Below are 114,822 nucleotides of genomic sequence, written 5' to 3' on the forward strand. Positions count from 1 at the left end.
AAGTGAAACGCCGTAGCGCCGATGGTAGTGTGGGGCCTCCCCATGCGAGAGTAGGGAACTGCCAGGCATCAAATTGCGATAACCCCGACCTCACGGTCGGGGTTTTTTGCGTTTGTGGGCCGGAAACTCTCTGCGTGACCGCTCCCTGCGTCCGTGCTGCACGCTGTGGAATGCACCCGTTTCCGTACCCGTAAAACGCGCGTCCGCCTTCTCTTTCAGCCCCGCCACGGCACCCGGGCTCTTTGCCGGACGTTAATAATGCGGCTGTGGCCGCCGACCTTATTTTAAAACGGTCAGAAAAGCGGCCGCCGCCGGCCCTCTGCGGCGCGATCCCGTCCCCACGTCTATTCAGCCCCGGCTCAGCGCCAAACTGAACAGTAAAAAACCCCGGTAAAATACCAGGGCTTCGGTCTTCGCATCAGATTTGCACGGCTAAGCCGGTCGTTGTCAGTATCGGTTTTAATGAATAACCTGCGAAAGAAAAGCCCGGGTTCGCTCCGATTTTGGTGCGGAGAAGAACTCCTGCGGCGGTGCCTGCTCAACGATTTCCCCACGATCCATAAAGATCACCCGATCCGCCACGGTGCGGGCAAAGCCCATCTCATGCGTCACGCAGAGCATGGTCATGCCGTCTTCCGCCAGACCAATCATGGTATCCAGCACTTCTTTTACCATTTCGGGATCCAGCGCGGAAGTCGGCTCATCAAACAACATGATTTTGGGCTTCATGCAAAGCGAACGGGCAATAGCCACACGCTGCTGCTGACCACCAGAAAGCTGGCCGGGAAACTTGTGCGCATGTTCCGCAATGCGTACGCGCTCCAGATAGTGCATCGCCAGCGCTTCAGCCTCTTTCTTTGGCGTTTTGCGTACCCAAATCGGCGCCAGCGTGCAGTTTTGCAGCACGCTCAGGTGCGGAAAAAGGTTAAAATGTTGAAACACCATGCCGACTTCCGTTCGCACACGCTCAATATTGCGTAAATCATCGTTCAGGTGGATGCCATCCACAACAATACGACCCTGCTGATGCTCTTCCAGATGATTGATACAGCGAATAGTGGTGGATTTGCCGGAGCCGGAAGGGCCGCAAAGAACGATGCGTTCGCGTGCTTTTACCTGCAAATTAATGTCTTTCAGCACATGAAACTGCCCATACCATTTGTTAACTTTTTCCAGCGTAATCATCATCGCTTCATCCGATTGAATCAAAGAATTAGTCATTGTAAGCCTCAGTGCGGCGTGCGCCCGGTGTGAAAACGCCTTTCCAGATACTGGCTGTAGCGCGACATGCTAAAACAGAAAATCCAGTAAACCAGCGCGGCAAAAACGTACCCTTCGGTGGACATACCAAGCCAGGCGGGATCGACCGTAGCCTGCTGGACGCTGCTGAAGAGATCGAAAAGCCCGATGATAATCACCAGGCTGGTATCTTTAAAAAGCGCGATAATCGTATTGACGAGGCCGGGAATGACCATTTTTAGCGCCTGGGGCAGGATAACCAGCCCCTGCGTTTTCCAGTAGCCCAGCGCCAGCGACTCGGCGGCTTCATACTGTCCTTTCGGCAGCGCCTGTAAACCGCCGCGTACCACTTCTGCTACATAAGCCGACTGGAAAAGGATCACGCCTACCAACGCCCGGATTAGTTTATCGATGCTGCTGCCTTCCGCCATAAACAGCGGCAGCATTACCGAGGACATAAACAGCACCGTGATCAGGGGAACGCCTCGCCAGAACTCGATAAAGATAATCGACAGAGAGCGCACTACGGGCATCGTGGAGCGGCGTCCCAGCGCAAGCAGGATACCGAGCGGCAGTGCGCCAGCGATACCCACGGAGGCGATAATCAGCGTCAGCGTGAGTCCGCCCCACTGGCGCGTTTCAACGCGTTCAAGCCCAAAGAAGCCGCCATAAAGCAGAACCCATACCACCACAGGATAAACAATTGCCCATACGGCGATATAACTTCCCCGGCGCGGGAGCGACTTAATAAACATCGGGATGATGCTGAGCAGGCCGATAACCAGGGCCAGATTAATGCGCCAGCGCAGCTCATGAGGATAAAGACCATACATAAACTGGCCAAAGCGGGCATGGATAAACACCCAGCAGGCGCCATCTTTGGTACAGTCCGCGCGGGTAGTGCCGATCCAGTTAGCCTGAAAAATCAGCCAGTTCAGCGCTGGCGGTATCACACTCCAGATCACCCACAGGCAGAACAGCGTCAGCAGCGAATTGCCCCAGCTTGAGAACAGATTTTTTCTGGCCCATTTCACGGCTCGCGTAAAAGAACTTACCGGCACAGGCTGCGTATCATGCGTGGCTAAAGTCATAGTTATTCCGTTCTCTTAACGCTCAATCAGCCGTATTTTGCGGTTATAGATATTCATCAACAGCGAAATCAACAGGCTGATAATCAGGTAAACGCCCATAGTGATCGCGATGGTTTCAATGGCCTGTCCCGTCTGGTTCAGCACCGTGCCGGCAAACAGCGACACCATATCGGGATAGCCGATTGCCGCCGCCAGCGAGGAGTTCTTAACAATGTTCAGATACTGGCTGGTCAACGGCGGGATAATGACGCGCATCGCCTGAGGAATAATAACCTGACGTAGCGTGACCGGATTCGGCAGACCAAGCGAGCGAGCTGCTTCACTTTGCCCGTGCGGTACGGACTGGATCCCGGCACGGATCACCTCAGCAATAAAAGAAGAGGTATAGATAGACAGCGCCAGCGTCAGCGCCGCAAGCTCCGGGATCAGCACAAAACCGCCGCGGAAATTGAAGCCGCGCAGCAGCGGTACATCCCAGTGCATCGGCACGCCAAAAGCCAGATGAGCGAGCAAAGGGAAAACAATGAACATAGCCAGTATGGCAGGCCAGCTACGTCTCAGCTGGCCCGTTTTCAACTGATAGCTACGGTTATAACGAAACAGCGCAACGCTGCATGCCGCAGCAAGCAGCAGGGAGAGAAGAAAAGGCCATGTGCCAGGGGCGTATGCCGGCCAGGGAATGTAAAGGCCGCGATTACTGATGAAGGCCAGATCGAAGGCGTTCATCGCCTGGCGTGGGCCCGGCAGATTGCGCAGCACGGCAAAGTACCAGAAGAAGATTTGCAGCAGCGGCGGAATATTGCGGAAGATTTCGATATAGATGGTTGAAAGCTTGCGCAGCAGCCAGTTATCCGACAGGCGGGCAAGGCCAATGAAAAAGCCCAGCAAAGAGGCGAATACAATACAGAGCGCGGAGACCAGCAGCGTATTGGTCAGGCCGACCAAAAAGACGCGGGCATAGGTATCGGCTTCGCTGTAATCGATAAGATGCTGAACGATGCCGAAGCCCGCACTGCGCTCCAGGAAGCCAAAGCCGGAGGTGATGCCGCGGTTGGCCAGGTTAATCACCGTATTGTGGATAAGATAGCCAGCTACGGCCAGCACCAGCACCACGGCGATAATCTGGTACAGCCAGGCGCGCACCGCAGGATTGCTAAAGGAGATATCCCTTTTTACGGACGGGCGTTGAGACATGTTGAAACCTCAGTCACGAAAATTCTGACGAAGGCGCCGATTGGCGCCCTGTTGCAGCGGGAATTAACGTACCGGTGGCGCGTACTGAATGCCGCCTTTGTTCCACAGCGCATTCTGACCACGTGCGATTTTCAGCTGGCTGTCTTTACCGACGTTACGATCGAATACTTCCTGATAGTTGCCTACCTGTTTAATGATATTGAAAGCCCATTTGTTATTCAGCTTGAGATCCTTGCCGAAATCGCCTTCTGAACCCAGCAGGTGCGCCATATCCGGCGTGGAAGGCTTAGCGGCCATCTGGTCAACGTTCGTTGAGGTGATGCCCATCTCTTCCGCGTTCAGCATCGCAAACAGCGACCACTTAACGATGGTGTACCAGTCATCATCGCCACGGCGAACCACCGGCCCTAAAGGCTCTTTTGAGATCACTTCCGGCAGCACGATAAATTCGTCCGGCTTGCCTAACTTGATGCGCAGGGCATACAGCTGCGACTGGTCAGAGGCCAGCGTATCGCAGCGGCCGGTATCCAGTGCTTTTGCCGATTCGTCAGAGCGATCGAAGGTCACAGGCGTGTACTGCATTTTGTTGGCTTTGAAATAGTCGGCGACGTTCAGTTCGGTATCCGTTCCCGCCTGGATACAAACCGTGGCGCCATCCAGCTCTTTCGCGCTTTTAAGGCCCGCTTTCTGGTGAGTCAAAAAACCAATACCGTCATAGTAATTTACGCCGGCAAAAATAAAGCCCATACCGCCATCGCGCGAGGAGGTCCAGGTAGTATTGCGGGAAAGGATATCGACTTCGCCGGATTGCAGAGCGGTAAAGCGCTCTTTAGCCGTTAACGGGGTGTATTTTACTTTTGTCGCATCGCCAAACACGGCCGCCGCTGCGGCACGGCAAACATCCACATCGATACCGCTAAATTTACCGCTGGCATCCGCAAACGAGAAGCCAGGCAGGCCGTCACTGATCCCGCACTGCACAAACCCTTTCTTTTTAATCGCATCCAGCGTAGCACCGGCATGGGCCTGATTAGCGACTGCAAACAGCGCTGCAGCGGCCACCAAAGTGGAGAGCATCATTTTTTTCATAAAGCATCCTGTGTGGCGTAAGCGTTTTGTTATGTTTTAGTGCACGCTGCGGTGCACTTTTCCTGTCTGTGGCAAGAGCCATCCACGACACTGCAAAGGCAATGCCAGATTTGCAGCATCCTGAATTTCATGGAAAGGTTTGTTAATAATCGGAAGCGTATAGAAAGTTTGCCTAATATTGCGCACCAAACAGAGGCAAAAGCCGCGCGGCTGGTCACAAATGGTGCGAAATGTTTCTTAAAATTTACGCGGTGTGAGCAAAAGCGCGATTATTGTTGCGCCAAGCAGCAAGCAGCAAGGAGCAAGGAGCAAGGAACAAGGAACAAGGAGTAAGGAGCAAGCAGCAAGCAGCAAAGAGCAAAGAGCAAGCAGGAAGGACAAGCCAGAAGCAGGAAGCGGCAAGTTGGTAGCTGCAGGGGAAGGCAGAAGGCAGAAGCAGGCAGAAGAGAGGCAGAAGGCAGAAGACGCAAGCAAAAGAGAGGCAAAAAAACCAGCCGCTGCGGGCTGGTTCATAAACGTTAAGACGCCTCAGTAAAGTGGCTGTGCGCCATCAGGACGCGTTTTAAAGCGGCGGTGCAGCCACATATACTGCTCGGGCGCACGCATGATCTCCGTCTCAATCACCTTATTCATATAGGCAGCAGCCTGCTGCTCATCGGCAATGGGGTAATCTTTCAGTTCAGGTTGGATCACCAGTTCATAACCGCTGCCGTCGTCATTACGGATCAGCACAACGGTGATCATGGCTGGCTTAGCCATGCGGGCCAGCATCCAGGTGCCGCTGGTGGTAGCCGCCTGCGGTACGGCAAACAGCGGCGCGAACACGCTGCCCTTCGGGCCGTAGTCCTGATCGGGCGCAAACCAAACGGCTTCACCCTGTTTCAACGCCTGCACCATGCCACGCAGATCGCGGCGGTTAATCATCGCCTTATTGGAACGCATCCGTCCTTTGGTCTGTACCCATTCCATCAGCTTGTTGTTATGCGGGCGATACATCGCCATCATCGGCTGACACAGGCCCATGGCCCTGCCGCCCAGCTCCAGCGACATAAAATGCACGCCGATAATCAGCGCGCCGCGGCCTTCTTGTTGTGCCGCCTGTAAATTGTGAAGGCCGTTAACGGTAAACCAGCGCTTCACCCGGCGATCGGACCAGAACCAGGCCATACCGGTTTCCAGCAGGCCCATTCCCAGCGATTCAAAATTGCGTACGATACGCTGCTCGATTTGCGCTTCCGGCATATCCGGGAAGCAGAGCTCAAGGTTACGACGGGTAATGCGGATACGGCGCTTTAAAAACCGCATTGAAGTACGGCCCATCCAGGTTCCCAGCTTTTGCAGAAGCGGAAACGGCAGCTGAACCAGTAAAAACAGCAGTCCCAGACCAGCCCAGGTGATCCAGTAACGAGGGTGCATCAGGCTGCGGGTAAAGCGGGGGGATACCTTCATATATCTCTCTTTATGCGTGCATGGAAGATGTAGCGCATAAAGACGTTAATCCGTAGCGGTACAGGGTATAGGACAACGAGATTGGCAGGAAGTTGAGGTAAATGTCTGTTATTTACACAATCAAGACAATTTTGTCTGAACGGCGGCCATTAAAAAAGGCGCTAACAGTACGTAGCGCCTCCGTCACAATGAACCGAAACTTAGTTCATGCCGTATTTTTTCAGTTTCTTACGCAGCGTACCGCGGTTGATACCCATCATCAGGGCTGCACGGGTCTGGTTGCCACGGGTATATTGCATCACCATGTCCAACAGTGGCTGTTCCACTTCAGCCAAAACCAGCTCATACAGGTCATTAACATCCTGACCATTCAGTTGAGCAAAATAGTTCTTCAGTGCCTGTTTGACCGAGTCACGCAGAGGCTTTTGAGTCACCTGATCCTGGGAGTTAACGGTTGAAACGGTCAGTACGTCAGAATTTACGCGTTGTTCGAACATAGTTCTGTCAGCTCTTTATTTCTATTATGCAAGTTTTTCGAAGTATGCCTCCAACGCCTCCAGCTGTTCGCTGGCATCCTCAATGGCGTTGAATGTGCGCCGAAACTGGTCGTTTGGGGCGTGCTCCTGGAGATACCAGGAGACGTGCTTCCGGGCAATACGGTATCCTTTGCGGTGACCATAAAAGTCGTGCAGTTCCCGTAGGTGCCCAATGAGCAAGCGCTTTACTTCAGCCAGTGGCATTGGTGCCAGCAGCTCCCCAGTGTCCAGATAATGCTGGATTTCCCGGAAGATCCACGGTCTTCCCTGAGCCGCGCGTCCTATCATCAGGGCATCTGCCCCCGTATAGTCAAGCACGGCTCTGGCTTTATGCGGGTCAGTAATGTCTCCGTTCGCGATTACGGGGATAGAGACACTCTGCTTAACTGTCCGAATGCTGTCATATTCAGCTTCGCCGTTGAACAAACACGCGCGTGTGCGTCCGTGAATGGTCAGGGCCTGAATGCCACAACGTTCAGCCAATTGGGCAATCTCAACACAATTGCGGTTGTCCACGTCCCAGCCGGTGCGAATCTTTAGCGTAACGGGCACATCCACCGCATTGACCACCGCTGAAAGGATAGACCTTACCAGCTCTGGATGCTGCAGCAGGGCAGAGCCCGCCATTTTCCGATTCACCTTTTTAGCCGGACAGCCCATGTTGATATCGATAACCTGCGCGCCCGATAAAGCGTTAATGCGCGCGGCTTCAGCCATCTCATCAGGATCACAACCGGCAATCTGCACGGTACGAATACCGGGCTCATCACTGTGTACCATACGCAGTCGGGATTTGTCGCTGGCCCAGACTTCCGGGTTTGACGACAGCATCTCCGATACGGTCATACCAGCGCCCATTGCGTAACAAAGCGTCCGGAAAGGCCTGTCGGTAATTCCGGCCATTGGTGCTGCAATCAGGCGATTGCGAAGCTGGTGGTTTCCTATGCGCATGAAAAAAAAGTGACCATAGTGTGTTCGCAAGGCGGCGTATATTACGCATTTTTTTAAGAAGATGAAAGGCCAAACTTTGAACAATTCCCCCTTCAAACCGGCATTGTCGGCCTGCGGAGACGGTGAGACGAATAAATATCCTTATTTAACAATAGATTGAATTTTAACGATTAAATGATGAACAAATATTTTTCTTTTTTTGTGAGGCAGTTAACACTATAAATTGCGGCGCTTCAGGCACTAAGCGCGACAAGCGCCGCCATACGCCTGCAAAAAAAGGCGAAATAGCGTACTGCTATTCGGCAATTATTCGACCGTGCAGAGGCTGCAAGGGGCGATTATTAGCATGTTTAAGCGCGTGCTCAAAAACCGCCAGCTGGGCCGGAGAGAGCGTAACGGGCTGCTTCAGAATCAGCCAGCGCACGCCTTCCGTGCAGGGCGGCGTAGTCAGCGAACCGCTAAAGCGGTAGTAGTGTTTCCCGGCGGGAAAAAGCGTGGCGAGATCCATGCTTTGCTTCATGGTTTCAACCTGGTTTTGCTGTGCGGGCAGGGACGCGAGCAGCGGCTTAAGCGCGCTGTTTTCAGCGCCGGTTTCAAACATAACGGCCAGCACGGCCAGCTCGCCTTGCTTGTTGGCATGAACAAAATGCGCTTCAAGCGGAAAGCTTTTGCCGAAAAGGTGATTTTCGCTGGGCGCGTGAAAATGGAACTGTTTAAGCACGAATGCGTCATTATCAAGCTGAAAATCGTCGCTGTCCTTCACCGTAACCTGGATAGTGTGGCCATTGTTAACAATGGTTTTGGTATCGGTATGAAAGTTTATGCCCAGCGGCGGCAGCTTGCCGTCAATAACCCGGGTAATATCGACGGGGGACTGATACTGGCCGGTTTTACAGGTTTGAAACTCATCACCCAGCTCGGCCCAGTGTTCAGGCGAGCCCTGGCCTTCATAAGACCAGTGAATAGCCGGTTCAGCCATGACGGGCAAAGCGGCAAGGCAGGAGAACAGCAGAGCATATCTTCTCATCTTCATTATCCCTTGAAGTAGCCGGCACAGGCCGGCGCGATTAAATAACCCTGCTGATAATAAGCCTATGGTAGAGGAAATCTATCTGAATCCGTCCCTGGAAACCGATAGTTTAGCGACGCACGCCGGTAATGCGGCACCACTCTTCTTTTTCCGCCACCGGATCGAGCACGAACTTATCCGCATAGGCTTCGCACACGCCGTCCGCCTGGCTCGCCAGCACGCCGGAAAGACCCAGATGACCGCCGGAAACCGGCAGCACGCTGATAAGCGGCGCCAGCTCACGCAGCGGGCCGGCAAGGATATTAGCGACCACGACATCTGCGCTGAGGTTCTCTGGCTGCTCGTGAGGCAGGTAAAGCGACAGACGTTCCGACACGCCGTTGCGCTCGGCATTGTCACGGCTGGCCTGGATCGCCTGCGGATCGATGTCGATACCAATAGCCTGTGCCGCACCCAGCTTCAGCGCCGCGATAGCGAGAATGCCGGAGCCGCAGCCAAAATCGATCACGGTTTTACCGGCCAGATCCAGGCCGTCCAGCCAGCTCAGGCACATCGCCGTCGTGGGATGGGTGCCGGTGCCAAACGCCAGGCCGGGATCCAGCATCACGTTGACCGCATTCGGATCCGGCACGTCGCGCCAGCTTGGGCAAATCCACAGGCGCTGACCAAAACGCATCGGATGGAAGTTTTCCATCCATTCCCGCTCCCAGTCCTTGTCTTCTATCTGCTCAATTTTGTGGTGGAAGCCGACGCCCAGCAGCGGATGCTGTTCCAGACTGGCAATCACGTCCTGCATGTCGGTTTCGGCATCAAACAGGCCGATCGCATCGGTATCGCCCCACAGGCGCGTTTCGCCAGGCAGCGGTTCAAACACCGGATTGTCGTGCGTATCCTGAAACGTGACCGAGACAGCCCCGTTCTCGATCAGCGCGTCGCCCAGCTCTTCAGCCTGGTCGCCGGTGGTGTTGATTTTCATTTGTATCCAGGGCATTGCGATTCTCTTTAGTCAAACAAATAAAGGCTAAGGCCGGACAGGGCGGCCAAAACGGTTGCCGATTACGAAGGCAATCAGGCTCAGCAGTAGCGAAGGCACAATCGGGTGAAACCCCCACGGCTGCAGTGAAAAGCTGGCCAGCAGGGTATAGCAGCCCGCGCCGCCGATCATGCTGCTGAGTGCGCCGGCAGCATTGGCTTTCTCCCAGTATAACCCCAGCACCAGCGGCCACAGAAATACCGCTTCCAGACCGCCGAAAGCCAGCAGGTTAAGCCAGATCAGCATATCGGGCGGATTCCAGGCCGCCACCAGCAGCAGCAGGCCCAGCACCAGCGTGACCGTCGCGGAGATCTTTCTGAGCAGCGGCTCGTTATCCAACTGCTGCGGGCGCACGCGCAAAAAGAGATCCTTGACGATCGTGGCGGAAGACTGCAACAGCTGCGCGTTGATCGTCGACATAATGGCGGCCATCGGCGCGGCCAGGAAGATCCCGGCGGCCAGCGGCGGCAAAACGTGGATCATCAACGTCGGGATCACCAGATCCGGCACGGTCAGGCCCGGCATCACGGCGCGACCCAGCGCGCCAGCCAGATGCATGCCGAACATCAGTACGGTCACGACTACGGTGCCCAGCAGGATGCCGCGATGCACGGCCTTGCTGTCTTTATACGAGATACAACGTACGGCGGTATGCGGCAGGCCGATCACGCCAAAACAGACCAGCACCGAGAAAGAGGCCAGAAAGGTCGGGCTGAGGATATTATCCACGCCGCCTGGCGAAATCAGCTGCGGATCGATCTGCTGCAGCTTCTGTACCGCGCTGTGCATCCCGCCTGCGCTATGGATCACCGCAAACAGCAGGATAAAGGTGCCAAGCAGCATAACCACGCCCTGTAAGGCATCGTTCAGCACGCTGGCGCGGAAGCCGCCGAAAGCGGTATAGAGCGCAATAGCGCCGCCGAAAATCAGCAGGCCGCTGCTGTAAGGAATGCCCGCTGCGGTTTCCAGCAGCCGCGCGCCGCCGATAAACTGCACGGTCATCGCGCCAATAAAGGCGATCAGCAGGCTGAGGCTGGCAAACCAGACCAGCAGCGGGCTGCGATAGCGGGCGTAGAGCATATCGTTAAGCGTCAGCGCGTTATAGCGCCGGGCCAGAATAGCGAACTTCTTGCCTAAAACGCCCAGCGACAGCCAGACGGCGGGCACCTGCACCATCGACAGTAGCACCCAGCCCAGCCCATATTTATAGGCGGCGCCAGGCCCGCCGATAAAGGAACTCGCGCTGATATAGGTGGTAGTCAGCGTCATCGCCAGCACAAACCCGCCCATCGAGCGGCTGCCGAGAAAATATTCGGTAAGAAAGTTGCCTTCGCGCCGTTTACGCATCGCGTAGACGGAAAGCGCCGCCACCAGCAGCAGATAGGCGATAAGGGGCAGAACGATCCCGGCCTTCACGGCGTATCCTCCAGCGAAATATCACGAAAGATCCGTTTGATCATCAGCCAGCAGAAAAAGATAAACAGCAGCGGCACCAGCAGACAGGCCATTTCGAACCAGTGGGGCAGGCCGGTGATGCCCGGCTGATTGCCGCCAAAAGCGGCCGTCAGCGACCAGGCGGCCACATAGGCGACCGCCAGCCAGAACGACCAGCGCGCCTCGCGATGCGCCTGCACAAAGCGTTTTTCCATTTTTCCTCCCGTAACAGGCAAAGAAAAAGGCCGGTCAGACCGGCCTTCCTTTATTACCTCTGGCGGATCAGGTTTCCTGAATGCCGAGTTTTTTCTCCAGATAGTGGATGTTGGTGCCACCGATCTGGAAGTTTTCGTCGCTCATGATCTTCATCTGCAGCTCGACGTTAGTCTTGATGCCGTCGATGATCAGTTCCGCCAGTGCGTTCTTCATACGGGCAATAGCCACGTCACGCGTCTCACCGTAGGTGATCAGCTTGCCGATCATGGAGTCATAGTACGGCGGTACGGTATAGCCCGCGTAAATATGAGACTCCCAACGCACGCCGAAGCCGCCAGGGGCATGGAAGCGCGTGATTTTACCCGGGCTTGGCAGGAAGGTGTTCGGATCTTCCGCGTTGATACGGCACTCGACCGCATGGCCGCGAACCACTACGTCTTCCTGTTTGATCGACAGCGGCTGACCGGCAGCGATACGCAGCTGCTCTTTGATCAGATCGACGCCGGTGATCATCTCGGTAACCGGATGCTCAACCTGGATACGGGTGTTCATCTCAATGAAGTAGAACTCGCCGTTCTCGAACAGGAACTCAAAGGTGCCCGCGCCACGGTAGCCGATATCGATACAGGCTTTCGCACAGCGATCGCCGATAAAGCGGCGCTGTTCTTCCGTGATGCCCGGCGCTGGCGCCTCTTCCACCACTTTCTGGTGGCGACGCTGCATGGAGCAGTCGCGCTCGGCCAGATAGATGGCGTGGCCCTGGCCGTCAGCCAGTACCTGAATTTCGATATGGCGCGGGTTCTCGAGGAATTTCTCCATGTAAACCATGTCGTTGTTGAAAGCCGCTTTGGCTTCCGCCTTCGTCATGTTGATGGATTGCTCAAGATCCTTGTCGTGGCGCACAACGCGCATCCCACGACCGCCGCCGCCGCCGGAAGCCTTAACGATAACCGGATAACCGATACGTTGAGCGATGGCGCGGTTTTTTTCCATATCGTCGCCCAGCGAGCCGTCAGAACCTGGTACGGTTGGCACGCCGGTTTTTTTCATCGCGGTGATGGCGGAAACTTTATCGCCCATCAGACGGATGGTGTCGGCTTTAGGGCCGATAAAGATAAAGCCGGAGCGCTCCACCTGTTCGGCAAAATCGGCGTTCTCAGAGAGGAAGCCGTAGCCTGGGTGGATAGCCACCGCGCCGGTGATCTCTGCGGCAGAGATCAGCGCCGGGATGTTCAGATAGCTTTTAACAGATGGCGCAGGCCCGATACAAACGGTCTCATCGGCCAGCAGCACGTGTTTCAGATCGCGGTCGGCGCTTGAATGCACGGCCACGGTCTTGATGCCCAGTTCTTTACAGGCGCGCAGAATACGCAGCGCGATTTCACCACGGTTAGCAATTACAATTTTTTCCAGCATGGTTCGCCTCGTTATTCGATGACTACCAGCGGCTCGTCAAATTCTACTGGCTGACCGCTTTCGACCAGGATCGCTTTTACCACGCCGGACTTATCGGCTTCGATCTGGTTCATCATTTTCATCGCTTCAACGATGCACAGGGTGTCGCCAGCGTTAACTTTCTGGCCGACTTCGACAAAGGCTTTCGCGTCCGGGCTTGGCGTGCGGTAGAAAGTACCGACCATTGGTGAACGTACGATGTGGCCACTGATCTCGGCAGCGGCAGGCGCTTCCATCGCTGGCGTGGTGGCTGGTGCCACGGCGGTTGCCAGCGCTGGCTGCGGCTGCATTGGGGCAGCCCAGGCCTGCTGCATCATTGGGTAGCCTGAATTGGCCGGGGAACGACTGATGCGAACGGACTCTTCACCTTCAGAAATTTCCAGTTCAGCAATGCCTGATTCTTCAACCAGTTCGATCAGTTTTTTAATCTTACGAATATCCATTAGTGTGGTTCCGTACTCTGTTTAATTAGATTGTGACAGGCGTTTAACCGCCGTCTGTAAAGCCCAGGAATAACCGTCGACGCCAAGTCCACAAATTACGCCAGCAGCAATATCAGAAAGATAAGAATGATGGCGGAAAGGCTCGCGGGCATGCACATTGGACAGGTGCACTTCAATAAACGGGATGCTGACTGCAAGCAGGGCATCACGAAGCGCCACGCTGGTATGCGTATAGGCCGCCGGGTTAATGACGATATAATCGACATTGCCTCTCGCCTCATGAATGCGGTCAATTAACGCGTGTTCCGCGTTAGACTGCAGATGACTCAGCTTCACATTGAGCGCGTCAGCCTGCGCAGTTAGCCCGCTGACGAGATCGGGAAGGGTCGTGCTGCCGTACTTCTCCGGCTCGCGAGTGCCAAGGAGGTTCAGGTTGGGACCATTCAAAAGCAGTATGTGAAACTTTTCAGCCATCTTGCTGCTATCTCCTGCGATAATTGAGGCATCGCACAAAATACAATGCGAAAAGCCATTTGTCACCTTTCACGGTGAAATTTGGCCCCTGCACGGGTTTAAAACCGGGCATTATAACGATTTCAACGCAATTCGCAGCTAAATACTGGTCGTATCAGCGAAGATAATCCACCGGACGCCTAAGAAAGCATCCGGTTATGCGCGGCGGCGCACGTTTTATCGCAGCCACTGACGGAATTTCTTATAGCGCCACAGCAGCAGGATCAGGGCCAGAGACGCGTAGATCCAGGGCTGGGGCGAGAACGTTTTAACCGACCACAGATAGTGGACAGGTGCCAGGATCAGGACGAGATAAATGGCGTTGTGCAGCTTTTGCCAGTTTTTGCCCAATTTTCGCTGCGCCTTCTGAAAAGAGGTCAGCGACAGCAGCAGCAGGATAAACCAGCTGATAATCCCCAGCGTCAGGTAGGGACGCGAGATCAGCTCCGAACCCAGCAGGCTGAGGTTAGCGATACCCAGCTCGAGCAGCGAATAGCTGACCAGATGCAGCGTGGCCCAGGCAAAACACCACAGTCCCAGCAGGCGACGGACGCGGATAAGCAGCGGCTGCCTGCCGTAGCGCGCCAGCGGCGTGACCAGCAGCGTGCCGAGCAGGAACTTCAGGGCCATCCGGCCGGTAAAATGCTGGATATCCTTTGCCGGATCGGCGCTCAGCCAGCCCTGGTTAATGGACAGGATCAGCCAGAGAAAAGGTAAAAAACCGGCCAGATGCAGCAGTACTTTCAGGCCGGTGATCTGCTTGCCCGTCAGACGCACTAGAAGTTCTCCCGCAGATCTAATCCCTTATAGAGGGAAGCCACCTGGTCGGCATAGCCGTTAAACAGCAGCGTGGGCTGACGCTTGACGTCCAGAATGCCGCCGGAGCCGATAAAACGCTCCGTAGCCTGCGACCAGCGCGGATGATCGACATGCGGATTCACATTGCCGTAGAAGCCATACTCGTTCGAGGCCAGCAGGTTCCAGGTAGTCGGCGGCTGCGCCTTGACCAGGGTAATTTTCACGATGGACTTGATGCCCTTAAACCCGTATTTCCACGGCACGGTCAGGCGGATCGGCGCACCGTTTTGCGGCGGCAGCGCTTTGCCGTAAACGCCGGTGGTTAACATGGTCAGCGGATGCATCGCTTCATCCAGCCGCAGCCCTTCCACATAGGGATAATCGATGCCGCCGCCGACAAAGCGATCGCGCTGGCCCGGCATCTCTTCCGGCGCGTAAATCGTTTGAAAGGCGACATAGCGCGCATTGCTGGTCGGCTCTGCGGCTTTTAACAGCTTGCCCAGCTCGAACCCAATCCAGGGCACCACCATCGACCAGGCCTCTACGCAGCGCATCCGATAAATACGCTGCTCTAACGGAAACCGCTTAAAGATATCGTCCATATCCAGCGTCATCGGCTTCATTACTTCGCCGCCGATCTCGATTTTCCAGTCGGCGGTTTTCAACGAGCCGGCGTTGGCCGCCGGATCCGCTTTATCCAGGCCGAATTCATAAAAGTTGTTGTAGCCCGTTACCTTATCTTCCGGCGTCAACGCTAAGTCGGCCTGATACTGTGCGGGCTTGCTGAAGTCGAGCGGTTTACCGGCCGGCGCTTTCTGGGTCTCTTTGCCTTTTCCCTGTAGCCAGGAAAGCACGTCGGCGCGGGCCGTCGGCACCGACAGCGCGGCGGCGCTAATCCCCAGCGCTTTCATTACCTGGCGACGCCGGGCGTTGAAAATGCTTTCCGGGGTAACATCGTTTTCAGTGAGTTTATCAACGGGCTTCATGGCTGTGTCTCCAGAGACGGTCACTTTTTAGCATGACCAAAAAAAGCGAATTCAGCGAATAAAAAAGCGGCTGGCGCGCAGAATATCAGCTCCGTAAAACCGTTAAGAGAGCAGGAAGTGTAATCAGTTATGTGAATGTTGAAGAAAGGTAAATATAAGGCGGGTTCGCTACGCCGGGCGGCAAGCGGCGCGCGATAAAAACCACCTGGCGGGATCGGCACGCCAGGTGATATAACGCGCTAGCGAATTTTTACCAGCGTCCGGCCGGTAATCTCGTTATTAAGCAGTTTGGCCGCGCTGGCAGCGGCATCGGCCAGCGCAATTTCCGTTGTCGCCTGCTGATAAAACGCGTCTGGCAGCGTTTTAACCAGCCTTTTCCAGGCCGTAAGGCGACGCTCTGCGGGTGCCGTAACGGAATCAACGCCCTGAAGGCGCACGTTGCGCAGAATAAAAGGCATTACGGTGGTTGGCAATGCAAATCCGGCCGCCAGGCCGCAGGCCGCCACCACGCCGCCGTAGTTCATCTGCGCCAGCACGCTCGCCAGCACCTTATCACCAGCGGTATCCACCGCGCCGGCCCAGCGCTGTTTTTCCAGCGGTCGGCTGTCGGCGCTGAAAGCCTCGCGCGGCAGGATCTCGCTGGCGCCCAGCTGGTGAAGATAGTCATGGGTGGAGGGTCTGCCGCTTACCGCTGTCACCCGATAGCCGAGCGAGCTGAGCAGGGAAACCGCCGTGCTGCCCACGCCGCCGCTGGCGCCGGTCACTATCACCTCGCCGCTGTCAGGCCGCACGCCGCCTTCCTCCAGCGCCATGACGCACAGCATAGCGGTCAGGCCGGCCGTGCCGATAATCATCGCCCGACGGCCATCAAGCCCTTCCGGCATCGGCGTCAGCCAGTCGCCTTTTACCCTGGCCTGTTCCGCCAGGCCGCCCCAGTGATTTTCCCCTACGCCCCAGCCGGTCAGCAGCACCTGTTGTCCGGTATGAAAGCGCGGATCTTCGCTATGGCGCACCTGGCCTGCAAAATCGATGCCGGGCACCATCGGAAACTGCCGAATGATTTTCCCTTTGCCGGTAATCGCCAGCGCATCTTTGTAGTTCAGGCCTGACCAGCTGACATCTACCGTCACCTCGCCCGGCGGCAGGGCGTCCGGGCTGAGCTGTTTTACCGTGGCCAGGGTTTTGCCTTCGGACTGTTCGAGAACCAGTGCGTGCATGAGAATCTCCTGAAAATGGAACGGAAAGGTATAATAAAAGTCTGACCTCACTATACTCCCGGCAATCAGTAAAATTTTGTTTAAGATGCATAAAAGCATGAGGAAGGTCTCTGCAAAGCCATTCGCCGTTACTGCTTTTTGCTACGGCGTCTCTTTCACGGTAGCCAAAGAGCACAAGGATGCGATTAACCACCAAACTCTCCGCAATGATTACCTTTGTCAGCGCACTGGTCATGCTTGTCATGCTGGTGGGCGGCGTAATGAGCTTTTATTACCTTAGCGATTTGCGCGCTGAGCATCGTCTGCAGACGATGGCGGACGACATCGACAGGGCACTCGACCATCAATCTCCTGACCAGATAGCCCCGGGGCTGTCGCAGGTGATGGGGCCTTTACAGGTTGTTCGCATCACTTTCATGGTAAATAATCAGCCCGTTAAAACCCTTTCCCGCCATCAGGATGCGCTGATGGAAGATGAGCCTAACCGCTATCGCGACAGCGTTATCCCTCTGAGCAAACATGCCCGGTACGTGCTGCATATCGTCTGGATAGACAGCGCGAAAACCTGGCTGATGTCCTTTATTGGCGCGTCCATCTTAAGCCTGCTGGTGCTGGCGATCGGTATCCTGCTGCTGATCCTGTTTTTCTCGCATCGCTGGCTGTACCGACAGCTTGAAGGCATGGAGCGGCTGGAAAATCGCGCGGCAAAAGTGCTGAGGGGCGAAAGAGAAACCGTGCGCCCGGGTTCCGTGCTGGAGTGGCCGCCCAAGGCCAGCAGCGCGCTGGATCTGCTGCTCGGCGATTTGCAGGAAGCCTCCGAGCGCCGCAATCGCGTTGATACGCTGATCCGGGCTTTCGCCGCGCAGGATCCCATGACCGGCCTGCATAACCGCCTTTTCTTCGACAACCAGCTGGCCACGCTGCTGGAAGATAGCGAAACCGCCGGCGCGCACGGCATGGTAATGATGATCCGCCTGCCGGATCTCGACACGCTGCGTGACAACTGGGGCCATGCGCCCGTGCAGGATTACCTTTTCGGCCTGGTGAACCTGCTGTCTACCTTCGTGATGCGCTATCCGGGTGCGCTGCTGGCACGCTATTTCCGCAGTGATTTCGCCGTTCTGCTGCCGCATCGCAGCCTGAAGGATGCCGACAGCATCGCCTCCCAGCTGATCAAAGCCGTGGACGCGCTGCCGCCCACGCGCATGCTGGATCGGGAAGATATGATCCATATCGGCATCAGCGCCTGGCAAAGCGGGCAAACCACGCAGCAGGTCATGGAAAACGTCGAGCTGGCCACGCGGCACGCGGCGCTGCTGGGCGGCAATAACTGGTCGGTCAGCGAAAAACCGGCGCCGGAGCTGAGCCGCGGCAGCGTCAAGTGGCGCACGCTGCTGGAAAATACCCTCAGTCGCGGCGGGCCGCGTTTGTATCAGAAACCGGCGGTAACGCGGGAAGGGCGGCTGCACCATCGCGAAATCATGCCGAGGATCTTTGACGGCAAAACCGAGCTGGCGGCGGCTGAATATCTGCCGCTGGTGCAGCAGCTGGGCATGGCCGAAGGTTATGACCGAATTTTAATAAGCCGCATCCTGAGCTTTATCCAGGCCTGGCCGGAGGAAACGCTGGCGATACCGCTGACGATCGATGCGCTCCTGCAGCGTCCTTTCCAGATTTGGCTGCGCGATATGCTGCTGCAATACACTAAATCACAAAGAAACCGTATTTTATTTGAACTTGCGGAAGCGGATGTAGGTCAACATCTCTGCCGCTTGCACGGCGCCTTTCATTTACTGAAAGGTTTTGGCTGCCGTATTGCCATTATCCAGGCGGGGTTAACGCTGGTCAGCACGGTCTACATCAAGGTGGTGTCGCCGGAACTGATCAAGCTGCATCCCGGTCTGGTGCGCAATATTGACCGTCGCAAGGAGAATCAGCTGTTTGTGCAGAGTTTGCTCGAAAGCTGCAAGGGTACGTCAACGCAGGTTTTCGCCGCAGGCGTAAAAACCCGAAGTGAATGGCAAACCTTAACGGAGTCAGGGATAAACGGCGGCCAGGGCGATTTTTTTGCTCCTTCGCAGCTGCTGACAGGCGATATGAAAAAATATTCGCAAAGATATCGAGTTTAGTCTGCCGTTAAGCCGGATTTCACGTAGAATAGCCGCGCAGCTGTGGTGCCGGCTACGTTTGACGGGCGGTAAAGCAGTGCCTAAATATGTAAAAATTCATGTACGTTATGTCCGTAAAACGGCCTTAAAACAGGGGCGATGCGCCTGAACTCAGGCATTCTGCTCGCGTAGTTTTTTGGGTTGTGACTCAGGCGAGAGATAGCGTGATTTTTCACCGAAGTAGAGCGTTTTTGCGCCTTGTCGCTGCTTCGTGTGGTTGGTAAAGTAAGCGGATTTTATTATCCGCCCCCAGCTAGCAGGATTATCCTTCAGTATGTTTAAAAAATTCCGTGGCATGTTTTCCAACGACTTGTCCATCGACCTGGGTACCGCCAATACCCTGATTTATGTGAAAGGACAGGGCATCGTTCTGAATGAGCCTTCCGTCGTTGCTATTCGTCAGGATCGTGCCGGTTCCCCAAAGAGCGTCGCGGCAGTAGGTCATGACGCCAAGCAGATGCTGGGTCGTACCCCCGGCAATATCGCTGCTATCCGTCCAATGAAAGACGGCGTGATCGCCGACTTCTTTGTGACCGAAAAGATGCTGCAACACTTTATCAAACAGGTTCACAGCAACAGCTTTATGCGCCCAAGCCCGCGCGTGCTGGTGTGTGTGCCTGTCGGCGCGACCCAGGTTGAACGCCGTGCGATCCGTGAATCCGCACAGGGCGCAGGCGCGCGTGAAGTTTTCCTGATTGAAGAGCCGATGGCAGCCGCTATCGGTGCTGGCCTGCCGGTTTCGGAAGCGACCGGTTCAATGGTGGTCGATATCGGCGGCGGCACCACGGAAGTTGCGGTGATCTCTCTGAACGGCGTGGTTTACTCCTCTTCCGTGCGCATCGGCGGCGATCGCTTTGACGAAGCCATCATTAATTACGTGCGCCGTAACTACGGCTCGCTGATCGGCGAAGCCACCGCTGAACGAATCAAACATGAGATCGGCTCCGCTTATCCGGGCGACGAAGTGCGTGAGATCGAAGTGCGCGGTCGTAACCTGGCGGAAGGCGTGCCTCGCGGCTTTACGCTGAACTCCAACGAAATTCTGGAGGCGCTCCAGGAGCCGCTGACCGGCATCGTTAGCGCGGTGATGGTTGCGCTGGAACAGTGTCCGCCAGAGCTGGCCTCTGACATCTCCGAGCGCGGCATGGTGCTGACCGGCGGCGGTGCGCTGCTGCGCAACCTTGACCGTCTGCTGATGGAAGAAACCGGTATTCCGGTGGTAGTGGCTGAAGATCCGCTGACCTGCGTCGCACGCGGCGGCGGTAAGGCGTTGGAAATGATCGACATGCACGGCGGCGATTTGTTCAGCGAAGAATAATTTGCCATGAAGGCGCGCGGGTCCCGCGCGTCTTGTTAATGATGTCGAGGAATACGCCGAGTTTATGAAGCCGATCTTCAGCAGGGGCCCATCCCTGCAGTTACGCTTGTTTCTGGCAGTTGTGGTAGCGATAGGCGTGATTATCGCCGACAGCCGTATGGGCGCTTTCAGCCAGGTACGCACCTACATGGATACGGCGGTCAGCCCATTCTATTTTCTGGCCAACGGGCCACGTCAGATTCTGGACAGCGTTTCCGACACGCTGGCCTCTCGCCAGCAGCTTGAGCTGGAAAACAAAGCCCTGCACCGCGAGCTGATGCTGAAAAACAGCGAGCTGCTGATGCTGGGGCAATTTAAGCAGGAAAACGCGCGTCTGCGCGAGCTGCTTGGTTCGCCGCTGCGACAGGACGAGCACAAGATGGTCACCCAGGTCATCTCTACCGGCACGGATCCCTATACCGATCAGGTGGTAATCGACAAAGGCAGCGTAAACGGCGTTTACGAAGGCCAGCCGGTTATCAGCGATAAAGGCGTGGTCGGCCAGGTCGTCGCCGTCGGTAAAATCACCAGCCGCGTCATGCTGATTTGCGACTCCTCTCACGCGCTGCCGATTCAGGTATTGCGCAACGATATCCGCGTGATTGCGGCGGGCAACGGCTGTACGGAAGATCTTCAGCTTGAGCACCTGCCGGGCAACACCGATATCCGTGTGGGCGACGTGCTGGTCACTTCCGGCCTCGGCGGTCGCTTCCCGGAAGGCTACCCGGTCGGCGTGGTGTCCTCCGTGAAGCTCGATACGCAGCGCGCCTATACCGTGATCCAGGCGCGTCCGACGGCGGGCCTGCAACGCTTGCGCTATCTGCTGCTGCTGTGGGGCGCGGATCGCAACGGCACCATGCCGATGGCGCCGGACGAAGTGCACCGTGTCGCCAACGAGCGCCTGATGCAGATGATGCCGCAGGTGCTGCCGGCCGCCAGCGAAATGATGGGGCCGCCTGCGCCGGATAACGCATCGACAACCGGCCAGACAACGCCTGCGGCTCAGGCCGCGCCTGCCGCTGCCGCGCCCGCCTCGCGCAGAGGCCAGCCTTGAGCAGCTATCGCAGCCATGGTCGCTGGGTTATCTGGTGCTCGTTTCTGGTGGCGCTGGTGCTGCAAATCATGCCGTGGCCCGATCAGCTCTATATGTTCCGGCCTTCCTGGCTGCTGTTGATCCTGATTTACTGGGTGCTGGCGCTGCCGCATCGCGTGAATGTCGGCACGGGTTTTGTGATGGGATCTATAATGGATCTGATTTCAGGCTCGACGCTGGGCGTGCGCGCGCTGGCTTTCAGCATCCTTGCTTACCTGGTGGCGTTTAAATTCCAGCTATTCCGCAATCTGGCGCTCTGGCAGCAGGCGCTGATGGTGATGGTGCTGTCGCTGGCGATGGATGTCATTGTCTTCTGGGCAGAATTTTTAGTTATTAACGTCTCGTTTCGTCCGGAAATCTTCTGGAGCAGCGTAATAGACGGTATTCTGTGGCCCTGGCTGTTCTTGCTGATGAGAAAAATACGTCGCCAGTTTGCCGTACAATAAGGAAGAGTATGATATCCCTTTACCTGGCCTCCGGTTCTCCCCGTCGTCGTGAATTACTTACGCAGCTTGGTCTGCGTTTTGCGCGTTTAAGCACGCAGGTTGAAGAGCGGCAGCAGCCCGGCGAAATGGCGGAAGCCTACGTCCGGCGTCTGGCGCTGGAAAAAGCGCAGGCCGGCGTGGCGGTGGCGGAGCAGGATCTGCCGGTGCTGGGCGCCGATACCATCGTGGTGCTGAACAACGAAGTGCTGGAGAAACCGGCAGACGAGGCCGCCGCCGCCGCGATGCTGGCTAAACTTTCCGGCCAGACGCATCAGGTGATGACGGCCGTCGCGCTGGCCGATCGGCAACGGCAGCTGGCGTGCATGGTGGTAACGGAAGTCACTTTTCGCCTGCTGAGCGAGGAGGACATTGCGGCCTATATCGCCAGCGGCGAGCCGATGGATAAAGCGGGCGCCTATGGCATTCAGGGACTGGGCGGGAATTTCGTCAGAAAAATCAATGGAAGCTATCACGCGGTGGTGGGGCTGCCCCTGGTGGAAACGGCTGAGCTGCTGAGCCAGTTTCACGCGCTGCGTGAGGTAAGGGAACAAGATGACGGCTGAACTTCTGGTAAATATTACCCCTTCGGAAACGCGCGTCGCCTATATTGACGGCGGCATTCTGCAGGAAATTCATATTGAACGCGAAGCGCGCCGGGGCATTGTCGGCAATATCTATAAAGGGCGCGTCAGCCGGGTTCTGCCGGGCATGCAGGCTGCCTTTGTCGATATCGGGCTGGAAAAAGCCGCCTTTCTGCACGCTTCCGACATCATGCCGCATACCGAATGCGTAGCGGGCGACGAGCGTAAAAACTTTTCCGTACGCGATATTTCCGAACTGGTTCGCCAGGGACAGGATCTGATGGTGCAGGTGGTGAAAGATCCGCTGGGCACTAAAGGCGCGCGTCTCACCACCGATATCACGCTGCCTTCGCGCTATCTGGTCTTTATGCCGGGCGCGTCGCACGTTGGCGTTTCGCAACGTATAGAAAGCGAAGCGGAGCGCGAGCGTCTTAAGTCCGTGGTGGCCGCCTACTGCGACGAGCTGGGCGGCTATATTATCCGCACCGCCGCCGAAGGCGTGGGCGAACAGGAGCTGGCTTCCGACGCCGCGTTTCTAAAACGCCTGTGGACTAAGGTCATCGAGCGCAAAAAGCGCAATAAAACCCGCTGCCGCCTCTATGGTGAAGTCGCGCTGTCGCAGCGTATCCTGCGCGATTTCGCCGGGGCCGCCCTGGATCGTATCCGTATCGATTCGCGTCAGACGTGGGAACATCTGGTGGAGTTCACCAGCGAATACATTCCTGAAATGACGGCAAAGCTGGAGCTGTACACCGGCAAGCAGCCGATTTTCGATTTGTTCGATGTGGAAAACGAAATCCAGCGCTCGCTGGATCGCAAGGTGGAGCTGAAATCCGGCGGCTATCTGATCATCGACCAAACCGAGGCGATGACCACCATCGATATCAATACCGGCGCCTTTGTCGGCCATCGTAATCTGGATGAAACCATCTTTAACACCAACGTCGAGGCGACGCAGGCGATCGCCCGCCAGCTGCGTCTGCGCAACCTCGGCGGCATTATCATTATCGACTTTATCGATATGAATAACGAAGATCACCGCCGTCGCGTGCTGCACTCGCTGGAGCAGGCGCTGAGTAAGGATCGGGTTAAAACCGGCATCAATGGTTTCTCGCAGCTTGGGCTGGTAGAGATGACCCGTAAACGCACGCGGGAAAGCATTGAGCATGTGCTGTGTCAGGACTGCCCGGTCTGCAAAGGACGCGGCACGCTGAAAACCGTGGAAACCGTCTGCTATGAGATCATGCGCGAAATAGTCCGCGTTCATCACGCCTACGATTCGGACCGTTTTTTGGTTTACGTTTCGCCTGCGGTTGGCGAGGCGCTGAAAACCGACGAATCCCATGCGCTGGCGGAAGTAGAGATATTCGTCGGCAAGCAGGTGAAAGTACAGATTGAACCGCTCTATACTCAGGAGCAGTTTGACGTGGTGATGATGTAAGCCATCGGCTATCCCGCTCAGAACAAAGCCAGCGCGCCCCACCGGGGATAAATACAGTTATTGCCCGCAGTGACGGGCATCAAGGAGAGGTGTGTGAGGCAATTGCCGAGGATCTTGCTACTGACCGGCGCAATAATCGTCGTTATTATTGCGCTGATAGTCAGCGGCCTGCGTCTGGCGATGCCGCATATCAACAGCTGGCGCACGCCTCTGCTGCAGCGCCTTTCCAGCGCTATCGACATGCCGGTAGAAGCCGCTTCCCTTAACGGGCGTTGGGAGAATTTCGGCCCGGTGCTGGAAATCAAAGCCCTTAATATCGGCCTGAAGGACGGCGGCTCGCTGAAGGTCGATCGCGTTTCGCTGGCCTTTGACGTCTGGCAATCGCTGCTGCATCTGCGCCCGCAGTTTCGCAATCTCGTCTTCTGGCGACTGGATCTCGTCACCAATACGCCGCTCACCGCCGGCGACAGCGGCAAAGTAGAGCTCAAGCCGGGCCAGTTCAGCGATCTCTTTCTGCGTCAGTTTGGCCACTTCGATTTGCAACAAAGCCAGATCAGTTTTCTGACGCTTTCCGGGCAGCGCGCCAGGCTGGATATGCCGCAGCTTACCTGGCTGAACGAAAAAAACCGTCACCGTGCGGAAGGGCTGGTCAGTTTGTCCAGCTTTACCGGCCAGCACGGCGTGGTACAGGTGCGTCTCGATCTCAGCGACACCAATGGCTATCTCGATACCGGGCGCGCCTGGATGCAGGCGGACGATGTGGATGTCAAACCCTGGCTGGGCCAGTGGATGCAGGACAACACCACGCTGAAAAGCGCCCGCTTCTCGCTGGCTGCCTGGATGAGCCTTGAAAACGGCGAAATCCACAGCGGCGATATCTTATTAAAGAAAGGCGGCGCGGAATGGCAGGGCGAAAACGAGGCACACCACTTCACCGTGGATAACCTCGCCGCCCATATCAGCCGCGTTGAGCAGGGCTGGCGTGCCGAAATGCCGCGAACCAGCCTGCATACCGACGGCATAGCCTGGCCAAAAGGGCGGGTATCGCTGCTCTGGCTGCCGCAACGTTCGTCCAGCCCGGAAGAGCTACGCATACGCGCCACCCATCTGGCGCTTGAGCGTATCGATGCGCTGCTGCCGCTGTTTTCCAAAGTGACGCCGACGCTGCTGACTAACTGGCGCACGCTGCAGCCGCACGGCGAAGTTCAGGCGCTGGCCGCCGATATTCCTTTACAGCAGCCGGAGAAAACCCGCTTTCAGGCCCGCTGGCAAAATCTGAGCTGGCAGCACTGGGAGCTGCTGCCGGGAATGCAGCATTTTAGCGGCTCGCTTACCGGCAGCGTCACGGACGGCAAGCTGAATTTCAGGCTGAAAGATGCCTCGCTGCCCGATGGCACCATGTTCCGCGCGCCGCTGCAAATCGCGCAGGCCAGCGGCGCCTTCAGCTGGCGGAGCGACGAGCAGGGCGTCACGCTGGCCGGACGGGATCTGGATGTGCAGGCGCGCTCGCTGTGGGCGAAGGGCGACTTCACCTGGGCGCAGGTCAAAGAGCAGGCGCCGCGGCTGGATATTCTGGCCGGCATTAACCTGACCGATGCGGCAGACGCCTGGCGCTACTTCCCGGAACCGCTGATGGGCACCAAACTGGTCGACTATCTCAGCGGCGCCATCAAAGGCGGGCAGGCGCAAAACGCCACGCTGCTGTTTGCGGGCAATCCCCAGCTTTTCCCTTTCAAACACAACGACGGTATGTTCCAGGTTTGGGTGCCGCTGCGTCAGGCGACCTATCGCTTCCAGCCTGGCTGGCCGGATCTGGAAAAGCTGGATATCAACCTGAACTTTATCAACGACGGCCTCTTTATGAAGGCGGATCGGGCAATGCTGGGCAACGTGCAGGGCAAAAACGTTGCCGCCGTTATTCCTGACTATATGAAAGAAAAGCTGATTATCGACAGCGATATCAGCGGGGCGGGCACGGAAATCGGCCGCTACTTTAACCAGACGCCGCTGAAGCCAACGCTGGGCGCGGCGCTGGACGAGCTACAGATCGGCGGCGATGTAAGCGGTCGCTTACATTTGAATATCCCGCTGGATGGGCAGGAAGTTAAAGCCAGCGGCGATGTGGCTCTGCATAATAATTCGCTGTTTATTAAACCACTTAACAGCACCATCAAACAGCTGAGCGGCCGCTTCACTTACGACAACGGCAATCTGCAAAGCGAGCCGCTGACCGCCAGCTGGTTCGGGCAGCCGATGGGCGTCACGTTTACTACTCAGGAAGGCGAAAAGCATTACGCTATCGGCGTCGATCTTAAAGGCGACTGGCAGCCGGGCAAAATCGACGCGGTGCCGAAGGCGCTGCGCGAAAAACTGAACGGCAGCGCCAGCTGGCAAAGCGCGGTCGCCATTACGCTGCCGCACGGCGGAGGCGCGAACTACAAGGTCTCGCTGACCGGCGATCTGAAAAATGTAAGCAGTAACTTACCTTCGCCGCTGGATAAAGAGCGGGCTGCGCCGATGCCGATCCGCGTTCAGGCGCAGGGCGATCTGTCGGCCTTTACGCTGCATGGCGCGGTAGGTGAAAAGCACCGTTTCAACAGCCGCTGGCTATTGGGTAAGCCACGCGTCGATCGCGGCATCTGGGAAAATGACGCCACGCAAACGCCGCCGCTGCCGGCAACGTCAGGCATGACGCTTAATCTGCCGCCGCTGGATGGTGAAGCCTGGCTGGGGCTGCTGGCGGGCGGCACAGGCGCAGGCGGCGGACAGGCTTATCTGCCGGGCGATATCACGCTGCGCACGCCGGCGCTGACGCTGGGCGGGCAGCGCTGGCACGATCTGGAGGCAACGCTGAGCCAGACGGTAGCGGGCGAAAACGTGGTGCAGGCCAAAGGACGCGAGATCGACGGCAAGTTGGTAATGAGACAGCACGCGCCGTGGCTGGGCCAGCTCAGCTACCTCTATTACAACCCGCAGTGGCCAGCGGCCAGCGGCTCCACGCCGTTTTCCGGCGAGCAGGCCAGCGGAATTGATTTCAGCAGCTGGCCCGCCGTTAATCTGAGCTGCAACGAATGCTGGCTGCGCGGCCAGCGCTTCGGCCGGATGGCGGCGGATCTGAGCCACACCCGCGATACCTTAAAGCTGCAAAACGGCCTGATCGATATCGGCAGCGCAAAACTGAAGGTGGCAGGCGAATGGGTCAACCAGCCGGGCGCGCAGCGCACGGCGCTGAAAGGCTCGCTCAGCGGCAAAAAAGTTGACGATGCCACCAACTGGTTCGGCATGAATTCGCCGCTGCGGGATGCGCCGTTTAACATCGATTACGATCTTCACTGGCAGGCCGCGCCGTGGCAGCCGTCGGTGGCGACGCTGAGCGGTGTGCTGAAATCGCACATGGGCGCCGGACAAATTGCCGATGTGAATACCGGCCGCGCCGGCCAGCTGCTGCGGCTGGTCAGTTTCGATGCGCTGCTGCGCAAGCTGCGCCTTGATTTCACCGACACTTTCAGTCAGGGCTTCTATTTTGATTCCATTAACGGCACTGCCTGGATTGAAAAGGGCGTGCTGCGTACCGATAACCTGCTGGTGGATGGCCTGGAAGCCGACATCGCCATGCAGGGCAAAATCGACCTGGTGAAACGGCAAATCGATATGGAAGCGGTAGTCGCGCCGGAAATTTCCGCGACCGTCGGCGTCGCCGCCGCGTTCGCCGTTAATCCGGTGGTCGGCGCAGCGGTCTTTGCCGCCAGCAAGGCGCTGGCGCCGCTGTGGAATAAGATCTCGGTGCTGCGCTACCATCTTTCCGGGCCGCTCGATAAGCCGCAAATTGACGAAGTGCTGCGCAAGCCGCGAGAAAAGAGCGCGAAGTGAATTTGACGTGACCGGGGAATTGCCTCAGGCTATAGAGATTACGACGCCAGCGGCGACTGGCTCCCAAACAGAGCGAGAATACATGAGTCTGAATCTGGTAAGTGAACAGTTACTAACTGCTAATAATATTAACCAACAGGATCTCTTTTCCCTTCTCGGTCAGCTCTCGGAACGCAAGCTGGACTACGCCGACCTCTATTTTCAGTCCGGCTACCACGAATCCTGGGTGCTGGAAGACAGGATTATCAAAGACGGCTCCTGGAACATCGATCAGGGCGTCGGCGTGCGCGCCATCAGCGGCGAAAAAACGGGCTTCGCCTACGCCGATCAGATCACGCTGAACGCTTTGACGCAAAGCGCCACGGCGGCGCGCAGTATTGTGCGCGAGCAGGGCAACGGCAAATCGCACACGCTGGGCGCGGTAATGAACCGCCCGCTTTACCCAACGGCCGATCCGCTGCAAAGCCTGACCCGTGAAGAGAAAATCGCGCTGCTGCATCGCGTGGATTCTGCGGCGCGTGCGGCGGACAAGCGTGTACAGGAAGTCAGCGCCAGCCTGAGCGGCGTTTACGAGATGGTGCTGGTGGCGGCCACCGACGGCACGCTGGCGGCCGACGTGCGTCCGCTGGTTCGCCTGTCGATAAGCGTGCAGGTTGAGGACAACGGCAAGCGCGAGCGCGGCTCCAGCGGCGGCGGCGGCCGTTTCGGCTACGAATTTTTCCTGGCCGACGAGTCTGGCGAAACCCGCGCGGAAGCCTGGGCGCGTGAAGCGGTGCGGATGGCGCTGGTCAACCTGAGCGCCGTCGCGGCGCCGGCGGGCAGCATTCCGGTGGTGCTGGGCGCGGGCTGGCCTGGCGTGCTGCTGCACGAAGCGGTTGGTCACGGTCTGGAAGGCGACTTCAACCGTCGCGGCACCTCGGTGTTCAGCGGCCAGATTGGCCAGAAAGTGGCGTCCGATCTCTGCACCGTGGTCGATGACGGCACCATCGAAGGCCTGCGCGGGTCGCTGGCGGTGGATGACGAAGGCGTGCCGGGCCAGTACAACGTGCTGATCGAAAACGGCGTGCTGAAAGGCTATATGCAGGACAAGCTGAACGCCCGCCTGATGGGCGTTAAGCCTACCGGCAACGGCCGCCGCGAATCCTATGCGCATCTGCCGATGCCGCGCATGACCAACACCTATATGCTGGCAGGCAAGTCGACGCCGGAAGATATCATCGCCAGCGTCGAGTATGGCCTCTATGCGCCAAACTTCGGCGGCGGTCAGGTGGATATCACCTCCGGGAAATTTGTTTTCTCGACCTCGGAAGCCTATCTGATTGAGAACGGCAAAGTGACCAAACCGGTGAAAGGCGCCACGCTGATCGGTTCCGGTATTGAGGCGATGCAGCAAATCTCGATGGTAGGCAACGACCTCGCGCTGGATAAAGGCGTGGGCGTTTGCGGCAAAGAAGGGCAAAGCCTGCCGGTAGGCGTTGGCCAGCCGACCCTGAAGCTGGATAAGCTGACCGTGGGCGGCACCGCCTGACGGATAGCGACCACGAAAAGGCGAGCCATAGCGGCTCGCCTTTTTTATTTCTGCCGATACTCCTGGTACACGTCCGCCACCTTATGGAAGTAATCCGTCAGATAATTGATACACACCTGTACCTTCAGCGGCAGCTTGTCCTTCTGCGTATAAACCGCATAAACCGGCCGGGGATCGGACTGATAGTGCGCAAACAGGATCTCGATTTTACCGGCGTTGATCTCGTCAATGATCCACATCAGCGGCACGTAGGCGATGCCCGTTCCGGCCACCAGCCAGCGGATAAGCGTTTGCGAATCGTTGGTGGCGAAGCGTCCCTGCGGCGAAAGGCGAATGGCGAGGCCTTCCGGCGACGTCAGCTCAAAATCGTTGTCGGGCCGCACGCTGTACTCCAGCCAGGAAAAGTTGCCGATATCCGAAGGCTTTTCCGGCGTGCCGTGCTGCGCCAGATAGCTTTTGGCGGCGCAGACCACCATCGGCATTGAGCCAAGGCGGCGAGAGAACAGGCTGGAATCGCGCAGCGCGCCAACGCGGATCACCAGATCCAGCCCGTCGGCGATCAGGTCGGGCGCAGGGATGCCGGTCACCAGATTCACCGTCAGGCCAGGATATTCTTTCAGCATCTCGGCGGTCATATTCGCCAGCACGTTCTGCGCCATGGTCGAAGAGCTGCCGATGCGCAGCGTGCCGATCGGCGTATTGTTGAAGGCGTACAGCTGCTCGTGCACCTGCTGCGCTTCCGACATCATCCTGCGGCAGCCCTGGAAATAGATTTTTCCGGCTTCGGTCAGGCCCAGGCTGCGCGTGCTGCGGTTCAGCAGCTTGACCTGTAGCTCATCCTCCAGCTTCGCCACGATCTGGCTGACGGCGGAAACGCTCATTTGCAGATGGTTGGCGGCCGCGGTAAAAGAGCCCAGCTCCACCACACGCGCAAACACGGACATGCCCTTCATTCTTTCCATTATTAACTCTGGCTTAAAAGTGATTTAGATCACATTTGGTAGAAAACAGATAGTCAGCCGCGTTACTATAGCATCGCCGGGTTACCATTCCGTAACTCAACTCGCCGAAATGCTGACGCCTGAATACGCTATTATTCATACAGCGCCGGTTTTTGATAAGACCGTCTGCGGTTAATCTGACATCATCATCCGTAGAGCAGCAGCCACCCTGTCCGGGGCGGCCGTTTTTTTGTGGCGGAGCGCCCGGTAAACCCGACAAGGATAAGAGATGAGCGTGCTTCCGGTTATTGTGATATTTGGGCTCTCCTTCCCGCCCATATTTTTTGAGATTATCGTGTCATTGATGCTGTTCTGGCTGGTGCGTCGTTTGCTTACGCCCACCGGGATCTATGACCTGGTCTGGCATCCTGCGTTATTTAATACAGCACTCTACTGCTGCCTGTTCTACCTGGTTTCCCGATTGTTTGTCTGAGGTCACAGTGAAAGCGTTAACAAGAAAAATTTCCCGGTTTGCCATCACCCTTATCCTGGTGGTCATTGCCGTTGTTGGTATTTTCCACGTCTGGGTTTACTACACAGAATCGCCGTGGACGCGCGACGCAAAATTCACGGCGGACGTGGTCGCTATCGCGCCAGACGTCAGCGGCCTGATCACCGACGTGCGCGTGCGGGATAACCAGCTGGTGAAAAAGGACCAGGTGCTGTTCGTGGTCGATCAGCCGCGCTATCAGCAGGCGCTGAACCAGGCGGAAGCGGACGTGGCCTATTACCAGGCATTGGTCAGTGAAAAACGCCGTGAGGCAGGCCGCCGCAATCAGCTCGGCGTCTCTGCTATGTCGCGTGAGGCTATCGAGCAGGCCAACAGCGATTACCAGACTACGGAACACCAGCTGGCGAAAGCCGTCGCCACGCGCGATACCGCGAAGCTGGATCTGGAGCGTACCGTGGTCAAAGCCCCGGCGGACGGCTGGATCACTAACCTGAACGTCTATCGCGGCGAATTTATCACGCGCGGCTCTACCGCCGTGGCGCTGGTGCAGCAGCACACCTTCTACGTGCTGGCCTATATGGAAGAAACCAAGCTGGAAGGCGTGCGTCCCGGCTATCGCGTGGAGATCACGCCGCTGGGCAGCAACCGCGTGCTGCAGGGCACCGTTGACAGCGTGGCCGCTGGCGTGACCAACAGCAGCAGCACCGTCGACAGCAAAGGCATGGCGACCATCGATTCCAACCTGGAGTGGGTGCGTCTGGCGCAGCGCGTGCCGGTACGTATTCATCTCGACCAGCAGCAGGGCAATCTTTATCCTGCCGGCACGACGGCAACCGTGATTGTGACGGGCGCTCAGGATCGTCAGCCGCAGGAGATGTCGCCGGCGATGAAGCTGATGCACCGCCTGCGTGAGTTCGGCTAAGCGCCATGTGGTATCAACTGCGGTTTCCGATCAAGCTGACCTTCGCCATTCTGCTGGCGTTGCTGATCGGCTTTCACTTTAATCTGGAAACGCCGCGCTGGGCGGTAATGACCGCCTGTATCGTCGCAGGCGGCACGGCCTTTGCCGCGGGCGGCGATCCTTTCTCCGGCGCGCTGCGCCATCGCGGGATGCTGCGTATTATCGGCACCTTTATCGGCTGCCTGGCCGCGCTGACGATTATGATCGCCACCATCCGCGCGCCGGTGGTGATGCTGCTGCTGTGCTGTCTGTGGGCCGGTTTCTGCGTCTGGCTTTCCTCCTTAATCAAAGTTGAAAACTCCTATGCGCTGGGCCTGGCGGGCTATACGGCGCTGATTATCGTGGTCAGCCTGGACGCTAACGGCTCGGTGCTGCTGGCGCCGCAGTTTGCCGTCGAGCGCTGTAGCGAAATCATTATCGGCATCGTCTGCGCCATTCTGGCCGACATGCTGTTTTCGCCGCGCTCCATCAAACAGGATATCGATCGCGCTATCGACGGGCTGCTGGTGGATCAGTACAAGCTGATGCAGCTTTGCGTGGCGCACGGCGACAAAGAAGAGGTCGACAAAGCCTGGACTGATCTGGTGCGTCGCACCACCGCGCTGAACGGAATGCGTACCCATCTGATGATGGAGTCAGGCCACTGGCAGCGAGCGGACAGGCGACTGCGCGCGTTAAATACGCTGTCGCTGACCTTGATTACCCAGGCCTGCGAAACTTTTCTGATCCAGAATACTCGTCAGGAATATGTGCCGCCGCAGTTTCACCTTTTCTTTGAAAAGCCGGTTGAGAACGTCGCCGATATCCATAAGCGCATGAAAATTATGCGCCGCGTGATCACCGCCAGCGGTAGCAAAAATACGCCGGTCACCGTCAGCAACTGGGTCGGCGCGGCTTCACGCTATTTGCTGCTGCTGAAAGGCATAAAAACCAACAGCAGCATCAGCGGCATGGAAGAAGAAGTACTGGATGGCGAGCCGGTGGTAAAAATGCGCTCGGCGGAAACGCGCCACGCGCTGATCAACGGCGTGCGCACTTTTGTCGCCACGGCGGTCGGTTCGCTGTTCTGGCTGTGGAGCGGCTGGACATCGGGCAGCGGCGCAATGGTGATGCTCGCGGTGATCACCGCGCTGGCGATGAGGATGCCGAACCCGCTGATGATGGCGAAGGATTTTCTGTACGGCATGATGGTGGCGATCCCCTTAGGGGCGCTCTATTACATGGTGCTGATGCCCGCCACGCAGCAAAGTATGCTGCTGCTCTGCCTCTGCCTGGGCGTGATGGCCTTTATCGGCGGCATCCTTATTCAGCGCCGTCAGATCGGCACGCTGGGCGCGCTGGTCGGCACCATCAATATCCTGACGCTGGACAATCCCATGACCTTTAACGTCAGCGCCTTCCTGGATAACGCACTCGGTCAGGCGATCGGCTGTTTCCTGGCGCTGCTGGTCATTTTGCTTATTCGCGACACCTCAAAAGCGCGGACCGGACGCACGCTGCTGAACCGCTTTATGTATTCCGCCGTGGCGGCCATGACCACCAATCAGGCCCGCCGTCGCGAGAACCATCTGCCGGCGCTGTACCAGCAGCTGTTTATGTTGCTGAATCTTTTTCCAGGCGATATCAACAAGTTTCGTATCGCGCTGACGTTGATTATCGGACACCAGCGCCTGCGCGATGCCGATATCCCGGTTAACAGCGATCTTTCTGCTTTCCACAAGCAGCTGCGGCATACGGCGGATCGGGTTATTTCGGCAGGCAGCGACGCCAAACGACGCCACTACTTCGAGCGGCTGCTGGCGGAACTGGCTATCTATCAGGAAAAGCTGGTGCATTACGAGGCGCCGCTAAGCGTCACCGAGCCCGTGCAGCGCCTGGCGAGCATGTTGAAAAAATATCAGACCACGCTGCTGCAAATCTGATTAAGAGATCTCCGCTTCTTGCCCTTCTTGCGGCCTGTCATGCAGGCCGCCATCTATACTTATCCCAACGGTAATCCAATGGGAGAACAGTATGAGCAACTCGCTTCAGGACAACGACTTATTTCAGACCGGCTTTTTTATCGACGGTCAATGGCAGCAGGGCGGCGCAACCTTTGACGTACTGAACCCGGCCACCGGTGAAGTCATTACTCAGGTCGCGCGCGCCGGAAAAGACGAAACCGAACGGGCGATTGCCGCCGCCGCCAAAGCCTTTCCCGCCTGGCGGGCGAAAACCGCTAAAGAGCGTAGCGAAATCCTTTACCGCTGGTATCAGCTGATTATCGACAACAAAGCCTGGCTGGGCAAACTGATGACGGCGGAGCAGGGCAAGCCCGTGAAAGAAGCCGAGGGTGAAGTCGAGTACGCCGCCAGCTTTATTCAGTGGTTTGCCGAGCAGGCAAAGCGCGCTAACGGTGAAATCATTCCGCCGGCCAAAGCGGGATCGCGCATTCTGGCGACGCGCGAACCCATCGGCGTGGTCGCTGCTATTACGCCCTGGAATTTCCCGATGGCAATGCTGACGCGCAAGCTTGGCCCCGCGCTGGCCGCAGGCTGCACCGGCATTATCAAACCCGCTAATAACACGCCGCTGTCGGCTTTTGCTCTGGTGGCGCTGGCGAAAAAAGCGGGCGTGCCGGACGGCGTGCTGAACGCGGTGGCGGGCGATACCAAAGCCATCAGCGAAGCCATTATGGCCAGTTCGACGGTCAGGAAAATCTCTTTCACCGGTTCAACGGAAGTCGGCAAGCTGCTGATGCGTAACGCCGCTGAGACGATGAAAAAAGTGTCGATGGAGCTGGGCGGCAACGCGCCCTATATCGTCTTTGAGGATGCGGATATCGACGCCGCCGTTAAAGGTGCCATCGCCAACAAGTTCCGCAACGCGGGCCAGGTTTGCGTCAGCGTTAACCGCTTCTTTATTCACAACAGCGTTTACGACCGTTTTGTCAGCCAGCTGGCGGAAGAGGTAGGCAAGCTGAAGGTGGGTAACGGCATGGAAGAAGGGGTGATTGTCGGGCCGCTGATTGAGGCTTCTGCCGTAGATAAGGTGGAAGAGCATGTTAAAGACGCCAAAGCGAAAGGCGGCAAGATAGTCGTCGGCGGCGACCGGCACGCGCTCGGCGGCAATTTCTGGCAGCCGACGGTGATTGCCGAAGCCAATGAAAACATGAAGCTGGCCAAAGAGGAAACGTTTGGCCCGGTCGCCGCCTGTTTCCGCTTTGATAGCGAAGAAGAGGTAATCCGCCGCGCCAACGATACCGAATTTGGTCTGGCCGCCTACTTCTATACCCGTGATGTCCAGCGCATCTTCCGCGTAGCGGCGGCGCTGGAAAGCGGCATGATCGGCATCAATGAGTGCGCGGTATCCACCGAGCTGGCGCCTTTTGGCGGCGTGAAAGAGTCCGGGCTGGGACGGGAAGGATCGGTGCTGGGACTGGAAGAGTTTTTAGAGGTCAAAGCCCTGCATATCGGGGGACTGTAACTCACCGGGCGGCCACGCGTCGCCCGACCGTTTTCCTGTGGAGCGGCAGTATGAGAACAGAAATTTTTGATTTTAATGAAATCGTGGATCAGGCGCATTTCTTCCGACAGTTCAGCGATCGTTTTTCACTGGGCGATCGGCTTATTACCGATTTGGACAGCCTGTGGGAAGTGGTGAGCGACAGATCGCTGCCGTTACCGCTGGAGATCGAATTTGTGCATCTTGGCACAGGCCAGAGACGGCGCTACGGCGCGTTGATCCTGCTGTTTGACGAAGCGGAGGAAGAGCTGGAAGGGCAGCTACGATTTAACGTGCGCTGAAACGAAAAAAGGCCCCGGCGAACGGGGCCAAAAGGTTCGTCATATAACCGTCAGGGTAACGGTGACGAGGAATTACTTATACAGCTCGGCGGTGACGTGCCAGGTGTTGTCGTTGCGCGCTTCGATAACGCGATAGGCGCTGGCGCCTTGTTCATCCGCTTTCTGCGACAGCTGCTGACGAATATCCATCGGTGCGCCCGCCACGCCGCCTAATGAAATGGTGCCGGCGGATTGTAGATGCTGCGATTGCTCTGCGTTAACCAGCTGTGCAGCTGAAGCGCCGAAGGAAAGTACGGAGAGCAGGCTTAATACGGCTAAAGTTGTTTTCATGATTTTCTTCCTCATTGTCCTCAACAACCCGCGTCTGAAACCTGTCAGGTCGTCGATATAGCGGCAGGCTTTACGCCTGCCCGTCGCCCATCTTATTTATAAAGTTCTGCGGTCGCGTGATAGTTGCCGTTGTTGTAGGCCTCAATCACCCGATACGATTTCGCGCCCTGTTCGTCGGCTTTCTGTGAAAGCTGCTGACGGATGGTGGTTGGCGCGCCGTCGATGCCGCTAACGCTGATGGTACCCATAGACTGCAGATTTTCGTTGGCAACCTGCTGATCGGTTACCAGGTTGGCAGCGCTGGCGCCGAAAGAGAGAACGGAAGCCAGGCTTAGTGCGGCGATAGTAAATTTCGTGTTCATAACAGATGCTCCAGAAGTAGGGCGATAACCGAAAGGGCTAAAAAACTTTTATTATTCTTGGGGTTATCGTCAGAGTTAGGTTGATTATTTGTACAGCTCAGCCGTAGCGTGATAGTTGCCGTTTAAATAGGCCTCGACCACACGGTAGGCTTTAGCGCCCTGAGCGTCGGCTTTCTGGCTCAGCTGGGCATTGATATCCATAGGGGATGCGCTGACGCCGCTCACGCTAACGGTGCCGATCGATTGCATGTTTTGCGCCTGATCCGCGTTAACAGATTCAGCTGCAAAAGCACCAAAAGAGAGCAGAGAGAGCAGAGAGAGCAGGCTGGCGGCAGCCACGGTAGTTTTTACGTTCATGAAAATTTTCCTCGTCATTATTTTTATCGTGTTGTTAGTGTGATTCACATCACGAAAAGGATTATAGATCTGATAACGTAAAATATTAATAGCAGGCTAATAATGTTTTGTTGCGATATTTAAGCCGTTAACCACTTTTTAATAACGTTCAGTTATAAAAAACGCTTATAAGTTGCTCTGGCTGCGTTAAATATGCGTAAAAACATTGAGATAGATCAATTTAACTATTTGTGCGCTTCTTTGTGGCAGATCACACTGCGAGACGGGAGTCCATAAAGTTTAACGGCGATGTCAGCGCAATAAGCCAGTGGATTATGCTGTTTTTAACGGAGTGGAGAGAGAAAAGACAACGCGCCAACGGTCGCCGGCGCGCGGGGAAAACGATAAAGAACTGCATAAAAACCGGCGGCTTATAGTTCCTGATCGAATAATTTCAGGACGGAATCACGCAGGTGTCTGATGGTAACGTGGCGGGCTGGGGTAATGAAAATCGTGTCGTCACCGGCGATGGTGCCGAGGATGCCTTCGGGCTTGCCCAGCGAGTCCAGCATGCGGGCAATCAGCTGCGCCGCGCCAGGGCTGGTATGGATCACAATCAGCGCGTCATTATAATCGATATCAAGCACCAGATTCTTGAGCGGGCTGCTGGTGGTCGGCACGCCCAGCTCGGCAGGCAGACAGTAAACCATTTCCATTTTGGCGTTGCGCGTGCGTACGGCGCCAAAGCGGGTCAGCATCCGCGAAACCTTGGACTGGTTGATATTATCAAAGCCCTGTTCCTGGAGCGCAGTGACGATCTCGCCCTGCGAGCTAAATTTTTCTTCTTTTAATAAGGCCTTAAACGCCTTAATCAGATCTTCTTGTTTTGCTGGATTACGCATAGTTTTTCGCTAAAGGTCGCAAGAGAATTCCCGGCTGGGATAACTTCTTATTATGCACTTTTTTGCATTTTTATGCAAATTAAGCCTCTTTTTTACACCCTGTTAACGTTCGTTGCCAGATTGCGGCCGTGAAAAATTCGCCTTATTCCGCGACGTCGCGCACAATAAGTGAACAGATTGTTATAAAATTGATGTTGTTTGGCTAAGTATTAACGGTGTAGTGTAACGTTGACCGCGTTGCCTGCAGCCTCGAATGGCCTTACCGGGCATATTGCGGTCAGTCTCTGTCGCTTTATCCTGTATGATGCGCCGTCGTGCATGAGGGTAAATGCTGTCGCTCAGGCCTCGCAGGTCAGATATGCTCATAAGCAAATGATTCCACGGCACTTCCCCCTCAAAATAATAAGGAGTTTAGGATGAAAGTTGCAGTTCTCGGCGCGGCTGGCGGCATTGGCCAGGCCCTTGCTCTTCTGCTTAAAACCCAGCTTCCGGCAGGTTCAGATCTCTCACTGTACGATATCGCTCCCGTGACGCCCGGCGTGGCTGTCGATCTGAGCCACATCCCTACTGCGGTGAAAATCAAAGGCTTTAGTGGTGAAGACGCGACGCCAGCCTTGCAGGGCGCTGACGTAGTCCTGATCTCCGCAGGCGTAGCGCGTAAGCCTGGTATGGACCGCGCAGACCTGTTTAATGTTAACGCCGGTATCGTGCGCAATCTGATTGAGCAGGTCGCTGCTACCTGTCCAAAAGCGCTGATCGGCATCATTACTAACCCTGTTAATACCACCGTGGCTATTGCTGCTGAGGTGCTGAAAAAAGCCGGCGTCTATGACAAGAACAAACTGTTCGGCGTGACCACGCTGGATATTATCCGCTCCAATACCTTTGTCGGCGAGCTGAAGGGCAAAGATCCGGCGGCGCTGAACGTGCCGGTGATTGGCGGCCATTCCGGCGTCACTATCCTGCCGCTGCTGTCGCAGGTGCCGGGCGTAAGCTTTACGGATCAGGAAGTGGCCGATCTGACTAAACGTATCCAGAACGCGGGTACAGAAGTGGTCGAGGCAAAAGCCGGCGGCGGGTCTGCCACGCTGTCAATGGGCCAGGCCGCAGCGAAATTTGGTCTGTCGCTGGTGCGTGCCCTACAGGGTGAAAGCAACGTGGTGGAGTGCGCCTACGTTGAAGGCGACGGCGCGCATGCTCGCTTTTTCGCTCAGCCGCTGCTGCTGGGGAAAAACGGCGTTGCGGAGCGTAAGCCCATCGGCGCTTTAAGTACGTTTGAAGAGCAGGCGCTACAGAACATGCTGGAGACGCTGAAGAAAGATATCGCTCAGGGCGAAGAGTTCGTGAAGTAAGCCACTCAGGGCCAGCTTTCGCTGGCCCTTGCCGTTTAGCTGCCCGGATATTCCAGTACGGTAATTTGCAGCGTCATCTTGCGATCGTTACGCAAAATATCCACGTCAATCGCTGTTCCCGGACGGATTTCCGCCACCTGGTCCATGGTTTCCAGCGCGGAAACCGCAGGCTTATGGTTCACGCTGACGATGACGTCGTTCACCTGCAGGCCTGCTTTCGCCGCCGGCCCGCCCTGCGCCACGTTGGTCACTACAATGCCCTGAACGTGATCGATGCTGCCGTTCTGGCCATGCATTTGCGGAATTTCACGTCCGCTGATGCCGATAAACCCACGGATAACGCGGCCGTCGCGGATAAGCTTGTCCATGATTTTCGCCGCCAGCGCGGTAGGGATGGCAAAACCGATGCCTTCCGGCGTTTCGCCATCGTTGCTTTTATCGAACGACAGCGTGTTAATGCCCATCAGTTCGCCCAGTGAGTTAATCAGCGCGCCGCCGGAGTTGCCTTTATTAATAGAGGCATCGGTTTGCAGGAAGTTCTGATAGCGGGAAGGGCTGAGGCCTACGCGGCCGGTCGCGCTGATGATGCCCTGCGTAACCGTCTGGCCAATGTTGTAAGGGTTGCCTATCGCCATCACCAGATCGCCGATATGCGCCACTCGCTTAGGATTAACAGGAATAACCGGCAGGCCGGAAGCGGTGATCTTCAGCACGGCCAGATCGGTCAGGCTGTCCGAGCCTACCAGCATGGCTTCAAAAATTCGGCCATCCTGCAGCGCGACGATAATCTGATCGGCATCGTTAATCACATGCTTGTTGGTCAGGATATAGCCCCGTCCGTCCATAATCACGCCCGAGCCCAGCGTGCGGATCTCCAGGTTATGGGCCGACGCGTTGGCGCTGCGATTATAGACGTTCACCACCGCAGGCGCGGCGCGGCGCACGGCGTCGTTATAGCTGACGGGCTTCTGGCTGGCGCTGTCATCTTTTAGCGTAAAAAAATTATTGCCGATGCGCAGCGCGGGCAGCGCGACCAGCAGCAGGCCCGCTACCACCAGGCCAAGAAGCACTGAACGCATAAGTTTAGGAAACATGGCTTTAACTGATGAATGAATAGACGATGGGCAGGATAACATGAGTCGGGCGGACGCGCAGGTGTCCGCCCGAAGTTTTAGCGTAAAAGCAGGTAGAGGCTTTCGCCGTTGCGGATAACATTCAGCGCCAGCAGCGAAGGTTTTGCCGCCAGCTGCTTGCGCAGGTCGGCAAGATTTTCAACGCGGGTGCGGTTAAGTCCGACGATAATATCGTCTTTTTGCAGGCCGAACTGCGCGGCCGGCGTGCCTTTATCGACGCTGTCCACGCTGACGCCTTTGGTGCCGTCTTTCGCCGCGCCGTCGCTCAAGGTCGCGCCCTGTAGCGCAGGGTTCAGCAGCTCTGTGCTGGCGGTTTGGGTGCTGTTATCCAGCTTCACGGTCAGCGTCTGCGGCTTGCCGTCGCGCAGCAGGCCTACCTTCACCTCTTTGCCCGGCGCGGTGGTGCCAATTTTCACCCGCAGCGCGGCAAAGCTTTCCACCGGCTTGTCATCCAGCGAGGTAATAATATCGCCCGCTTTGATGCCGGCTTTAGCCGCCGCCGAGCCTGGCAGCACTTCATTGACGAAAGCGCCGCGCTGGGCGTCAACGTTAAAGGCTTTCGCCATCTCCGCCGTCATCTCCGTGCCTTTAATGCCCAGCTGGCCGCGTTTCACCTCGCCAAACTCGATCAGCTGCTGCGCCAGATTCATCGCCATATTGCCCGGAATAGCGAAGCCGATACCGATATTGCCGCCGGCAGAAGAGAGAATAGCGGTGTTAATGCCGATCAGTTCGCCGTTAAGATTAACCAGCGCGCCGCCGGAGTTGCCGCGATTGATCGCCGCATCGGTCTGAATAAAGTTTTCCAGCCCTTCCAGATTCAGCCCGCTGCGTCCCAGCGCCGACACGATGCCGGATGTGGCCGTCTGGCCAAGGCCGAACGGATTGCCGATCGCCACCGCGAAGTCGCCGACCTTCAGCTGGTCGGAATCGGCCACTTTTACCTGCGTCAGGCCTTTGGCGCCGCTGACCTGGATCAGCGCGATATCGGTCTGTTCGTCGTGGCCAATAAGCTTAGCGTCAAATTCCCGGCCGTCGCTCAGCTGGACGCTGATTTTATCCGCGCCGTTAACCACATGATTATTGGTAAGGATATAGCCCTTTTCGGCGTTAATGACCACGCCGGACGCCAGGCCTTCAAAAGGCTGGCTGCTGTCGCCGCCGTCCTGACCTTCCTGCCCGAAAAAGCGTTTCAGCTGCTCGGGAATTTCCTGCGTTTGCGTCGGCTGCGTGCCCGCCACGTGGACGCTGACCACCGCAGGCAGCACTTTTTCCAGCATCGGCGCCAGGCTGGGCAGCGGCTGCCCCTGAATTTGTGCCGGCAGCGTGGCCTGCGCCGCCGGAGCTGAACCCATGCTGATACTCAGGGCTAATGCGCTCAACAGTAATGATTTCTTCATCGCTAAGACTCGCAAAAAGTGGGGGAGAGCATCCGGGACGAAGCCAGGACACAAGGGGCAGAAGAGTAAAAAGGGGCGATTAACGCCCCCTTTACCACAGGACGCGTCCGTTCTATTTCTCGTGCGCCGTACGCTCGCCGCGCAGCAGGCCGGTAGCGCTGTCAGGGTAATCACGCGGCATCTGCACCGGCACCTGATCGTTATCCGCTTCCGATTCGGTCAGCTGATAAGCAAACGGATTTTTTTCGCCCGGCAGGTTCGGCAGCAGGTCGTTGGAACCTTTCGCCATATGCTGATAAAGCTGGCGGTAGTCGCGCGCCATATTATCCAGCAGCTCGGCGCTCTGCGCGAAGTGGCTGGTCAGCTCTTCGCGATAATCAGCCAGTTCGGCTTTGGTTTTTTCCAGTTCGTACTGCTGGCTGCGCTGCTCGCGCAGTTTCTTGTTACCAAAACGCATCGCCAGCGCACCGATAATTACTCCCGCTACCAGGCCAATAAGCGCGTATTCCCAGGTCATAATAACTCCCGTGTTGTCTTCATCGTTCCGTAAAAACCTCTGGCCTTATGCCAGTCCGTTAACAGCCACTATAACCGCTAATCTCATGGAAGTGGAATCCTGCCGCTGCATCGCTTAGTGTAGAACGGCCTTTTTTTCGACAATCAATCACCTGACGCACCGAATAATTCAGGGAATGGGAATCTATGCAAACGAAGTCTCCTCTTGCGCTTTATCAACGGGCGCTGGAAAACGGCGAGTATCAACCTGATGATATTCAACGTGAAGCCGTTACCCGCCTGGATGGGATTTATCAGGCGCTGAGCCGGCGCGAACCTGCCGCCGCCGCCCCAACCAAAGGGCTGTTTGGCCGGCTGAATAAGCTAATGGGAAAAGGCAAAAACGAGCCGCAGACGCCTGTTCGCGGCCTCTATATGTGGGGCGGCGTCGGCCGGGGCAAAACCTGGCTGATGGACATGTTTTTTCAGGCAATTCTTGGCGAGCGCAAGCAGCGGCTGCACTTCCATCGTTTTATGTTGCGCGTGCATGAAGAGCTGACGGGCCTTCAGGGCCACAGCGATCCTTTACAGATCGTGGCTGATCGCTTTAAAAGCGAAACGGATCTGCTCTGTTTCGATGAGTTCTTCGTTTCCGATATCACTGATGCCATGCTGCTGGGCACGCTGATGGAGGCGCTGTTCGCCAGAGGGATCACGCTGGTCGCCACCTCTAACATTCCGCCGGACGATCTGTATCGCAACGGCCTGCAGCGGGCACGCTTTCTGCCAGCCATAGAGATGATAAAGCAACACTGTGACGTGATGAATGTGGATGCGGGCATCGACTATCGCCTGCGCACGCTGACGTCTGCCCATCTGTGGATGATGCCGCTGAATGAGGCGACCACGAAAGAGATGGACCGCATGTTTGTTGCGCTGGCCGGCAGCGATCGCAGCGATAAGCCCGTGCTGGAGATCAACCATCGTAAGATGCCGACGCTGGGCGTGGCAGAAGGCGTGGTGGCGATGGATTTCCTGACGCTGTGCGGCGAAGGGCGCAGCCAGCACGACTATATTGAGCTGTCGCGCCGTTTTCACAGCGTGCTGCTGTTTAACGTGCCGGTGATGATCTACAAAACCGAAGACCAGGCGCGACGTTTTTTAGCGTTGGTGGATGAGTTTTACGAACGGCATGTTAAGCTGGTCGTCTCGGCGGAGGCTACGCTGTACGAAATCTATCAGGGCGCGCGGCTGAAGTTTGAATATCAGCGCTGCGTTTCGCGGCTGCAGGAGATGCAAAGCGAAGAGTATCTCCGACTGCCGCACCTGCCATGAGTCGTTAAATTTCCCGGCGTCGGGACGCATTTAATTGTAAAAAGGGGTCGCGCTTTGCGGGCGACTTCTCTATAATCTTGCGACCCCACGTTACAGCAAAGGTTTTTTTCCCAAAACTCTTTGTGTTCCAGTAACTCTATCCGAAGGGGTGGGCTTGCTGGTCGAGATGGTCGTGTGAGCCTCAACCGTTTATTCAAGCGTTTGGGATTTCACCAACGTGTAACTTAATTTGGGTAAGCTTTTAGATGAAAACTTTTACAGCTAAACCAGAATCCGTCCAACGTGACTGGTATGTTGTTGACGCAACGGGCAAAACTTTAGGTCGTTTAGCGACTGAGCTGGCTCGTCGTCTGCGCGGTAAGCATAAAGCGGAATATACTCCGCACGTAGATACCGGTGATTACATTATCGTTCTGAACGCTGACAAAGTTGCTGTAACCGGCAACAAGCGTACCGATAAGATTTACTATCATCACACTGGCCACATCGGTGGTATCAAGCAAGCGACCTTCGAAGAGATGATTGCTCGCCGTCCTGAGCGTGTGATTGAAATCGCGGTTAAAGGCATGCTGCCAAAGGGCCCGCTGGGTCGTGCTATGTACCGTAAACTGAAAGTTTACGCGGGCAACGAGCACAACCATGCGGCACAGCAACCGCAAGTTCTTGACATTTAATCGGGATTACAGGCAATGGCTGAGAATCAAAACTACGGCACTGGTCGCCGCAAAAGCTCTACCGCTCGCGTATTTATCAAGCCGGGCAGTGGTAACATCGTTATCAACCAGCGTTCTCTGGAACAGTACTTCGGTCGCGAAACTGCCCGCATGGTAGTTCGCCAGCCGCTGGAACTGCTGGACCTGGTCGGTAAATTCGATCTGTACGTCACCGTTAAAGGTGGTGGTATTTCTGGTCAGGCTGGTGCGATCCGTCACGGTATCACCCGCGCGCTGATGGAATATGACGAGTCACTGCGTGGCGAACTGCGTAAAGCAGGCTTCGTTACCCGTGATGCCCGTCAGGTTGAACGTAAGAAAGTCGGTCTGCGTAAAGCACGTCGTCGTCCACAGTTCTCCAAGCGTTAATTTATTCTGCGCTTGCAGAATCGATTATCGAAAAACCCGGTGCCTGCACCGGGTTTTTTCTTGCCTGATTTTCGGCCTGGCTCGTAAAAACGCGACGGGCTCTGTCATTTTCCCGTCAAATCCGTATTCCTGCCCCACAAGCTGGCTAAAATCTGGTAAACTGAGTGACACTTTGTGCCTATTAGCCGGGCGGCTGCACAGACGAAGCGTCGTCCGGGTTAGCCGGGGCAATTTAGCCGTCTGGTCGCCGTGTGGCGGGCTTGCGCAGTAATTTTCTGGATAAACTTGGAGGTTTACATGGCTGTCGCTGCCAACAAACGTTCGGTAATGACGCTGTTTTCTGGTCCGACTGACATTTTTAGCCATCAGGTGCGTATTGTGCTGGCGGAGAAGGGTGTCAGCGTAGAGATCGAGCAGGTAGAAATGGATAGCCTGCCCCAGGATCTGATTGACCTCAATCCGTACCGTACCGTTCCTACGTTAGTCGATCGTGAACTGACGCTGTATGAATCCCGCATCATCATGGAATACCTTGATGAGCGTTTCCCGCATCCGCCGCTGATGCCTGTCTACCCGGTCGCACGTGGCGAAAGCCGCCTGATGATGCATCGCGTCGAGCAGGACTGGTACAGCCTGATGCGTAAAGTGGAAAACGGCACGGCGCAGGAAGCGGAAGCCGCGCGCAAACAGCTGCGCGAAGAGCTGCTGGCGATTGCGCCGCTGTTCTCTCGTACGCCTTTCTTTATGAGCGAAGAATTCAGCCTGGTAGACTGCTACCTGGCGCCGCTGCTGTGGCGTCTGCCGCAGATGGGCATCGAGCTGATCGGCGCCGGCTCGAAAGAGCTGAAAGGCTATATGACGCGCGTGTTCGAACGTGATTCCTTCCTGGCTTCTCTGACGGAAGCAGAACGGGAAATGCGCCTGCATACGCGGGGCTGATATGGAAATGTCGCAACTTACCGCACGTCGTCCCTATCTGCTGCGAGCCTTTTATGAGTGGCTGTTGGACAACCAGCTGACGCCTCATCTGGTGGTGGATATCAACCTCCCCGGCGTGCTGGTGCCGCTGGAGTATGCACGCGACGGTCAAATCGTGCTGAATATTGCGCCTCGTGCCGTAGGCAATCTGGAGCTGGGTAACGACGAGGTGACGTTTAACGCGCGCTTTGGCGGCGTCCCGCGTCAGGTTTCGGTGCCGCTGGCGGCCGTGATGGCTATCTACGCGCGTGAAAACGGCGCGGGCACGATGTTCGAGCCTGAACCGGCCTACGAAGAGGCGGGCGAATATAACCCGGCTACGGCGCAGGATGAGTCACCGGAAACGGTGATGTCGGTTATTGACGGCGATCGCCCTGACGACAGTGGTCAGGATGATGACGGCAATGACGAGCCGCCGCCGCGTGGCGGACGCCCGGCGCTGCGCGTGGTGAAGTAGACGTAACAGCGAAACCGGCCCCCGAACAGGGCCGGTTTTTTTATGTCTGGTAATCAACAATAAATTAAATTTCGCTCCAGCATTTTCTGAAAATATTCTCTTTTTTTATCTTGTTGAGAAACGATTATTCAGAAAATAAATTACAGTAGTTTCCTTAATTACTCTTTTTTGTGTTCCTTATGTGTTATCACTTTTATTATTCAATTGATCATTATCAAAAAACAGCAATAAATATTATTTCCTTTAATTAACATTATTGAAATAGACGGAAAGGTTAATTATTGTTTATGTTTTCTGACTGACTCACTGTCAGTTGATTTGTGGCGCGCTAAGGAATACAGCGAATGGAAATAGCCATAAGCGTAGTTATACCCACCTATAACCGAGAAGCATTGCTCAATAAAACGCTACAGGCGCTGACGCGGCAAACGCTGGATAAACGTTTTTTTGAAGTTATCGTCGTGGATGACGGCGGTAGCGATAATACCGGTCAGCTTTGTCAGGACTATCAGGACTGCCTGAATATTCGCTATTACTGGCAGTACGACAACGGTTTTCGCGCGGGAAAGGCGCGGAACATCGGTATTACGGCGGCGGAAGGCGACTATATCGTGCTGATTGATTCCGGCGTGCTGCTGCGGCAGGACGCGCTGGAAAAGCACCTCGGCATTCATCGGAAAAGCCGCACGCCGGGCGTCTGCATCGGCTACGTCTACGGTTTTGAAATGCCGGACGCCATGCTGGCCGATCTGGATGCTTTTATTCGTGCAGAGGATGTCGGCGCTTCCGTAAACTTTTTTAAAGAGATGAAGGCAGAAGATATTCGGCAACAGCAGTATAACGAGCTGGGCTATAATATTTCTTCATGGCCTGCACCCTTTGATATTTTCTGGACGTGCCACGTCTCGGCGGAGCGCCAGGCGCTGATAAAAGCCGGGCTGTTTGATGAGGATTTTAACGGTTGGGGCGGTGAAGATGTGGATTTAGGCGTACGGCTGTTTTTACAAAACAACCGATTTATCGTTGACCGGGAAATATGTTCGGTACACTGCCCGCATCAAAAACAGATTGCGGACCATAAAAACGAATCGGAAATTGCCGGCAAGAAAATTCATCAGAAATATCAGCTCTGGCAGACCGCTTTTTATGGCTGCGATCTGGGCGAAAGCAAGTTTTCGCTAAATAAAGTTATCCGCCACTATGCCGATCAAAACCGGGAAGAAAACGATGCCTTTATACGAAAATATCTCTATCACGCCTGAATCGACCGCTTTTAAACACTGTTCTTCGCTAGCTAAAGGGGTGAGTTTCTCTGGCGAGCCTGATATTACGCTCACCTGGGTAAAAGATAAAACGTACCACAAAGACTATATCGATCTGGCGGATTTTTCCCGCTGCATTTCGCTGGGCGAGGGCGCTTATCTGGAGTCGCTGGACCGGGTAGCCTTTCACTGCGGGCGGGTTAAGCTGACGCTGGTGAAGCGTAACGGCTTTGAGGCGGGGAAAATTATTATCGGTGCCGGCTGCGTGCTGCAGGGAACCGCCATTATCGCCTGGCAGAACGTGACGGTTGAGGATCATGTAACCTTTGGGCCAGGCGTCACGCTGATGGACAGCAGCGGTCATCCGCTGCTTGCTCGCGGGACGGACGACGAGGCGGCGAGAACGCCCGTCAGGCCGGTACTGATCAAGGAACACAGCTGGATCGGCATGAATGCCATTATTCTGCCTGGCGTCACGGTGGGGCGACATGCGGTGATTGGCGCGGGCAGCGTGGTAAGAACCAGCGTCCCGGACTACGCGGTTGCAGCAGGTAATCCCGCTGTCGTGGTGAGATATCTTACGGAAGAGCAGAAAGAAACGGCTGGCTGAGCGGCTGCCCAGCCAGCAGTGAAGATCAATAGACGTCGCGCAGGTAGCGTTTCTCTTTCTTCAGCTGATCGATATAGTCCGCCGCGCGCTCTGCCGACAGGCCGCCGAACTGGGCAATAACCTCGTACAGCGCTTTATCCACATCTTTGGCCATTCGTGACGCATCGCCGCAGACGTAAAAACAGGCGCCTTCCTGTAGCCACGCATACAGCTCCGCGCCCTGTTCCATCATACGGTTCTGCACGTAGATTTTTTTCGCCTGATCGCGCGAGAAGGCCAGATCCAGACGGTTCAACACGCCTTTTTCCTGCCAGTTCAGCAGCTCGTCGCGATAGATAAAGTCATGCTCAAGGCGCTGGTCGCCAAAGAACAGCCAGTTTTTACCTTTAGCGCCGGTTGCCTCACGCTCCTGCAAAAAGGCGCGGAAGGGCGCGATGCCGGTGCCGGGGCCAACCATAATCAGCGGCGTATTGCCGTCTGCGGGAACGCGAAAAGCTTTGTTAGGCGAAATAAAGATCGATGGTTTTTCGCCCCGACCCACGCGTTCCGCCAGATAGGTGGAACAGACGCCGCTGCGCGCGCGACCCGCGCTGTGATAGCGCACCGAAGCGATAGTGAGATGCACCTGGTTTGGATGCGCCTTCGAGCTGGACGAGATGGAATAGGCGCGATGCTGCAACGGACGCAGCAGCGCCACAAACTCAGGAATGCCGATGGAACGCGCCAGCTCCAGCTGCAGCAGATCCAGCGAATCTTTGCCCCACAGCCAGACGCCCATGGCATCTTTATCGTCATGCTGCAGCACGTGACGCAGCTCCTGGTTGGTGGTGTTCTGGCCTACCCACTCAATCAGCTTGCGTGAAGGTTCGGAAATTTCAAACTGATAGGTCAGCAGATCGCCCAGGCTGCGGTCATAGCCGGATACCGGCGTATCGTAGTCCGCCTTCAGCTGCGCCAGCAGCAGGCTAACCAGCGTCGGGTCGTTAACCGGGATAACGCCCAGCGCATCGCCCGCTTCATATTTCAGGCCGCTATCGGTGAGATCGAACTCATAGTGGCGGATATCTTTATCAGAATCCGGCCCCGACAGGCGTCGGTTGGTAACCAGCGCGGCCGCATAAGGATTCTGCTTGTTGCTGCCCGGAATAACCGGCGCTTCGGGACGGTTTTCCAGCGCTTTGCCGCTGCTGCCCGCGCTGGCGGCAAACTGCGGCATAGAGGCGGTCAGCCACTGGTGCGAAGGCTCTTCATAGTCAATATCGCAGTCAATGCGATCGTAAAGACGCTTCGCGCCCAGCTGCTCCAGACGCATATCGATAAATTTACCCGCCTGGCAGAAGCCGTCATAACCGGTATCGCCAATAGCCAGCACGGCGAAGTTCATCTGCTCAAGACGCGGCGCGGTGCTGGCGGAGATAGCCTGCCAGAACAGCTGGGCGTTATCCGGCATTTCGCCTTCGCCATAGGTTGAGGTGATCACCAGCACGTGCCGCATCGAGGCGAAAATCTCAATGTCCACTTCGCCCAGCGCCTGTACCACCGGCACCAGCCCGCTGTCGCGGGCGGCTTTCGCCGCGCTCTGCGCCAGCGCTTCCGCATTGCCGGTTTGCGAGCCGAACAGAATATGCAGCTGCGTGGTGGCCGCCGCGCCGGTGCCGCTGTCGGCCTGCGGGCGCTCTTCCAGCACCAGCAGACGTGAATGTAATCCGGCAAGGAAACCCGCCAGCCAGTATTTCTGCTCGCCGTTAAACGGCGCGTCTTCAGGAATGTAAGGAATTTTCATCTGTTTTCTTTACTCGATCCGTCATATAAACAGGAGCCGATCGTCAGGAGAGTTTCCCGACGGCAGCAGCAATCTCCGGCAGCGCGGCGCGGGCGAACAGCTCCTCAAAGTCCGGCAGTCCTCCCAACACTTCGCGGTTGCGCGCATCCTGATAGATAATCCAGCCATAGGTCGCCAGGCTATCCATCGAGCGGATATTGCGCTGCGTCAGCGCCGCTTTGTAATCCGCCATGCGTTTGGCGGCAATCAGACAGGCCAGCTCGTCATCGCTGTAGTTTTCAATTGCCGAGCGCGCATGACGCTGTAGCTTGCTGACCAGTGCGAAATCTTCCGTCATCAGCAGGTTGCGTACCGCTTTTTCCACGGCGACGTTATTCACCGAGGTGCCTTTCGGCAGGCGAGAGAGCGCGAGCTGTTGCGCAAAGCTGAGCACGGTGTAGTTGTTCAGCAGGACAAACATCTCCGGCGTATCGGTCGCGCCGTAAGCGGGTACCGCGCCGTTGGCGATAGCGGATTTGTTCCGCCAGGCGGCTTTAAACTTCGCCACCTGGTGGGCGGCCATCGCGGTAGACAGCTCTTCCAGCAGATCCTTACGCGCTTTCGCCTTGAGGATTTCCTTGCTGTCCTGATAAAGCAGCAGCGAACGCGGCATCACGTAGACAAAGTGCTGGCACTCGGTTTCCCAGTGCGTCAGCAGCCAGGCCGCACGCGGCGAACCGGTCGCCGCAAGATGCCAGCGCAGCATGGTCAGCACCGCATCTTTGTGGGTTCTGGCCATCTCGTCGTTATCCGTGATGGAGCCGAACAGCACGGAGTCGCCTGCCGCATGGCTCGCCAGCTTGCGGTACGGGTCGTACTGATAAGCGAAGCCGCCGCTCATGCCGTTGCCGAAGCCGGTGCCGAAGGTGCCCAGGTTCAGCACCGCGCCGTTGGTCATATATTCGCAGCAGAAATCGCCCACGCCTTCGACTACCGCCGTGGCGCCGGAGTTACGCACGGCGAAGCGGTCGCCCGCCTGTCCCTGAACGAACAGTCGGCCGCCGGTGGCGCCGAACAGCGCGAAGTTACCGATTAATACGTTGCCTTCCGCATCCTGCGAGCCGCCGCCTGGCGACATCACCACGATTTCGCCGCCGCACTGGCCTTTGCCCACGCCGTCGTTACAGGTGCCGCGATGGCGCAGCTGCATGCCGTCGTTGCAGAAGACGCCGTAGGACTGCCCGGCCGAGCCGGACGTGGCGATCTTCACCGTTTCCGGCGCCAGATAGTGGCGGCCCCGATCGTCGGCCAGCGCGGCAGGCATCGCCGCCAGTTCCGCTTTGCTCAGCTTATGGTTCAGCAGGCGTTCAATATCGATAGCCAGCTGGCCGCCGACGCTCTTGTTACGGTTGTTCAGCGTGATGCCGTTGCCCAGTTCGATAACGCTTGCCGTTGCCAGCGCGCGCTCTACCTGTGCGATCCAGCCATCGTCCAGCTCGTAATCTTTTTCCAGATAGACCGGCTGCATGATTTTGATTTCCGGCACCACGGTAAGCATGGCGCGCAGATCCAGCTTGCCGACTTCAAGCGGGTGATCCATCAGGTGTAGCAAATCGGAACGGCCGCGCGCTTCGCGCAGCGAACGCAGGCCAAGACGCGCCAGGATCTCACGCACTTCATGCGCCACGTTCATAAAATACTGCGCCAGCTGGCGAGGATCGCCGTCAAAGGCTTCGGCGTTGGTGGTCAGACCGGCCGGGCATTTCACGTTGCAGTTTTTCGCCATTACGCACTTCAGCATCATCAGCGCCGTGGTGCCGAATTCGAAGCTGTCGCTGCCCAACAGCGCGGATTTCACCACGTCGCTGCCGGTTTGCTGCGCGCCGGAGCTGCGGAGCAGCACTTTGTCACGCAGGCCGTTGGCGCACAGCGCCTGATGCACTTCCGCGATGCCGATTTCCGCCACGCGGCCGGTATATTTCAGGCTGGTGACCGAAGCCGCGCCGGTGCCGCCGGTGTTGCCCGCCACGTTAATCACGTCCGCGCCCGCTTTCGCCACGCCGACGGCGATGGTGCCGATGCCTTCAGACGACACCAGCTTGACGATAACGCGCACGCGCGCCGCTTTACAGTCGTGGATCAGCTGCGCCAAATCCTCGATGGAATAGGTGTCATGGTGTGGCGGCGGCGAAACCAGCTCCACGCCAGGCGTGCCGCCGCGCGCTGCCGCGATCTCCACGGTGACTTTGGCCGCAGGCAGCTGACCGCCTTCGCCGGGCTTGGCGCCCTGGCCGATTTTGATTTCCAGCTCTTCCAGCATCGGATCCGCCAGATAGGCTGCCCAAACGCCGAAACGACCGGAGGCCAGCTGCTTGATGCGCGAAGCGCGGATAGTGCCGTGACGCGAATAGTGCTCGCCGCCTTCGCCGCAGTTGCTCATGCCGCCGACCATATTGGTGCCGTGCGCCACCGCCTCATGGGCCGGGGCCACCAGCGCGCCGTGGCTCATTGCGCCGGAAGCAAAGGTGCGGGTGATTTCGCTGGCCGGCTGCACTTCGCTTAACGGCAGCGAAGGCGACGTGGTAAACATACGCGACAGATAGTCCGCCGCTTTGCCGCTGGCAATAATATGCAGACCGTTCGCCGTGACTTCACCGCTGGCGATCTCGTCGGCGAAACGGCCTTTCAGCGCGCCCAGCAGGGCGGAAAGACGTTCCACCTCGGTTTTCAGCCCCTTGATGGTGTCGGAAAGCCGCAGCGTAAAGCGGCCTTCGCTGCCGTCAGTGGCTTCGCACAGCAGGCCGCGCACGGCAAACCCGTTGTTGATCAGCGAGTAACGGCCCAGCTTGCGCGAAAACTCCGCTTCGCTGTCCACGTGGGTCAGATCCGCCGGGAAGGTCAGGATATCGCGCAGCGCCGCCGGACGACGTTTACGCTCTTCCTGCATCTGGCTGGAGAACTCACGGTAGTCCTGCGTGATGGTAAAGCTGTCGATGGTCGCATTCGGGATACGCTTAAAGCTGCTGTCGGCGAAGGAGTCCGGCTTGATATTAAAAGCGTTATCCAGACGGGCCAGCGTCAGCAGACGAATAAACTCATCTTCTTCACGCGGTTTGTCGACAAAGCGCAGCGGCTGCTCCGTCATATCGATAAACGTCCGCACCGCGATAGTGCCGTAAGAGTGACCCGCGCCTTCGGCACGCTCTTTAAACAGGCCCAGCAGTGGCACTTCTGATTCGCCCTGAATTCTTAGCGCGCTCTGGTGCCAGTCCACGGCCATTTGCGCGATAGTGGCGAAGCCCGCGCCGCCGACCGGCGTTTTGATATTCGGGAAATATTTCTTCAGCACCCGATCTTCCGTATCCAGGAAGTTAGGCTCGAAGAATTCGCCGCAGCTGTAGCTTTCAACCGTACAGAGGCCAACCTTGCCCATGGTTTTCATCAGCGCTTTTTCAGCCGCTTTGGCATAGCGCTTAAAGGCTTTGTTGCCTTCTTCGCCTTCGCCATATTTCTCCTCGGCGCGCATTTGCACGCCAAGTGGATAGATAGCGGACGCGCCAAAGCCCAGCGCGGCGGCGATATGGTGCGAAGAGATGCTCTGTCCGCTCTCGACCACCAGCGACACGTCCAGACGCAGGCCTTCCTGCACCAGACGCTGGTTAATGGCGGAAACCACCAGCAGCATCGGTATGGCGGCGCGCTCGCTCGAGATATGACGGTCGGTCAGCACCGCGATCCCGCCCTGTTCACGGGCAAAATCCACCACCTGCTGCGCCAGATCGTCAATGGCCTGCTCCAGCGCGGCGGCGTTATCGGCACGGCTTTGCGCATCGCTGCCCACGACCGGACGATAAAGCATATCGAAACGGGCGTATGGCGCCACGTCCTGCTCACGCAGCTGCAACATATCCAGATGCGTCAGGATCGGCGTCGGCACGATAATCTGCCGGCCTTTGCTGCGGCCCAGATGCGGCTTGGCGCCCAGCGCGACGCGCAGCGTCATGCCGTCCACTTCGCGGATGGAGTCCAGCGGCGGGTTGGTTACCTGCGCAAAACGCTGCGAGAAGTAGTGCGCCATGCCGCCTTCATGATCGGAAAGCCCGTTGATGGCGTTGCCGTAGCCCATGGCGGAAATTTTCTCCGCGCCGGTCGCCAGCATCGGATCCATCATGAACTTGAAGCTTTCCTGGTTGTAGTAGTAGGCCACAAAGCGCTGATAGGTTTTCAGGTCGCCGCTGTAGCGCAAAGGCGAACCCTGAATTTCCGCCGGCACCACAGGCAGATCGCTCAGCGTTACGCGCGCCTGCGCCAGCAGCGTCGGATAATCTTTTTCCGCCGCCAGTTTTTCCAGCGCCTCCAGGGTGGTGTAGCTGCGCTTTTCGCTGTGATCGTAATAGAGCATCCCGCCCGCTTCGATACGGCCGCGACGCAGCACGCTCTCCGGCGGGAAGGCGATCTGGCCGGCTTCGGACATCGCGCCGATATACTCGGCGGTTTCCACCGAGCGCAGCGGTCGCAGGCCAAGACGATCCAGACGCGCGCCGATGACGTCGCCGTTGCCGAAAATCAGCGCGGCCGGGCCATCGTTTTTCTCTTCGTACAGCGAGAAATACTCCAGCATAGCGCGCACTTCCGGCGACAGCGTATCGTCGTTTTCCCACGCGGGCGGCATCATTGAAACCACGGCGTTGATTAAATCGAGGTTATCTTCCATCAGACGGCTGTGGATGCTTTGATCCAGACGCGAGCTGTCGGACTGCCCCTTCGGCCGGACGATCTTCTTGCCGCGAGCCAGCGCCAGCGCGGCTTCGGCGATGCGGTTTTTACGATCTGTGTTCAGCTCGCCGTTGTGCGCCATCAGGCGGAACGGCTGAGCCATTGTGGTATGCGGATCGGTATTGGTCGAGAAACGGGTATGGAAAAACAGGCCGCGCACCTGGTGATCCGGATCGGTCAGATCTTTGAAATAGGGGATCACTTCATTGGAGTTCAGGCGCGCTTTGAACACCTGGGTACGTGACGAAAGAGAAAGCGGGTAAAGCCCGCCGAATTCGCTTTCGGTAAAGGCGCGCGCTTCGATAGCCAGCAGGGCGCGATAAATACGTTTTTCAAAGGCGGTCTGGTCTGCCACATCGGCAGGCGCGTTAAAAATCCATTGAACGATAGGCAGCTGGAACTGAAGGGCGGCCGGACGCAATACGCTGGTATCCAGCGGCAGCTCGCGCTTAAGGATCACCTCCAGCCCGTGTGCGGCCAGCGTCTCTTCTACCAGCCCTTCGGCGTTGGCGCGCAGCGCATCGTCTTTCGGCACGAAAAAGTTACCGACGCCAAAGCGACCGGAATTGAGCGGCATGCCGGTAATTTTGCGGAAAAAGTGCAGTGAAATATCAACGTTAACACCTGCGCCGTCGCCTACGCCCTCGGCAGACATGCCGCCGCGATGCGGCACGGTGCAGAGCGCGCTGTGCGCCATCTGAAGAATTTCATGGGTCTGCTCGCCGTCCTTACGGGTAATGAAACCGACGCCGCAGCTGTCGTTTTCTTTCGATGGGTCATACAGACCATAGGGAAACGCTTTTGGATTGGACATGGCAGACCTCCTGACTTCTTTGACATTACCTACGTTATTTCAGGCACAGAATGCAATGGAGAAGACTCCCCTGGCTCTGTATCGTTTTTTTCCTGACTGCTTTTAAGTGGGCGACTGTGCGCCGGGCATGTTCTCTTCAGGCCATGCTGAAGGGAGCTGCTCGTTATTTTCCGGGTCTCTGAGAGGAGAAAGCCTGGGGAGTCTTCTTGCTGCATAGATATGCCGAGACACTGGCCCGTCAGGAACGCTTCCAGCGAAATTCCAACTTATCGGGAAAGCGTACTCAGGTCAAATAGCGTGCTTAGGGGGGCTTTGTAGAGGTGTCTTTTAAGTAAGTTATTGTTTTTAAATATTTTATAACGATTTTTTCTGTGTATAGTTTCGTCATTTATCCCCCGGGAAGTGTGAACTGTCTCACTGTAGTGCAGGGCGCAAATCTCTGCACCATGCTGGTGCTGGGGGTATTGCCAGCAGAAAATGCTAATAAAGTAGCCTTAATCATTGAAAGCGGCTGTTTTTAACGGGGAGGCTTATTTGAATTAAACTCCCGTGCATCATTAGTAAAATTAATCAGGCTGGTTTTGATTGCATCCACGTTTAATGTGAATTTTTATTCATTGCGATTCAGGCGAAAGCGCGGCGGCAGGCGCTTATCGCTATGAATTGCAAAAACGGATAATGCACTTAAGGCAAAACGGGCTATGCACAGGTTAAACATCACTTTTCGCGTACCGATGGTGCTCAACCGCGTATACCCTGTACCGCTGTTACAAAGTCTGTTGGTAACCAAAGTCAACGGCCGCGCGGGTCGCGGTCACGCTTAATAGCGCAAAACAGCGGCGGTGTTCGCCAGACGGTCATGCTTCTCCAGCGCTAAATGGCGGCAGGCTTAGCGGATGGCCGGAGACGATACTGACCTGTCTTTTGACAGGCGCGCGGAACGTCAATTGTGGCATTGCTTTCAGGCTGCACCGCAGTGGTGCAGCCTGCGCAGGGGGCCGTGACCTTTGTCTTTTAAGCTTTTGCGGTATGATTGACGGTATTGCTCTCGAAGGGACCTTTTATGAAACAAATTCGTCTGTTAGCCCAGTACTACGTCGATTTAATGGTGAAGCTGGGGCTGGTGCGCTTTTCTTTGCTGCTGGCTTCTGCGCTGGTGGTGCTGGCAATGATCGTGCAGATGGCGGTCACGATGGTGCTGCGCGGACATGTAGAAAGCATCGATATGGTTCGCTCGGTCTTTTTCGGGTTGTTGATAACGCCATGGGCCGTCTATTTCCTGTCGGTGGTGGTTGAGCAGCTGGAGGAGTCGCGGCAGCGCCTGGCGCGCCTGGTGGATAAGCTTGAAGAGATGCGCCATCGCGATCTGGAGCTAAACCAGCAGATGAAGGAAAACATTACCCAGCTCAATCAGGAGATCGCCGATCGTATCAAGGCGGAAAAAGCGCGCCTGCAGGTGATGGACAAACTGACGGAAGAGATGACCAGGCGCGAGCAGGCGCAGATTGAGCTGGAGCAGCAGTCTTCTTTCCTGCGTTCGTTTCTGGACGCCTCGCCCGATCTGGTGTTCTACCGCAATATCGATCAGCAGTTTTCCGGCTGCAACCGGGCCATGGAGCTGCTGACGGGCAAAAGCGAGAAGCAGCTTATTGGCCTGACGCCGCACGATGTCTACGATCGTGATGCCGCCACCAAAGTGCTGGAAACGGACGAGAAGGTCTTTCGCCACAATGTTTCGCTGACCTACGAGCAGTGGCTGCAGTATCCCGATGGCCGCAAGGCCTGCTTTGAGATCCGTAAAGTGCCTTATTACGACCGCGTAGGTAAACGCAGCGGGCTGATGGGCTTTGGACGCGATATAACCGAGCGTAAACGCTATCAGGACGCTTTAGAGAACGCGAGCAGGGAAAAGACCACCTTTATCTCTACGATCAGCCACGAGCTTCGTACGCCGCTTAACGGCATCGTCGGTCTGAGCCGTATCCTGCTGGATACCGAGCTGAATCCGGAGCAGTTGAAATACCTGAAAACCATCCACGTCTCGGCCATCACGCTGGGCAATATTTTCAATGACGTTATCGAAATGGATAAGATCGAGCGCCGCAAGGTGCAGCTGGATAACCAGCCGGTTGATTTTACCGGCTTCCTGGCGGATCTGGAGAATCTCTCCGGCCTGCTGGCCCAGCCGAAAGGACTGAAGTTCGTGCTCGACGCCCATCCGCCGCTGCCGCATAAAATTATCACCGACGGCACGCGGCTGCGTCAGATCCTGTGGAACCTGATCGGTAACGCAGTGAAATTTACCCAGCAGGGCAGCATTATCGTGCGGGTGGCCTATCAGGGCGAGGATTGTCTGCGCTTTGAGGTGGAAGATTCCGGCATGGGGATCCCGCAGGATGAGCAGGACAAAATCTTCGCCATGTATTATCAGGTGAAAGATCAGCATGGCGGCAAACCGGCGACCGGCACCGGCATTGGGCTGGCGGTTTCGCGTCGTCTGGCGCAGAGCATGGGCGGAGATATCAGCGTGCGCAGCGCGCCCGGTAAGGGCTCCTGCTTTACGCTGACGGTTAATGCGCCGCGCGTCGTGACGCAGCATGAGGCCGAGCAGCCTGCGGACGATATGCCGCTACCGGCGCTGCACGTCCTGCTGGTTGAGGATATCGAGCTGAACGTGGTCGTAGCGCGTTCGGTACTGGAGAAGCTGGGCAACAGCGTTGAAGTGGCCATGACGGGCGCAGAAGCGCTGACGATGTTCGATCCCGAAGAGTTTGACCTGGTGCTGCTGGATATTCAGCTGCCGGATATGACCGGCCTTGACGTGGCGAGGGAAATCCATCGGCGCTACGGCCATCAACAGCTGCCGCCGCTGGTGGCGCTCACCGCTAACGTGCTTAAAGATAAAAAAGAGTATCTGGACGCGGGCATGGACGACGTGCTGAGTAAACCGCTGGCGGTACCGGCGCTGACCGCCATTATCCAGAAGTACTGGGACTACCAGGAGCAGGAGGACGAGCCGGCGGAAGCTTCTCACTCTGACGCGCCCGTGCTGCTGGATATCACCATGCTGGAGCAGTATATCGAGCTGGTTGGGCCGCAGCTGATTGTGCAGAGTCTGGAAATGTTTGAAAAGATGATGCCAGGTTATCTGGAAGTATTGGATTTGAACATGACCGCGCGCGATCAAAAAGGCATTGCGGAAGAAGGGCACAAGATCAAGGGCGCGGCGGGATCGGTTGGTCTGGTCCATTTACAGCAGCTGGCGAAACAGATCCAAAGCCCTGAGCTACCGGCGTGGTGGGACAATGTGCAGGAGTGGATTGACGAGCTGAAACACGAGTGGCGTAACGACGTTGCGGTACTGCGGGAATGGGTATCAAAGGCCCAAAAAAAATGACCCCGACCGAGGCCGGGGTGCGCGAATACTGCACCAACACCAGGGAAACTTGAGGCCTACGCTGTTCTTAAAGTAAGAGTATCGAAGCGCAGGCGCGGTATTGGGTAAAACGCTCAGGAACTACCTTAGCAAAACTCCCATCACATGTTACAAGATTCATTAAAATGTGTGATGTGGAGCAGCGTTTCCAGACAGAAAACATTAATTTGATGATACAGTCAAGCACGGAATGAATTTATTCGCGATCTTGCGCAAAAATTGTACAATTGTGCCAGTTTTTGTCCGGTTTTGATTGACGTATTCAGGTAACCGGTTCCATTGATCGCTAGCAGTGATGCTAAAAGAATTTCACCTCGCCTGGCAAATATTTAACTCCATGTAAAACATGTTCTTTTTGTGAGATTGGTGTCTCTCTTGTGAAACCGCACGGTACAACAAAATGGAAAGTGATATTGGAAGGAATTAACGATTAATAAACATGTTTTTATCGTAATCCTTTTAACTTAAGGCGCAATTTTCGCTCACCAACCGAAAAGCATAACCTGGGCCCACAGCCATTCTGAGGGGCCTTTAAGATAAAATTAGCAAAAGCTAACTCACGCAATTTATAAGGTTCATGAATGAATTGGTTGGCATTGTGCGGACGGACCGCGTTGATTGTTTCTTCATCGCTACAGGTTCGTTTACGGCATGGAACCGATTCCGAATGCGCGGAAGTGATTGAAGCACTTAATACATTTACAAAGTGCTTCAAGTTGTAAGCGCATGCAAACGTTTACATTAAGTCAAATGCGTTGCGCCCCGCATCGCTTTTTTACATTGTACGAACGGGTTCCTGTTACAGGAATTCATAAGATCATTATGGATAAATGTTAATGAAGCAGCGCAAAAAAACCAGCGGACAGCGGCTAAAAACCTGGGCGTTACGAGTGACGATCGGCCTGGCCGGGATCGCGATCGCCGGGATCCTGCTTTTTTCTTTTTTGCCCGTACCTTTCTCTGCCGTGATGGCAGAAAGGCAGATTGGCGCCTGGCTGAGCGGCGATTTCCGTTATGTCGCGCATTCAGACTGGGTAGAGATGAAAAATATCTCTCCCTGGATGCCGCTGGCGGTTATCGCCTCAGAGGATCAAAAATTTCCCGACCACTGGGGATTTGACGTACAGGCGATCCAGTCGGTGCTGGATGGTGAAGAGACCCGCATGCGCGGCGCTTCTACGCTATCGCAGCAGACCGCAAAGAACGTTTTTTTATGGGACGGGCGCAGCTGGATACGTAAGGGACTGGAAGCGGGCCTGACGGTTGCGATCGAAACCGTGTGGACAAAACGGCGCATTTTGACGGTCTATCTGAACGTAGCGGAGTTCGGCGAGGGCGTATTTGGCGTGGAAGCGGCATCGCAACGCTATTTTCATAAGCCCGCCAGTCGCCTGACAATGGCGGAAGCGGCATTGCTGGCGGCCGTGTTGCCGAACCCGATCCGTTTTCGCGCCGACGCGCCGTCGGCCTATGTGCGCCAGCGGCAGCAGTGGATCTTACGCCAGATGCGCCAGCTGGGCGGAGAAGGTTTTCTGAACGCGCATAAGCTACGCTGACAGAAAGGTAGCCTGAAAGAAATAACCATGCTCAGGGGCGCATAAGTGTGTGCAGAGCATCACGAGCAAGGACAGCGCTCAGGGGAGTAATAAGCCATGCCAAGAGGAAAAGGTACGCTGTGGAGAAAGCACCGTGCTTAGAGGCGTAATAAGCCACGTCGAGAGGAAAAGGTACGCTTGAGGGTCAAGAACCGCGCTCAGGGGCGCTGAGCGCGTCTGAGCGGCTGATTAATCCTCGTCGAAGCCAGCGTTAAAGAGTTCGATCACCGCCGCCAGCGCTTTTTCTTCTTCCGGCCCGCTGGCTTCAATCTCAATCTGTCCGCCTTTCGCCGAATCCAGCATCAGCAGTGCAATAACGCTGCTGGCTTCCGCTTCCGTGCCGCTCTCGTTGCGCAGCAGCACCTCGGCATCAAAGCTTTGCACCAGTTCAAACAGCTTCATCGCCGGTCTGGCGTGCATACCCAGCTTGTTTTTGATCTCAACCACTTGTTTGACGGTCATGATTTGCGCTTTTCCAGAGTACGATGACGGGACTGCACGTTCTTGCCGCGCGAGCGGAAATAGTCAGCAAGCTGTTCGGCAATATAAACCGAGCGATGCTTGCCGCCGGTACAGCCAATCGCCACGGTAAGATAGCTGCGGTTGTTGGTTTCCAGCATCGGTAGCCAGAGTTCAAGATAGCTGCGCGTCTGATAGATAAAATTGTGCACTTCGGTATGACGATCCAGGAAAGCGGCCACCGGACGATCCAGCCCCGTCATCGGCCGCAGTTTCGGATCCCAGTGCGGGTTCGGCAGAAAGCGGACGTCGAACACGTAATCGGCATCGATCGGAATACCGTGCTTGAAGCCGAAGGATTCAAACACCATCGTCAGTTCACGTTCCCGCTTGCCTAACAGGCGCGTGCGCAGCATTTCGGCCAGCTCGTGCACCGACATCTCCGAGGTATCGACGATCAGATCCGCACGCGAGCGCAGCGGCTCCAGCAGATCGCTCTCTTCATCGATGGCGCTTTCCAGCGAAAGATTTTTACTGGAAAGCGGATGCAGGCGTCGGGTATCGCTGTAGCGCCGGATCAGCGTATTGCGATCGGCATCCAGGAACAGCAGCTGCGGCGAAAAGCTGTCGGGCAGGCCGGTCAGCGCTTTCTCAAAGATTTCCGGCGACTCTGGCATATTGCGCACGTCAATACTGACGGCCGCCGAGATGTTACGATCCGCCAGTGACCTGGCCAGCTCCGGCAGCAGCACCACGGGCAGATTATCCACGCAGTAGAAGCCCATATCCTCCAGCGCCCTCAACGCGACGGACTTACCGGAACCAGAACGCCCGCTGACGATCATCAGCACCATGACTTATTCTCCTGATTTGAAGCCTTTCCAAAGGGACGGGGAACTTCCCTGTGCATACGCTCGGGCCGACAGACCGGCCCACTAAAGGCTTAAGAGGCGGCTTGTGGTTCCTCTGCCATGATAGCAAACAGCTCTTCATCGCTTTGCGCAGCGCGCAGTCGGCGGCAGACCGTTTTATCGGCCAGACGTTTTGCGACCAGCGAGAGCGTGTGCAGATGCGTTTTACACTGATCGGCAGGCACCAGCAGGGCGAAAAGCAGATCGACCGGTTGATTATCGATAGCGTCGAAGGCTACCGGCTGATCGAGACGGATAAACACGCCTACCGCGCGCAGCGTATCTTCCACCAGCTTGCCGTGTGGGATCGCGATGCCGTTACCTATACCGGTACTGCCCATACGTTCACGCGTCAGGATCGCTTCAAAGATCGTCTGATGCGGCAGATTAAGCTGTTTGGCCGCCAGCTCGCTGATAATTTCCAGCGCCCGCTTTTTGCTCTGGCAGTGCACGCCGTTGCGGGTACAGGAAAGGCTCAGGACCGAGCTCAGTTCCAGTGTCAGGTCATTGTTCATCATAGGTTCACTTAGGTATTCACTTCCGCCTGGCAAAACGGCGCTGCCCGATCGTTCGGCAGGCCATCAGTCGAATGCATTATGCCCGTTGATTAACGGCCCGCCTTCTGCAATCAGAAGACGAGCCGGTTAGTTTACACCACATTCTTATCAGATAAGGGTGGCGAAAAAATAATCAATGCTGCAAGGGTAATTAATGCTGCTTCAGCTTGTCTTTATGTTTATTCAGCTGGCGTGTCAGCTTGTCAATCAGGCCGTCAATCGCCGCATACATATCTTTTTCTTCCGAGGTGGCGTGCAACTCACCACCGCTGACGTGCAGCGTCGCATCGGCGACCTGCGTCACCTTTTCCACCTTCAACACAATATAAACCTGCCCGATACGGTCAGTGTATTGCTCCAGCTTGGCGAATTTAGCCACCACGAATTCACGTAAAGGCTCGGTAATTTCAACATTCTGCCCGGTAATATTGAGTTGCATAAGCTCTTCCTTATCTGTTCGTTCAGACCAGCTGCTTGCGCTGATTTGAGGGCGGGATGGATAAAGACTCTCGGTACTTCGCGACGGTGCGGCGGGCCACGATGATCCCCTGGTCGGAGAGCAGGGTGGTCAGCTTGCTGTCGCTAAGAGGCTTGGCGGGATTCTCCGCCGAGATCAATTTCTTCACCAGCGCGCGAATGGCCGTGGAAGAGGCTTCGCCGCCGCTTTCGGTGTTCACGTGACTGGAGAAGAAATATTTCAGTTCAAAAATACCGCGTGGGCTGTGCAGGTATTTTTGCGTAGTAACGCGTGAAATCGTCGATTCGTGCATCTCTACGGCGGAGGCGATATCCGCCAGCACCATAGGACGCATAAATTCTTCACCCTGCTCGAAGAAAGCCTGCTGCTGGTCGACGATGCAGCGCGTGACCTTCAGCAGCGTATCGTTGCGGCTCTCCAGACTTTTTATCAGCCAGCGGGCTTCCTGCAAATTGCTGCGAATAAACTGGCTGTCGCTGTCGCTGCGAGAGCTACCGCCCAGCGAAGCATAGTGCTGGTTAATCTTCAGGCGCGGCACGCTGTCGGCATTCAGTTCCACCACCCAGCGGGCGCCGATTTTACGCACCAGCACGTCTGGGATGACATATTCCGGTTCGCTGGTATTAATCGACTGACCGGGACGCGGGTCAAGCGACTGGATCAGCTGCATGGCGTTTTTCAGCACGTCCTCTTTCAGCCGCGTGACGCGCATCAGGCTGCGGAAGTCGTGGTTAGCCAGCAGATCCAGATGGTCGCTGACAATAAGCCTGGCCTCTTTCAGCCAGGGCGTGTCATCCCCGAACTGCGACAGCTGCACCAGCAGGCAGTCGCGCAGATCGCGTGCGCAGACGCCGATCGGATCGAACCGCTGAACGCGCTTCAGTACCGCTTCGACTTCTTCCGCAGAAAGCTCTTCGTTGCCGATACTCTCCTGGATCTCCTGAAGAGAAACGGTCAGATAGCCGGTCAGATCCACGGCGTCGACAATGGCGGTGGCGATGGCGCGATCGGTATCGGTAAAAGGCGTCAGCTCTACCTGCCACATCAGGTAGTCCTGCAACGACTGGGTGGTTTCGCCCTGATAAACAGGCAGCTCGTCGTCGTGGTAGTCGGTGCCGGTGCCCGACGGCGTGCCGGCGGTGTAGATTTCGTCCCAGGTGGCGTCGAGCGGCAGCTCTTCCGGCATATCTTTTTGTTCCAGCGCCTCGCGGGTATCCAGCGCCTCTTTTTCCTGATATTCGCGGCTGTCGACTTCTTCGTGAAGATCGGTTTGTTCAAGCAGCGGGTTGCTTTCCAGCGCCAGCTGAATTTCCTGCTGGAGTTCAAGCGTAGAGAGTTGCAGCAGACGTATCGCCTGCTGCAGTTGTGGCGTCATGGCAAGCTGTTGGCTAAGCCTGAGCTGCAAACCTTGCTTCATATTCAGGATACTTATTCCTTAAAAATCTTGACCGGTCTGAACACCTTATCAGAGTCTGAACTCTTCGCCCAAATAGACGCGCTTAACTTGTTCATCCTGGAGGATTTGCTCAGGCGAGCCGTGAGCGATCAGGTGTCCCTGACTGACGATATAGGCTCGTTCGCAGACGGCCAGCGTTTCACGGACGTTGTGATCGGTGATCAGCACGCCCAGGCCGCTGTCGCGCAGGTGTTCGATAATCTTTTTGATATCGATAACCGAAATCGGATCGACGCCTGCGAAAGGCTCATCCAGCAGGATGAATTTAGGGTTCGCCGCCAGCGCGCGGGCGATCTCTACGCGACGGCGTTCACCGCCGGAAAGCGCCTGACCCATGCTGTCGCGCAGGTGCGCGATATGGAACTCTTCCATCAGCTCGTTGGCGCGATCGGTTCGCTGTTCCGCCGTTAAATCTTCACGGATTTGCAGCACCGCCATCAGGTTGTCGTACACGCTCAGGCGGCGGAAAATAGAGGCTTCCTGCGGCAGATAGCCGATGCCCCGACGCGCGCGCGCGTGCAGCGGCAGAATACTGATATCTTCATCGTCGATAACGATGCGGCCCGCGTCGCGCGGCACAATGCCCACCACCATATAAAACGTGGTGGTCTTACCGGCGCCGTTCGGGCCCAGCAGGCCGACGATCTCACCGGATTTTACCTCCAGGCTGACATCTTCCACCACGCGTCGGCCTTTGTAGGCCTTCGCCAGATTTTGCGCAATTAAAGTCGCCATGGCTTAGTTACTCTTCTTGGGGGAGGAGGCGTTTTTATCCTGCAGCTGCGAAGGCACCAGCACGGTAGTGACGCGCTTGCCGGTATTGCCGTAGGCCTGCATTTTCTGCTCTTTCACCAGATAGGTGATGCGATCGCCTTTGACGTTGCTGTCCAGCTGCTCCAGATAAGCGCTGCCCGTCAGCTCGACGAAATCCTTCGCCAGCTCGTAGTGCATTTTCTGCGCATGGCCTTTAACGGGCTTGCCGTTGTCCTGCATCTGATAAAACGTCGCCGGATTGCCCCAGGCATCCACGATGGTTTTGTTGCTGTCGCCGTTCGGACGCGTGACCACAACCTTATCCGCGGTGATTTTGATCGAGCCCTGGGTCACGATGACGTTGCCGGTAAAGGTCGCCACGTTGCCCTGCATATCCAGCGCCTGATTTTCGGAGTCCACGTTGACCGGCTTATCCGAATCGCCCGTCAGGGCAAGAGCGGGCAGGCTGGCAGTCAGCAGCAGGCCGAGCGTCAAAAACTTAAGGTTGGTTCGCATTCTGAATTTCATAGGAGGTTTTGACCTTTTCAATCAACTCGGCGGTTTTCTTCCGTAAATTGCCACGCATCTTCATGCCGCTAGAGCTGAAGCTGTTGCCGTATAAGGTTACCCGATCTTCTGAGGTAACGTCCTGCGTGACAAGGTTCACTACGGCGTTATCGGTTTTAATTCGTTGTAGCTGGGCGTCCTGGGCCAGACTGTTGACCTCGACGTGGCCGTAAAGATAGAGCATACGGTCATTGGTTAGTTTGGCCTTGTCTGCCCGTACCGACCAGGTGGGCACTTTGTTTTCGTCATAGGTGGTCATGACCGGATTATCGAACCAGCTTACCGCGTCGGCGGAAAAGTAGGTTACTTTCTCGGATACCAGCTTGTAGCTCAGTCCGCCTTCCGGGTTATACACCACCGTATTGGACGACTGGCTCGTATAGGTCGGCTCCAGCGCGTTGCTGGCCGCGGGCGCAGGCTTATCCGTATCGGCCAGGTTCCAGCCAATCAGCACGATCGCTACCAGCGCCAGCAGGAGCGTAATCCAACGCCTTGTTTTACTCATACAGACTGCCCTTTGGCCTTATCAAACTTATCCTGCGCGATTAGGATCAGATCGCAAATTTCACGTACGGCGCCGCGTCCGCCGGCGAGGCGGGTAACGTAGTTGGCACGAGGAAGCAGCACGGGATGCGCATCGGCTACGGTCACGCTCAGGCCGACTTCCGCCATTACCGGCCAGTCAATCAGGTCATCGCCAATGTAGGCGACCTGCTCCGGCATCAGCGACAGTTTATCCAGAAGTTCGCAGAAGGCCAAAAGCTTATCCGACTGGCCCTGGTAAAGATGCGTAATGCCCAGCGTGGCGCAGCGATCTTCCAGCAGCTTTGCCTTGCGACCGGTGATAATAGCGACTTCCACGTCCGAGGTCAGCAGGCAGCGAATGCCGTAGCCGTCCCGCACGTTGAAGGCTTTTAGCTCCTCGCCGTTATTGCCCTGGTAAATCACACCGTCGGACATCACGCCATCTACGTCACAAATCAACAGCTTAATTTCACGCGCGCGGGCCATCACGGTCTCGCTCACGTCGCCATAACAGGTACTTATCCAGCTTGCGCCAGCCATTTTTTATTCCTTGTTAAACCACGCCGGCACGCAGCATGTCGTGCATATGCACTACGCCAAGCAGCCGATCGCCGTCGGCTACCATTAAAACGGTAATATTACGGCTCTGCATCAGATTCAGGGCATCGACCGCCAGCGTATGGGGCCGCACCCGTACGCCGCCCGAGGTCATAACGCTGGCGATACTGGCATGTTGAATATCAATGCCCATATCAAAGACGCGTCGCAGATCGCCATCGGTGAAAATCCCTTCGATCTTCATCAAATCGTCACAGATTACCGTCATACCTAAATTCTTACGGGTGATTTCCAGCAGGGCGTCACGCAGCGAGGCGTCACGGCCGACGCGAGGAATTTCATCGCCGCTATGCATAATATCGTCAACGGTCAGCAGCAGCTTGCGGCCCAGTGCGCCACCCGGATGGGAGAGGGCGAAATCCTCAGCCGTAAAGCCGCGCGCCTTCAGCAGCGCTACCGCCAGCGCGTCACCCATCACCAGCGTTGCCGTGGTGCTGGTGGTCGGCGCCAGCCCCAGCGGACAGGCTTCCTGCGGTACTTTAACACAGAGATGGATATCTGCCGCGCGGCCCATCGCGCTGTCGGGACGGCCGGTCATACAGATAAGCGAGACGCGCAGCCGCTTCAGCACCGGGATCAGCGCCAGGATCTCGGAGGATTCGCCGGAGTTGGAAATGGCGATAACAATATCGCCCGAGCTGACCATGCCAAGATCGCCGTGGCTGGCCTCTGCCGGATGCACGAAAAACGCCGGGGTGCCGGTGCTGGCGAAGGTGGCCGCCATCTTTTTGCCGATGTGGCCCGATTTCCCCATGCCCATCACCACCACTTTGCCGTGGCAGTTGTAAATTTGCTTACAGGCTTCGGTAAAGTCTTCGTTAATGTACCGATCGAGCTGTTCCAGTCCCTGACGTTCAATCGTCAGAACATCTTTCCCCGCCTGCTGAAAATCAAAGTCGGGCCGTAGAGTAACAGGTGACATAGGTTCTAATCCTTTTACCAAAAGGTGGCCGAAGGAAGCCAGTAGAGTAACGCGACCCAGGCAACAAAGCCTGTCAGCAGCAGCGCGCCCGCCACTCTGCCGATACAGCGGCTACGGCGCAGGCAGATAAGCGTAAACAGCGCGCTGACGCCCAGCATGATCCAGTAGTCGCGGGCAAAAGCATGCATATCCACCGCGCCCGGATGCAGCAGCGCCGGAATGCCAAGTACAATGGCAATATTGTAGATGTTAGAGCCGATCAGATTGCCGATGGCGATATCATCTTCGCCTTTCAGCGCGCCGGCAATCACCGTAGCCAGCTCCGGCAGGCTGGTGCCGACAGCGATCACCGTCAGGCCGATCACCAGTTGGCTGACGCCAAAAAAATTGGCGATAACCGTTGCGTTGTCGATAACCATACGGGTCGACATCGGTAAAATAATCAGCGCCACGCCCAGCCAGAGAAACGCCACCGTGTTGCCTGTATCGTCACGCGGCAGTTCGGCAAGCTGTTCGCGCGTCAGCGAATCCGTATCGCCACGCTCCGCTTTGCGGGCAATGTTGATAATAAACAACAGGTAGCCTGCCGCAAAGGCAATCAGGATCAGGCCGTCATTGCGGCTTAGCATATTATCAAACAGCAGCAGGCCGCTGATTAATGTAATCAGCAGCATCAACGGCAGCTCGCGCGCCAGCAGCCTGGAATACAGCCTTAAGGGATGCAGCAGCGCCGCGCCGCCGAGGATCAGCAGAATATTGGTGATATTGGAGCCGACCGCCGTGCCAACCGCTAAATCCATCTGGCCGTGCAGGGAAGCGGAGAAAGAGACGATCAGTTCAGGCAGCGAGGTGCCTATGCTGACCACGGTCATGCCGATAATCAGCGGAGGAACGCCAATTGCGCGGCACAGGATAGCCGCGCTGAACACCAGACGATCTGCACCATATACCAGCAGGACCAGGCCGATAATCAATAGTGCGGTAGCTACAAGCATGAAATGTCCTTTGATCGGGTATAATCGTCGGCTTGCCTTGCACGACGAGCAAAACGGGCCGGTAAAATGGCCGCGAACGCGCTGATTTTGACGGTCTGAAAGCAAAAAGTAAAACTTATGCCAACTTTCGCTACGTCAGACGGATAAGTTTCTGTAAAAGTGTCCAGTTCCGCTGGTTATACGTTACCATCGGTAGAGGATGAAATGCCTGGAAAAGAGGATAAGAGGTCACAATGAGCCAGACGGAGACGAATTTGGTGGACGTTCGGGGCGTAAGCTTCGCTCGCGGCGATCGCCCGGTTTTCGATAACATCTCGCTTACGGTGCCGAAAGGGAAAGTCACAGCCATTATGGGCCCTTCAGGCATTGGTAAAACCACGCTGCTGCGTCTGATCGGCGGTCAGCTGCGTCCCGATGCCGGCGAAATCTGGTTTAACGGGGAAAATATCCCCGCGCTTTCGCGCTCGCGTCTCTACGAAGCGCGTAAAAAAATGAGCATGTTATTTCAGTCCGGCGCGTTGTTTACCGATCTGACGGTGTTTGACAACGTCGCCTGGCCGCTGCGCGAACATACGCAGCTGCCGCCCGCGCTGCTGCACAGCACGGTGATGATGAAGCTGGAAGCCGTCGGCCTGCGCGGCGCGGCTCAGCTAAAGCCTTCCGAGCTGTCCGGCGGCATGGCGCGGCGCGCGGCGCTGGCCAGAGCTATCGCGCTGGAGCCGGATCTGATTATGTTCGACGAACCTTTCGTCGGGCAGGACCCGATCACCATGGGCGTGCTGGTCAAGCTGATTGACGAGCTGAACCACTCGCTGGGCATGACCTGCATCGTGGTTTCGCACGACGTGCCGGAAGTGCTGAGCATTGCCGACTACGCCTACATTATCGCCGGACAGAAAGTTATCGCTCAGGGAACGGCCAGCGCGCTGCATGAAAATGAAGATGCCCGAGTTCGCCAGTTTATCGACGGCATCGCCGACGGCCCGGTTCCTTTTCGTTTTCCCGCAGGCGACTATCTGCAGGATCTAACCGGCTCAGGGAGTTAATCTGATGTTACTACGTGCACTGGCGTCCGTCGGACGTCAGGGGATCAATATTTGCGCCTCGTTTGGCCGCGCCGGGCTGATGCTTTTTCACGCGCTGATAGGCATTCCCCGCTTCCGCAAACACGCGCCGCTGGTGATCAAGCAGCTGTACAGCATTGGCGTGCTGTCGCTGCTGATTATCGTGGTTTCCGGCCTGTTTATCGGCATGGTGCTGGGTTTGCAGGGCTATCTGGTGCTGAATACCTACGGGGCCGACAGCAGCCTGGGGATGCTGGTGGCGCTGTCGCTGCTGCGCGAACTGGGGCCGGTCGTCACGGCGCTGCTGTTTGCCGGCAGGGCAGGCTCGGCGCTTACGGCGGAAATCGGTCTGATGAAGGCGACCGAGCAGCTCTCCAGCATGGAGATGATGGCGGTCGATCCGCTGCGCAGGATTATCTCTCCTCGCTTCTGGGCCGGTTTTATCAGTATGCCGCTGCTGACGCTAATTTTCGTCGCGGTAGGTATACTGGGCGGCGCTATCGTGGGCGTCAGCTGGAAAGGCATCGACGGCGGCTTTTTCTGGTCGGCGATGCAAAACGCCGTGGATATCCGTACCGATATCGTCAACTGCGTGATCAAAAGCGCCGTTTTCGCCTTTACCGTCACCTGGATTGCCCTGTTTAACGGCTACGATGCCGTGCCGACTTCTGAAGGCATTAGCCGGGCGACGACGCGTACTGTAGTACATGCTTCTCTGGCTGTGCTCGGTTTGGATTTTGTGCTGACAGCACTGATGTTTGGGAACTGATTCGATGCAAACGAAAAAAAGCGAAATTTGGGTAGGGGTCTTTTTACTGCTGGCGCTTTGCGCGGCGCTGTTTCTCTGCCTGCGCGTGGCGGATCTGAAATCCCTGGGCAGCGAACCCACCTGGCGGCTCTACGCTACCTTTGACAATATCGGCGGGCTGAAAAGCGGTTCGCCGGTGAAAATTGGCGGCGTGGTAGTTGGCCGCGTGACGGATATCGGCCTGGATGAGAAAACCTATCTGCCGCGCGTCTCGATGGATATCGAAGACAAATATAATCAGCTGCCGGATACCAGCTCGCTGGCGGTCAGAACCTCTGGCCTGCTGGGCGAACAGTATCTGGCGCTCAACGTCGGTTTTGACGATCCGGAGATGGGAACGGCTATGCTTAAGGATGGCAGCACCATTCAGGACACCAAGTCGGCAATGGTGCTGGAAGATCTGATAGGCCAGTTCCTGTATAAGAGCGGCAACGGTAACGAGAGTAAAAACGCGGCGCCGGAGAACGGCGGCGAGCCTGCCCCGGCCGCAGCGACTAACCCTTAAGAGGAGCAGTAATGTTTAAACGTTTCCTGATGGTGGCCATGTTAATCATCGCCCCGGTCGCGGCTAACGCTGCCGCCGACCAGACCAACCCTTACAAGCTGATGAACGAGGCGGCGGAGAAAACCTTTACCCGTCTTAAAAACGAGCAGCCTAAAATCAAGCAGGATCCCAACTACCTGCGCCAAATCGTGCGTGAAGAGCTGCTGCCCTATGTGCAGATTAAATATGCCGGCGCGTTAGTGCTGGGACGTTACTACAAAGAAGCGACGCCTGCCCAGCGCGAAGCCTATTTCAAAGCCTTTAGCGACTACCTGGCGCAGGCTTACGGCCAGGCGCTGGCGCTCTACCACGGTCAGACTTACCAGATCGCACCTGAGCAGCCCTATGGCGATGCCAATATTATTGCCATCCGCGTCTCCATCATCGATCCTAACGGCCGCCCGCCGGTTCGCCTGGACTTCCAGTGGCGTAAGAACAGCCGCACCGGCGACTGGCAGGCCTACGATATGATCGCGGAAGGCGTCAGCATGATCTCCACCAAGCAGAACGAGTGGGCGGGCATTCTGCGTCAGAAAGGCGTCGACGGCCTGACTGACGTGCTGAAAAACGCGGCCAGCCAGCCGATTACGCTGGACAAGCAGCAGTAATGGATCAGCTTAACTGGCGCATCGAGGGCAACCGCCTGCATCTGGCGGGCGAGCTGGAGCGGGAAACGCTGGCCGCACTGTGGCAGCAGCGCGAAACGGTCATGAAACAGATTGATACCATTGATGTCTCCGCGCTGGACAGAGTCGATTCAGCCGGGCTGGCGCTGCTGGTGCACCTGCGTCAGATCGCGCTGGGGCAGGGGAAAGCGCCGGGATTTACCGGTATTACCGACAAACTGCGTTCGCTGATCGCGCTGTATAATCTGCAGCAGTTTATTACCGCCGAACGCTGACGGCCCGCGCCCGTTCCTGATGAAAAAGCCTCTGCACACGCGGAGGCTTTTTTGCCTGTTTAAGATAGCTCCGCTTTCCACTACTATGTAGGCCTGTTTATCCTCAACCGAATTTAGAAAATCCCATGGAAACTAGTGAAATCCAATCCGTGCTGATGGCCGCGCTGCCGCTGCAGGAAGCCATTGTAACCGGCGACGGCAGCCACTTTCAGGTGATCGCCGTAGGCGAGATGTTTGGTGAACTGAGCCGCGTGAAAAAGCAGCAGGCGATTTACGCGCCGCTGGCGGCCTATCTTGCCGACAACCGTATTCACGCGCTGTCCATCAAAACCTATACGCCGGAAGAATGGGCACGTGACCGTAAGCTGAACGGTTTTTAAGTCGCCGTTTTCATCGCTTCGGGCGGTGAAGCGGCCGTACTCTATTGCTGATTAATTGAGAGCAGGTTTAATGGATAAATTTCGTGTGCAGGGCCCGACCCGTTTAAGCGGGGAAGTGACCATTTCCGGTGCTAAAAACGCTGCGCTGCCGATTCTTTTCGCTGCTCTGCTGGCGTCCGATCCCGTAGAAATTCAGAATGTCCCGAAGCTTAAGGACATCGATACTACCATGAAGCTGTTGAGCCAGCTGGGCGTAAAAGCGGAGCGCAACGGCTCGGTGCACCTGGATGCCAGCAACGTCAATATTTTTTGCGCGCCTTACGATTTGGTAAAGACCATGCGCGCTTCGATTTGGGCGCTTGGCCCGCTGGTGGCGCGTTTCGGTCAGGGGCAGGTTTCTCTGCCTGGCGGCTGCGCTATCGGCGCGCGTCCTGTCGATCTGCACATTACCGGCCTTGAGCAGCTGGGTGCCGAGATCAAGCTGGAAGAAGGCTATGTTAAAGCGTCCGTCGACGGCCGCCTGAAAGGCGCGCACATCGTGATGGATAAGGTCAGCGTAGGCGCAACCGTCACCATCATGAGCGCCGCCACGCTGGCTACCGGCACCACCGTGATTGAAAACGCCGCCCGCGAGCCGGAAATCGTCGATACGGCGAACTTCCTGAATACGCTGGGCGCGAAAATCACCGGTGCCGGCAGCGATCGCATTACTATCGAAGGCGTTGAGCGCCTGGGCGGCGGCGTTTATCGCGTATTGCCGGATCGTATTGAAACCGGCACCTTCCTGATCGCCGCCGCGATTTCCGGCGGTAAAGTTGTCTGCCGCGACACGCAGCCGGCTACGCTGGACGCGGTGCTGGCCAAGCTGCGTGAAGCGGGAGCAGATATCGAAACCGGCGAGGACTGGATCAGTCTGGATATGCACGGCAAGCGGCCAAAAGCGGTCAACTTCCGCACCGCGCCGCATCCTGGCTTCCCAACCGATATGCAGGCGCAGTTCAGCCTGCTGAATCTGGTGGCGGAAGGCACGGGCGTGATCACCGAAACCATCTTCGAAAACCGCTTTATGCACATACCGGAGCTGATCCGTATGGGCGCGCATGCGGAAATTGAAAGCAATACGGCGATCTGCCACGGCGTGGAGAAACTGTCCGGCGCTCAGGTCATGGCCACCGATCTGCGCGCTTCCGCAAGCCTGGTGCTGGCTGGCTGCATCGCGGAAGGCACCACGATTGTGGATCGTATTTACCATATCGATCGCGGTTATGAGCACATCGAAGACAAGCTGAAAGCGTTAGGCGCTAATATCGAGCGCGTAAGCGGCGACGAATAACGCCGTTTGAAGCTGACTGGCAACGGGGCGGTAGAAATCTACCGCCTTTTCTTTATGAGCGAATAAGCTTTTTACGGTCGAGCAGGGCATGGGTGACAGGATCGTAATAGCGGCTGGGCCAGATCTCGGCCGGATGGATGTTCAGGGCATTGGCGATAATCCATTCGCCTTTAGGCCACGGCCTGAACAGTGCGTTAGCAAGCGTGGACGAGCTTAATCCGGCCTCTCGTGATACCTCGGCCAGCGTGGTGCCTTTCTTTTTCAGACCTGCAATAATATCCGCGTTATGCCAGTCCGCTTTCTTCTCTAGCATCTGCTTTTTCCTCCATGGACGCATCGCTATTTCTGGAAACATCAGGACGCAACATTGCCGTCTCTACGGCAGCGATTGCGAACATGATGTGAATATTTAAGGCGTTAGCCTTTAAATATCGCAGTCAGATTTATAACAATAATCGCTAAGATATTTCCAATAAAATTTAAGCAGCGTTTTGTTTTTGAGGCGTAATGCGCAAAAGTTACGTAACAGCGTGATGCATTACATTACAAAAAGGGATCCAGGAGGCGTTGTACAGAAAGGAAAAAGCGCGGCTGACCGCGCTCAGGGATTAAAATTCGCGCTGCACCGACATATGCGCCAGCGCTTCCAGCGCGCTGCGCCACGGCGATTCCGGTAGGGCATTCAGACAGGCGATGGCCTTGTCTGCTTCGCGTTCTGCCGATTCCCGTGTCCAGGCCAGCGAGCCGCACTGTTGCATGGTTTCCAGTACGGGTTCCAGCAGATGGCGACCGTTACCTTGCTCAATCGCGCTGCGGATCATCGCTGCCTGCTCCGGCGTGCCGTTACGCATGGCGTGCAGCAGCGGTAAGGTTGGTTTGCCTTCGCTAAGGTCGTCACCAACGTTTTTACCCAGCGTTTTACCGTCGGCGCTGTAATCAAGAAGATCGTCGATAAGCTGGAAAGCGGTGCCGATATAGCGGCCATAATCCTGCAACGCCTTTTCCTGCTCCGGCGTGGCCTCGGCCAGGATAGCGGAAGATTGGGCGGCGGCTTCAAACAGGCGAGCAGTTTTACTGTAGATCACCCGCATATAGCTCTCTTCGGTAATATCGGGATCGTTACAGTTCATCAGCTGCAGCACTTCGCCTTCCGCTATCACGTTAACCGCTTCCGACATCAGCTCCAGCACGCGCAGCGAACCAATGCTGGTCATCATCTGAAAAGCACGCGTGTAGATAAAATCGCCGACCAGCACGCTGGCCGCATTGCCGAAAGCAGCGTTGGCGGTGGCTTTGCCGCGGCGCATATCCGATTCGTCCACCACGTCATCGTGCAGAAGGGTGGCAGTGTGAATGAATTCTATCAGGGCTGCTACGGTAACATGTTGTTTACCGGAGTAATTCAGCGCGCGCGCGGCCAAAACGGCGATCGTTGGGCGGATGCGTTTGCCTCCACCGCTGATGATGTAGTAACCCAGCTGATTGATGAGGGAAACCTCAGAATTCAACTGCTCGAGTATGGTTGCATTGACGTCCGCCATGTCCTGCGCGGTGAGTTCGTTTATCTGTTCTAAGTTCATCAGTCTTTTCAGCTATTGCCCACTTTGCGGCTATGATAAGCGTCTTTACCCGTGCCTGCGGCATGTAATGTATAACAGATTGTACTTGAAAATGGCGACTGTGAAACATTTGGCTGTGCTTTGCGTTTTTTTTCTGCAATACCCGCTACCTGGCACTTGTCATCGCGTGCGAAGTTGCGTAGAATTCGCGCCCTATTGTGAATATTTATAGCGCAGCCTGAACTCAAGACGGCAAGCGCGAGAGCGGAGTTTATATGTACGCGGTTTTCCAAAGTGGTGGTAAACAACACCGAGTGAGCGAAGGTCAGACCGTTCGCCTGGAAAAGCTGGACATCGCAACCGGCGAAACGATTGAATTCGACCAGGTTCTGATGATTGCCAACGGCGAAGAAGTAACGATCGGCGCACCTTTAGTTTCAGGCGGCGTGATCAAAGCAGAAATTATTGCTCACGGTCGTGGCGACAAAATTAAGATTGTTAAGTTTCGTCGTCGTAAACACTACCGTAAGCAGCAGGGTCACCGTCAGTGGTTCACTGATGTGAAGATCACTGGCATCAGCGCCTAAGAGGAGATCTGACAAATGGCACATAAAAAGGCTGGCGGTTCCACTCGAAATGGCCGCGATTCCAACGCAAAACGCCTGGGCGTTAAGCGTTTCGGTGGCGAAAGCGTTCTGGCAGGTAGCATCATCGTTCGTCAGCGTGGCACCAAATTCCACGCGGGCACCAACGTAGGCTGCGGCCGTGACCACACCCTGTTTGCTACGGCAAACGGCAAGGTCCTGTTTGAAGTGAAAGGCCCGAACAACCGTAAATACATCAGCATCGTTGCTGAGTAAGGTTTTCGTGCCTGAAGGCGGTACCTGATACCGCTTTCAGCAGCGAATCAAAAAGCCCCGCTATGATTGCGGGGCTTTTTACATTCTGCATCTGGCGCGCCAATCAGGTTGCCAGTAAAACCCTTTGCTGTACACTTTGTATTCAGCTGCATGATGTCTTAAGGCGGATCCCCTGTCTGGAAATGACGCGAGGGCTGCGCCCCCGGACAGCCGTCATAAGGCCTGCGAGCCACGACGGATCATCCTGCCAGCAGCGGGCAAATGATTTACGGAGAAGTAACATGAAGTTTGTTGATGAAGCGACGATCCTCGTTGCTGCGGGTGATGGCGGCAATGGCTGCGTCAGTTTCCGTCGTGAGAAATATATTCCCAGAGGCGGCCCGGACGGCGGCGATGGTGGTGATGGCGGTGACGTCTATATGCAGGCCGACGAGAACCTGAACACCCTTATCGATTATCGCTTTGAAAAATCTTTCCGTGCCGAGCGCGGGCAGAACGGTCAGAGCCGCGACTGCACCGGTAAACGCGGTAAAGACATTATTATTAAAGTGCCGGTCGGCACCCGTATCATCGATCAGGGCACTGGCGAAACGCTGGGCGATATGATGAAGCACGGTCAGCTGCAAATGGTCGCGAAAGGCGGCTGGCACGGCCTGGGGAACACCCGCTTTAAATCTTCCGTTAACCGTACGCCTCGTCAGAAAACGATGGGAACGCCGGGCGAGAAGCGCGATCTGCAGCTGGAGCTGATGCTGCTGGCCGACGTCGGAATGCTGGGCCTGCCGAACGCGGGTAAATCCACCTTTATCCGCGCCGTTTCCGCCGCGAAGCCTAAAGTAGCCGACTATCCGTTTACCACCCTGGTACCTAGCCTGGGCGTGGTGCGTATGGACAGCGAGCAGAGCTTTGTGATCGCCGACATTCCGGGCCTGATTGAAGGCGCTTCTGACGGTGCGGGTCTGGGTATTCGTTTCCTTAAGCACCTTGAGCGCTGCCGCGTGCTGCTGCACACCATCGACCTGGCGCCAATTGATGAAACCGATCCGGTAGAAAACGCCCGCATCATTCTGGGCGAGCTGGAAAAATACAGCGAGAAGCTTTTCAATAAGCCTCGCTGGCTGGTTTTCAACAAGGTCGACCTGCTGGATCAGGAAGAAGCGGAATCCCGTGCGAAAGCCATTGCCGATGCGCTGGGCTGGACGGATAAATACTATCTGATTTCTGCCGCCAACCGCGTTGGCGTAACGCCGCTTTGCTGGGACGTGATGTCCTTCCTGAACGCCAATCCAAAAGAGGCGGAAGTGGAAGAGAAGCAGCCGGAAAAAGTGGAGTTCATGTGGGACGACTATCATCGCCAGCAGCTGGAAGAAGCTGAAACGGCGGTGGAAGAAGACGATGACTGGGATGACGACTGGGATGACGAAGACGACGAAGGCGTCGAAATCATCTACCAGCGTTAATCCCTGAAGGGCGCCAATCGGCGCCCTTTCTGTTATGGGAACCGCACGGAGTACCGATGGCAGCCTCACTGAGCAGGAACCCAGCTTCATGAGCGTTGACCTTCGCAGCAGTAATTATTTCTTCCCGCTAATAAAGATAATCATTATCATCTGCTCTATCCGATCCTTCGCGAAGCCCCGCGCTTTGCCCCGTCTGAATGAGTTGATCCATGCGCACTCCCATCCAAATGTTTCCCCTGATAATTTTTGCTCTCTCGCTGCTGTCGAGCGGTGCAGCGCGTGCCGAAGAAGGCTGGCCACGGCATATCACCAGCGTTAAGGGCGAAATGGTGCTAAAGAAGCAGCCTGAACGGATTGTCTCTACCAGCGTGACGCTGACCGGCTCGCTGCTGGCGATAGACGCGCCGGTTATCGCCAGCGGTGCCACCATGCCAGGCCATCGTATCGCCGACGGCCAGGGATTTTTCCGTCAGTGGGGGAACGTGGCGGCGGCGAAGGGCGTTAAGCGCCTTTACAGCGGCGAACCTAACCTTGAAGCGATTGCCGCAGAAAATCCGGATCTGATTATCGTCAGCGCGACGGGAAACGACTCCGCGCTGCCGTTTTACGATCGTCTGGCCGCGCTGGCGCCGACGCTGGTCGTTAACTACGACGATAAAAGCTGGCAGGAAGTAGAGCGCGTGCTGGCGCAGGCCACAGGTAAAGAAACCGAGGCGGAGGCATCGATTCAACGCTACGCGCAGCGGGAGAAAGAGGTCAAAGCGAAGCTGCAACTGCCGCCGCAGCCCGTCTCCGCGCTGGTTTATAATCCTCATATCCATCTGGTCAATCTCTGGACGCCGGAATCTGCCCAGGGAAAACTACTGGGATCGCTGGGCTTTACCCTGGCTGAGCCGACGGCCGTGGTACGCCAGGCCAGCCAGCGCCTTAAGCGTCGGGATATTATTCCCATAAGCGGAGAAAATCTGGTCACCGGCCTGACGGGGCGGTCCGTGCTGATGTTTGCCGCAGGTGATAAAGAGCAGGCGGCGCTGCTGGCCGAGCCGCTGGTCGCCAACTCCCCGGCGGTAAAAAACAGGCAGGTTTATGCGCTGGGCGAAGACAGCTTCCGGCTGGACTACTACAGCGCCAACAATGTCCTGACCCGCCTGGAACAGCTGTTTTCCGGCAAATAGTTTTTCATGCCTTCGCGTCCGCGAAGGCATCCGCTCTCCGCTGCGTTTTCCTGCCTGCTCACAAAATCATCACGCTAATAAGAATACGACAAACAATCGAATTGATAATTGTTTGCATTTGAAATAATGTATGGCCGCCTGGTCAGAGACGCCCGTGCGTACCGCAAACCAGGCGTGGGCGGACAGCAACGCCTGTTTATTTATCTACTTGCCTCTGTAGAGACTGGCGGAGGCGGATCTACAGGGAATGAGAACGTTGAACACATTATCAAGACTCTCACTGGCAATTTTGCTTGGCCTGGGCGCAATGGCAGGCGCAACGGCGGACGATAGCACCCAAACTAACGCTGAAGCAGAGGCGCCCGCGGCGGCGGCCTCCGGCGAACATGTCGATGCGGAAGGCGGTACGCTGATGGTCACGGCGGAGCAGCAAAATTTGCAGGCGCCGGGCGTATCCACCATCACCGCCGACGAAATCAAAAAACGGCCGCCTTCACGCGATCTTTCTGAAATCATCCGTACCATGCCGGGCGTTAACCTTACCGGCAACTCCACCAGCGGCCAGCGCGGCAATAACCGTCAGATCGACATTCGCGGTATGGGGCCAGAAAATACGCTGATCCTGATCGACGGAATGCCGGTCGCCAGCCGCAACTCGGTACGTCTGGGCTGGCGCGGCGAACGCGACACGCGTGGCGATACCAACTGGGTGCCGCCGGAAATGGTTGACCATATCGAAGTGATCCGCGGCCCGGCGGCGGCACGCTATGGCAACGGCGCGGCGGGCGGCGTGGTGAATATCATCACCAAACAGACCGGCAACGAGTGGCACGGCAGCTGGAACACCTACCTGAATATGCCGGAGCATAAATCCGAAGGCTCCACCAAACGCTCTAACTTCTCTTTGAGCGGCCCGATGGGCGATGATGTCAGCTTCTCGCTGTGGGGCAACCTGAGCAAGACGCAGGCGGACGCGCAGTTTATTAACGAAGGTCATCAGTCGCTGCGCACCGGCACCTATGCCGATACCGTTCCGGCGGGACGCGAAGGCGTGGTGAATAAAGATATACACGGCAAGCTGCGCTGGGAGTTTGCGACCAATCAGAACCTGGAGTTTAGCGCGGGCTACAGCCGTCAGGGTAATCTCTATGCAGGCGATACCCAAAACACCAATACCAGCGCGCTGGTGCAGAGCAAATACGGCGATGAAACTAACCGTTTGTATCGTCAGGACTATGCGGTCACCTGGACCGGCGTCTGGGATAATGGCGTCAGCACGCGCAGCTATGCGCAGTATGAGAATACGCGCAACTCGCGGATGAACGAAGGACTGGCAGGCGGTACGGAAGGGATCTTCTCAGACAGCGGGTTCTCCACTATCGAGCTCAACGACGTGCTGCTGCACAGCGAAGTCAGCGTGCCCTTTGAGTTTCTGGTTAACCAGACCGCGACGTTTGGCGCCGAATGGAACCAGCAGCGCATGAAGGATGGCGCCTCTAATACTCAGGCGCTCTCTGGCGGCGCTATCGACGGCATCAGCAGCACTAACCGCAGCCCTTACTCCTCGGCAGAAATCTTCTCGCTGTTTGCGGAAGACAATATGGAACTGACCGACAGCACCACGCTGGTGCCGGGGCTGCGCTTCGATCATCACAGCATCGTCGGCAATAACTGGAGCCCGTCGCTGAATCTTTCGCAGATCCTGGCGGACGACTTTACGCTGAAGCTGGGGATCGCCAGAGCCTATAAAGCGCCGAGCCTCTACCAAACCAACCCGAACTACGTGCTTTACAGCCGTGGTCAGGGCTGTGCCGACAGCGCCGGCGCCTGCTACCTGATGGGTAACGACGACCTTAAAGCCGAAACCAGCATCAATAAAGAAGTGGGCGTGGAGTATAAGCATGAGGGCTATCAGGCCGGTTTGACCTGGTTCCGCAACGACTACCGCGACAAGATCGAATCGGGTTACGTGCCGACAGGCTCTACCGGCAGCACCGACATTTACAAATGGGAAAACGTGCCAAAAGCCGTGGTGGAAGGGCTGGAAGGAACGGTGAACCTGCCGGTGACGGAAGCCATCAGCTGGAACAATAACCTGACCTATATGCTGCAAAGCAAAAACAAAACCACGGGCGATCGCCTGTCTGTTATCCCGGAATATACGCTGAATTCGACGCTCTCCTGGCAGGCGACGCAGGATCTGTCGCTGCAAACCACCTTTACCTGGTACGGTCGGCAGACGCCGAAGAAGTATAACTATAAGGGAGAAGCGGTAAGCGGAACAGAAAAATCCACGGTCAGCCCGTATTCCATTTTGGGACTTAGCGGCACCTATGATGTGAATAAGTACGCCAGCGTGACCGTGGGTATCGATAACCTGTTCGATAAGCGTCATTTCCGCGAGGGCAATGCGCAAACCACGGGTAATTCGACGACCGGCGCCTATATGTATGGCGCAGGCGCCAATACCTTTAACGAGTCAGGCAGGACTTATTATATGAGTCTGAATACGCATTTTTGATAAAAAGGGCGGGAGATAATCCCGCCCTTAATCTTAATAATTCTGATAAATATCTTTATAAAGGCGGCTTTCAAAGCGAACCAGCGGAATGCGACGCTGCTTGAAATTCTGCGGCGGCACCGCATAGCCCGAAAGATATTGCACAAAGGCGACCCGCTTGCCGCTGGCGGTGGTAATAAAGCCCGCCAGGTTATACACGCCCTGTAACGATCCCGTTTTCGCCGAAACTTTACCATCTACGCCGGCTTCATGCAGGCCACCGCGATAGCGCAGCGTACCGTCGTAGCCTGCCAGCGGCAGCATGGAAATATAGTTCAGCTGCTGATCGTTTTGCGCAATGTATTGCAGCACCTGCATCATGGTATCGGGCGAAATCAGGTCGTGACGCGACAGGCCGGAACCATCCACCTGAATGCTGTTGCCCATATCGATATTGGCTTTTTGCCGCAGGATCTGACGGATAGCATCAGAACCGGCTCGCCACGTGCCGGGAACGCCAAAACGCTCATGACCAATGGTGCGGAACACCGTATCGGCAATCATGTTGTCCGACTTCTTCAGCATAATCTTCAGCAGATCGTGCAGCGGCGCGGACTGCGTCTCAGCCAGTACGGTGGCCGGCGGCGTCGCCAGCGTCTGCCGCACCAGATGCCCGGAATAGTCGATACCGGCCTGTTGCAGTTCTCCTTTCAGGATCGCACCGGCGTAGCTGGCACCATCCTGAATAGCAAAGGCCAGCGGCAGAGGTTCAGCGCGCTGGCTCATGCAGCCGGTCAGCGTAAAGCGGTTCAGCTCGCCAGGCACCACGTCCAGCTCACAATATTGCGCTTCCGACGAACCGCGCGCCAGCGTGCGTACCTGGCTGAACATATTGACCGGATAGAACGAAGCCACGCGAATAAAGGCTTTTTCGCCCGGCGTCTGCGCGCTGTAGAGCGAAACGGAGAAACAGTTACGATCCACGATAGCGGCCGCGGGCGGCGCGCTGAAGCACTGCGTCATATCGTTCCACGGCCAGCCCGGCGCTTTATCATGGCTGGCGAACACCGAGGTGTCGATCACCAGGTTACCCTGAATATGGTCGACGCCCTGCTTTTTTAAGACGGCAACCATATTGCGCAGATCCTGACGCGTTAACGTCGGATCGCCGCCGAATCGCGCCACAAGGTCGCCTTTTAGCGTCCCGTTGCTGATGGAGCCTTTACTTTCCAGCTGCGTATGAAAACGGTATTCCGGCCCAAGCTGGAGCAGGGCGGCCAGCGCGGTAATGACTTTCATCGTACTGGCGGGCAGCGCCATCTGCTTGCTGTGATAATCAATAGAAGGCGTATCCGCGCCGACTTTTTGCACAATCAGCGCCAGATTCGCGCCATCGGGCAGATACTGCATATAGTCTTCGACCGTGGCCGCGTTGGCATTCAGCATAAATGCGCAAGCTAAGCCGGTAACAATTCGTGAAAATCGCATAATCTCGCGTTTACTGGCAGGTGATGTTGCCATACTACGGTGCATCATGGTGGAAAGTAAACGATGACCCATAGGGAACTCTGGGGTAAAATACGTATCAAAATGCAAAACCACCAGGCCCTGGGTTTCCTCCGGGCCAGGTTTCTTTCGTTTGTAAATCAGTGGCAAGCGCCGCAGAACGCTTTTTCTGCACTTACCTGTCAGGATGACGAAAATTTTGCACAGGATCAGTTGACGAGGTATTGAGATGAATCAGATTCCGATGACGCTAAGGGGCGCCGAGAGACTGCGCGAAGAGCTTGAAGAGCTGAAAACCGTTAAACGCCCCAGAATTATTGCCTCTATCGCGGAAGCACGCGAGCATGGCGACCTGAAAGAAAATGCAGAGTACCACGCCGCACGCGAAGAGCAGGGCTTCTGTGAAGGTCGTATTCAGGAAATCGAAGCCAAGCTGTCCAACGCTCAGGTGATTGACGTCACTAAAATGAATGCGAATGGTCGCGTGATCTTTGGCGCTACCGTTACCGTATTGAACGTGGACACGGATGAGGAGTCGACCTACCGTATCGTAGGCGATGACGAAGCGGACTTTAAACAAAATCTGATTTCTGTTAACTCGCCGATGGCGCGCGGTTTGATCGGCAAAGAAGTGGATGATGTGGCCATCATTAAAACGCCGGGCGGCGACGTTGAGTATGAAATTCTGAAAATAGAGTATATCTGATTTACTCTTAAGCTATTTTTCAGACATAGTGTAAAGAAAAGAAAAAGGCCGCTTTGCGGCCTTTTCCTGACATCACGAGCGTGTCACTTTCTTCTGCGGCTAGCTTTTAGCGAGGAAGAGCGATTTTACGTTCCTTCGTCGGACGGTACAGCACCAGCGTCTTGCCGATAACCTGCACGTTTGCGGCTTTGGTTTCGCGCACGATAGCCTCTACCACCAGGGTTTTTGTCTCACGGTCTTCCGTCGCGATTTTTACCTTGATGAGCTCATGGTGCTCCAGTGCCTGTTCGATTTCGGCCAGCACCCCTTCGGTCAGACCGTTGTTGCCTAACATCACGACAGGCTTCAGCGGATGGGCCAGTCCTTTCAGGTGCTGTTTTTGTTTGGTACTCAGATTCATCGTATTTTTTACTTACATTGGGATTGAAAACGGGTCATTCTACCGCCATCTCGGGTATATCACCAAATCGGCATGCTGATTTGTGCGGTTTATTTATCGCATACGTTGAATCATAGTTGGAAATTGTATGACTGGTAAAAAGCGTTCGGCCAGTTCCAGCCGCTGGCTACAGGAACACTTTAGCGATAAATATGTGCTGCAGGCGCAGAAAAAAGGGCTGCGTTCGCGCGCCTGGTTTAAACTTGATGAAATACAGCAGGGTGACAAGCTGTTTAAGCCGGGGATGACGGTTGTCGATCTCGGTGCGGCGCCAGGCGGATGGTCTCAGTATGTGGTGACGCAAATTGGATCAAAAGGTCGCGTGATTGCCTGTGATATCCTGCCGATGGATCCTATCGTCGGCGTCGATTTCCTTCAGGGCGATTTTCGTGATGAACTGGTGCTGAAAGCGCTTATGGATCGCGTTGGCGATACCAAAGTGCAGGTAGTAATGTCCGATATGGCGCCCAACATGACGGGAACGCCGGCGGTAGATATTCCAAGGTCAATGTATCTGGTTGAGCTTGCGCTGGAGATGTGCCGGGACGTTCTGGCACCCGGCGGCAGTTTTTTAGTGAAGGTGTTTCAGGGAGATGGCTTTGAAGATTACCTCCGGGAAATTCGCTCCCTGTTTACGAAAGTGAAAATTCGTAAGCCGGACGCTTCACGTTCTCGTTCACGTGAAGTGTACATTGTAGCGACAGGGCGCAAACTATAGTACCCTACGCTGTCTGTTAACACAGTTGTAATAAGAGGTTAATCCCTTGAGTGACATGGCGAAAAACCTGATTCTCTGGCTAGTCATCGCAGTCGTGCTGATGTCGGTCTTCCAGAGCTTTGGGCCCAGCGAGTCAAATGGCCGTAGGGTTGATTACTCAACCTTCCTGTCGGAAGTGAACCAGGATCAGGTCCGCGAGGCACGTATTAACGGGCGTGAAATCAACGTTGTCAAAAAAGACAGCAACAAATACACCACCTACATCCCCGTCAACGATCCTAAGTTGCTCGATAACCTGTTGACCAAAAATGTCAAAGTGGTAGGCGAACCGCCTGAAGAGCCAAGCCTGCTGGCTTCCATCTTCATTTCATGGTTCCCGATGCTGCTATTGATCGGCGTGTGGATTTTCTTTATGCGTCAGATGCAGGGCGGCGGCGGCAAGGGCGCGATGTCCTTCGGCAAAAGCAAAGCCCGTATGCTGACGGAAGATCAGATCAAGACGACGTTTTCGGACGTTGCAGGCTGTGACGAAGCGAAAGAGGAAGTCGCCGAGCTGGTGGAATACCTGCGCGAGCCGAGCCGTTTCCAGAAGCTGGGCGGTAAAATTCCAAAAGGCGTGCTGATGGTCGGTCCTCCGGGTACCGGTAAAACCCTGCTGGCGAAAGCCATCGCGGGTGAAGCGAAAGTGCCTTTCTTTACTATCTCCGGTTCTGACTTCGTTGAAATGTTTGTCGGCGTGGGCGCATCCCGCGTACGCGATATGTTTGAACAAGCCAAGAAGGCGGCGCCGTGCATCATCTTTATCGATGAGATCGATGCGGTAGGTCGTCAGCGCGGCGCGGGTCTGGGCGGTGGTCACGATGAACGTGAGCAAACGCTGAACCAGATGCTGGTTGAGATGGACGGCTTTGAAGGCAACGAAGGCATTATCGTCATCGCGGCAACTAACCGTCCTGACGTGCTTGACCCTGCGCTGCTGCGTCCGGGCCGTTTCGACCGTCAGGTTGTGGTCGGTCTGCCAGACGTGCGTGGCCGTGAGCAGATCCTGAAAGTGCATATGCGTCGCGTGCCGCTGGCTACCGACATTGATGCGCTGGTTATCGCACGCGGTACGCCGGGCTTCTCCGGTGCCGATCTGGCAAACCTGGTGAACGAAGCCGCTCTGTTTGCCGCCCGCGGCAACAAGCGCGTGGTTTCAATGGTTGAGTTCGAGAAAGCGAAAGACAAAATCATGATGGGTGCGGAACGTCGCTCCATGGTGATGACGGAAGCGCAGAAAGAATCTACCGCTTATCACGAAGCGGGCCATGCCATTATCGGCCGTCTGGTGCCAGAACACGATCCGGTACACAAAGTCACGATTATTCCACGTGGCCGTGCGCTGGGCGTGACCTTCTTCCTGCCGGAAGGCGATGCTATCAGCGCCAGCCGTCAGAAGCTGGAAAGCCAGATCTCCACGCTTTACGGCGGCCGCCTGGCGGAAGAGATCATCTATGGCGTAGAGCATGTGTCTACCGGCGCGTCTAACGACATCAAAGTAGCGACCTCCATTGCACGTAACATGGTTACGCAATGGGGCTTCTCCGAGAAGCTGGGTCCGCTGCTTTATGCGGAAGAAGAGGGCGAAGTGTTCCTGGGACGTTCCGTCGCGAAAGCGAAGCATATGTCTGATGAAACGGCACGCATTATCGATCAGGAAGTGAAAGCGCTGATCGAAGGCAACTACCAGCGCGCCCGCCGTATCCTGAACGAGAATATGGACATCCTTCACGCGATGAAAGACGCGCTGATGAAGTATGAAACCATTGATGCGCCTCAGATCGACGACCTGATGGCTCGCCGCGAAGTGCGTCCGCCAGCCGGTTGGGAAGATCCGGGCAGCAGCAGCTCTGACAACGGTACGCCTAAGGCGCCGCGTCCGGTCGACGAACCGCGTACGCCAAACCCTGGTAACACCATGTAAGCGTGACCGAGCAACAACAAACCCCGGCGATGACCGGGGTTTTTTTTTATGATTATCTCACCACACTGAAGGAGAACCGCCGCCATGAAGCTTCACGCCCGAGATTCCGTGCTCGATATGACTCATCCTCACGTTATGGGTATTCTGAACGTGACGCCGGACTCTTTTTCGGACGGCGGCAAGCATAACGATTTAGTGCAGGCCCTGACGCACGCTAACGGCATGATTAACGCTGGCGCGACCATCATTGATATCGGCGGCGAATCTACGCGTCCGGGAGCGGATGAGGTCAGCGTTGAACAGGAGCTGGCGCGCGTTATCCCCGTTGTGGAAGCTATCTCGCAGCGCTTTGAGGTATGGATCTCTGTGGATACCTCCAGCCCGGAGGTTATCCGGGAAGCCGCAAAGGCTGGCGCGCATATCATTAACGATATCCGCTCCCTGCAGAAACCCGGCGCGCTGGAAGCGGCGGCAGAGACGGGGCTGCCGGTCTGCCTGATGCATATGCAGGGCGATCCTAAAACGATGCAGCAGTCCCCTCAGTATCGTCATTTGTTGCAGGAAGTGGACGCCTTTTTCGTGGAGCAGATCGCTCGCTGCGAGGCGGCGGGGATCAAAAAAACGCAGCTGCTGCTCGACCCGGGATTCGGTTTCGGTAAGAATCTCTCCCACAATTACCAACTGTTAGCGCACCTGGCCGATTTTCACCGCTTTGGGCTGCCGCTGCTGGTCGGCATGTCACGCAAAAGTATGATTGGGCAGCTGTTGAACGTCGGGCCGACGCAGCGGCTGACGGGCAGCCTGGCCTGCGCGGTTATTGCCGCTATGCAGGGCGCGCATATTTTGCGCGTTCACGATGTTAAAGAAACCGTTGAGGCGATGCGCGTCGTCGAGGCGACACTGTCAGCGAAGGAAAAGTAGCATGAGCAACCGTAAATATTTTGGTACAGATGGCATTCGTGGCAAGGTCGGCGAAACGCCGATTACCCCAGACTTCGTTCTGAAGCTGGGCTGGGCGGCAGGCAAAGTGCTGGCGCGCAACGGCTCAAAAAAAATTATTATTGGTAAGGACACGCGTATTTCCGGCTACATGCTGGAATCCGCGCTGGAAGCAGGCCTGGCGGCGGCAGGTTTGTCAGCCGCTTTTACCGGCCCAATGCCGACGCCCGCTATCGCCTATTTGACCCGCACTTTCCGCGCGGAAGCGGGTATTGTGATTTCCGCGTCGCATAACCCTTTCGACGACAACGGCATCAAATTCTTTTCGATCGACGGCACCAAGCTGCCGGATGAGGTCGAAGAAGCGATTGAAGCGGAAATGGAAAAGCCCATTACCTGCGTTGACTCTGCCGAGCTGGGACGCGCCAGCCGTATTGTGGATGCCGCAGGCCGCTATATCGAATTCTGTAAAGGCACCTTCCCCAGCGAGCTGAGCCTGAACGGCCTGAAAATCGTGGTGGACTGCGCCAACGGCGCCACCTATCACATTGCGCCAAACGTGCTGCGCGAGCTGGGGGCGGAAGTGATTACCCTTGGCGTCAATCCGGACGGAATGAACATCAACAAGGAATGCGGCGCAACCGATCTTCGCCAGCTGCAGGCTCGCGTACTGGCCGAAAAAGCCGATATCGGGCTGGCCTATGACGGCGACGGCGACCGTATCATGATGGTCGATCACTTGGGTGAAAAGGTCGACGGCGATCAGATCCTCTATATCGTGGCTCGCGAAGGCTTGCGCCAGGGCCAGCTGCGCGGCGGCGTGGTAGGCACGCTGATGAGCAATATGGGGCTTGAGCTGGCGCTGAAACAGCTGGGCATTCCTTTCGCCAGGGCGAAAGTGGGCGACCGCTACGTGCTGGAGAAGCTGCAGGAGAAAGGCTGGCGGCTGGGCGCGGAAAACTCCGGTCACGTTATCCTGCTGGACAAGACCACTACCGGCGACGGCATTGTGGCAGGTTTGCAGGTACTCACTGCCATGGTACGCAACCATATGAGCCTGCACGACCTGTGCAGCGGCATGAAGCTGCTGCCGCAGATCCTGGTGAACGTGCGCTTTAGCGGCGCAACCGATCCGCTGGAAGATGCGCAGGTGAAAGCGGTGACGGCCGAAGCGGAAAAAGAACTGAAAGGGCGTGGTCGCGTCCTGCTGCGTAAATCGGGCACCGAGCCGCTGATCCGCGTGATGGTGGAAGGCGAAGACGAAGCGCAGGTCACGTCGCTGGCACACCGCATTGCCGATGCGGTCAAGGCTGTCTGAGGCAAATAATAACCGGGCCGGGCACGACAGGGTGCCCGGCTGAAAGCGTCGTAGCCGTGTGATAGTTGGCGCTTTTTTCAGCTTTGCCGTCGCTTTTGCCGCTTTTTTCTGCAATTGACGTGGCCGTGCTAAATTGCCCTTGCGCAATCAGGCCGCTTTGGTTAGTATTCACACCCGCTTCTGATGGGTAGCGACAACGCTATCTGCTCACTGGTTTTGAAGCTTAAATGCGCGATAACGCGCAAGGAAACAGGTTGATTATGTACGAAGCTCTTTTGGTAGTTTTCCTTATTGTGGCAATCGGCCTTGTAGGTCTGATCATGCTGCAGCAAGGTAAAGGCGCTGATATGGGCGCATCGTTCGGTGCAGGTTCTTCAGCAACGCTGTTCGGCTCTAACGGTTCTGGCAACTTTATGACCCGTATGACCGCAGTGCTGGCGACGCTGTTCTTTGTAATCAGTCTGATCCTGGGCAACCTGAACAGCAACAAAACGCAGAAAGGAAGCGAGTGGGAAAATCTGTCTCAGCCTGCACAGCAGCAGAGTCAGCCAGCGAAACCGGCCGCGCCGGGTAGCGATATCCCACAGTAAGCTGTAAATTTCGACGCGACAGAAAAGAAAAAGTCGCAACCTTTTAGTGCCGTGGTGGTGGAATTGGTAGACACGCTACCTTGAGGTGGTAGTGCCCGCATGGGCTTACGGGTTCAAGTCCCGTCCTCGGTACCAAATCTCAGTTTTGCTTGCATTTTATGCAAGATCGGCGTAGTATTTGCCACGTTTTCGGACGCGGGGTGGAGCAGCCTGGTAGCTCGTCGGGCTCATAACCCGAAGGTCGTCGGTTCAAATCCGGCCCCCGCAACCACTTTCCCTTAGAGTTCTTTTTCAAATATACTGTATGCATTGCACGGCGCTAACAGCGAATTTTGAAAAAAATTCTATGGATTGTGCCGAACCGCCATTTATGGCGTACAGGGTCCAGTCGCATAAAGCCCCGATTTATCGGGGTTTTTTGTTATCAGGAAACAGCATACTGGGCTATTAAGCCCTTTTTTTATGTCTTGGGGGTGGGATTGTCCACATTAGAGCAAAAATTAACAGAGCTGATTACGGCACCGGTAGAAGCGCTGGGCTACGAGCTGGTTGGCATTGAGTTCGTTCGCGGTCGCACATCTACGCTGCGCATCTATATTGATAGTGAAGATGGCATCAATGTTGATGATTGTGCTGATGTCAGCCACCAGGTCAGCGCGGTGTTTGATGTTGAAGATCCCATCACCGTGGCTTATAACCTTGAAGTCTCCTCGCCAGGCCTTGAGCGCCCACTCTTTACCGCAGAGCACTACGCGCGATTCACCGGCGAGGAAGTAAGCCTGGTGCTGCGTATGGCCGTACAGAACCGCCGCAAGTGGCAGGGAATCATTAAATCCGTAGATGGTGAAATGGTAACCGTTGCCGTTGAGGGTAACGACGAAGTGTTCGCGCTGAGTAACATCCAGAAGGCGAACCTGGTTCCCCACTTTTAAAAGTCCGGATTGAGGCATACCAGGATGAACAAAGAAATCTTAGCTGTAGTCGAGGCAGTATCGAACGAGAAATCCCTCCCGCGCGAGAAGATTTTCGAAGCGCTGGAGAGCGCGCTGTCCACGGCTACCAAGAAAAAGTACGAGCAGGAAATCGACGTCCGCGTCAGCATCGATCGCAAAAGCGGCGATTTTGACACGTTTCGCCGCTGGGTCATTGTTGACGAAGTCACCATGCCAACGCGTGAAATCACCCTGGATGCCGCGCGATTCGAAGACGAATCGCTGAATCTGGGCGATTATGTTGAAGATCAGATCGAATCTGTCACCTTTGACCGTATCACCACGCAGACGGCAAAACAGGTTATCGTGCAGAAAGTGCGCGAGGCAGAACGCGCGATGGTCGTTGACCAGTTCCGCGAGCAGGAAGGTGAGATCATCACCGGCGTCGTGAAGAAAGTGAACCGCGACAACATCTCTCTCGAAGTGCGCCCAACCGATGGTTCTAATACCAATGCGGAAGCGGTAATCATTCGTGAAGATATGCTGCCGCGTGAAAACTTCCGTCCGGGCGACCGCATCCGCGGCGTACTCTATGCAGTACGGCCGGAAGCGCGTGGTGCACAGCTGTTCGTTACGCGCTCCAAACCGGAGATGCTAATCGAACTGTTCCGCATTGAAGTGCCGGAAATTGCTGAAGAAGTGATTGAGATTAAAGCTGCCGCGCGCGATCCAGGCTCCCGTGCCAAGATCGCCGTAAAAACCAACGACAAGCGTATCGACCCGGTCGGCGCCTGCGTGGGTATGCGCGGTGCGCGAGTTCAGGCGGTGTCCAGCGAGCTGGGTGGCGAACGTATTGATATCGTGCTGTGGGATGACAATCCTGCGCAGTTCGTGATCAATGCGATGGCCCCGGCGGACGTCGCCTCTATCGTGGTGGATGAAGATAATCACACCATGGATATCGCCGTAGAAGCCGGAAATCTGGCTCAGGCGATTGGCCGTAACGGCCAAAACGTGCGTCTGGCTTCGCAGCTGAGTGGCTGGGAGCTGAACGTGATGACGGTCGACGATCTGCAGGCCAAGCACCAGGCTGAAGCCCACGCTGCCATCGACGTCTTTACCAAACATCTCGATATTGATGAAGATTTCGCAACCGTGCTGGTTGAAGAAGGCTTCTCTTCTCTGGAAGAGCTGGCATACGTGCCTATCAACGAGCTGTTGGAAATCGACGGTCTGGATGAAGAGACAGTAGAAGCGCTGCGCGATCGTGCGAAAAATGCGTTAACCACCCTTGCTCTGGAAAAAGCCGAGAGTCTGGGCGACAAACAGCCGGCAGAAGATCTGCTGAACCTGGAAGGTCTTGACCGCGAGCTGGCATTTAAGCTGGCAGCGATTGGCGTTTGCACGCTGGAAGATCTTGCCGAGCAGGGTGTTGACGATCTGACAGATATTGAAGGCCTGAACGACGAAAGGGCCGGCGAGCTGATTATGGCTGCACGAAATATCTGCTGGTTCGGCGACGACGCGTAATAAACTGTAGCAGGAAGGAACAGCATGACAGATGTAACTGTAAAATCGCTGGCGGCAGAGATTCAGACACCGGTAGAACGCCTGGTACAGCAATTTGCTGATGCAGGGATCCGCAAGTCTGAAACCGACTCTGTGACCCAGCAGGAAAAAGAGACGCTCCTGACGCACCTGAATCGCGACAACAATGGCGGTTCTGGTAAACTGACCTTACAGCGCAAAACGCGCAGCACCTTGAATATTCCGGGCACCGGCGGTAAAAGTAAATCGGTGCAAATCGAAGTCCGCAAAAAACGCACCTATGTAAAAGGCGATCCTGCAGAAGCCGCTCAGGCAGAAGCAGAAGAGCAGGCACAGCGCGAAGCGGAAGAAATGGCTCGTCGCGAGGCTGAAGAAAAAGCCCAGCGCGAAGCTCAAGAAAAAGCGCAGCGTGAAGCCGAGGAGCAGGCTAAACGTGAGGCGGCAGAGAAAGCCAGGCGTGAAGCAGCGGAAAAAGACAAAGTGAGCAACCAACAAACCGACGATATGACCCGCAATCAACAGTCTGATAAAGCCCGTCGTGAAGCGGAAGCCGCTGAACTGAAGCGTAAAGCTGAAGAAGAAGCGCGTCGCAAGATCGAAGAAGAAGCGAAGCGCGTAGCGGAAGAGGCCCGTAAAATGGCGGAAGAAAAAGGTTCAGAATGGGCGGAAGCGGAGAAAGAAGTGGAAGACACTTCTGACTATCACGTGACCACCTCTACCCACGCCCGTGCGGCAGAAGACGAGAACGATGCGCAGGTTGAAGGCGATCGCCGCACTCGCGCTGCTCGTCCGGCTAAAGCCCCACAGCGTAAGAAAGGCAACAAGCATTCCGAAGCGAAAACCGACCGTGAAGAAGCGCGTGCGCAATTCCGTGGCGGTAAAGGCGGCAAGCGTAAGAGTACGCTGCAGCAGGGCTTCAACAAGCCGGCTCAGGCTGTTAACCGTGACGTGGTTATCGGTGAAACCATCACCGTAGCGGAACTGGCTAACAAGATGGCGGTGAAAGGCTCCCAGGTCATCAAAGCGATGATGAAAATGGGCGCTATGGCCACCATCAACCAGGTTATCGATCAGGAAACTGCCCAGATGGTCGCGGAAGAGATGGGTCACAAAGTGACGCTGCGCCGCGAGAACGAGCTGGAAGAAGCGGTAATGAGCGATCGTGATACCGATGCGGCCATGGAATCCCGTGCGCCGGTCGTGACCATCATGGGCCACGTTGACCACGGTAAAACCTCACTGCTGGACTACATTCGCTCCACTAAAGTCGCCTCTGGCGAAGCGGGCGGCATTACCCAGCACATCGGTGCTTACCACGTCGAAACCGACAACGGTATGGTGACCTTCCTGGATACCCCTGGCCACGCCGCGTTTACCGCAATGCGTGCTCGTGGTGCTCAGGCAACGGATATCGTTATCCTGGTTGTCGCCGCCGATGACGGCGTGATGCCACAGACCATCGAAGCTATCCAGCACGCCAAAGCGGCGAAAGTGCCGGTTGTGGTTGCGGTGAACAAGTGCGATAAGCCAGAAGCCGATCCGGATCGCGTTAAAAACGAACTGACTCAGTACGGTATCATTCCGGAAGAGTGGGGCGGCGAGAACATGTTCGTTAACGTTTCCGCGAAAGCCGGAACCGGTATCGACGACCTGCTGAACGCTATCCTGCTGCAGGCTGAAGTCCTGGAGCTGACCGCTGTTCGTCAGGGTATGGCCAGCGGCGTCGTGATCGAATCCTTCCTGGATAAAGGTCGCGGCCCTGTTGCTACCGTGCTGGTACGTGAAGGTACGCTGAACAAAGGCGATATCGTGCTGTGCGGCTTCGAGTATGGCCGTGTGCGTGCGATGCGTGACGAGCTGGGCCGCGAAGTGCTGACTGCGGGTCCTTCGATCCCGGTCGAAATCCTGGGCCTGTCAGGCGTGCCTGCTGCCGGTGATGAAGCGACCGTGGTGCGTGACGAGAAGAAAGCGCGTGAAGTGGCGCTCTATCGTCAGGGCAAATTCCGTGAAGTTAAGCTGGCGCGTCAGCAGAAATCCAAGCTGGAGAACATGTTTGCTAACATGACCGAAGGCGAAGTTTCCGAGCTGAACATCGTGCTGAAAGCGGACGTACAGGGTTCTGTCGAAGCTATCGCCGACTCGCTGATGAAGCTTTCCACTGACGAAGTGAAAGTGAAAATCGTTGGCTCCGGCGTAGGTGGTATCACCGAGACCGACGCCACGCTGGCTGCGGCTTCCAACGCCATCCTGGTAGGCTTTAACGTTCGTGCCGACGCGTCCGCGCGCCGCGTGATCGATTCAGAAAGCCTGGATCTGCGTTACTACTCCGTCATCTATAACCTGATTGACGAAGTGAAGCAGGCGATGAGCGGTATGCTGGCGCCGGAATACAAGCACCAGATCACCGGCCTGGCCGAAGTGCGTGACGTGTTCAAATCACCTAAGTTTGGCGCGGTTGCCGGCTGTATGGTGACGGAAGGCAACATTAAGCGTCACAACCCAATCCGCGTGCTGCGCGACAACGTGGTTATCTATGAAGGCGAGCTGGAATCCCTGCGCCGCTTCAAGGATGACGTTAACGAAGTCCGTAACGGCATGGAATGTGGTATCGGCGTGAAGAACTACAACGATGTGCGTGTTGGCGATATGATCGAAGTCTTCGAGATCATCGAAATCCAGCGTACCATCGCTTAATGGTTGCCTGACCAACCTGTTCGGGAGGCCTTTGCGCCTCCCGTATTTATTTGGAGAGAATAATTATGGCGAAAGAATTCGGTCGCCCGCAGCGCGTCTCCCAGGAACTGCAGAAAGAGATCGCGATTATTTTACAGCGTGAGATCAAAGATCCGCGTCTGGGCATGATGGTCACGGTTTCCGGCGTGGAAGTCTCCCGCGACCTGGCCTATGCAAAAGTGTTCGTTACCTTTTTAAACGATAAAGACGAAGACGCCATCAAAGGCGGCCTGCGCGCGCTGGGCGACGCTTCCGGCTATATCCGCTCCCTGCTGGGCAAAGCGATGCGCCTGCGTATCGTGCCTGAACTGACCTTCTTCTACGACAACTCGCTGGTTGAAGGGATGCGCATGTCTAACCTTGTCACTAACGTGGTTCGCAACGACGCCGAGCGCCGTGGCCCTGCGGAAGACGACAAGGAGGAGTAATGAGTCGTCCTCGTCGTCGCGGACGCGATATTCACGGTGTCCTGCTGCTGGACAAGCCCGGCGGCCTGTCGTCTAACGACGCGCTGCAAAAAGTTAAGCGGCTGTTTAACGCCAACCGCGCGGGCCATACGGGCGCGCTCGATCCGCTGGCGACCGGTATGCTGCCAATATGCCTGGGCGAAGCGACGAAGTTTTCCCGCTATCTGCTCGATTCCGACAAGCGCTATCGCGTGATCGCGCGGTTAGGCCAGCGTACCGATACTTCGGATGCGGACGGTCAGATCATCAGCGAACGGCCGGTGAACTTCACGCAGGCGCAGCTTGACGCCGCGCTGGATAGCTTTCGTGGCGAAACGCAGCAGGTGCCGTCAATGTATTCGGCGCTCAAGTATCAGGGGCGCAAGCTCTATGAATATGCGCGTGAAGGCATTGAAGTTCCGCGTGAAGCACGCAGCATTACCGTTTACGAACTAAAATTTATTCGCCTTGAAGGCGACGAGCTGGAGCTGGAAATCCACTGCTCAAAAGGCACTTACATCCGCACCATTACGGACGATTTAGGCGAAATGCTGGGCTGCGGTGCGCACGTGATTTTCCTGCGTCGTTTGCAGGTCGCGACCTATCCGATCGACGCAATGGTCACGCTGGAGCAGCTGCAGGCACTTAGCGAAGAGGCCGCGCGTAACGAGCGTCCGGCGGCAGAGCTGCTCGACCCGTTGCTGATGCCGATGGACAGCCCGGCGGCGGCTTATCCTGAGGTAAACCTGCCTGTCAGCGCGGCGGCTTACTTTAAACAGGGCATGCCGGTGCATGCGGCGAACGTGCCGGACTCGGGGCTGGTGCGCGTCACGGAAGGCGAGGCGCGTCAGTTTATCGGCATGGCGGAAGTGGCGGAAGATGGCCGCGTTGCGCCGCGTCGGCTGGTTGTAGAATATTCCGATGCATCATTTGCGAAAGCCTCAGGCTCAGAGTAGAATGGCGCGGCTTTACATTGGGTGGCTGAATTAGAGATCGGCGCCTGTACATTTATCTTAAAATTTGGAGTAGTAAAATGTCTCTAAGTGCAGAAAACAAAGCGCAGATCGTTGCTGATTACGGCCGTGATGCTAACGACAGTGGTTCTACCGAAGTTCAGGTTGCTCTGCTGACCGCTCAGATTAACCATCTGCAGGGTCACTTCTCTGAGCACAAAAAAGACCACCACAGCCGTCGCGGTCTGCTGCGCATGGTTTCACAGCGTCGTAAGCTGCTGGATTACCTGAAGCGTAAAGACGTTGCACGTTACACCAGCCTGATCGAGCGTCTGGGTCTGCGTCGCTAAGTCTTACAGTCTGCTCTCCTCGCTTTCGTCGTCCGACGAAGGAAAAGGGGGAAAAAGGCAGATTTGTGCGAGTTTCGCTAAAAAGGGGCCTTTATGGCCCCTTTTTTCAGTCGGGCGGCAGCAATCCAGGCCAAACTATTGTATTGTTGCTGAGTGTGATCTTCAGTTGCAGAGATTCGCGCGGCTAATGAGAGGCTTTGTCCCATAAGGGATTAGGGTTGTCATTAGTCGCGAGGATGCAATGAAGATTTAAGAGTCACGGCAGGAGAAAGCTCTTGCCAGGAACGTTAAGGACATTATTTTGCTGAATCCGATCGTAAAAAAATTCCAGTATGGTCAGCATACCGTCACGCTTGAAACCGGTATGATGGCTCGTCAGGCCACCGCTGCCGTTATGGTCAGCATGGACGACACCGCTGTATTTGTAACCGTAGTTGGCCAGAAAAAAGCCAAGCCGGGTCAGGACTTTTTCCCTCTGACCATCAACTATCAGGAGCGTACCTACGCTGCTGGTCGTATCCCGGGCAGCTTCTTCCGTCGTGAAGGCCGTCCAAGCGAAGGCGAAACGCTGATTGCGCGTCTGATTGACCGCCCGCTTCGTCCGCTGTTCCCGGAAGGTTTTGTTAACGAAGTCCAGGTGATTGCCACCGTGGTTTCCGTTAACCCACAGGTTAACCCTGATATCGTAGCGATGATCGGCGCTTCTGCCGCGCTGAGCCTGTCCGGTATTCCTTTCAACGGCCCAATCGGCTCTGCCCGCGTGGGTTACATCAACGACCAGTACGTGCTGAACCCAACCACCGACGAGCTGAAAGAAAGCAAGCTGGATCTGGTTGTTGCTGGTACCGAAGGTGCCGTGCTGATGGTGGAATCCGAAGCGGAACTGCTGAGCGAAGATCAGATGCTGGGCGCCGTGGTATTTGGCCACGAGCAGCAGCAGGTTGTTATCGAAAACATTAAGGCACTGGTTGCCGAAGCGGGCAAACCTCGCTGGGAATGGCAGCCGGAAGCGGTTAACGAAGCGCTGAACAGCCGCATCGCCGCGCTGGCCGAATCCCGTCTGAGCGACGCTTACCGCATCACCGAAAAACAGGAGCGTTACGCTCAGGTTGACGTGATCAAATCTGAAACCACAGCGGCGCTGCTGGCGGAAGACGCAAGCCTGGACGAAGGCGAAATCAGCGATATCCTGCACGGTCTGGAAAAGAACGTGGTGCGTAGCCGCATTCTGCGTGGTGAGCCGCGTATCGACGGTCGTGAAAAAGATATGATCCGTGGTCTGGACGTGCGCACCGGCGTGCTGCCGCGTACTCACGGCTCCGCGCTGTTTACCCGTGGCGAAACTCAGGCGCTGGTAACGGCGACGCTGGGCACCGCGCGTGACGCACAGAACCTGGACGAGTTGATGGGTGAACGCACCGACAACTTCCTGTTCCACTACAACTTCCCTCCGTACTCCGTGGGTGAAACCGGTATGGTTGGCTCGCCTAAGCGTCGTGAAATTGGTCACGGTCGTCTGGCGAAGCGCGGCGTGCTGGCCGTAATGCCGAAAGGCGACGCGTTCCCGTACACCGTACGTGTAGTGTCAGAAATCACCGAATCCAACGGTTCATCGTCTATGGCTTCCGTATGCGGCGCTTCACTGGCGCTGATGGACGCGGGCGTGCCGATCAAAGCGGCCGTAGCCGGTATCGCGATGGGTCTGGTTAAAGACAACGATAACTTTGTTGTGCTGTCAGATATCCTGGGCGATGAAGATCACCTGGGCGACATGGACTTCAAAGTAGCCGGTAGCCGTGAAGGCATTACCGCGCTGCAGATGGACATCAAAATCGAAGGCATCACCCGCGAAATCATGCAGGTGGCGCTGAACCAGGCTAAAGGCGCGCGTCTGCATATCCTGGGCGTAATGGAACAGGCTATCAGCACGCCACGCGGCGATATCTCGCAGTTTGCTCCGCGCATCCATACCATCAAGATCAGCCCGGACAAGATCAAAGACGTGATCGGTAAAGGCGGTTCTGTTATTCGTGCGCTGACCGAAGAGACCGGCACCACCATCGAAATCGAAGATGACGGTACCGTGAAAATCGCTGCGACCGACGGTGACAAAGCGAAGTTCGCTATCCGCCGTATCGAAGAGATCACGGCAGAAATCGAAGTGGGCCGCATTTACAACGGTAAAGTGACCCGCATCGTCGACTTCGGCGCCTTCGTCGCTATCGGCGGCGGTAAAGAAGGTCTGGTGCACATTTCTCAAATCGCCGACAAGCGCGTTGAGAAAGTCACTGACTATCTGCAGATGGGTCAGGAAGTCCCGGTGAAAGTTCTGGAAGTTGATCGTCAGGGCCGCGTGCGCCTGAGCATCAAGGAAGCGGCCGAGCCGGAAGCGGCTGCGGCGCCTGCGCCAGAAGCTTCAGCAGAATAAGCAGCACACTAAGCTCTTCGCGGCGACGCGAAGAGCTGTTCCATCGCGAGGACAGGACGACACCTTGTGCACGGCAGGCGGATGAAAGGATGATCATCCCATTGTTTGTATTTGGGAGTGGTGAATGAAGCCTTTTTTGCGCTGGTGTTTCGTTGCGACAGCTTTAACGCTGGCAGGATGCAGCAACCCGGATTGGCGTAACAACGAGGTTTTGGCTGTTCCGCTACAGCCTACGTTGCAGCAGGAAGTGATCCTGGCGCGCATGGAACAAATACTTGCCAGTCGGGCATTAACCGATGATGAACGCGCACAGCTGTTATATGAGCGCGGAGTGTTGTATGATAGTTTAGGTTTGAGAGCACTGGCGCGAAATGATTTTTCACAAGCGCTGTCTGTCAGGCCGGATATGCCGGAAGTATTCAATTACTTAGGCATATATCTGACGCAGGCAGGCAATTTTGATGCTGCCTACGAAGCGTTTGATTCTGTACTTGAGCTTGATCCAACTTACAATTACGCGCGTTTAAATCGCGGAATCGCACTCTACTACGGTGGAAGATTTAAACTAGCGCAAGATGATCTGCTGGCGTTTTATCAAGACGATCCTAACGATCCTTTCCGCAGCCTGTGGCTCTATCTCGATGAACGTGAGATGAGCGCCGACAAGGCAGAAGTGGCGCTGAAGCAGCGTTACGATAAGGCGGACAGAGACCAATGGGGATGGAATATTGTCGAGTTCTACCTGGGCCGTATCAGCGAAAAAACGCTGATGGAGAGGCTCAAGGCGGACGCAACGGATAACACCTCGCTCGCTGAACATCTCAGTGAAACCAACTTCTATTTAGGTAAGCACTACCTAAGTCTGGGGGAGAAGGACAACGCAGAAGCGTTGTTCAAGCTGACGGTTGCCAACAACGTCCATAACTTTGTTGAGCACCGATATGCATTGTTGGAGCTGGCGCTACTCGGCCAGACACAAGACGATTTATCAGAATCTGACCAGCAATAGCTGACGAACTTTTTTTGCCTGATTTTTGAAATGTCATCATCTTCACGGGTGAGGGCTTTCTTGTTCGTCGAAACCACTAATTTGAGCCGGTTCACACTTTTTGATGAAAATGACTGAATGTTTTCACGACGAGTTATGTAGACTGGCCGCCGCAATCTAAGAGGCACGTGTACTACATGACTGAAATTGAAACCACTTTTGCTGACCTGGGTCTGAACGAATCCATCCTCGAATCACTTAACGGCATGGGCTATGTTAAGCCATCTCCGATCCAGGCAGAGTGTATCCCACATCTGCTGGCGGGCCGTGACGTATTGGGTATGGCACAGACCGGTAGCGGCAAAACCGCAGCGTTCTCGCTGCCACTGCTACACAACATTGACAGCAACCTGAAAGCGCCACAAATCCTGGTGCTGGCGCCAACTCGTGAGTTGGCGGTTCAGGTTGCGGAAGCCGTAACTGAATTCTCTAAACACATGCGCGGTCTTAACGTAGTGGCCCTTTACGGCGGCCAGCGTTACGACGTACAGCTGCGTGCGCTGCGCCAGGGTCCACAGGTTGTTGTGGGTACGCCTGGTCGTCTGCTGGACCACCTGAAACGCGGCACGTTAGACCTTTCTAACCTGCGCGGCCTGGTGCTGGACGAAGCCGATGAAATGCTGCGTATGGGCTTCATCGAAGACGTTGAAACGATTATGGCGCAGATCCCGGCCGATCATCAGACCGCGCTGTTCTCTGCCACCATGCCAGAAGCGATTCGTCGTATCACCAAACGCTTCATGAAAGATCCACAGGAAGTGCGTATTCAGTCAAGCCTGACCACGCGTCCTGATATCAGCCAGAGCTACTGGACCGCTTACGGTCGTAAGACCGACGCGCTGGTACGCTTCCTGGAGTCGGAAGATTTTGATGCGGCGATTATCTTCGTGCGCACCAAAAACGCCACGCTGGAAGTGGCCGAAGCGCTGGAGCGCAGCGGTTATAACAGTGCGGCCCTGAACGGCGATATGAATCAGGCGCTGCGTGAGCAGACCCTGGAGCGTCTGAAAGACGGCCGTCTGGATATTCTGATCGCTACCGACGTAGCGGCACGTGGTCTGGATGTTGAGCGTATCAGCCTGGTTGTGAACTACGACATCCCAATGGATGCCGAATCTTACGTTCACCGTATCGGCCGTACCGGTCGTGCAGGTCGTGCCGGCCGTGCGCTGCTGTTCGTTGAGAACCGTGAGCGTCGTCTGCTGCGTAACATCGAACGCACCATGAAGCTGACTATTCCTGAAGTAGAGCTGCCAAACGCAGAGCTGCTGGGTCAGCGTCGTCTGGCCAAGTTTGCCGCTAAAGTTCAGCAGCAGCTGGAAAGCAGCGATCTGGAACAGTACCGTGCGCTGCTGAGCAAAATGCAGCCTGCGGAAGAAGAGCTGGATATCGAAACGCTGGCTGCCGCGCTGCTGAAAATGGCGCAGGGCGAACGTCCGCTGATCGTACCGGCAGATCCGGCTCCACGTCCGCGTCGTGAGTTCAAAGAGCGTGACGATCGTCGCGGCGACCGTCCGGACCGTGGTCCTCGCGAAGCCCGTGATGGCGATCGTCCACGTCGTGAGCGTCGTGACGTTGGCGATATGGAAGTTTACCGTATCGAAGTGGGTCGTGATGACGGCGTTGAAGTTCGTCATATCGTTGGCGCTATCGCTAACGAAGGCGATATCAGCAGCCGCTACATCGGCAACATCAAGCTGTTTGGTACGCACTCAACTATCGAACTGCCAAAAGGCATGCCGGGCGACATTCTGTCTCATTTCACCCGCACGCGTATTCTGAACAAGCCGATGAATATGCAGCTGATTGGTGATGCGCAGCCTCGCAGCAACGATCGTGGCGGTGAGCGTCGCGGTAGCGGTGCGCCAGGTCGCGGCGGTTTCGGCGGCGCGCGTAGCGAAGGCGGACGTAGCGAAGGCGGTCGTCGTTTCAGCAACGAGCGCAGCGGTAGCGGCGAGCGTCGTCCGGGCGGCTTCAGCCGTGACGGTCGTGCGCCACGTCGTGAAGACGGCGCAGCGCCGACTCGTCGTCGTGATGCCTAATCACTGCTAGCCAGTCTGATGCCGGTCACTGAAAAGTGACCGGCATTTTTTTTGCCTTTAAGAAAGCGAATAGTTGCAGCGGGGCGAGTACGTCAGGCGGGAATCGTTTTAACAGCGGGCGAGGGAATGGCTTCCCCCGCCATTTTTGTTACAGCGAGCGGTAGGCTTCCATGGCCAGCGCAAACGAGCGCAGCCGCGCCTCTTTATCAAAAATCTGGCCGTTTACCATGATTTCATCCGCCTGGGTTTCCCGCATCAGTGCAGACAGGCCGTGACGCACTTTATCCAGATCGCCGACAATCGACATGCTTAACGCCTGCTGCACGCCATACTGCTCGGAAGGCGACCACAGGTTATCCATATTTTCCACCGGCGCAGGCAGCGGGCCCGGCTGACCGCGCCGCAGATTGACGAACTGCTGCTGCATGGAGGTAAACAGGAAACGGGCATCGCGCTCGCTGTCGGCGGCGACCACGTTAACGCAAACCATCGCGTGCGGCTGCGCCAGGCGAGCCGAAGGCTTAAAGTTTTCGCGATAAAGGTGAAGCGCCTGGAACAGCATCTCGGGCGCAAAATGCGAGGCGAAAGCGAACGGCAGGCCCAGCTTCGCCGCGAGTTGGGCGCTGTAAAGGCTGGAGCCAAGCAGCCAGACGGGGATTTTCAGGCCCAGGCCCGGCACCGGCTGAACGGCAGGCGCCTCGCCCTGTTCAGCGTCGAACCAGCCGACTATCTCCACCACGTCGGCCGGGAAGTTATCCACGTGACCGCCCATATGCCGACGCAGCGCCATCATGGTGCGCTGATCGGAGCCGGGCGCGCGTCCCAGGCCTAAATCAATGCGTCCCGGATAGAGAGATTCCAGCGTACCGAACTGCTCGGCAATCACCAGCGGCGCGTGGTTTGGCAGCATCACGCCGCCAGAGCCGAGCCGTAGCGTGCTGGTATTAGCGGCAAGATAGCCGATCAGCACCGACGTCGCCGCGCTGGCGATGCCGGTCATATTGTGGTGTTCAGCCAGCCAGTAGCGGTTGAAACCCAGTTGTTCCGCCTGCTGCGCCATCGCCAGCGAGGTATGAAAAGCGTCACGCGCGGTCGCGCCCTGAGGGATCGGGGCCAGATCGAGCACGGACAGAGAGGCAGTTTTTTTATCAGACATAATCGCTCACTTTATTTCCAGGCTACGCGCCTGCGCAAATACACAGCCTAAGCGATCTTCAGGGAAGCGGATTGGCAATTTGCAGCACTTTACGCGAGCCCGGGACGTGAAGAAAGATAAGTGTGCCTCTACCGCGCTAAACGAAATGGCGGCTGGCCGACGGCGCGTTACTCCACCAGCGTCAGACCGGCCATTTGCCGCCAGTAGCCGTTGCAGTGCTGCTGGTCAATCAGCGTTAACGGCGCATGGCCCGTTTCATTAGCGTGAAAGGCATTTATCACTTCCAGCGTGTCGGTTCCCTGCGGTGAGAAACGGACAATGTCCACCAATCCCTGCATGGAAACCAGATCGTTCCCCAAATTATAGCAGTAGCCGCTCATGGTCTGGATACCGTTCAGCACAAACACCTGCTGATCTTCCTGAGAGCGCACCGCTCTGCCGTGAGGGTAGTTAATACAACAGGTCTGGCAATCGTCTTTGCTGCGATCTTCGGCGCGGGCGGTAAAGCAGCGGGCGGAGAGCGCCAACGGCAGATAGCCGTACCCCAGCACCTCTACGTCGAATCGGCCGCGGATCCCCAGCTCTTCGCACTGGGCTAACAGCGCGCAGAGCCAGTCGCGCGAAAGCTCGACCGGCATACACCAGCGCACCATACCCAGCTTATGCAGCAGGCGCAGCGTCATGGCGTTATAACAGTTCAGCGCATGACCGGCGACAAAAGGCAGGCCCGCTTCCGCGGCCATATGCACCGTGCCCATATCGTTGGCTTCAATCAGAAATTCGCCGTTATCGACATAGCGCTTCAGCTCGGTCAGCTCGGAAGGCGACTCAACCAGCGCCAGCGTGCTTAACGCAACCTGCTTGCCCGCGCCGACCAGTTCTTTTGCCAGCGCCATCCAGTCGGCAAATTTAACGGCGCGGCGTTTGCTGCACACCGCCTCGCCCAGATAGATAATGTCCGCCTGGCTGGCGGCAGCGGCCTGGTAGAAAGCGTACAGATCTTCTTTCGGCCAGTACCAAAGCACCGGCCCTAACGCATACTTCATGATTTTTCCTACTGCCATTGACGATGATAAGCACCCAGCGTGGTTTGCGTCCCTTCGCTCAGGGCGCTGAGCGCGGACATCCAGTGCTGCTGCACGGCAAAATTCTGCGGATCGGCCTTGCAGCGATCGATAGCCTGTCGCCAGATTTGCGTCACCTGCTGCACATAGGCCGGGCTGCGCTGACGGCCTTCGATTTTCACCGAGGCGATATTCATGCCCAGCAGCGTGGGAAGCAGCTCAAGCGTGTTCAGGCTGGTCGGCTCCTCCAGCGTGTGGTAAGCCGTCTGCTCCACCTTATAACGGCCTTTACACAGGGTAGGGTAGCCGGCGTTTTCCTGAGCGCCGTAGCGGTCAATCAGCACGTTATTCAGGCGGGATTCCAGCCCGTCTGGCGTTTGCTGCCAGCGAACAAAACGGGCGGGCGAGCAGGCGCCTACGGTATTAGGCGACTCGCCGGTCAGCCAGGAAGAGAGGTAGCAGCGACCTTCGGCCATAATGCACAGGCTGCCGAAAGCGAACACTTCCAGCGGCACGGGCGACGTGCGGGCAAGCTGGCGAACCTGATGCACGGAAAGCACGCGCGGCAGCACCACGCGCGCAACGTCAAAATGGCGCTGATAGAATTTTATCGCTTCGCTGTTGGTGGCCGAAGCCTGCACGGAAACGTGTCGCTCGATGTGAGGATAGCGGCTTGCTGCGTATTCCAGCATGGCGATATCGGCCAGGATCAGTGCGTCCACGCCCGCGTCGGCCGCGCTGTCTATGGCGTTTTCCCAGCGGGCATAGCCGGATGGATGGGCGAAAGTATTAATCGCAACATGCAGTTTGCGTCTATGCTGATGAACGTAGCGAGCGGCCTCTTCCAGCCGTTTTGCCGTGAAGTTAAGGCCGGCGAAATGACGGGCGTTGGTATCATCTTTCAGCCCAACGTAGACAGCATCTGCGCCGCTGGCGATGGCCGCCTTCAGGGCCGGTAGATTGCCGGCAGGACAAAGCAGTTCCATATAAGATCCCGTAAGCAAGAGAACAAAGAAGTTTACGCTTCTCCACCGTGCCATTTTTTGATGCAGGGCAGTGAAAAGCGTAACGATCGCCATAATTTTTATGACGAAGCCCGCAAGGTTTGCGCACTTTGTTGATCCATCTGCCTTACAGGATCCTGCAATATGGCAAAATAGCTGAAATTTTATCTGAAGGAGTGATAATGGTGCTTAACCCGTTACGCGTGCAGCTGGTTCGCAAAGGCCCGCAGTGGCTGCGTCTGCCGCTACAATTTGCCCCCTTTGCCGCTAAAAAACATTTTTTGCAGCAGCTGCTGAGCTGGCAATTTCACTATGCACTGGCGGAAGGTGAGTTAAACTTTTTGCAGGGGCACTGGTTAGGTGTTGAAATCCGCGATCTGGGGCTGAGTTGGGCAACCACCGTTGAGCAGGGCGCGTTACGGGTGGCCGATCGGGCCGAGGCGGATGTGTGGTTTCGCGGCGACGTCAACGACCTGCTGCTGGTGGCGGCGCGTCGGCGCGATCCGGATACGCTATTTTTTCAGCGTCGGCTGGTGATTGAAGGCGATACCGAGCTGGGGCTGGAAGTCAAAAATCTGATGGATGCTATCGAGCTTGAGACTATGCCGAAGCCGCTGCGAATCGGATTGATGCAGCTGGCTGATTTTATTGAGGCAGGACTGACTGAGGACGCGGCTGCGACAGCAGATCGCGCAGGTGTAACATGTTAATTCGTACGGAAATCGGCGTCGATGCGGCCAGCATAGACAGTTTGTTGCGCCGCAGCTTTCCTACCTCCGCAGAGGCGGAGCTGGTACAGCAGCTGCGTGAAGATGGCTTACTGACGCTGGGCATTGTGGCGACCGATGATGAAGGACAGGTGCTGGGCTATGCTGCCTTCAGCCCGGTCACCCTGAATGGCGAAGACAAGCAGTGGGTAGGCCTGGCGCCGCTGGTGGTGGATGAAAGCGTACGCGACCAGCCGTTAGACAAGCAGCTGATTTACGAAGGGCTGGATACGCTTAACGAGTTCGGCTACGCCGCCGTAGTGGTGGTGGGCGATCCCGACTATTACGGGCGCTACGGTTTTGAACCGGCCGCCCGCCATCAGCTACGCTGCCGCTGGCAGGGCGGTGAAGCCGCTTTCCAGGTCTACAAGCTGGCGGATGATGCTTTTAGCGGCGTGGAAGGCCAGATCGATTTCGCGGCGCCGTTTAACCGCCAGTAAGATCGGTCAGCCAGGCTTCAAGTGAAACAGGCTGGTGCGTCACCAGCCTGATTTTTTCCTGCCGTTTCAGCTGCTTTATCCGGTATTCCAGCCTGGAGGCGCTGGCGCGGTCGCCCGCTTCGCAGTGAAACAGCAGCGTCAGCGGCCCTTTGCCGCGCAGCGCCTTCGCGCCCGTGCCCGCCTGATGCTGCTTAAAGCGTCGCGGCACATCATTAGTAATGCCGGTATAGAGCGCGCCGCCTGCTGTCTGCACGATATAAAGGTGCCATGGCGCTGTTGCCTGTGTTGCCATCCGTTATTGCCCGTCGCCAGTCGTGGCCGAAAGTTTATCAGCTCGCGCACGGCGCGAAAGGTTTTTTGCGTAGTTTTCAGGGAGTCATCATGTCCGAACCAGAGCCGTTACAGGCCATCACCCGCTATTTACAAAAGCAGCATGTGCTGTCGGTGTGCGGCGGTAGCCCCGTCTGGTGCGCCAACTGTTTTTATGTCTTTGATGCAGAGAACGTTGCGTTCTGGCTGATGACGGAGGAGAAAACGCGTCACGGCAGCCAGTTTGTCCGCGATCCGCAGGTTGCAGGCACGATTAACGGCCAGCCGAAGTCGGTGATGTTAATCAAAGGCGTGCAGTATACGGGGCAGGTCAGCCTGTTGACGGGGGCGGCAGAAGAGAAAGCACGTAGGGCCTATATCAAACGATTTCCGGTCGCGGCGGCAGCTTCAGCGCCCCTTTGGGAAATTGCCGTCAGCGAGCTGAAAATGGTGGATAACGCGTTGGGATTTGGCAAAAAGCTGAGCTGGCGGCGGGAATAAAAGAACGGCCAGGCGAACCTGGCCGCTACTCTCAAACGGTTTCGAGAATGCGCAGCGATTCACGGTTGAACGCAGGCAGGTCGTCCGGCGTACGGCTGGTGACCAGCTTGTCGTTGTCCACCACCACTTCTTTGTCGTAGAAGTCGGCACCGGCATTTTTCAGATCGATAGCGATAGCCTTCACCGAGGTCATTTTGCGGCCTCGCGTGGCGTTGGCGCTAATCAGCAGCTGTGGGCCGTGGCAGATAGCGAAGATCGGCTTACCGGCATCCACAAAGGCTTTGGTGAAGTTTACAAAGCGATCGTCGCCGCGCAGGCTATCCGGCGAATGACCGCCCGGCAGCAGCAGCGCGTCGAAGTCGTCCACGTTTACATGGTCGATATCTTTATCGATCTTCACCTGGGCTTTACCCTGCTTGCCGGTGACGGTGACGCCCGCTTTTTTATCAATAGTCACAACCTGGTGGCCAGCTTTGGTATAGGCTTCGGCTGGCGAAGTAAATTCGGAGTCTTCGAATTCATCAGTGATCAGGACAGCAATCTTCTTGCTCATCTTTTCCTCCGGTTATTATTGTGAAGTCAGTTAAGCCTGGTTGAAAACACTGAAAAATCAAGCCGCGTCGAAGTAATGCGCTGCATGTTACTGATTACAGGGGGGAGTTAGCTGCCGCTAACCGCTTTGGGAGGCGAAGGCTACACTCAGTAAAAAGGAGAAACGGATGAGAGTACTGATTACCGGTGCGACCGGCCTGGTGGGACAACATCTTCTGCGCCTGCTGATTGACGATCCGCGCGTCAGCGAGATCGTGGCGCCAACAAGACGTAAGCTGCCGGAGATGAACAAGGTAACTAACCTGGTGGAGGCCGATCTCACCGACGTGCTGGGCCCGCTGCAAACGCCGCTGGATATTGTCTTTTGCTGTTTGGGCACCACGCGGCGCGAGGCGGGCAGCAAGGCGGCCTTTATCCACGTCGACTATGCGCTGGTGGTGGATACGGCCATTGCCGGTCAGCGGCTCGGCGCCAAACATCTGCTGGTGGTCAGCGCGCATGGCGCAAATATGCATTCGCCTTTCTTCTACAATCGGGTGAAGGGCGAGATGGAGAACGCGCTGCAAAAGCAGGGCTGGCCGCGCCTGACCTTAATCCGGCCGTCGCTGCTGCTGGGCGAAAGAGAAAACAGCCGCGCGGGCGAGTCGCTGATGGCGCCGCTGTTTCGTCTGCTGCCGGGCAACTGGCGCGCCGTTGCCGCCAGAGACGTCGCCGCCGTGATGCTGCGCGAAGCTTTTGCGCCAGCACGGCAGGAGGTCACCGTCATCGAGTCGTCAGCGATCCCGCACGCGCGGTAAGCGCGACCGAAACGGCATAGTAATGTGACCGCTGCGTCAGCGATCTGCAAACACTGTGAGTAGCTGCTCCGCATGGAGCGGTCAGTTCGATATTTACAGCGTCCCGCCCGCGTCGGTAAATAAGATTTAGCCGTGCCGGGAAAGGCGAACGGGATAAGCAAGCCGCGCCGTCCTTAGCGCAGATAGTGGATAACCTGATTGCTGCTGCCTCGCCAGCGCAGCGCCGGATCGCGCAGCGCCTCAATAAATTTACCGTCCACCAGCACGTCGAGCAGCTCTACCACACGGCGCTGCTCTGCGCTCAGCTCCGCCAGACAGTAGCCCGTCCACAGCCAGATATCTTTTCCCGCACAGTCGCGACGCACCCGTTGTACCAGCCGGTAAATATCGGCCACGTTAGCCGGATGCAGCGGATCGCCGCCCGACAGCGACAGACCCTGGCGCGGGATGCGCGTATCGTTCAGATCGGCAATCAGCTGCTCTTCCATTTGCACGGTAAAGGGATAGCCGGAATAGAGCCGCCAGGTGCTTTTGTTATAGCAGCCGACGCACTGGTGCTCGCAGCCGGCCACGAACAGCGTGCAGCGCGTACCCGGCCCGTTAACGATATCGACCGGGTAATATTGATGAATATTCACCCCAGCTGGCCTGCGGCCAGATGCTTAACGCGGCGCTTCACTTCCTCCTGCTTGCCGGCGTTAAACGGCCGCGCGTCCGGGCTGCCCAGATAGCCGCAGACGCGCCGGGTGACGGAAACGCGTTCAGGATCGTGGTTGCCGCATTTGGGGCAGGTAAAGCCCTTGCTGGTGCAGTCAAACTCGCCGGTAAAGCCGCACTCGTAGCATTCGTCGATCGGGGTATTGGTGCCGTAATAGGGCACGCGGCTGTAGCTGTAGTCCCAGACATCCTCCAGCGCCTTCAGGTTATGCTGGATATTGGGATATTCGCCGTAACAGATAAAACCGCCGTTGGCGAGCGGCGGATAGGCCGCTTCGAAATCGATTTTGTCGTAGGGGTTAACCTTCTTCTCGACGTCAAGATGAAAGCTGTTGGTGTAGTAGCCTTTGTCGGTCACGCCTTTGACGATGCCGAACTGCGCGCGATCCAGACGGCAGAAGCGGTCGCACAGGTTCTCGCTTGGCGTGCTGTAAAGGCTGAAGCCGTAGCCGGTTTCCTCTTTCCAGGCCTCGACCGTTTCGCGCAGGCGGCTGACGATAGCCAGCGCCTTGCGCCGCAGCTCCGCATCATCGTAAAGATGGGTTTTGCCGCCGCTCAGGGCGTTAATGGTTTCATGAATGCCGATATAGCCCAGCGAGATCGAAGCCCGCCCGTGCCTGAATATATCCGCCACGTTATCGTCTGCCTTCAGCCGCACGCCGCAGGCGCCTTCCATATAGAGGATCGGTGCCACGCGCGCCTTGACGTTTTCCAGCCTGGCGATACGGGTCATCAGCGCTTTTTTTGCCAGCCGCAGACGGCTGTCCAGCAGATCCCAAAAGCGAGCTTCATCACCCGCCGCCTCCAGCGCGATGCGCGGCAGATTCAGGCTGATCACGCCGATATTATTCCGTCCTTCATGCACCTGCTCGCCGTTCTCTTCCCATACGCCCAGGAAGCTGCGGCAGCCCATCGGCGTTTTAAACGAGCCGGTCACTTTCACCACCTGCTCATAATTAAGGATATCGGGATACATGCGCTTGCTGGCGCACTCCAGCGCCAGCTGTTTGATATCGTAATTGGCGTCGCCCGGCGAGCGGTTCAGCCCCTCTTTGATGGCGAAGACCAGCTTGGGGAACACCGCCGTTTTATGGTTTTTCCCCAGCCCGGCAATGCGGTTGCGCAGAATGGACTGCTGCACCAGCCGCGCCGCCCAGCTGGTGCCAAGGCCGAAGCCAAAGGTCACAAAAGGCGTCTGGCCGTTGGCGGTATGCAGCGTATTCACCTCATACTCCAGCGACTGGAAGGCGTCGAAGCACTCCTTCTCCGTGCAGCTCTGCGCGTAGGCTTCCACATCGGCAATTTGCCATTTACGCGCCGCCTGCCGATGTTTTTCCCGGCTTGCCTCGACAAAAGGCGCCAGCACCTCGTCAATCCGGTTAATGGTGGTGCCGCCGTAAATATGGCTGGCGACCTGAGCGATAATCTGCGCGGTCACGGCGGTAGCGGTCGAGATCGATTTAGGCGGCTCTATCTCGGCGTTGCCCATCTTAAAGCCCTGGGTCAGCATGCCTTTAAGATCGATCAGCATGCAGTTGAACATCGGGAAGAAGGGCGAGTAGTCCAGGTCGTGATAGTGAATTTCGCCGCGCTCGTGAGCCAACACCACGTCGCGCGGCAGGATATGCTGGGTGGCATAGTGTTTGGCTACGATACCGGCCAGCAGATCGCGCTGCGTGGGGATCACTTTACTGTCTTTATTGGCGTTTTCGTTCAGCAGCGCCGGGTTGCTTTGCTCGACCAGCCCACGGATCGCCTTATTCAGCTTGCCGCGCAGCTCGCGGGCAATATCGCGGTCGTGACGATATTCTATATAGGTTCGGGCCAGCGCGGGATAGGGGCCGGCCATCAGCGCGTTTTCAACGGCGTTCTGAATAACATGGATATCCACTTCTTCCTGCGTCAGCTGCCGACAGATGTGTTCGGTCACCTGCGCGCAGTAATCATCATCATGAATAGCCGCCGCGCTGGCCGCGCCTTTTATCGCCTCCAGAATGCGTGCTTGCTCAAAAGGCGCGCGGCAGCCGTCCCGTTTAATCACTAATGAAGCCATAGCGTATCCCTGTTTCAATATCTACATATAGGTATAGCGTGGCATGATAGTATCTATATGTTGTGCTTTCCTGCGATTTAACCGCCTGGTTTTTGATTTGGAACAAAGATCGCAAAAGGGTGACGCAATGTCAGACACTTAAGCCGCTGGCCATTTTTCCGAACGCGCAAAAATCGTTCTGTGCAGGATGAAGGCAGCGTGATTAATCGATTTTCGCACGTTCAGCGCTTTTCCGGAGTTGCAATCACCCGCCCGGACTTCATATTATTGCCTGTTACGCAAAGCGGTTATCTGCTCAGGCCATTCCGGGATACAGACTGATGTCTTCTGTAACGTACAACGAAAAACAGGTGAGCCGCTGGCTGGGCGCGCGCACCGTGGCCAGAGCAAAAGAGCTGGTGGATAAAGCGCAGCACCTGCAATGGCAGAACAATCTGTTGACCGGCGAGGTGCCCGGCAGAAAAATCGAACCTTTCCAGGTTATGGTGCATTTCAGCCGGCCACAGGGCAAACTGCACGCCAGCGGCGAATGCACCTGTCCGGTTAAAAACAACTGTCGTCATGCCGCTGCGGTCATGCTGGCCTGGCTGCAACGTCAGCCCGTCAACAAGGCCGCTTCCGCGCCCGCGCTGGTGACTGCCGAGCCGCAGCCCATGCTACGGCTGGAATCGCGCGCGAAATTTATTAGCGGTTTTGGCCGTTACGGACATCGACAGAAACGGCTCGATTTTGCCGCGGTGCATTTTGACTACGCCGGCATTCTTGTGCCAGCTGGCAGCAGCGGCGAAGACTTTCCCGATCGTCACGGCAGGCTTTTCCGCGTCAGCCGCCGGATGGAGCAGGAGCAGCGCTGGCTAAGCGAGCTTAACGCTGCCGGGCTGCAGACCATTCCTTCTGGCCATATCTATACGCCGCATTCAGCGCCGCTGCCGCCTGCTATTTTCGCCCCGGACATGCCCGAACAGTGGCGCGATGTTATCCATCATGTGCTTCCCGACCTGCGCAAGCGCGGCTGGCAAACCAGCGTGGACGATGATTTTACCTGGAACATTACGGAAATTGCGGCCATCGATGGCCGCGCCGTGCAGCAGCAGGATGGCTGGTATGCGCTGGAGATAGAGGCCAACACCGGTGCGTATAAGGTGAATATGCGGCCGCTGCTGGCGGGGCTGTTCCGTCAGGATCGCCGCTGGCTGTCGAGCGACCTCTCGGTGATAGCCGATGACGAGACGGTAGAGCTGCGCAGCGAGCGTAACGAACGACTGCATATTGGCGCCGGTCGCCTGAAAACGCTGGTGGGCAGCCTGGCCGATCTGCTGGCGCAGGATGAAGCCGCACCGCTGCGTATCGCGCCTTACGAGGCCGGCAGGCTGACGGCGCTAAGCGAAACGGGCCGCTGGCAGTTTAACGGCGACAACGGCGTCCTGCAGCTGGCGGAGAGCCTGAGGGCGGGCAAAGGGATCCAGCCCGTTGCGCCGCCTGCCGGTCTTGAGGCCCGGCTGCGCGACTATCAGCTCCAGGGCATCAGCTGGATGCAGTTCCTGCGCGCCAATAATCTGTCCGGCGTGCTGGCCGACGATATGGGGCTGGGAAAAACCATTCAGACGCTGGCGCACCTGCTGCTGGAGAAAGAAGCGGGCAGGCTGGATCGTCCGGCGCTGATCGTGGTGCCGACCACGCTGGTGTATAACTGGATGCAGGAAGCCAGCCGCTTTGCGCCGACGTTAAAAATGCTGGCGCTGACCGGGCCGCAGCGAAAATCCTTTTACGATCGCATTGAGCACTATGACGTGGTGCTGACCACCTATTCGCTGCTGTGGCGCGATCAGCCGCAGCTGCTGGGCCACAGCTATCATCTGCTGATCCTGGACGAGGCGCAGTACGTGAAAAACAGCGCGTCGCGGGCCGCCTCGGTGATCCGCACGTTAAAGTCGCGCTACCGGCTTTGCCTGACCGGCACGCCGCTGGAAAACCACCTGGGTGAACTTTGGTCGCAGTTTGATTTCCTGCTGCCCGGTTTTCTGGGCAGCGAAAAAGCTTTTACCCAGGAGTGGCGTATTCCCATTGAGCGCGACGGCGATCGGGTCAGGCGCGAGCTGCTGGCTAAGCGCGTGCGGCCTTTTATGCTGCGTCGTCGCAAGCAGGAAGTGGCGAAAGAGCTGCCGCCGAAGAACACCATTGTGCGTTCGGTAGAGCTGGAAGGCGCGCAGCGCGAGCTTTACGAAAAAGTACGCGGCGCAATGCAGGATCGCGTAAAGCTGGCGGTAGAGCAGCAGGGCGCGGGACGCAGCCATCTGCTGGTGCTGGATGCGCTGCTGAAGCTACGGCAGATCTGCTGCGATCCACGGCTGATCGACAGCGACAAAACGACCAGAGTTAAACAGTCGGCCAAGCTGGCGCTGCTGCGGGAGATGCTCAGCGATCTGCTGGCGGAAGATCGCCGTATCCTGATCTTCTCTCAGTTCACCACCATGCTGTCGCTGATTGCGGAAGAGTTACAGAAGGCGCGTATTCCCTACGTGATCCTGACCGGCAGCACGCGCGATCGCAGCGAGCCGGTACGCCGCTTCCAGAACGGCGAAGTCCCGGTGTTTTTAATCAGCCTGAAGGCGGGCGGCGTGGGCCTGAACCTGACGGCGGCCGATACGGTGATCCATTACGATCCCTGGTGGAATCCGGCGGCGGAGAATCAGGCTACGGATCGCGCCTATCGTCTGGGCCAGGACAAGCCGGTATTTGTCTATAAGCTGATCGCCGCAGGCAGTATTGAAGAAAAGATCGTTGCGCTACAGCAGCGTAAAGCGGAGCTGGCCGAAGGGATTTTGGAAAACGACCTGAGCGAAACAACAAGTTTTACCAGCGAAGACCTGACCGCGCTGTTCGCGCCGCTGTAAATGCGGCATCTGCTAACGTCAGCCGTGCCTGACCTGAACGCGGCGTTACGTCTGTAGATGCCATGTCCGATAACGTCAGCCATAACTGTGCCGAACGCGGCGCTACGTATGTAGTCGCCGCAGCCTGCTTGCTACCGAAGCGGTTTACGCCTTGTTGGCGCCGCCGTCCCAGCGCTTCTGATACCACCACACCGCTTCCCACGGACGCAGCATCACCTCGCCAGGGGTAACGTGCGTATCAGGATAGTTACTGATCAGCACATCCCAGTGACCGCTGTAGGCCGGCGGGTGCCAGACCTGCGTTTCGCCGCTGAAGTTAGCAGCCACCACCAGCACCTCTTTCTCGAAGCGGCGGCAGTAGCACCACAGATAAGCGTGATCCGGCAGCAGATCGAGGTAATCGCCCCAGGTCAGGATCGGATAGGCTTTCCTGAGTTGGATCAGCTTCTGATAGGCGTAAAACACCGAGTTTTCATCAGCCAGCGCCGCTTCTGCGTTTATCGTTTCCATATTGTCACACATGCCGATCCACGGCGTGCCGCTGGTGAAGCCGCCGTTTTCTCCCGCGTGCCACGGGATCGGCGTTCTGCCGTTGTCGCGCGATTTGCTGGCGAGGATCTCCAGCAGGTTATCGCTGTCGCGCCCCTGCGAGCGCAGTTCGGCGTACATGTTGTGGCTTTCGATATCGCGATAGTCCAGGATGCGGGTGAAATGCGGGTTGGTCATACCCAGCTCTTCGCCCTGGAAAATATAAGGCGTGCCCTGCATCCCGTGCAGCACCAGCGCCAGCATCTTCGCCGACTGCACGCGATATTGCCCCTCGTCGCCCCAGCGCGAAACCACGCGCGGCTGGTCATGATTACACCAGAACAGCGCGTTCCAGGCCTTGTTATGCATGCCATGCTGCCAGTGGGTGAAGATAGCCTTCTGCGCCACCAGATCCAGCGGCGTCAGCGTCCATTTCTGGCCGTTAAAGAAATCGACCTCGACGTGATCGAAGCTGAACACCATCGACAGCTCTTCGCCCTCCAGCGAACCGTACTGCTGGCAGTGCTCCAGCGTGGCGGAAGACATTTCGCCTACCGTCATCAATTCACGCGGACGGAACACGTCGCGGCTCATTTCGCGCATATATTCGTGGATGCGCGGCCCGTCGGTATAGAACCGCAGCCCGTCGCCGTTGGGATCGTTGGGAAAATCCTGGTCCTTGGAAACCAGGTTCACCACGTCCAGCCGCAGCCCGTCGATGCCGCGATCGGCCCAGAAATTAAC

Annotated in this window: 106 protein-coding genes and 2 tRNA genes (1 of these 108 only partly in view); 58 read left to right on the forward strand and 50 right to left on the reverse strand. The window is 56.5% G+C overall.

Annotated features, from left to right (window positions below):
• Nucleotides 1–459 precede the first annotated feature (459 nt).
• The 17 genes from AB3U87_RS14380 to acuI all read right to left on the reverse strand — a co-directional run bounded on the left by AB3U87_RS14380 (nt 460) and on the right by acuI (nt 16,674).
• On the reverse strand, nt 460–1,221 hold the full coding sequence (locus AB3U87_RS14380; protein ID WP_301250750.1) for an amino acid ABC transporter ATP-binding protein: 762 nt from the start codon (nt 1,219–1,221) through the stop codon (nt 460–462).
• An 8-nt stretch (nt 1,222–1,229) separates the two neighbouring features.
• A complete protein-coding gene (locus tag AB3U87_RS14385; protein ID WP_253457773.1) occupies nt 1,230–2,330 on the reverse strand; it encodes an amino acid ABC transporter permease in 1,101 nt (366 codons plus the stop codon).
• A 15-nt stretch (nt 2,331–2,345) separates the two neighbouring features.
• Complete coding sequence (locus tag AB3U87_RS14390) at nt 2,346–3,524, reverse strand: amino acid ABC transporter permease (RefSeq protein ID WP_253457775.1); 1,179 nt, start codon at nt 3,522–3,524, stop codon at nt 2,346–2,348.
• Between the two features lie 63 nt (nt 3,525–3,587).
• Entirely contained in the window at nt 3,588–4,613 is a 1,026-nt protein-coding gene (locus AB3U87_RS14395) for an amino acid ABC transporter substrate-binding protein (protein WP_125287040.1), read from the reverse strand.
• 528 nt (nt 4,614–5,141) lie between these two features.
• On the reverse strand, nt 5,142–6,062 hold the full coding sequence (gene lpxP / locus AB3U87_RS14400) for a kdo(2)-lipid IV(A) palmitoleoyltransferase (RefSeq protein ID WP_253457781.1): 921 nt from the start codon (nt 6,060–6,062) through the stop codon (nt 5,142–5,144).
• Between the two features lie 200 nt (nt 6,063–6,262).
• Nucleotides 6,263–6,559 (reverse strand): DNA-binding transcriptional regulator Fis, encoded by a 297-nt coding sequence (gene fis / locus AB3U87_RS14405; protein ID WP_000462905.1) that lies wholly within the window; start codon nt 6,557–6,559, stop codon nt 6,263–6,265.
• A gap of 24 nt (nt 6,560–6,583) precedes the next feature.
• Complete coding sequence (gene dusB / locus AB3U87_RS14410; protein ID WP_125287483.1) at nt 6,584–7,549, reverse strand: tRNA dihydrouridine synthase DusB; 966 nt, start codon at nt 7,547–7,549, stop codon at nt 6,584–6,586.
• A 295-nt stretch (nt 7,550–7,844) separates the two neighbouring features.
• Nucleotides 7,845–8,576: a carbonic anhydrase gene (locus tag AB3U87_RS14415; protein WP_367317853.1), complete on the reverse strand. Its 732-nt coding sequence runs from the start codon at nt 8,574–8,576 to the stop codon at nt 7,845–7,847.
• Between the two features lie 112 nt (nt 8,577–8,688).
• Nucleotides 8,689–9,570, reverse strand: a complete 882-nt coding sequence (prmA, locus tag AB3U87_RS14420) for a 50S ribosomal protein L11 methyltransferase (RefSeq protein ID WP_253457787.1) — start codon at nt 9,568–9,570, stop codon at nt 8,689–8,691.
• Nucleotides 9,571–9,600: 30 nt separating this feature from the next.
• Nucleotides 9,601–11,028 (reverse strand): sodium/pantothenate symporter, encoded by a 1,428-nt coding sequence (gene panF, locus AB3U87_RS14425; protein ID WP_301250742.1) that lies wholly within the window; start codon nt 11,026–11,028, stop codon nt 9,601–9,603.
• On the reverse strand, nt 11,025–11,261 hold the full coding sequence (locus AB3U87_RS14430) for a YhdT family protein (RefSeq protein WP_125287046.1): 237 nt from the start codon (nt 11,259–11,261) through the stop codon (nt 11,025–11,027). The genes panF and AB3U87_RS14430 overlap by 4 nt, the downstream gene beginning before the upstream one ends.
• A 67-nt stretch (nt 11,262–11,328) precedes the next feature.
• Entirely contained in the window at nt 11,329–12,678 is a 1,350-nt protein-coding gene (gene accC / locus AB3U87_RS14435) for an acetyl-CoA carboxylase biotin carboxylase subunit (RefSeq protein ID WP_253457793.1), read from the reverse strand.
• A gap of 11 nt (nt 12,679–12,689) precedes the next feature.
• Nucleotides 12,690–13,160 (reverse strand): acetyl-CoA carboxylase biotin carboxyl carrier protein, encoded by a 471-nt coding sequence (gene accB, locus AB3U87_RS14440; RefSeq protein ID WP_125287048.1) that lies wholly within the window; start codon nt 13,158–13,160, stop codon nt 12,690–12,692.
• Nucleotides 13,161–13,181: 21 nt separating this feature from the next.
• Complete coding sequence (gene aroQ / locus AB3U87_RS14445) at nt 13,182–13,634, reverse strand: type II 3-dehydroquinate dehydratase (RefSeq protein WP_199746318.1); 453 nt, start codon at nt 13,632–13,634, stop codon at nt 13,182–13,184.
• 216 nt (nt 13,635–13,850) lie between these two features.
• Nucleotides 13,851–14,450, reverse strand: coding sequence for a protein-methionine-sulfoxide reductase heme-binding subunit MsrQ (gene msrQ, locus AB3U87_RS14450; RefSeq protein WP_253457796.1), 600 nt, complete (start codon nt 14,448–14,450; stop codon nt 13,851–13,853).
• On the reverse strand, nt 14,450–15,457 hold the full coding sequence (gene msrP / locus AB3U87_RS14455) for a protein-methionine-sulfoxide reductase catalytic subunit MsrP (protein ID WP_394149487.1): 1,008 nt from the start codon (nt 15,455–15,457) through the stop codon (nt 14,450–14,452). Before msrP ends, msrQ begins: the two co-directional genes overlap by 1 nt.
• A 239-nt stretch (nt 15,458–15,696) precedes the next feature.
• Nucleotides 15,697–16,674 (reverse strand): acrylyl-CoA reductase (NADPH), encoded by a 978-nt coding sequence (gene acuI / locus AB3U87_RS14460; protein ID WP_394149489.1) that lies wholly within the window; start codon nt 16,672–16,674, stop codon nt 15,697–15,699.
• A gap of 179 nt (nt 16,675–16,853) precedes the next feature.
• Between acuI and csrD the strand changes: the two genes are divergently transcribed.
• The 8 genes from csrD (at nt 16,854) to tldD (ending at nt 29,197) form a co-directional block, all read left to right on the forward strand.
• Nucleotides 16,854–18,803 carry an RNase E specificity factor CsrD gene (csrD, locus tag AB3U87_RS14465; RefSeq protein WP_394149491.1) on the forward strand — a complete coding sequence of 650 codons (1,950 nt, stop codon included), beginning with the start codon at nt 16,854–16,856 and terminating at the stop codon, nt 18,801–18,803.
• A gap of 313 nt (nt 18,804–19,116) precedes the next feature.
• On the forward strand, nt 19,117–20,160 hold the full coding sequence (gene mreB / locus AB3U87_RS14470; RefSeq protein WP_003855260.1) for a rod shape-determining protein MreB: 1,044 nt from the start codon (nt 19,117–19,119) through the stop codon (nt 20,158–20,160).
• Nucleotides 20,161–20,224: 64 nt separating this feature from the next.
• Nucleotides 20,225–21,253 carry a rod shape-determining protein MreC gene (gene mreC / locus AB3U87_RS14475; protein ID WP_394149496.1) on the forward strand — a complete coding sequence of 343 codons (1,029 nt, stop codon included), beginning with the start codon at nt 20,225–20,227 and terminating at the stop codon, nt 21,251–21,253.
• Nucleotides 21,250–21,738: a rod shape-determining protein MreD gene (gene mreD / locus AB3U87_RS14480; protein WP_253457811.1), complete on the forward strand. Its 489-nt coding sequence runs from the start codon at nt 21,250–21,252 to the stop codon at nt 21,736–21,738. Before mreC ends, mreD begins: the two co-directional genes overlap by 4 nt.
• Before the next feature lie 8 nt (nt 21,739–21,746).
• Complete coding sequence (locus AB3U87_RS14485) at nt 21,747–22,340, forward strand: Maf family protein (protein WP_253457814.1); 594 nt, start codon at nt 21,747–21,749, stop codon at nt 22,338–22,340.
• Nucleotides 22,330–23,799, forward strand: a complete 1,470-nt coding sequence (gene rng, locus AB3U87_RS14490; RefSeq protein ID WP_253457817.1) for a ribonuclease G — start codon at nt 22,330–22,332, stop codon at nt 23,797–23,799. Before AB3U87_RS14485 ends, rng begins: the two co-directional genes overlap by 11 nt.
• Nucleotides 23,800–23,892: 93 nt before the next feature.
• Nucleotides 23,893–27,669, forward strand: a complete 3,777-nt coding sequence (gene yhdP / locus AB3U87_RS14495; protein ID WP_394149499.1) for an AsmA2 domain-containing protein YhdP — start codon at nt 23,893–23,895, stop codon at nt 27,667–27,669.
• Between the two features lie 82 nt (nt 27,670–27,751).
• A complete protein-coding gene (gene tldD / locus AB3U87_RS14500) occupies nt 27,752–29,197 on the forward strand; it encodes a metalloprotease TldD (protein ID WP_125287058.1) in 1,446 nt (481 codons plus the stop codon).
• Between the two features lie 44 nt (nt 29,198–29,241).
• Here the strand turns inward: tldD and aaeR are convergent, their stop codons facing one another.
• Complete coding sequence (gene aaeR, locus AB3U87_RS14505; protein ID WP_125287059.1) at nt 29,242–30,159, reverse strand: HTH-type transcriptional activator AaeR; 918 nt, start codon at nt 30,157–30,159, stop codon at nt 29,242–29,244.
• Between the two features lie 268 nt (nt 30,160–30,427).
• On the opposite strand from aaeR, the gene aaeX reads away from it, so the two are divergent.
• From aaeX to AB3U87_RS14530, 5 genes are all read left to right on the forward strand, one after another.
• Nucleotides 30,428–30,631: a p-hydroxybenzoic acid efflux pump operon protein AaeX gene (aaeX, locus tag AB3U87_RS14510; protein ID WP_034890367.1), complete on the forward strand. Its 204-nt coding sequence runs from the start codon at nt 30,428–30,430 to the stop codon at nt 30,629–30,631.
• Between the two features lie 7 nt (nt 30,632–30,638).
• Nucleotides 30,639–31,571, forward strand: coding sequence for a p-hydroxybenzoic acid efflux pump subunit AaeA (gene aaeA, locus AB3U87_RS14515; protein WP_253457821.1), 933 nt, complete (start codon nt 30,639–30,641; stop codon nt 31,569–31,571).
• 5 nt (nt 31,572–31,576) lie between these two features.
• Nucleotides 31,577–33,532 carry a p-hydroxybenzoic acid efflux pump subunit AaeB gene (aaeB, locus tag AB3U87_RS14520; RefSeq protein ID WP_253457823.1) on the forward strand — a complete coding sequence of 652 codons (1,956 nt, stop codon included), beginning with the start codon at nt 31,577–31,579 and terminating at the stop codon, nt 33,530–33,532.
• Nucleotides 33,533–33,623: 91 nt separating this feature from the next.
• Nucleotides 33,624–35,075 (forward strand): NAD-dependent succinate-semialdehyde dehydrogenase, encoded by a 1,452-nt coding sequence (locus tag AB3U87_RS14525; protein ID WP_301250735.1) that lies wholly within the window; start codon nt 33,624–33,626, stop codon nt 35,073–35,075.
• Nucleotides 35,076–35,125: 50 nt separating this feature from the next.
• Nucleotides 35,126–35,395, forward strand: coding sequence for a barstar family protein (locus tag AB3U87_RS14530; protein WP_253457826.1), 270 nt, complete (start codon nt 35,126–35,128; stop codon nt 35,393–35,395).
• A gap of 72 nt (nt 35,396–35,467) precedes the next feature.
• Here the strand turns inward: AB3U87_RS14530 and yhcN (AB3U87_RS14535) are convergent, their stop codons facing one another.
• From yhcN (AB3U87_RS14535) to argR, 4 genes are all read right to left on the reverse strand, one after another.
• Nucleotides 35,468–35,725, reverse strand: coding sequence for a peroxide/acid stress response protein YhcN (yhcN, locus tag AB3U87_RS14535; protein WP_253457828.1), 258 nt, complete (start codon nt 35,723–35,725; stop codon nt 35,468–35,470).
• 92 nt (nt 35,726–35,817) lie between these two features.
• Complete coding sequence (gene yhcN / locus AB3U87_RS14540; protein ID WP_253457830.1) at nt 35,818–36,087, reverse strand: peroxide/acid stress response protein YhcN; 270 nt, start codon at nt 36,085–36,087, stop codon at nt 35,818–35,820.
• A gap of 84 nt (nt 36,088–36,171) precedes the next feature.
• On the reverse strand, nt 36,172–36,444 hold the full coding sequence (gene yhcN / locus AB3U87_RS14545) for a peroxide/acid stress response protein YhcN (protein WP_301729945.1): 273 nt from the start codon (nt 36,442–36,444) through the stop codon (nt 36,172–36,174).
• Nucleotides 36,445–36,854: 410 nt separating this feature from the next.
• Nucleotides 36,855–37,325, reverse strand: a complete 471-nt coding sequence (argR, locus tag AB3U87_RS14550; protein ID WP_125287067.1) for a transcriptional regulator ArgR — start codon at nt 37,323–37,325, stop codon at nt 36,855–36,857.
• A 416-nt stretch (nt 37,326–37,741) separates the two neighbouring features.
• Between argR and mdh the strand changes: the two genes are divergently transcribed.
• A complete protein-coding gene (gene mdh, locus AB3U87_RS14555; RefSeq protein ID WP_394149505.1) occupies nt 37,742–38,677 on the forward strand; it encodes a malate dehydrogenase in 936 nt (311 codons plus the stop codon).
• A gap of 35 nt (nt 38,678–38,712) precedes the next feature.
• Here mdh and degS read toward each other — a convergent pair whose 3' ends face one another.
• The 3 genes from degS to zapG form a co-directional block, all read right to left on the reverse strand.
• On the reverse strand, nt 38,713–39,771 hold the full coding sequence (gene degS / locus AB3U87_RS14560; protein ID WP_253457837.1) for an outer membrane-stress sensor serine endopeptidase DegS: 1,059 nt from the start codon (nt 39,769–39,771) through the stop codon (nt 38,713–38,715).
• Nucleotides 39,772–39,848: 77 nt separating this feature from the next.
• Complete coding sequence (degQ, locus tag AB3U87_RS14565) at nt 39,849–41,210, reverse strand: serine endoprotease DegQ (protein WP_253457839.1); 1,362 nt, start codon at nt 41,208–41,210, stop codon at nt 39,849–39,851.
• Between the two features lie 112 nt (nt 41,211–41,322).
• Nucleotides 41,323–41,727, reverse strand: coding sequence for a Z-ring associated protein ZapG (zapG, locus tag AB3U87_RS14570; RefSeq protein ID WP_125287071.1), 405 nt, complete (start codon nt 41,725–41,727; stop codon nt 41,323–41,325).
• 185 nt (nt 41,728–41,912) lie between these two features.
• Between zapG and zapE the strand changes: the two genes are divergently transcribed.
• The 7 genes from zapE (at nt 41,913) to AB3U87_RS14605 (ending at nt 47,429) form a co-directional block, all read left to right on the forward strand.
• Nucleotides 41,913–43,040, forward strand: a complete 1,128-nt coding sequence (gene zapE / locus AB3U87_RS14575) for a cell division protein ZapE (protein WP_394149508.1) — start codon at nt 41,913–41,915, stop codon at nt 43,038–43,040.
• A 245-nt stretch (nt 43,041–43,285) separates the two neighbouring features.
• The gene (gene rplM, locus AB3U87_RS14580) at nt 43,286–43,714 is read left to right on the forward strand and encodes a 50S ribosomal protein L13 (protein ID WP_125287073.1); all 429 of its coding nucleotides are present in this window, start codon (nt 43,286–43,288) and stop codon (nt 43,712–43,714) included.
• Nucleotides 43,715–43,729: 15 nt separating this feature from the next.
• Nucleotides 43,730–44,122, forward strand: a complete 393-nt coding sequence (gene rpsI, locus AB3U87_RS14585) for a 30S ribosomal protein S9 (RefSeq protein ID WP_125287074.1) — start codon at nt 43,730–43,732, stop codon at nt 44,120–44,122.
• A 297-nt stretch (nt 44,123–44,419) separates the two neighbouring features.
• Nucleotides 44,420–45,061: a stringent starvation protein SspA gene (gene sspA / locus AB3U87_RS14590; protein ID WP_125287075.1), complete on the forward strand. Its 642-nt coding sequence runs from the start codon at nt 44,420–44,422 to the stop codon at nt 45,059–45,061.
• A 1-nt stretch (nt 45,062) separates the two neighbouring features.
• A complete protein-coding gene (sspB, locus tag AB3U87_RS14595; protein WP_253457846.1) occupies nt 45,063–45,557 on the forward strand; it encodes a ClpXP protease specificity-enhancing factor in 495 nt (164 codons plus the stop codon).
• A gap of 344 nt (nt 45,558–45,901) precedes the next feature.
• Nucleotides 45,902–46,819, forward strand: a complete 918-nt coding sequence (locus AB3U87_RS14600) for a glycosyltransferase (protein WP_394149512.1) — start codon at nt 45,902–45,904, stop codon at nt 46,817–46,819.
• Nucleotides 46,785–47,429: an acyltransferase gene (locus AB3U87_RS14605; RefSeq protein ID WP_394149514.1), complete on the forward strand. Its 645-nt coding sequence runs from the start codon at nt 46,785–46,787 to the stop codon at nt 47,427–47,429. Before AB3U87_RS14600 ends, AB3U87_RS14605 begins: the two co-directional genes overlap by 35 nt.
• Nucleotides 47,430–47,454: 25 nt before the next feature.
• Here AB3U87_RS14605 and AB3U87_RS14610 read toward each other — a convergent pair whose 3' ends face one another.
• Complete coding sequence (locus AB3U87_RS14610; RefSeq protein WP_253457853.1) at nt 47,455–49,212, reverse strand: sulfite reductase subunit alpha; 1,758 nt, start codon at nt 49,210–49,212, stop codon at nt 47,455–47,457.
• Between the two features lie 43 nt (nt 49,213–49,255).
• A complete protein-coding gene (locus AB3U87_RS14615) occupies nt 49,256–54,781 on the reverse strand; it encodes a glutamate synthase-related protein (RefSeq protein ID WP_394149516.1) in 5,526 nt (1,841 codons plus the stop codon).
• Nucleotides 54,782–55,844: 1,063 nt separating this feature from the next.
• Between AB3U87_RS14615 and arcB the strand changes: the two genes are divergently transcribed.
• Nucleotides 55,845–58,178 (forward strand): aerobic respiration two-component sensor histidine kinase ArcB, encoded by a 2,334-nt coding sequence (gene arcB / locus AB3U87_RS14620; protein WP_253457859.1) that lies wholly within the window; start codon nt 55,845–55,847, stop codon nt 58,176–58,178.
• An 875-nt stretch (nt 58,179–59,053) separates the two neighbouring features.
• Nucleotides 59,054–59,773 (forward strand): monofunctional biosynthetic peptidoglycan transglycosylase, encoded by a 720-nt coding sequence (gene mtgA, locus AB3U87_RS14625; protein WP_301729949.1) that lies wholly within the window; start codon nt 59,054–59,056, stop codon nt 59,771–59,773.
• Between the two features lie 228 nt (nt 59,774–60,001).
• Here the strand turns inward: mtgA and npr are convergent, their stop codons facing one another.
• The 11 genes from npr to AB3U87_RS14680 all read right to left on the reverse strand — a co-directional run bounded on the left by npr (nt 60,002) and on the right by AB3U87_RS14680 (nt 68,053).
• Entirely contained in the window at nt 60,002–60,274 is a 273-nt protein-coding gene (gene npr / locus AB3U87_RS14630; RefSeq protein WP_125287082.1) for a PTS phosphocarrier protein NPr, read from the reverse strand.
• A complete protein-coding gene (gene rapZ / locus AB3U87_RS14635) occupies nt 60,271–61,125 on the reverse strand; it encodes an RNase adapter RapZ (RefSeq protein WP_125287083.1) in 855 nt (284 codons plus the stop codon). Before rapZ ends, npr begins: the two co-directional genes overlap by 4 nt.
• A gap of 89 nt (nt 61,126–61,214) precedes the next feature.
• On the reverse strand, nt 61,215–61,697 hold the full coding sequence (gene ptsN, locus AB3U87_RS14640; RefSeq protein ID WP_199746329.1) for a PTS IIA-like nitrogen regulatory protein PtsN: 483 nt from the start codon (nt 61,695–61,697) through the stop codon (nt 61,215–61,217).
• 193 nt (nt 61,698–61,890) lie between these two features.
• Nucleotides 61,891–62,178, reverse strand: a complete 288-nt coding sequence (hpf, locus tag AB3U87_RS14645; RefSeq protein WP_125287085.1) for a ribosome hibernation promoting factor — start codon at nt 62,176–62,178, stop codon at nt 61,891–61,893.
• Nucleotides 62,179–62,200: 22 nt separating this feature from the next.
• Nucleotides 62,201–63,634, reverse strand: a complete 1,434-nt coding sequence (gene rpoN / locus AB3U87_RS14650) for an RNA polymerase factor sigma-54 (RefSeq protein WP_394149520.1) — start codon at nt 63,632–63,634, stop codon at nt 62,201–62,203.
• Nucleotides 63,635–63,682: 48 nt separating this feature from the next.
• The gene (gene lptB, locus AB3U87_RS14655; RefSeq protein ID WP_253457868.1) at nt 63,683–64,408 is read right to left on the reverse strand and encodes an LPS export ABC transporter ATP-binding protein; all 726 of its coding nucleotides are present in this window, start codon (nt 64,406–64,408) and stop codon (nt 63,683–63,685) included.
• A gap of 3 nt (nt 64,409–64,411) precedes the next feature.
• Nucleotides 64,412–64,954 carry a lipopolysaccharide ABC transporter substrate-binding protein LptA gene (lptA, locus tag AB3U87_RS14660; protein ID WP_125287088.1) on the reverse strand — a complete coding sequence of 181 codons (543 nt, stop codon included), beginning with the start codon at nt 64,952–64,954 and terminating at the stop codon, nt 64,412–64,414.
• Nucleotides 64,926–65,498, reverse strand: a complete 573-nt coding sequence (gene lptC, locus AB3U87_RS14665; protein ID WP_253457871.1) for an LPS export ABC transporter periplasmic protein LptC — start codon at nt 65,496–65,498, stop codon at nt 64,926–64,928. The genes lptA and lptC overlap by 29 nt, the downstream gene beginning before the upstream one ends.
• Nucleotides 65,495–66,058 carry a 3-deoxy-manno-octulosonate-8-phosphatase KdsC gene (gene kdsC, locus AB3U87_RS14670; protein WP_394149523.1) on the reverse strand — a complete coding sequence of 188 codons (564 nt, stop codon included), beginning with the start codon at nt 66,056–66,058 and terminating at the stop codon, nt 65,495–65,497. Before kdsC ends, lptC begins: the two co-directional genes overlap by 4 nt.
• Nucleotides 66,059–66,071: 13 nt before the next feature.
• Nucleotides 66,072–67,058 (reverse strand): arabinose-5-phosphate isomerase KdsD, encoded by a 987-nt coding sequence (kdsD, locus tag AB3U87_RS14675; protein ID WP_253457877.1) that lies wholly within the window; start codon nt 67,056–67,058, stop codon nt 66,072–66,074.
• A gap of 14 nt (nt 67,059–67,072) precedes the next feature.
• Entirely contained in the window at nt 67,073–68,053 is a 981-nt protein-coding gene (locus AB3U87_RS14680; RefSeq protein WP_301250723.1) for a calcium/sodium antiporter, read from the reverse strand.
• 233 nt (nt 68,054–68,286) lie between these two features.
• Here AB3U87_RS14680 and mlaF point away from each other — a divergent pair, with 233 nt between their 5' ends.
• The 7 genes from mlaF (at nt 68,287) to murA (ending at nt 73,083) form a co-directional block, all read left to right on the forward strand.
• Nucleotides 68,287–69,099 carry a phospholipid ABC transporter ATP-binding protein MlaF gene (gene mlaF / locus AB3U87_RS14685; RefSeq protein ID WP_125287093.1) on the forward strand — a complete coding sequence of 271 codons (813 nt, stop codon included), beginning with the start codon at nt 68,287–68,289 and terminating at the stop codon, nt 69,097–69,099.
• Between the two features lie 4 nt (nt 69,100–69,103).
• Nucleotides 69,104–69,886 carry a lipid asymmetry maintenance ABC transporter permease subunit MlaE gene (gene mlaE, locus AB3U87_RS14690; RefSeq protein ID WP_253457882.1) on the forward strand — a complete coding sequence of 261 codons (783 nt, stop codon included), beginning with the start codon at nt 69,104–69,106 and terminating at the stop codon, nt 69,884–69,886.
• A gap of 4 nt (nt 69,887–69,890) precedes the next feature.
• Nucleotides 69,891–70,430, forward strand: coding sequence for an outer membrane lipid asymmetry maintenance protein MlaD (mlaD, locus tag AB3U87_RS14695; RefSeq protein ID WP_301250721.1), 540 nt, complete (start codon nt 69,891–69,893; stop codon nt 70,428–70,430).
• Between the two features lie 11 nt (nt 70,431–70,441).
• Nucleotides 70,442–71,077, forward strand: coding sequence for a phospholipid-binding protein MlaC (gene mlaC, locus AB3U87_RS14700; RefSeq protein ID WP_253457885.1), 636 nt, complete (start codon nt 70,442–70,444; stop codon nt 71,075–71,077).
• Nucleotides 71,077–71,370, forward strand: coding sequence for a lipid asymmetry maintenance protein MlaB (gene mlaB / locus AB3U87_RS14705; RefSeq protein WP_253457888.1), 294 nt, complete (start codon nt 71,077–71,079; stop codon nt 71,368–71,370). Before mlaC ends, mlaB begins: the two co-directional genes overlap by 1 nt.
• A 125-nt stretch (nt 71,371–71,495) precedes the next feature.
• A complete protein-coding gene (gene ibaG / locus AB3U87_RS14710) occupies nt 71,496–71,750 on the forward strand; it encodes a BolA family iron metabolism protein IbaG (protein WP_125287098.1) in 255 nt (84 codons plus the stop codon).
• Nucleotides 71,751–71,820: 70 nt separating this feature from the next.
• Complete coding sequence (gene murA, locus AB3U87_RS14715) at nt 71,821–73,083, forward strand: UDP-N-acetylglucosamine 1-carboxyvinyltransferase (protein ID WP_253457891.1); 1,263 nt, start codon at nt 71,821–71,823, stop codon at nt 73,081–73,083.
• A gap of 52 nt (nt 73,084–73,135) precedes the next feature.
• On the opposite strand, the gene AB3U87_RS14720 is transcribed toward murA, so the two are convergent.
• Both AB3U87_RS14720 and ispB read right to left on the reverse strand, forming a co-directional pair.
• Entirely contained in the window at nt 73,136–73,396 is a 261-nt protein-coding gene (locus AB3U87_RS14720) for a helix-turn-helix domain-containing protein (protein ID WP_253457894.1), read from the reverse strand.
• A gap of 295 nt (nt 73,397–73,691) precedes the next feature.
• Nucleotides 73,692–74,663: an octaprenyl diphosphate synthase gene (gene ispB / locus AB3U87_RS14725; RefSeq protein WP_253457897.1), complete on the reverse strand. Its 972-nt coding sequence runs from the start codon at nt 74,661–74,663 to the stop codon at nt 73,692–73,694.
• 254 nt (nt 74,664–74,917) lie between these two features.
• On the opposite strand from ispB, the gene rplU reads away from it, so the two are divergent.
• From rplU to AB3U87_RS14750, 5 genes are all read left to right on the forward strand, one after another.
• Nucleotides 74,918–75,229 (forward strand): 50S ribosomal protein L21, encoded by a 312-nt coding sequence (gene rplU, locus AB3U87_RS14730; RefSeq protein WP_125287102.1) that lies wholly within the window; start codon nt 74,918–74,920, stop codon nt 75,227–75,229.
• Between the two features lie 15 nt (nt 75,230–75,244).
• Nucleotides 75,245–75,502, forward strand: a complete 258-nt coding sequence (gene rpmA / locus AB3U87_RS14735; RefSeq protein WP_012666719.1) for a 50S ribosomal protein L27 — start codon at nt 75,245–75,247, stop codon at nt 75,500–75,502.
• Between the two features lie 281 nt (nt 75,503–75,783).
• Nucleotides 75,784–76,962 carry an Obg family GTPase CgtA gene (gene cgtA, locus AB3U87_RS14740; protein ID WP_253457900.1) on the forward strand — a complete coding sequence of 393 codons (1,179 nt, stop codon included), beginning with the start codon at nt 75,784–75,786 and terminating at the stop codon, nt 76,960–76,962.
• Nucleotides 76,963–77,171: 209 nt separating this feature from the next.
• Nucleotides 77,172–78,137 carry a Fe2+-enterobactin ABC transporter substrate-binding protein gene (gene fepB / locus AB3U87_RS14745; protein WP_394149533.1) on the forward strand — a complete coding sequence of 322 codons (966 nt, stop codon included), beginning with the start codon at nt 77,172–77,174 and terminating at the stop codon, nt 78,135–78,137.
• A 256-nt stretch (nt 78,138–78,393) separates the two neighbouring features.
• Nucleotides 78,394–80,658: a TonB-dependent siderophore receptor gene (locus AB3U87_RS14750; RefSeq protein ID WP_477181478.1), complete on the forward strand. Its 2,265-nt coding sequence runs from the start codon at nt 78,394–78,396 to the stop codon at nt 80,656–80,658.
• Nucleotides 80,659–80,691: 33 nt separating this feature from the next.
• Here AB3U87_RS14750 and dacB read toward each other — a convergent pair whose 3' ends face one another.
• The gene (dacB, locus tag AB3U87_RS14755; RefSeq protein WP_301250762.1) at nt 80,692–82,125 is read right to left on the reverse strand and encodes a serine-type D-Ala-D-Ala carboxypeptidase; all 1,434 of its coding nucleotides are present in this window, start codon (nt 82,123–82,125) and stop codon (nt 80,692–80,694) included.
• A gap of 247 nt (nt 82,126–82,372) precedes the next feature.
• Between dacB and greA the strand changes: the two genes are divergently transcribed.
• Nucleotides 82,373–82,849 (forward strand): transcription elongation factor GreA, encoded by a 477-nt coding sequence (gene greA / locus AB3U87_RS14760; protein WP_125287106.1) that lies wholly within the window; start codon nt 82,373–82,375, stop codon nt 82,847–82,849.
• A gap of 106 nt (nt 82,850–82,955) precedes the next feature.
• On the opposite strand, the gene yhbY is transcribed toward greA, so the two are convergent.
• Nucleotides 82,956–83,249 carry a ribosome assembly RNA-binding protein YhbY gene (yhbY, locus tag AB3U87_RS14765; protein WP_125287107.1) on the reverse strand — a complete coding sequence of 98 codons (294 nt, stop codon included), beginning with the start codon at nt 83,247–83,249 and terminating at the stop codon, nt 82,956–82,958.
• 127 nt (nt 83,250–83,376) lie between these two features.
• On the opposite strand from yhbY, the gene rlmE reads away from it, so the two are divergent.
• The 17 genes from rlmE to AB3U87_RS14850 all read left to right on the forward strand — a co-directional run bounded on the left by rlmE (nt 83,377) and on the right by AB3U87_RS14850 (nt 101,296).
• Nucleotides 83,377–84,006 carry a 23S rRNA (uridine(2552)-2'-O)-methyltransferase RlmE gene (gene rlmE, locus AB3U87_RS14770; protein WP_125287108.1) on the forward strand — a complete coding sequence of 210 codons (630 nt, stop codon included), beginning with the start codon at nt 83,377–83,379 and terminating at the stop codon, nt 84,004–84,006.
• Between the two features lie 55 nt (nt 84,007–84,061).
• Nucleotides 84,062–85,969, forward strand: coding sequence for an ATP-dependent zinc metalloprotease FtsH (gene ftsH, locus AB3U87_RS14775; RefSeq protein ID WP_253457909.1), 1,908 nt, complete (start codon nt 84,062–84,064; stop codon nt 85,967–85,969).
• A gap of 84 nt (nt 85,970–86,053) precedes the next feature.
• Nucleotides 86,054–86,890, forward strand: coding sequence for a dihydropteroate synthase (gene folP, locus AB3U87_RS14780; RefSeq protein ID WP_253457912.1), 837 nt, complete (start codon nt 86,054–86,056; stop codon nt 86,888–86,890).
• A 1-nt stretch (nt 86,891) separates the two neighbouring features.
• A complete protein-coding gene (gene glmM, locus AB3U87_RS14785; protein ID WP_253457915.1) occupies nt 86,892–88,226 on the forward strand; it encodes a phosphoglucosamine mutase in 1,335 nt (444 codons plus the stop codon).
• Between the two features lie 260 nt (nt 88,227–88,486).
• Entirely contained in the window at nt 88,487–88,816 is a 330-nt protein-coding gene (secG, locus tag AB3U87_RS14790; protein WP_253457917.1) for a preprotein translocase subunit SecG, read from the forward strand.
• A 48-nt stretch (nt 88,817–88,864) separates the two neighbouring features.
• Nucleotides 88,865–88,951, forward strand: a tRNA-Leu gene (locus AB3U87_RS14795).
• Between the two features lie 59 nt (nt 88,952–89,010).
• A tRNA-Met gene (locus AB3U87_RS14800) sits at nt 89,011–89,087 on the forward strand.
• A 208-nt stretch (nt 89,088–89,295) separates the two neighbouring features.
• Complete coding sequence (rimP, locus tag AB3U87_RS14805; protein ID WP_148101243.1) at nt 89,296–89,748, forward strand: ribosome maturation factor RimP; 453 nt, start codon at nt 89,296–89,298, stop codon at nt 89,746–89,748.
• A 24-nt stretch (nt 89,749–89,772) separates the two neighbouring features.
• Nucleotides 89,773–91,278 carry a transcription termination factor NusA gene (nusA, locus tag AB3U87_RS14810; protein WP_253457920.1) on the forward strand — a complete coding sequence of 502 codons (1,506 nt, stop codon included), beginning with the start codon at nt 89,773–89,775 and terminating at the stop codon, nt 91,276–91,278.
• Between the two features lie 24 nt (nt 91,279–91,302).
• Nucleotides 91,303–93,990: a translation initiation factor IF-2 gene (gene infB / locus AB3U87_RS14815; RefSeq protein WP_253457923.1), complete on the forward strand. Its 2,688-nt coding sequence runs from the start codon at nt 91,303–91,305 to the stop codon at nt 93,988–93,990.
• Between the two features lie 65 nt (nt 93,991–94,055).
• Nucleotides 94,056–94,457 carry a 30S ribosome-binding factor RbfA gene (gene rbfA / locus AB3U87_RS14820; RefSeq protein ID WP_125287116.1) on the forward strand — a complete coding sequence of 134 codons (402 nt, stop codon included), beginning with the start codon at nt 94,056–94,058 and terminating at the stop codon, nt 94,455–94,457.
• Nucleotides 94,457–95,431: a tRNA pseudouridine(55) synthase TruB gene (truB, locus tag AB3U87_RS14825; RefSeq protein WP_394149542.1), complete on the forward strand. Its 975-nt coding sequence runs from the start codon at nt 94,457–94,459 to the stop codon at nt 95,429–95,431. The genes rbfA and truB overlap by 1 nt, the downstream gene beginning before the upstream one ends.
• 77 nt (nt 95,432–95,508) lie before the next feature.
• Nucleotides 95,509–95,778 (forward strand): 30S ribosomal protein S15, encoded by a 270-nt coding sequence (rpsO, locus tag AB3U87_RS14830; protein ID WP_125287118.1) that lies wholly within the window; start codon nt 95,509–95,511, stop codon nt 95,776–95,778.
• A gap of 301 nt (nt 95,779–96,079) precedes the next feature.
• A complete protein-coding gene (gene pnp, locus AB3U87_RS14835) occupies nt 96,080–98,206 on the forward strand; it encodes a polyribonucleotide nucleotidyltransferase (protein ID WP_253457929.1) in 2,127 nt (708 codons plus the stop codon).
• A 124-nt stretch (nt 98,207–98,330) separates the two neighbouring features.
• The gene (gene nlpI, locus AB3U87_RS14840) at nt 98,331–99,215 is read left to right on the forward strand and encodes a lipoprotein NlpI (protein ID WP_253457932.1); all 885 of its coding nucleotides are present in this window, start codon (nt 98,331–98,333) and stop codon (nt 99,213–99,215) included.
• Between the two features lie 103 nt (nt 99,216–99,318).
• Nucleotides 99,319–99,375 (forward strand): protein YrbN, encoded by a 57-nt coding sequence (yrbN, locus tag AB3U87_RS14845; protein ID WP_106382000.1) that lies wholly within the window; start codon nt 99,319–99,321, stop codon nt 99,373–99,375.
• Nucleotides 99,376–99,391: 16 nt separating this feature from the next.
• A complete protein-coding gene (locus AB3U87_RS14850; protein ID WP_253457935.1) occupies nt 99,392–101,296 on the forward strand; it encodes a DEAD/DEAH family ATP-dependent RNA helicase in 1,905 nt (634 codons plus the stop codon).
• Between the two features lie 148 nt (nt 101,297–101,444).
• Here the strand turns inward: AB3U87_RS14850 and AB3U87_RS14855 are convergent, their stop codons facing one another.
• From AB3U87_RS14855 to ubiU, 3 genes are all read right to left on the reverse strand, one after another.
• Nucleotides 101,445–102,452 carry a luciferase-like monooxygenase gene (locus tag AB3U87_RS14855; protein ID WP_394149546.1) on the reverse strand — a complete coding sequence of 336 codons (1,008 nt, stop codon included), beginning with the start codon at nt 102,450–102,452 and terminating at the stop codon, nt 101,445–101,447.
• 167 nt (nt 102,453–102,619) lie between these two features.
• Nucleotides 102,620–103,498 carry a U32 family peptidase gene (locus AB3U87_RS14860; RefSeq protein WP_253457941.1) on the reverse strand — a complete coding sequence of 293 codons (879 nt, stop codon included), beginning with the start codon at nt 103,496–103,498 and terminating at the stop codon, nt 102,620–102,622.
• Nucleotides 103,499–103,506: 8 nt separating this feature from the next.
• On the reverse strand, nt 103,507–104,502 hold the full coding sequence (ubiU, locus tag AB3U87_RS14865) for a ubiquinone anaerobic biosynthesis protein UbiU (protein WP_394149548.1): 996 nt from the start codon (nt 104,500–104,502) through the stop codon (nt 103,507–103,509).
• Between the two features lie 200 nt (nt 104,503–104,702).
• Between ubiU and ubiT the strand changes: the two genes are divergently transcribed.
• Nucleotides 104,703–105,230 carry a ubiquinone anaerobic biosynthesis accessory factor UbiT gene (ubiT, locus tag AB3U87_RS14870; protein ID WP_394149550.1) on the forward strand — a complete coding sequence of 176 codons (528 nt, stop codon included), beginning with the start codon at nt 104,703–104,705 and terminating at the stop codon, nt 105,228–105,230.
• Nucleotides 105,224–105,727, forward strand: a complete 504-nt coding sequence (locus AB3U87_RS14875) for a GNAT family N-acetyltransferase (protein ID WP_253457949.1) — start codon at nt 105,224–105,226, stop codon at nt 105,725–105,727. The genes ubiT and AB3U87_RS14875 overlap by 7 nt, the downstream gene beginning before the upstream one ends.
• Here the strand turns inward: AB3U87_RS14875 and AB3U87_RS14880 are convergent.
• Nucleotides 105,714–106,019 (reverse strand): GIY-YIG nuclease family protein, encoded by a 306-nt coding sequence (locus tag AB3U87_RS14880; protein WP_253457952.1) that lies wholly within the window; start codon nt 106,017–106,019, stop codon nt 105,714–105,716. The two genes, AB3U87_RS14875 and AB3U87_RS14880, sit on opposite strands and share 14 nt — an antisense overlap.
• Before the next feature lie 89 nt (nt 106,020–106,108).
• Between AB3U87_RS14880 and AB3U87_RS14885 the strand changes: the two genes are divergently transcribed.
• On the forward strand, nt 106,109–106,537 hold the full coding sequence (locus tag AB3U87_RS14885; RefSeq protein WP_253457955.1) for a YhbP family protein: 429 nt from the start codon (nt 106,109–106,111) through the stop codon (nt 106,535–106,537).
• 31 nt (nt 106,538–106,568) lie between these two features.
• On the opposite strand, the gene AB3U87_RS14890 is transcribed toward AB3U87_RS14885, so the two are convergent.
• Nucleotides 106,569–107,090 carry a type 1 glutamine amidotransferase domain-containing protein gene (locus tag AB3U87_RS14890; protein ID WP_125287129.1) on the reverse strand — a complete coding sequence of 174 codons (522 nt, stop codon included), beginning with the start codon at nt 107,088–107,090 and terminating at the stop codon, nt 106,569–106,571.
• Nucleotides 107,091–107,256: 166 nt separating this feature from the next.
• On the opposite strand from AB3U87_RS14890, the gene AB3U87_RS14895 reads away from it, so the two are divergent.
• A complete protein-coding gene (locus AB3U87_RS14895; protein WP_301729959.1) occupies nt 107,257–107,886 on the forward strand; it encodes an NAD(P)H-binding protein in 630 nt (209 codons plus the stop codon).
• A 173-nt stretch (nt 107,887–108,059) separates the two neighbouring features.
• Here the strand turns inward: AB3U87_RS14895 and nrdG are convergent, their stop codons facing one another.
• Both nrdG and nrdD read right to left on the reverse strand, forming a co-directional pair.
• The gene (nrdG, locus tag AB3U87_RS14900) at nt 108,060–108,524 is read right to left on the reverse strand and encodes an anaerobic ribonucleoside-triphosphate reductase-activating protein (protein ID WP_253457959.1); all 465 of its coding nucleotides are present in this window, start codon (nt 108,522–108,524) and stop codon (nt 108,060–108,062) included.
• Entirely contained in the window at nt 108,521–110,656 is a 2,136-nt protein-coding gene (gene nrdD, locus AB3U87_RS14905; RefSeq protein ID WP_394149554.1) for an anaerobic ribonucleoside-triphosphate reductase, read from the reverse strand. Before nrdD ends, nrdG begins: the two co-directional genes overlap by 4 nt.
• A 320-nt stretch (nt 110,657–110,976) precedes the next feature.
• On the opposite strand from nrdD, the gene AB3U87_RS14910 reads away from it, so the two are divergent.
• The gene (locus AB3U87_RS14910) at nt 110,977–113,550 is read left to right on the forward strand and encodes a DEAD/DEAH box helicase (RefSeq protein WP_369896375.1); all 2,574 of its coding nucleotides are present in this window, start codon (nt 110,977–110,979) and stop codon (nt 113,548–113,550) included.
• A gap of 144 nt (nt 113,551–113,694) precedes the next feature.
• Here the strand turns inward: AB3U87_RS14910 and treC are convergent, their stop codons facing one another.
• A protein-coding gene (gene treC, locus AB3U87_RS14915) for an alpha,alpha-phosphotrehalase (protein WP_253457968.1) crosses the window boundary here: on the reverse strand, nt 113,695–114,822 show its 3' portion. The gene runs 555 nt beyond the window's last position; the window shows 1,128 of its 1,683 coding nt (coding positions 556–1,683); its start codon lies beyond the right edge, outside the window — the gene reads right to left on this strand; the stop codon is at nt 113,695–113,697.

It is taken from the genome of Erwinia plantamica (assembly GCF_043420595.1).
Taxonomy (GTDB): Bacteria; Pseudomonadota; Gammaproteobacteria; order Enterobacterales; family Enterobacteriaceae; genus Erwinia; species Erwinia aeris.

Coding starts and splice junctions, on each gene's coding strand:
- AB3U87_RS14380 (WP_301250750.1), bottom strand. CDS start 1,221: ATGACTAATTCTTTGATTCAATCGGATGAAGCGATGATGATTACGCTG.
- AB3U87_RS14385 (WP_253457773.1), bottom strand. CDS start 2,330: ATGACTTTAGCCACGCATGATACGCAGCCTGTGCCGGTAAGTTCTTTT.
- AB3U87_RS14390 (WP_253457775.1), bottom strand. CDS start 3,524: ATGTCTCAACGCCCGTCCGTAAAAAGGGATATCTCCTTTAGCAATCCT.
- AB3U87_RS14395 (WP_125287040.1), bottom strand. CDS start 4,613: ATGAAAAAAATGATGCTCTCCACTTTGGTGGCCGCTGCAGCGCTGTTT.
- lpxP (WP_253457781.1), bottom strand. CDS start 6,062: ATGAAGGTATCCCCCCGCTTTACCCGCAGCCTGATGCACCCTCGTTAC.
- fis (WP_000462905.1), bottom strand. CDS start 6,559: ATGTTCGAACAACGCGTAAATTCTGACGTACTGACCGTTTCAACCGTT.
- dusB (WP_125287483.1), bottom strand. CDS start 7,549: ATGCGCATAGGAAACCACCAGCTTCGCAATCGCCTGATTGCAGCACCA.
- AB3U87_RS14415 (WP_367317853.1), bottom strand. CDS start 8,576: ATGAGAAGATATGCTCTGCTGTTCTCCTGCCTTGCCGCTTTGCCCGTC.
- prmA (WP_253457787.1), bottom strand. CDS start 9,570: ATGCCCTGGATACAAATGAAAATCAACACCACCGGCGACCAGGCTGAA.
- AB3U87_RS14430 (WP_125287046.1), bottom strand. CDS start 11,261: ATGGAAAAACGCTTTGTGCAGGCGCATCGCGAGGCGCGCTGGTCGTTC.
- accC (WP_253457793.1), bottom strand. CDS start 12,678: ATGCTGGAAAAAATTGTAATTGCTAACCGTGGTGAAATCGCGCTGCGT.
- accB (WP_125287048.1), bottom strand. CDS start 13,160: ATGGATATTCGTAAGATTAAAAAACTGATCGAACTGGTTGAAGAATCA.
- aroQ (WP_199746318.1), bottom strand. CDS start 13,634: ATGGCTGAAAAGTTTCACATACTGCTTTTGAATGGTCCCAACCTGAAC.
- msrP (WP_394149487.1), bottom strand. CDS start 15,457: ATGAAGCCCGTTGATAAACTCACTGAAAACGATGTTACCCCGGAAAGC.
- acuI (WP_394149489.1), bottom strand. CDS start 16,674: ATGCACGCACTGGTTCTCGAACAGTCCGAAGGCAAAACCCTGGCCACG.
- csrD (WP_394149491.1), top strand. CDS start 16,854: ATGCGATTAACCACCAAACTCTCCGCAATGATTACCTTTGTCAGCGCA.
- mreB (WP_003855260.1), top strand. CDS start 19,117: ATGTTTAAAAAATTCCGTGGCATGTTTTCCAACGACTTGTCCATCGAC.
- mreC (WP_394149496.1), top strand. CDS start 20,225: ATGAAGCCGATCTTCAGCAGGGGCCCATCCCTGCAGTTACGCTTGTTT.
- AB3U87_RS14485 (WP_253457814.1), top strand. CDS start 21,747: ATGATATCCCTTTACCTGGCCTCCGGTTCTCCCCGTCGTCGTGAATTA.
- rng (WP_253457817.1), top strand. CDS start 22,330: ATGACGGCTGAACTTCTGGTAAATATTACCCCTTCGGAAACGCGCGTC.
- tldD (WP_125287058.1), top strand. CDS start 27,752: ATGAGTCTGAATCTGGTAAGTGAACAGTTACTAACTGCTAATAATATT.
- aaeR (WP_125287059.1), bottom strand. CDS start 30,159: ATGGAAAGAATGAAGGGCATGTCCGTGTTTGCGCGTGTGGTGGAGCTG.
- aaeX (WP_034890367.1), top strand. CDS start 30,428: ATGAGCGTGCTTCCGGTTATTGTGATATTTGGGCTCTCCTTCCCGCCC.
- aaeB (WP_253457823.1), top strand. CDS start 31,577: ATGTGGTATCAACTGCGGTTTCCGATCAAGCTGACCTTCGCCATTCTG.
- AB3U87_RS14525 (WP_301250735.1), top strand. CDS start 33,624: ATGAGCAACTCGCTTCAGGACAACGACTTATTTCAGACCGGCTTTTTT.
- AB3U87_RS14530 (WP_253457826.1), top strand. CDS start 35,126: ATGAGAACAGAAATTTTTGATTTTAATGAAATCGTGGATCAGGCGCAT.
- yhcN (WP_253457828.1), bottom strand. CDS start 35,725: ATGAAAACAACTTTAGCCGTATTAAGCCTGCTCTCCGTACTTTCCTTC.
- yhcN (WP_253457830.1), bottom strand. CDS start 36,087: ATGAACACGAAATTTACTATCGCCGCACTAAGCCTGGCTTCCGTTCTC.
- yhcN (WP_301729945.1), bottom strand. CDS start 36,444: ATGAACGTAAAAACTACCGTGGCTGCCGCCAGCCTGCTCTCTCTGCTC.
- argR (WP_125287067.1), bottom strand. CDS start 37,325: ATGCGTAATCCAGCAAAACAAGAAGATCTGATTAAGGCGTTTAAGGCC.
- mdh (WP_394149505.1), top strand. CDS start 37,742: ATGAAAGTTGCAGTTCTCGGCGCGGCTGGCGGCATTGGCCAGGCCCTT.
- degS (WP_253457837.1), bottom strand. CDS start 39,771: ATGTTTCCTAAACTTATGCGTTCAGTGCTTCTTGGCCTGGTGGTAGCG.
- degQ (WP_253457839.1), bottom strand. CDS start 41,210: ATGAAGAAATCATTACTGTTGAGCGCATTAGCCCTGAGTATCAGCATG.
- zapG (WP_125287071.1), bottom strand. CDS start 41,727: ATGACCTGGGAATACGCGCTTATTGGCCTGGTAGCGGGAGTAATTATC.
- zapE (WP_394149508.1), top strand. CDS start 41,913: ATGCAAACGAAGTCTCCTCTTGCGCTTTATCAACGGGCGCTGGAAAAC.
- rplM (WP_125287073.1), top strand. CDS start 43,286: ATGAAAACTTTTACAGCTAAACCAGAATCCGTCCAACGTGACTGGTAT.
- rpsI (WP_125287074.1), top strand. CDS start 43,730: ATGGCTGAGAATCAAAACTACGGCACTGGTCGCCGCAAAAGCTCTACC.
- sspA (WP_125287075.1), top strand. CDS start 44,420: ATGGCTGTCGCTGCCAACAAACGTTCGGTAATGACGCTGTTTTCTGGT.
- sspB (WP_253457846.1), top strand. CDS start 45,063: ATGGAAATGTCGCAACTTACCGCACGTCGTCCCTATCTGCTGCGAGCC.
- AB3U87_RS14600 (WP_394149512.1), top strand. CDS start 45,902: ATGGAAATAGCCATAAGCGTAGTTATACCCACCTATAACCGAGAAGCA.
- AB3U87_RS14605 (WP_394149514.1), top strand. CDS start 46,785: ATGCCTTTATACGAAAATATCTCTATCACGCCTGAATCGACCGCTTTT.
- AB3U87_RS14610 (WP_253457853.1), bottom strand. CDS start 49,212: ATGAAAATTCCTTACATTCCTGAAGACGCGCCGTTTAACGGCGAGCAG.
- AB3U87_RS14615 (WP_394149516.1), bottom strand. CDS start 54,781: ATGTCCAATCCAAAAGCGTTTCCCTATGGTCTGTATGACCCATCGAAA.
- arcB (WP_253457859.1), top strand. CDS start 55,845: ATGAAACAAATTCGTCTGTTAGCCCAGTACTACGTCGATTTAATGGTG.
- mtgA (WP_301729949.1), top strand. CDS start 59,054: ATGAAGCAGCGCAAAAAAACCAGCGGACAGCGGCTAAAAACCTGGGCG.
- npr (WP_125287082.1), bottom strand. CDS start 60,274: ATGACCGTCAAACAAGTGGTTGAGATCAAAAACAAGCTGGGTATGCAC.
- rapZ (WP_125287083.1), bottom strand. CDS start 61,125: ATGGTGCTGATGATCGTCAGCGGGCGTTCTGGTTCCGGTAAGTCCGTC.
- ptsN (WP_199746329.1), bottom strand. CDS start 61,697: ATGAACAATGACCTGACACTGGAACTGAGCTCGGTCCTGAGCCTTTCC.
- hpf (WP_125287085.1), bottom strand. CDS start 62,178: ATGCAACTCAATATTACCGGGCAGAATGTTGAAATTACCGAGCCTTTA.
- rpoN (WP_394149520.1), bottom strand. CDS start 63,634: ATGAAGCAAGGTTTGCAGCTCAGGCTTAGCCAACAGCTTGCCATGACG.
- lptB (WP_253457868.1), bottom strand. CDS start 64,408: ATGGCGACTTTAATTGCGCAAAATCTGGCGAAGGCCTACAAAGGCCGA.
- lptA (WP_125287088.1), bottom strand. CDS start 64,954: ATGAAATTCAGAATGCGAACCAACCTTAAGTTTTTGACGCTCGGCCTG.
- lptC (WP_253457871.1), bottom strand. CDS start 65,498: ATGAGTAAAACAAGGCGTTGGATTACGCTCCTGCTGGCGCTGGTAGCG.
- kdsC (WP_394149523.1), bottom strand. CDS start 66,058: ATGGCTGGCGCAAGCTGGATAAGTACCTGTTATGGCGACGTGAGCGAG.
- kdsD (WP_253457877.1), bottom strand. CDS start 67,058: ATGTCACCTGTTACTCTACGGCCCGACTTTGATTTTCAGCAGGCGGGG.
- AB3U87_RS14680 (WP_301250723.1), bottom strand. CDS start 68,053: ATGCTTGTAGCTACCGCACTATTGATTATCGGCCTGGTCCTGCTGGTA.
- mlaF (WP_125287093.1), top strand. CDS start 68,287: ATGAGCCAGACGGAGACGAATTTGGTGGACGTTCGGGGCGTAAGCTTC.
- mlaE (WP_253457882.1), top strand. CDS start 69,104: ATGTTACTACGTGCACTGGCGTCCGTCGGACGTCAGGGGATCAATATT.
- mlaD (WP_301250721.1), top strand. CDS start 69,891: ATGCAAACGAAAAAAAGCGAAATTTGGGTAGGGGTCTTTTTACTGCTG.
- mlaC (WP_253457885.1), top strand. CDS start 70,442: ATGTTTAAACGTTTCCTGATGGTGGCCATGTTAATCATCGCCCCGGTC.
- mlaB (WP_253457888.1), top strand. CDS start 71,077: ATGGATCAGCTTAACTGGCGCATCGAGGGCAACCGCCTGCATCTGGCG.
- ibaG (WP_125287098.1), top strand. CDS start 71,496: ATGGAAACTAGTGAAATCCAATCCGTGCTGATGGCCGCGCTGCCGCTG.
- murA (WP_253457891.1), top strand. CDS start 71,821: ATGGATAAATTTCGTGTGCAGGGCCCGACCCGTTTAAGCGGGGAAGTG.
- AB3U87_RS14720 (WP_253457894.1), bottom strand. CDS start 73,396: ATGCTAGAGAAGAAAGCGGACTGGCATAACGCGGATATTATTGCAGGT.
- ispB (WP_253457897.1), bottom strand. CDS start 74,663: ATGAACTTAGAACAGATAAACGAACTCACCGCGCAGGACATGGCGGAC.
- rplU (WP_125287102.1), top strand. CDS start 74,918: ATGTACGCGGTTTTCCAAAGTGGTGGTAAACAACACCGAGTGAGCGAA.
- rpmA (WP_012666719.1), top strand. CDS start 75,245: ATGGCACATAAAAAGGCTGGCGGTTCCACTCGAAATGGCCGCGATTCC.
- cgtA (WP_253457900.1), top strand. CDS start 75,784: ATGAAGTTTGTTGATGAAGCGACGATCCTCGTTGCTGCGGGTGATGGC.
- fepB (WP_394149533.1), top strand. CDS start 77,172: ATGCGCACTCCCATCCAAATGTTTCCCCTGATAATTTTTGCTCTCTCG.
- dacB (WP_301250762.1), bottom strand. CDS start 82,125: ATGCGATTTTCACGAATTGTTACCGGCTTAGCTTGCGCATTTATGCTG.
- greA (WP_125287106.1), top strand. CDS start 82,373: ATGAATCAGATTCCGATGACGCTAAGGGGCGCCGAGAGACTGCGCGAA.
- yhbY (WP_125287107.1), bottom strand. CDS start 83,249: ATGAATCTGAGTACCAAACAAAAACAGCACCTGAAAGGACTGGCCCAT.
- rlmE (WP_125287108.1), top strand. CDS start 83,377: ATGACTGGTAAAAAGCGTTCGGCCAGTTCCAGCCGCTGGCTACAGGAA.
- ftsH (WP_253457909.1), top strand. CDS start 84,062: ATGGCGAAAAACCTGATTCTCTGGCTAGTCATCGCAGTCGTGCTGATG.
- folP (WP_253457912.1), top strand. CDS start 86,054: ATGAAGCTTCACGCCCGAGATTCCGTGCTCGATATGACTCATCCTCAC.
- glmM (WP_253457915.1), top strand. CDS start 86,892: ATGAGCAACCGTAAATATTTTGGTACAGATGGCATTCGTGGCAAGGTC.
- secG (WP_253457917.1), top strand. CDS start 88,487: ATGTACGAAGCTCTTTTGGTAGTTTTCCTTATTGTGGCAATCGGCCTT.
- nusA (WP_253457920.1), top strand. CDS start 89,773: ATGAACAAAGAAATCTTAGCTGTAGTCGAGGCAGTATCGAACGAGAAA.
- infB (WP_253457923.1), top strand. CDS start 91,303: ATGACAGATGTAACTGTAAAATCGCTGGCGGCAGAGATTCAGACACCG.
- rbfA (WP_125287116.1), top strand. CDS start 94,056: ATGGCGAAAGAATTCGGTCGCCCGCAGCGCGTCTCCCAGGAACTGCAG.
- truB (WP_394149542.1), top strand. CDS start 94,457: ATGAGTCGTCCTCGTCGTCGCGGACGCGATATTCACGGTGTCCTGCTG.
- rpsO (WP_125287118.1), top strand. CDS start 95,509: ATGTCTCTAAGTGCAGAAAACAAAGCGCAGATCGTTGCTGATTACGGC.
- nlpI (WP_253457932.1), top strand. CDS start 98,331: ATGAAGCCTTTTTTGCGCTGGTGTTTCGTTGCGACAGCTTTAACGCTG.
- AB3U87_RS14850 (WP_253457935.1), top strand. CDS start 99,392: ATGACTGAAATTGAAACCACTTTTGCTGACCTGGGTCTGAACGAATCC.
- AB3U87_RS14855 (WP_394149546.1), bottom strand. CDS start 102,452: ATGTCTGATAAAAAAACTGCCTCTCTGTCCGTGCTCGATCTGGCCCCG.
- AB3U87_RS14860 (WP_253457941.1), bottom strand. CDS start 103,498: ATGAAGTATGCGTTAGGGCCGGTGCTTTGGTACTGGCCGAAAGAAGAT.
- ubiU (WP_394149548.1), bottom strand. CDS start 104,502: ATGGAACTGCTTTGTCCTGCCGGCAATCTACCGGCCCTGAAGGCGGCC.
- ubiT (WP_394149550.1), top strand. CDS start 104,703: ATGGTGCTTAACCCGTTACGCGTGCAGCTGGTTCGCAAAGGCCCGCAG.
- AB3U87_RS14875 (WP_253457949.1), top strand. CDS start 105,224: ATGTTAATTCGTACGGAAATCGGCGTCGATGCGGCCAGCATAGACAGT.
- AB3U87_RS14880 (WP_253457952.1), bottom strand. CDS start 106,019: ATGGCAACACAGGCAACAGCGCCATGGCACCTTTATATCGTGCAGACA.
- AB3U87_RS14885 (WP_253457955.1), top strand. CDS start 106,109: ATGTCCGAACCAGAGCCGTTACAGGCCATCACCCGCTATTTACAAAAG.
- AB3U87_RS14890 (WP_125287129.1), bottom strand. CDS start 107,090: ATGAGCAAGAAGATTGCTGTCCTGATCACTGATGAATTCGAAGACTCC.
- AB3U87_RS14895 (WP_301729959.1), top strand. CDS start 107,257: ATGAGAGTACTGATTACCGGTGCGACCGGCCTGGTGGGACAACATCTT.
- nrdD (WP_394149554.1), bottom strand. CDS start 110,656: ATGGCTTCATTAGTGATTAAACGGGACGGCTGCCGCGCGCCTTTTGAG.
- AB3U87_RS14910 (WP_369896375.1), top strand. CDS start 110,977: ATGTCTTCTGTAACGTACAACGAAAAACAGGTGAGCCGCTGGCTGGGC.